We start from the raw sequence: 93,571 nt of genomic DNA on the forward strand, positions 1-93,571 counted from the left end.
CGCGCTATGGCACGAAAGGAACGATGCCTCTGCGCGAAGCCGCCAAAGTACAGAAGCCGATGAATCGCCTTAATGTGGCGCCGACGAAAGTAATCGCAATCGGAATCTCGACTGGCGGACCTAATGCGCTGCAGCACCTGCTCTCGGATTTGCCAGGAGACTTCAGCGGAGCACTGTTGATCGTCCAGCACATGCCGGAAGGATTTACCGAGATGTTCGCGCGTCGACTGCACGAATGCTGCGCCATTGACGTAAGAGAAGCTCGCTCAGGGGACGTGTTGGTCGCAGGCCGCGCACTGATCTGCCCTGGCAATCGGCACATGCGGGTGCGGCGCATGCCGTTGGGCGATGTCGTCGTCTTAAGCGACGACAACAAAGTAAACGGACACCGCCCTTCGGTCGATGTTCTCTTTCAGTCCGTCGCGAAGGAATTTGGTGCGAAGTCAGTTGGATTGCTGATGACCGGCATGGGGGAGGACGGCGCCGAAGGTCTGGGAGCTATCAAGAAATCGGGCGGCCTTACGCTTGCGCAGGACGAGCATTCCTGCGTGGTGTTCGGCATGCCCAAAGCGGGAATCGACCGCGGACACGTGATGCGAGTCGTACCGCTGGACGCGTTGCCGAATGTACTGGTTCGGAATTGCTCTGCACCATCGCGGAGCAGCGTGAACGCGGGAGTAAACGCTTGAATTGAGAGCAGCCCGCGACTGCGGACTGATCCGGGAGAGATGAGCAGGCAGTTAGGAGAATGTATATGGAGCAATTTGCTGCGATAGTCCGAAGCAAAGATAACAAGCCGGTGCGCTACCTGATCGTGGATGACTCGATCTTCGCGCGCAAAAACATCGCCAAGATGCTCGAGTCATTCGGCGGCGAAGTGGTCGGCGAAGCAGGCGATGGCTGCACTGCCATTACCGAATACGAGCGTCTGCAGCCGGATCTCGTGCTGATGGACATCACCATGCCACAGATGGAAGGCATTGAAGCCGCCGAGCGCATCATTCGGCAGTTCCAGAATGCACGCATCGTGATGGTCTCGTCGGTGGGCTACCAGGAGAACATCGTCGCCGCACTGCAAAAAGGCGCGCGCCACTTCGTTCAGAAGCCAGTGAAGCCCGACGTCCTGTACGAAGTCATTCGCTACGTCATGGGCGACGACGTCCTCACCACTTCAGCGGTCGGAGCAGGAGCACAGTAGCCATGAAGATGGAGCTGATCCAGCCTTTCATCAACTCGGCCGACGCGGTGCTCGCTGAGAGTCTCCAGTGCGAAACACGCATCGGCGATGTAAGTATGGAGGAGGAAACCTATCGCCGCAAAGGCGTTGCCGCGCAGATCGAGATCGCCGGAGACATCGAAGGGCGCATCATCCTCGACACCGACTCGCAGACGGCAATGCACCTTGCAAAGCATCTGGCAGGCGGAGAAGTCCAGCCTTCCGACGAACTCGTGCGCGAGACGGTTTGCGAACTTGCCAATATGGTGATTGGCAACGCAATCACCAGCCTTAACGATCAGGGATTTCGCTTCAAGATTTCACCACCCGAGGTTCACACGGCAGAGCAGGGCCTGAGTGGAAGCGAAGAAACCGAAGCCCTGGTGATGTGCTTTGAGACGCAAAAAGGCAGTGTGTACATGAACATTGCCATGCGGCACAATCGACGCCGCAAAGAAGAACGTTCGACCGTCGTGGTTGCGTAGAGTTACCGCTATCCACCGATAGCAACAAAGATTGGACTGAGACGCTGACAGGCAGATGACGAAGTCTGTACGCATGGCGCAGGAATACGCGTTGGATTACCGCTTGCGTCCGCCGCTTCCGTATCGGAGCTAGTCAGGATCACCGATACATCCTGCGAATCGCGATTAGCGGTAAACACCTTCGCGCTATCCCCATCGGAAGCAATCGAGACCGGACTCGTGCCGACTGGAATTGTTTTCGTGACAGTTAAATTCAAACTGCTAATCACGCTCACTGAGTTCGACCCTGTATTCGCGACATAGATCCGAGTTCCATCTGCGAGCGCAGTTACCGACCGCGGAGTTGTCCCCACGGTGATTGTCTTTATGACACTGAGCGGGTTCGGCGATGTCGGATCGCCGTTGATTACGCTCAGCGTGTTCGATCCCGAATTGGTGACCAACACGCGCTGGTTCTTAGCATCGAGCACCGCATAATTCGGAGATGAGCCAACCGGCACGGTGGCATTGACCGTGTGGCTGGTAGCGTCGATCACGCTCACATCTCCTGATCCTTGATTCACCACAAAGACGCGACTGCTGTCTGCCGATGGAACGGCCCAAACCGGAGTGGTGCCAACCGGAACGGTGGCGAGCACGCTGTTGTCGGCCGTCGATATCACGGTTACATCATTGCTGCCCTTATTCAGCACGTACACTTCTTTGGAATTGGGAAGTAGAGCCAGATTTACCGGAGTCTGGCCAACCTGGATTTCCGTGCTCAGCGATAATGGAAACCCTCCTCCCAGAACTCCTACCGCGTTCCGACCGGATTCAGCCACATAGAATATGCCATTCGCGCTCACGATTGAGATTGGCTTTGCTCCAGACGGCAAACCAACCGTCGCAGCCGATGAGACCGCTGGCGCGGCTCCAGGGCTATGAGCATCGGAGTGCTGAGTAACGGTGTCGCTGCTGAAATCTGTGGTGGTTATGGTTGCACTGATACCGGCGAAATTCTGAACCAACGCGAATACCGGACTGCCGCCCACAGGCACAACTCCGTCGATCGAGTCACCAGAAACGTTCACGTCCATCGCCTGGCTGGCAACGCCCGTCGCAGAACACGGATTGTTAGGATCGGGTGGGTTGGGATCCAACTGGCACGCCGTAACTACGGCCAATCGAAAATTCTGGGGATCCGGAGAGGGCTGCGGCAGCGGCGTAGCCACCGGACGAAAGATATCTCCGCATCCAGAAATCAACGCGCAAACAATGGCCGCTCCGGCCAACGCGGCCAACCGTGAAAACTTCATCCCAACTCCCAAAATGTCGATGGCTCCTGCTTCAAGGATTGTAAATGAGAGCAGCCCTGCAACTAAGACCACAGCCGCCGCTAGCCACGGGATTGGCCTGCTTCAGTACCCGTCCGCGGGACTGCATGGTCAGGCTGCACATCCGTCTGCCAGTTGCAGACAGACTGACGCGTTCACCAACGCGGCTATCGCCGGACATTTCGCGTTTTTTCAGAGAGGGCGTAATTAACAGCCTAATTAACAGCGTAAATGCGGGTATGAAACTTGCGAACGACGGATAATTTCACGTAAGTCTCTGTGCACCAACTGATTGCGGAGACGACTCCATTTTTCGACTGCTACGGAACAGCGAAGAACAGCGTAATAACAGCGAAACAATTTCTTTCTCCACATCGTTAGACTTTCGGGTGAGTTCCATAATGGAACAACGAGCGGCGCTCCCGCGGAGAAGGCTGGCGAATTTGATTGACTCTTGCCAGGCAATCGTGATAGCACCGAACTATGTTCGGTGCGCGAGAGAAGGCGATAGCTCACCGGGTGTAAGTCGGAGACAACTCCCGCAGTCGCGCGATAGTCGCCGGGATCACCGATAAAGCGAAGTCGATGTCATCTTCGGTATTGTGCTTCCCGATGCTGAAGCGAATGCTGGCCCGCGCTCGTTCGGGCGGCAATCCCATCGCGGTCAGGACATGCGAGGGCTCGATCGCACCCGACGAACACGCCGCGCCGGTCGAGACCGCCAATCCCTTCAGGTCGAGCGCGATGACCATGGCCTCGCCTTCGATGTGATCGAAGTAGATGTTGCTGGTGTTAGGAACCCGAGGCGCCGCTCCGCTGTTGACTCCGGCCTCGTCGATCTGTTCCAGCAGCGTCGATTCCAGACGGCCGCGCATCTTCGCGATGCGAGCCATGTCACCGTTCTGCAAGCCGCGCAACGCGATATCCGCCGCGCACCCCAGTCCGATAATGCCCGGAAGGTTCTCGGTTCCTGCCCGCCGCTGGCGCTCGTGGTTCCCGCCATAGAAAAGAGGATCGATCAGCGTGCCGCGTCGGACATAGAGCGCGCCAATGCCTTGCGGACCATGAAACTTGTGCGCTGAAATCGACAGCAGATCGCAGCCGATCTTCTTTAGGTCAACGGGAATCTTGCCTGCCGCCTGGACCGCATCGGTATGGAAGTAAACATCGGCTTCGGCAGCAGCGCGCCCGATTTCCTCCACCGGCTCGATCACTCCGGTTTCGTTGTTCGCCATCATGATCGAGATGAGCTTCGTCTTCGCCCGCAGCGCCTTGCGCAGCTCGTCTGGATTAACTAATCCTTCTCCATCAACCGGCAGGTAAGTGACTTCGACTCCGCGCTTTTCCAGGCGCTTGCAGGCATTCAGTACGGCATGATGCTCGATCTGCGAAGTTATAACGTGATCGCCTGCGCCGGCGATCCCAAAAATCGCGAGATTATCCGCCTCCGTGCCTCCGCTCGTGAACACGATCTCAGCAGCACGGCAGCCAAGTAGTCGCGCCACCGCTTCCCTGGCCTGCTCCACCGCAGCACGAGCATGCTGCCCATGATGGTGGATGGAAGAAGCATTCCCGAACTGGTCCTGGTAGTACGGACGCATCGCCTCAAACACTTCGGGCAGAACCGGCGTGGTCGCATTGCTATCCAGGTAAACGCGCTGCATAGATATATTCTATGCTCAGCCAACAGAACCGCCGGCGGTAGCGGGTGGGTCGGAGGTCGCCGAATGGCGAACTCCGAGCAGCGACGATACCGCACGCAGCATGGAAAGCCGCAGCCGCATACACCGCGGCTGCCCCACCGGCTACCGCCGGCGGTTCCGTTGACTGGGCGCACGCTACACTGGTTCCCATGCGACGCCTCATCGTGAATGCCGATGACTTTGGGATGACCTCGGGTGTAAACCGGGCCATAGCCGAGTCGCACAAATCAGGTGTGGTTACCTCCGCTACCGTCATGGCGAACGAAGCAGCGGTTGATGAGGCCATCACGCTCGCGTCACAGAATCCCTCCCTGGGAACCGGCTGTCACGTTGTTCTCGTAGACGGCGCGCCAGCTTCACAGCCGGATTCCGTGCAGTCGCTCATCGGATCGCGCAATGGCGACCTCGCCCGATTCCGTCCCGGCATCGCCCAGCTTGCAGTCGCTGCTCTTTCCCGAAGTGTTCGCGAACCTGAAGTTCACGGGGAGGCTTCCGCACAAATCGAGCGGCTGCAATCGCGCGGACTTTCGCTCTCCCACGTGGACTGCCACATGCACTCGCACATCCTGCCGGTAGTTTCGCGTGCCGTGCTCCGCGCCGCGCGTGATCATGATGTTCGCGCAGTGCGCAATCCGTTCGAGCCAGCGTGGTCCGTGGCTGCAACCCACAAGGGCTCGAGCCTGCGTTCATGGAATCGCTCGGCTCAGGTCACGTTGCTGCGCGCACTGGAGCATCAGTTCCTCAATACCGTTAAGCAGAATGGCATGAAAACGACCGATGGAACTATCGGCATTGCCGTAACCGGCCTGCTCGACCGCGATCTGCTCACGCGCCTGGTCAATGCAATGCCGGAGGGCACATGGGAACTGGTCACGCATCCCGGGTATCACGATCGCGACCTCTCGGCAGCAAAAACGGAATTGAAGGAGTCAAGAGCGGTGGAGCTGGAGCTGCTCACTGCCGCGGCGACGCGCGAGATGTTCCAGAAGAGGAATGTTGAGTTGATTAGTTATCGCGAGTTGTGAGGGGATCACTACTTTCCAAGCACTGTCATCCCTCGCGCCGCCGCGATTACTTTTCGATTGTGAAGCATTGGCATTGCGGCGCGGGGGACCTGTTGTTCGGGGACGCACCTGGAAGCAGATCCCCCGCGCAGCAGAACCACTTCGTAGAAGTTGCCACACATCTTACGGCTGCGCGAGGGATGACAGTGCTTATTGAGAGCAGCGTGATGTAAATGGCGAGCCAGCGCCTTCACTGTCCCAGCGACACGCGCTCGATCGAATTCGCCTTTCCCGTTCTGGCATCGCAGTCGATGAGCACCCCGTTTAGGCGCACATCGCCGCGCGCGGCATCGAAACGGTTGGGCATGCTGGTGAGGAAGCGTGAAATCACCTGCTCCTTTTCGACGCCAATCACGCCATCGTGAGGGCCGCTCATGCCGACGTCAGTCTGATACGCAGTTCCGTTCGGCAGCACGCGTGTGTCCGCAGTAGCAACGTGCGTATGTGTTCCCAGAACGGCAGTCACGCGGCCATCGAGATACCAGCCCATTGCGACCTTCTCCGAAGTCGCTTCGGCGTGCAGGTCTACGACGATGACCTTTGCCTCCGTCTCGGCGATCAGGCGGTCGGCTGTGCGAAACGGGTCGTCGTTGTTGACCATGAAGACGCGGCCTTGCAGATTAATGACCGCGTATTGAACACCACTACGAGTTGTCCCCTGATAATGTCCACTGCCGGGAACAGTCGCCGGATAGTTCGCCGGTCGCAGCACTCGGCGCGCAGAGCTGCCATTCTTCATTCCCGAACTGAGATAATCGTTGATCTCCTTCTTATCCCAAACGTGGTTGCCGGTTGTGAGCACGTCGGCGCCGAGCTCAAAGAATTCCTCGCAGATCGCCGGCGTAACACCAAAGCCTCCAGCCGCATTTTCGACGTTGATGATCAGAAGCTCGACGTTGTTGGTCTCGACAAGATGATGGACATGCTCGCGCACGATCTTGCGCCCGGGACTGCCAAAAACATCACCGATAAAGAGAATCCGCACTCGTCAGGATAAATGAAGAATGCGGCATGCTCATGTCGCTTGCCGAAAAGTCAGTACCGTCCCCGGTAGGGGATGGGTCACCACCAATACTGCATGCATCATGCGCGATCTAATAGTGGCTCACCCATCCGCTTACCGCGAACGGTACTGACACAATGTTACTGACGCGGCGGGCTGACGCAGCGGCACTGTCCGCCGCACCTGCTCAGTGGTTCAGATACACATGCAGCGTGGCCACATGATTCGAGTCTTCCTCGGCGGCCGCGAAGTCCTGCATGCCGTTCCCGTCAAAATCAGCCGCTGCGATTCCCTGTACCGTTCCGGGAATCGACGAAGTTGTGGATTGTCCGTAGATCCACGTCTGCGTGGGTGAACCCTTCACGTCGCTAAACAACTTCACACCGTACGTTGCCGGGGCGGAGGTTGCACTCTCCGTGCGGAAGCCTTCGAGAGCGGTGCCTGCGCCACTCAATGGAGAGCCCGCGGTGATCCATGTGCCATCACCGGCGTAGCCGCTTTCGCTGATGACTTTGTTAAGCGTCAGCCCGGATCCGTTATTAATCGCGTAGTCGATATCGGTAGCATCGGAACCGTGTGGACCGGTTTGCTCCTGCACGTAAACAACATCGAGCTTGCCGTCTCCATTGATATCTCTGACGTATGGACCTGCAGCATTAAGAGATGCGCTGGTAAATGCCTCATTGATCTGGGTGAGCGTGTAGTGGCCGGAACCATCTCCATGGCCAAGATAAATATTGCCTGCCGTCGCGGAACTACCCTGCTGGCACATGCCAAAGATCAACAGATCGAGCGAGCCGTCGCCATCGAAGTCGGCGCCCGTGGCTGCGACTACGGAGCACGGGTTACGAGAAGCATCCTGTGAGAAAGTGAGCGTCACGGTCTGATTCGCAGGATTGGCAAATTGTCCGGTTCCGTCTCCGAACCAGGTGGCAATCACATTCGTTGGCGCCGTAAACGACCCGGTGTAATAAGTGATGGCCAGATCGGCTTTGCCGTCTCGATTCGCATCACTCGCGGCGATGCCCTTGCAGGGAGCGGGCAACGCAATCACCTGGCCGAGCACAAGTTTCCCAGAATGGTCATTCAGATACACGGCGGCGTTGCCGCTGGTTCCGTTGCTTCCCACCGTGCAGGCAGCGACATCGGTAAAGCCGTCTCCATTCAAATCCGCAAGCGCAACTTGAACGATGCTCGTTGTTCCAGAGGGCAGAGCTGAGCTGATCGCGGAAGCAAAGTTCCCGGAACCATTGTTGAGCAGAACGGCGAGCCCGCTGCCGTACATCAGCAAATCGGGACGCTGGTCATTGTTCAAGTCAGCGGTAAGTACGTGGCCGGCAAAGGCGAGCGACGACTTCGATTCCGACCAGCCCGGCTGTGCGGTTCCGCCTCCAGACCCAGAGCCTGCGCCTGTACCACCCCCAGCGGTACCGCTGCCCGATCCAGAGCCGGCCGTCGATCCTGAGCCACCGGTCGATCCGCCCGAGTTTCCGGATCCGGCGCCAGGCTGAGTTGAACCGGAATTAGAGCCTGAGTTGCTTCCGCCCGGAGCTGGAGTTTGCGTGCTCGAAGTCGATTGCGAGGCCGTGCTGCCGCAGCCGCTTAGAATAAAAGACAAGATCGCGCAAAGTGCGATGAAGACAACTGGCTTGCAGCGCATGAGGCCCCCAACTACATTGAAGTGAGTAGCTACTTTGAATTGGTTAGATTGATGGGGCCGCAATCGGGGTTGCTGCTAAGGCTGCATCTAGGTCTGAGTTCCGAGGTACAAGGGAGAGAGTTCGCTCTTCAACGCGCATGAGCCTTCCCGCTTTCAAACTGCTGCGCCCGCGAACGATTGAAGAAGCGGTCGGTCATCTCTCCAGGCACGGTGGAGAAATTCAAATCATCGCCGGCGGCACCGACCTGCTTCCCTCCATGAAGCAGCGGCTCTTCACGCCAAAGTATCTGCTCGACATCAGCCGCATCGAAGATCTGCATGGTATTCGTTCCATTCCGGGACACGGCACCGAGATTGGCGCGCTGGTCACGCTCACTGCTCTTGAAGATTCTGAGTTCATCCGCCGCAGCTATCCCGTGCTGCACGAAGCCGTGGCAACGATCGCATCTCCAATCTTGCGCAACATGGGCACGATCGGCGGCAACATATGTCTCGACACGCGCTGCCTCTGGTACAACCAGTCGCTGACGTGGAGAAAATCGTGCGGCTTCTGCATTAAGAAAGATGGCGATCTGTGCCACGTGGCGCCCGGTGGAAAGATATGTTGGGCGGTGTTTTCTGCAGACTCGCCGGCCGCGCTGCTTTGCCTCGACGCTGAATTGGAGATCGCCAATTCTTCCGGCTTCCGACGGGTTCCACTCGGTGACTTCTATACGAACATTGGAGACGCGCGTATGAAATTAGCTCCCAACGAGATGCTTACGCGCGTCTTTCTGCCCGACCGAATGGCAGGCTATCGCGGGGCATATCACAAGCTGCGCCTGCGCGGCTCTATCGACTATCCTCTGGCCGGAGTTGCCGTGTCACTCAAAACCACTTCACGGGGCTTTGTCGATGACGCGCGTGTGGCCATTACGGCCGTAAATCCGTCTCCCATTTTGGTACATGAAGCTCGACACGCGCTCGTCGGGAAGCCATTCTCCGAGCATGCCGCGGCAGTTGCAGGCGAGCTTGCCGCTCGCGTTGCCAAACCTCTTACCACCTCAATCCTCACACCTGAATACCGCAAAGAGATGATTCGCGTGTATGCGAAGCGGGCGGTCATGAAGGCGAGCAGGGCGTAGCAGGACAGAACCGGCGCCGGTAGGCGCTGGGGCAGCCGCGCTTCGCGGCTGCGTTTCTCCATACCGATTGCAGCATCGCTGCGCTCGGAGTTCGCCATTCGGCGACCTCCGACCCAGCGGCTACCGCCGCCGGTTCTGTTACACCTGCAGCACATCGCCTTCGCGCGCGACCAGCATGTAGAGGACTGGATTTAGGAAAAAGCCGAGCAGCAGCCGCGAAATGAGTCCCGTGACAATCACGATCGCGAACGGCTTTTGCGTATCGGAGCCAATGCCGGTCGATAGCGCTGCGGGCAGCAGACCGAGGCAGGCGACGAGCGCCGTCATCATGATCGGACGCAGCCGGAGCAGTGAAGCCTCGCGCGTGGCTGTCTTGATGTCCATGCCCTCAATTCGGAGTTTGTTAATGTACGACACGAGAATCACGCCAGTCTGCACTGAGACTCCAACCAGCGCGAGCAACCCAAGTCCAGACGAAACGCTGAATGGCGTGTCGGTCAGCTTGAGCGCAATCAATGCTCCCACAGGAACAGTGAAAGCTACGCCTAACGCAATCGCGATCGGGTACTTGAAGTTCCCATAAAGGGCAAACAGGATAAAGAAGATCAGGAGCACGGCAAGAGGCCCGACAATGGCCAATTGATTACGCGCAGCAACGTACTGGCTGTATTCGCCGCCCCACTGAATTTCGTAGCCGACCTGCGGCGGTATCTCTTTGGCCACGCGACGCTGCGCATCGTGGATGGCGCGCGCCAGATCGCGCCCCTCGATGCTGAATTGCACGCCGATGTAGCGCGAATTGTTTTCGCGGTAAATCATCGAAGCGCCGGTGCTCTCTTTGATGTTTGCCAGCTCCGTCAACGGAATCTGCTGGCCGTCAGGGGTACCGACGAGCAAATTGCCGATCTGCTGCGCGCTGCTGCGGAACTGCGGCTGCATGCGCACGACCAGATCAAACAGCTTCTCGCCTTGTACGACCTGCGTGACTGCCTGACCTCCCACGGCTGATTGAATTACGGCTTCTACGTCGGCGACGTTGATTCCATATCGGGCAATTTTCTCGCGATCAACATCGATGAGCAGACTCGGCTGCCCGAGTTCGCGGACTACGGTAAGTTCGGTGAAACCCGGAGTGTCTTCAAGAATCTTTTTGATTCGCAGCGCTTTGTCTTGCAGCACATTCAGATCGGGTCCGTAAATCTTTACTGCCAGCGCGCTCTTCAGGCCGGTCAGCGCTTCGTCCACTGCATCTTCCGCCGGCTGCGTGTAGTTGAAGATGATGCCGGGAAACGTAACCAGTTGCCGATTGATGGCCTCGGTCAACTCGGCTTTGTCGTGGATCTTTCCCTTCCAGGTCTTATCGTTGTAAGGCTTGAGGCCGACGTAGAACTCACAGTTGTAGAACCCCGTAGGGTCGGTGCCGTCGTCGGGTCGTCCCAATTCGGAACCCACAACAGTTACCTGCGGATAGGACATGAGGATGCGTCGAATCTGCGGAGCGATCTTGCTCGCTTCCTCAAATGAAATGGTGTACGGCATGGTGGCGCGCACCCAGAGCGCGCCTTCGTCGAGGTGCGGCATGAACTCGCCGCCGATGAATGGAACCAGGATCAGCGTGAGTCCGAAGATGATCACGCATGCCACGACCGTTGCCTTGGGACGGTCGAGGCACCAATCGAGCTGGCGCGAGTAGATGGTTTTGACGCGCTCGTAATATTTATTCGTCTTCTCCCGCAATCCATGTTTGAACCAGATCGAAGCTAGCGCCGGGACGAGGGTGAGAGTGAGAATCAACGCGCCGATCAGGCCGAATGACATCGTGTCGGCCATGGGATGGAACAGCTTCCCTGCCGGACCGCTCAGCGCATAAATCGGCAGGAAGCCGGAGATGATGACCGCGACCGAATAGAAGATGGGACGGTCGACATCTCGCGCCGCGCTCATGATGACTTCTGTGACTGTGTAGTCCTGGCCGGCACGCTCGGTGAGTTCGCGATAGATGTTTTCCATCATCACTACGGTGCCGTCGATCAGGATGCCGAAGTCGATGGCGCCGATGGAAAGCAGGTTCGCGGGAATGTTCTCTGCGTGCAGCAGAATGAAGGCAAACAGGAGGCTCAGCGGAATCGTGAGCGCCACGATGATCGCGGCGCGGAGATTCACCAGAAAGAAGATGAGGACAATCAGCACCAGAATCATGCCGCGAATGAGATTGTCCTCAACTGTGTTCGTGGTGAGAGCAACGAGATCGCTGCGGTCGTAGAAGGGGCGAATCTTTACATCTTTCGGGAGAACGAGACTGTTCAGCTTCTCGGTCTGCTGCTCGACGCCTTTCAGCACCTCCTGCGCCTGCTCGCCGCGGCGCATGAGGATCACGCCTTCAACCGCGTCATCGTTATTTTGGAAACCGAACTCGCCGAGCCGCGGCGCGTGGCCGATGGTGACCTCGCCTACGTCCTTCACGCGCACGGGAACGCCTTTGTTGCTGCCGACGATTACGTTGCCGATGTCAGTCTGATCGCGCAGCAGACCCAGGCCGCGGACGTAGTAAAACTGTCCGCCCTGTGAGTAAAAACCTCCGCCGGCATTCGAGTTGTTGGCCGCAAGCGCATTCGTGACCTGCGGAACCGTGAGGTGGTATCCGTAGAGCCGCGATGGATCGAGCAGCACCTGATACTGCATGGTCGCGCCGCCGAAACCTGAGTCGTCGGCGACTCCAGGCACCGCCTTGTAGGCACGCTCGATGACCCAATCTTCGATGACCTTCAGCTCCTGCGGACTGCGATCGGGACTCTCGAGCACGTAGCGATACACCAATCCGCTGGGACTGAAGAGTGGCGCCATGCTCGGCGTTACACCGGACGGTAAAGTCGCGTCGCCCAGGCGCTCGAATACGACCTGCCGCGCCCAGTAGTCGTCCGCGCTGTCCTCAAACGTGAGGCGCACGTCGGAGAGGCCGTAGAGCGAGATCGATCGCATCACGACCATATTGGGAATGCCGTTGAGCGCGAGCTCGAGCTGCAGCGTGATCTGTCGCTCCATCTCCTCCGCAGCGTGACCTGGCCATTGCGTGACGATCTCGACCATTGGCGGCGAGAGGTCGGGATACGCGTCCACCGGCATGCGCTGGAAGGCGACCGTGCCCGCGATCACCAGCAACACAGTGAGCATGAACACCAGAAAGCGATTGCGGACGGCGAATTGGACGACGCGATGAATCATCTATGAATCTGCGGAATGCGGGCTGCGCACCAACGGCAATTCGTCTTCATTGTTGTAATGTGTTTGCGAACTGCAGGAACAACGCTCCCTGCGCCACTACTTTGTCTCCGGGCTGCAGGCCTTGTTTCACTTGGGTCATGCCGGCGGTGCTCTGTCCGACGTTGATCTGCCTCTGCGCAAATTGGTTCTGTCCCTGGCTTACATAAACAAACGGCTCGTTTTCGCTGTTGCGCAGAACCGCTGCATCGGGCACCGCGATGGCATTGGCAATCGTTCCTGCCTGCACGATCGCGTTCACGTACATGTCCTTCTTCAGCTTCTCGCCGGGATTTTCAGTGACGATGCGTGCCTGAAGGGTGTGCGAATTGGGATCGAGCGCAGCGGCGAGATATGAGATTTTTCCGGAGAACTTCTGCGGATAAGAATCGGTTTCGATGGTGACTCGATCGCCAACGTGAACGTATGCGAGATCGCTCTGATAGACATTTACGATCACCCACACGGTGCTCATGTCGGAGATGGTGAAGCACTGCGTCTGTCCCGCCTGCAGCAGTTGGCCGGGAGCGACGGTCTGATCGACCACTTCGCCCGCGATCGGCGCGAGCACCGGCAACTCGGGAGCGGCAGTGGTCTTTGCAATTGTGCGCGGATCTTTCACGCCTAGAATGTGCAGGCTCTGCTCGGCGGTTTGCAGATCGGCGTCGGCTTGCGTTCGGGCCGATTCCGCATCGAGCAGATCTTTTTCTGCAATCGCATGATGCTGGTAAAGGTCCTGCGCACGCGCGTAGTTCTTGTCCGCCACTGCAGCGGTCGTCGCGGCTTTCAAGTAAGTCGCTCGAAGTTGCGAAAAATCGGGACTGCTGACATAGAGCATCGGCTGCCCGCGCGTAACGTGCACTCCGGGAGCTACAGCAATGCGAGCCACCGGGCCACCAATCGCAGAAATTACCGGAGTGGTTTTGAAAGCGTTGTACGCAACTGCTCCGGGTAAACGCAGAACGCGATGCAGCTGCACTGGCTCGACGTTATAAAGCTGCACATGGCCCATTTGATCGGCGGCAACCGTGAACAGACTTGCCTGCGATGAAGACTTCGCCGCATTGTCATTGACCTTCGCCTGCTCGCGCGAACATGCGGCAGTGAATGCGAGAATGCTGGCTGTCAGCACTACAGCTATGTTGGTTTTGAATTGATTTCTCACGGTAAGCTCCTCGTGCCCACGGCCTGGCGGAGCTGTTCAAGAGAGACCATGTAGGCGGCCAGCGACTGACGATATGCGAGTTGGGCGGCGCGATAACTGCGCTCGGCGTCAAGAAAATCCAGCAGACTAGCGGCGCCTCGCTGATATGCGTAGGCGCTGATATCGCGCGAGTCCTGCGACTGCTTCAAATATCCCTTTTGATAAAGTTCGATAATTCTGCCGTTCGTCTGCAGCGACTCGTACGCATTGCGGACATCTGTGAGCACAGTCTCCTCGGCTTCACGCGCGGTTTCGTCGGACTGCGTGATTGCGTAGCGCGTCCTTGCGATCTCGCCTTGATTGCGGTCGAAGATTGGAATCTCCATGGTGAACAGCAGATCGCCGGTATTGAGTCCCGCGACGTGCGAATACTGAAATCCAGTGTTGAAATCCCGCTTGCTGTTGGCTTGCGCGAGCTGATACTGACTGCGAGCCGCAGTCACTCCCTGCTGCGCAGCGCGAAGGTCCGGACGATTGGCAAGAGCTTTGGCCTGCAAATCAGGAAGCCCTAAAGCAACGGGTTGATATTGAAGATCTCCGATGACCTGATAGTCCGGCGTGACCGAGTCGTAGCCGACGAGCTGTCGCAGCGCAGCGAGCGCCTGCACCTGGCTGAGTTCGGCTTGCGATTGGTCATTTTGGAACTGCAGAAGCTGGAGCTGGATCTTGAGAAAATCGCCTTCACTGATTTGTCCTGCTTTGTATTGCAACTGCCCGATATTGACGGTCTGCTGGAAACTTTCGAGGTCCTGGGTGGCGAGTTCGACATTCGCCTTGGCTAGCAGCGCGTTTACAAACTGCTGGCTTACGTTGAAGACGATTGTCCGCTCGGCGTCGGCTACTTGCGACTGCGTTACGGATGTTTGATCGCGCGCGGCGGAGATCCTGCGCTGGCGCTTGCGGCCGCGCTCGAAGGTATAGCCGACTCCGAGGTCAAATTCCGAAATCGTATTGAAGTTGTCAGCGGTAGCAGCCGTAAATGGAATGAAGAGGCTGTTAAAGGTAAAGACCGGGTTGGGACGAATCGAAGCGGTTAGCTCCTGAGCTTGGCTCTGCTGAATCTGCGTCCTCGTCGCGCGCAGAGCGTGATTGTGAGCGAGCGCCATCTGAATGGCCTGATCGAGGGTGATCCGCGACTCGGGCTGGCCCAATGCTTCGCCCAGTGCAAGCGCCACAAAGACGGCAAGCAAGGCGCTGCGCTTCAGCGACTTGGTCCGAATTGTTCGATAAATGGAATTTGATAAATAAAAACAGCAAGCGCGAGACATGCCTGCGCACCTCCTCGTCCGCTAGAACAACTGAAATTGGGACTAGAGGAGCGGAGGGGGACGACTGTAAAGGGCGAGCTCTCGATCAGTCGAGGCAGCTATGAGTTCTTCGTGATCGATCGGTTCTGCGATCACGAGAGGTGGGGCCCACGTGGAGAGGGCAATCGCGTGCGTTGCCGATTGCAGGGTAATGCAAATAAGACAGACGCCGGTTTCTCCAGAGGCGCGTTCAGCCGAACCGCGTCCGTGCTGCCAGGAATGGAAGACTACGTCTCCGCACGAGTGCGCAGCTTCCGCAACGCCGGTAAAGAACAGCATCGCTACGCACACGCCCAAGATCATTCTGCGGGGCAGACTTAACCGCTCGAAAGTCGTGGCAGTGCGTAAAGAAAGCATGAGCGAAGAAATGCTGAGCCGAGTTTATGGTACAGGAAAACCTCTTTTTGTGAAGATAACGGGGCGACTTGACTAGTGTTCGCGCAGGTTCCATCCGCCGCATTGCGTTACCTTGGATGAATGATCTCGCAGCCGATTACCGGTTTTGTCCTCGCGGGCGGCCGAAGCCGGCGAATGGGCAAGGACAAAGGCGGAATCGAATGGGGCGGCGGAACTCTCTTGAGGCATGCTGTGAAGCGCATGCGCGATGCTTTTCCAGAGGTCATTATTCTCGGACCCTCATCATCGGATTCCTTCCGTAGTCTCAGGGACAAATTCGCGAACTGCGGGCCATTGGCAGGAATTCATTCCGGCCTCCACCATTCCAAAACGGACTGGAATTTTTTTTTGGCGGTTGATATGCCGCTGGTTCCCACTGCGCTCTTACAGTTCATCGCCTCGAAATGCGGTCCCAGCTACTTGGCCGTGGTTCCGGAGGCGCCGGTTCCGGGCCTGGATGTGCCCGATTTGGAATCGAGATCAGCTTCGAATGGAACGAGCCGCCGATTGCAGCCGGTTTGCGCTGCATACCATCGGGCATTGTTGCCTGTATTGGAACGAGCGCTATCAAATCGGGAACTGTCGATTCAACGCTTGTTAGAACAGGCAGCTCAGGGCATGATGGGTACGCAAGCTACTGCAATAAGAGTGATTGAGCAGCACGAACTTACTTCTGCAGGTTTCAGCTCTGAGATGCTGATGAACGTCAACACGCCTGCGGACCTGGAGCGCGCGAAGGGCTTAGCTGAACGTTTTCATGTCAACTGACGGAATTCATCTCGTCGAGACGCCGAGCGCACCTCCGGTCGAGGTGCGTCCTTATATTGAGTTCAAGGACGTCTGCAAGGCTTTTGGCTCGAACGTAATCCTCGAGCGTGTGAGCTTCGATGTACCACCCGGGCAGACGATGTGCATTCTCGGGCGCAGCGGCGTCGGAAAGTCAGTGTCGCTCCAGCTCATTATGGGATTCCTCAAGGCCGACTGCGGCGAGGTGATTGTCGCGGGCGAGGACATCACCCAGATGGACGAGCCGAACCTTGAGCGCATTCGCAAGAAGGTCACCATGGTGTTCCAAAACGGGGCTCTCTTCGATTCACTCAGCGTTGGAGAGAACGTCGCCTTTCCTTTGCGGGAGCGCCGCGACTTGAATGAAGAACAGATCTTCCAGGTCGTCGATGGATTGCTCGAAATGGTGGGCGTGAAAGCTATGCGCGATCTTCTTCCATCAGATCTCTCGACTGGCATGAAGCGCTCCGTCGCGATTGCGCGGGCATTGGCGGCTCAGCCGGAGTGCATTCTTTACGACGAGCCGACCACAATGGTCGATCCGCTGATGGCACAGTTGCTCGGCGACCTCATCAAGAAACTCAAATTTCAGCTCAAGCTGACGAGCATTGTTGTCACCCACGACATGCGCCTCGCGCACAAACTAGCCGACCGCGTCCTGTTTCTACATGAAGGCACTGCGCTCTATTTCGGGACAATGAAGGGCATGGCCGAGAGCGACAATCCCGTCTTGCGTCAGTTTCTCGAATTGGACGAACTGGATCCTCCAGCTTAGGCGCACTTGTAATTTCGCCGCGCATCCTGTAAGTTCCTGTCCTTCGTTTCGGCCACTCGTCATGAACTCGCAGGCTCTGGTGAAGTGCGAAGAGCAGTCGTCCAGACTCGCGCAGGTCCCTCCCGCGGGACTGTTCGCGCGCATACCGCAACAATCGCCTCTTCAACGCTCACTTTGGCTGCTGCAGAAGTACAGATGGACCATTGCGGCTTGCGTTCTTGGAGTGCTTCTAGTCACGGTGCTCATTGCTGCGCTGCAGCCTCGCACGTATCGCGCGACGGCAAACCTCGTCATTTACCGCGATAGTGAAGGCGGAGTCTCTCTGAGCAAGAATCTGGGACTAGGGTCCGGCGATCTGGATGACTACTCTGTGAGTCTTGACACTCAGTTGCACATTCTGCAGAGCCGCACGCTTGCGTTGTCCGTCGTACGCAAGCTCGGGCTGAACAAGAATACGAGCTTCATGCGTCAAGCAAAGCTTGAACCGGGTGGGCAGCCTTCTCGATCTTCCGAATCGGGCGAGACCGAAGCCGAAAGCGCGGCGGTGGACGTTCTGTTGCTCCATCTGGCTGCTAATAGCGTGAAACAGACGCGCATAGTGGAGGTCAGCTACACCGGACCCGATCCCCAACTGAACGCGCAAATCGTAAACACGCTTGTCGACGGCTTCATCGATGACAGCATTCGTTCGCGCTACGAAGCGTCCACCCGCTCAGCGCGGTTTTTATCCAGCCAATTGACGGATTTGCGCACCAAAGTAGAGCAATCACAGCAAAGGCTTGTTGAATACGAGCGCGAGCACAACATCGTAGGAACCGACGACAAGCAGAACGTTATCACGGCCAAACTCGAAGACCTGAACAGGCAACTCACGGCCGCTGAGGCGGAGCGGATGGAAAAAGAATCGCTGTACCAGACGGTCGCGTCGGGCGATCTGGACCAGCTTCCCGAAGTGAAATCAACGGAGAATCTGCAAGCCTTGCGCCTGCGGGAAGCCGATCTCAAGAACGAATACGCGCAGGCGACCACGACCTATGGCCCGAACTATCCGAAAGTTGTCGAGCTGAATAATCGAATGAAGAGCGTGGATGCCAGCATTCAAGCTGAGCTTAAACGCGTTCAGGCGCGCGCGAAGGGTGAGTACCTGGCTGCAGCGCGTGCTGAGCAAAAGCTGAAGACGGCCTTCGAGCAGCAGAAGCAGGAAGCCAATCGCCTGAACGAAAGTGCAATTCAATACGGATTACTCAAGCGCGACTTTGATTCCAATCGCCAACTCTATGACACGCTCCAGGAGCGCATGAAAGAGGCGGGAGTCGCGGCTGGTCTTCGTTCGACCAACATCCGTGTAATTGATGCTGCGGAAATGCCGCGTAGGCCAGTGTCTCCAAATTTCGCGAAGACTTCTGCTATTGGATTGTTTCTAGGCTTCGTTCTGAGTGCGGTCGTAATTGCATTTCGGGAAGGAAGGCATCGGACACTGGACGATCCGGCCGACGTTGAAGCATTCACTGCGATGCCATCGCTCGCACTCATACCCGAATATCGCCCTGAATCATTCCAGATCGTACAAGCAGATTCCGAGAATAGGAACAACGTGATTTCGCTGGGCAAGCCGAATTCGGCAGCAGCAGAAGCGTATCGGACTCTAGGAACTTCGATTCTGTTCTCACCGCCGGAACTGAAGACGCTGGTAGTAACGAGTTGTCTACCCGGCGAAGGCAAAACCAGCGTCGCAGCCAATTGTGCTGTGATCATCGCGCAACAAGGCAAACGCGTGCTCCTGGTGGATGCTGACCTGCGTAAGCCGACTCTCCACACCTGCTTTGGAATATCCAATGCTCGCGGGCTAACGAGTGTCCTTCGCGGTACACACGCGGCCGATGACGTCGCGTTCTCGCATCCGCAACTGCCGCAGCTTGCCATCCTGACCGCCGGCCCAGACGAAGCGATGCCGGCCGAAATGCTAGGGTCCTCCGCCATGCATCAGCTGATGCGCGCGTGGCGCGAGCAATACGATTACGTGATCATCGACACCGCACCGATACTCGCCGTCACCGATGCTCTGCGAATCGCACCCAAAGCGGATTCTGTGCTGCTCGTGATGCGTTCTGGCCAGACAACGCGCGAAGCTCTCGCCCGCGCATGCACATCGCTCAATCAGCACGCAGTGCCGGTTTTGGGAATCGTGGTAAACGCGGTGAACTTTCGTTCGTCAGGACCGTACTATGCGTACCACGCACAGCTTGAGAAGACTTACTATCGGCAAACTTGATTGAATATTAAATAGAGAATGGCGAACGTGAGAGTAGAGAGATTAGGCTGCCCTATCACGGCGTTCGATAGCGAACTTGCAGATCTTCTGGCGCTCGGCACGCTCCATCGCAGCAAAGGCTTTGCTTGCAGCTTGGTCGGCGTTGGCCGCAACTCGGCAGAGCGCAATTATAACGACCAGTAAAACTGCCCAAATCGCAGCTCCGAGAAGCCACCACATAGCTAATCAGATTCGAGAGCGTTACACCAAGGTTGCACAGCCTGTATGTTGCTGATTCTATGACAGCTCGCCCTTCTTCCGAACCGGTGCAGGTCGGCCAACACCCGCCAACAGATTTATTCTTCGAAAAACAGGCGCCCCGATGGCCCAATCGCTATCTCAGCCGCACATATCTGCAACGCAGAAATCTCGTCCTCAGCACAGTCGTGGAGGAACTTTCGACACGAAGAGTGGATCGGTCGGCGGAATATAGAGCCTTGGACTTTGGATGCGGGGCGGGGGTCTTCGTTGGAGCTCTTTCCGCTCTGGGAATCAGAGTGACTGGAGTGGATCGCTCGCGAGCGATGATCGAGGCTGCGCAATCGCGGCTGGGATCATCCTGCACCGCAGAACTTGAACTGATCCGCGACGACCCCGGTAACGATGCGGCATATCGCCGGCATTCATACGATCTTGTGCTCTGCCTGTCCGTGCTGGAGTTTGTAGCCGATCACGCAGAAATCATCGCCCACTTGGCCGCATTGCTTGCCCCAGGCGGATTGCTGATCCTGACGGTTCCGAATCGGAACAGCTATCTTCGTCGACTGGAGCGATTTGCATTTGATCATCCCTCCGTCCATCGCTGGATTCCGGGGCTAAATCATTTAGCTCTGCCGGATTGCTATCTCCGGTATCAGCGGCAGCAATTCACGGCAGAAGAACTTGTGCATTCAACGAAGGGTCTCGGGCTCGAGGTGGAGCAGCATCGATTTCATGTCGCTCCAAGCCTATGTGCACCGATCGAGAGATTCGAGAAAGTCGGAATGATGATTCTGCTGAGCTTTCGGAAACGCATCCGCACCGGCTAAATTTCGCCCGCTTGTCCCGCTTGGGTTACGCTTCGCGGAGGCTTGCGTCAAAGTGTAAGCTGAGTTTCAAGGACGAACACGATTGCCGACTGAGCTGGATGCCGTAGGGCCGACCGTAACCGCCAAACCGCCGATTCTCTCGCGGGTTTTTAAGGCATTCTCGTACCGAGACTTCCGCCTGATGTGGTTTGGAGCGTGCATCTCCAGCATCGGCACCTGGATGCAGATCGTCGCCCAGAGCTGGCTCATCTATCGCCTTAGCCACTCGGCATTTCTGCTGGCGCTGGACCAATTCCTCGCCGGTATTCCCATCTTTCTTTTTTCACTGCTCGGCGGAGTCGTCGCCGATCGCGTCGAGAGAAGAAGGATTCTGCTGGGCTCGCAATACGTGCAACTCGCCTGCGCGGCATTGCTAACCGTTCTTGTTGCCACAAATACGGTTCAGATCTGGCATATCCTCTGCCTATCGTTTCTAGCGGGATTCGCTCAGGCATTCGGAGGTCCGGCGTATCAGGCACTCATTCCCACTTTGGTCAGCCGGGAGGACATGCCGAATGCCATCGCGTTGAACTCGATTCAGTTCAACATGGCAGTGACGATCGGCCCTGCGCTCGCGGGACAGGCACTGGCGCGCATTGGAGAAACCTGGTGCTTCGGACTGAATGCGGCGTCATTCGTCGCACCCATCATTGCGCTATTGCTCATCACGAATCGCTTTTTCCCGAAGCCGTCGAAGGAATCGGTGCTCACCAGTCTCAAGCTCGGTATCAAGTTTGTGCGCGAGCAGGAAGCCATGACGGCGCTGATCGTGCTCGCGTTCTGCATGACTGCGCTCAGCATGCCGCTGCGCACTTACATTCCTGTCTTCGTAAATGACATCTTCCACTCCGGCCCACGAATTTACGGGAACTTGCTTTCCCTAATCGGCGTCGGCTCAATTTGCGGATCGCTCGCAATTGCGGCGCTCGGCAACGCTTCCGGCAAAGGACGCCGCGCGCTTGTGATGATGCTCTTCCTTGGCGCTGCGATCTCCGGTTTTGCGATATCGCGGAACCTGGCTTTTAGCGGCCCCTTACTGGTTCTGTTCGGATTCGCGTTGATGGCCGTCTTCGCCAGCGTTAGCTCGCTGGTGCAACTCATCACGACAGACGAGATGCGTGGGCGCGTGATGAGCGTTTACAACTGCGCATTCCGCGGTGGGATGCCACTGGGAAATTTAATTTCGGGTTGGCTGGTACCGGCATTCACAGCGCCCATCGTGCTCACCGCAAATGGGATCCTGCTGATCGGCGTATCTCTTTACTTCCTTCTGATACACCGGAAAATCGCGAGCGTGTAGATAGGAGTCGCTCCTATAGTAAGAGCCTTGCGAGCGGCTTAATTGAAAACGAAGACTATTCCAAACTTGGCCGCCAGTTAGCTGCGGCCAGCAACTCATCCACCTTCTCCGCCAAACCTGCGATGAATCCTGCCAAGCTGTCGGGATCGGGCTGGTACTCAAGTTCTTCAATCGGGAATCGGAGCGACTCTTTATCTTCGTACATTTTGGGGGAGGTCTCCTCGGCCAGAGTCAAAAACATTTCGTGATTTCGCGATTGCGTGATTTTGTGATTTGAGAATCGCCAAATCATCACCCGATCACGCAATCACCCGATTTGTTTAACTGCATCCACTTGTGCTGCCGCAGCTCATGCAGCGGTAGCAACTTCCGTTACGCGTCATGATCGAGCCGCAGACGTGGCACGAGGGTGCATCGCCGAGATCGACGAACTCGCGCAGAGCGTCGGCGGCATGGTGTTTAGTCGTCGTTGTTTGCTGGGTATCGGCAGTTAGCTGAGGCGTTGGACTCGATGCCTCGGCTGTGAGTTCTGGAACTGTCGCTGACACGCCGTTTCGCTTCAGCATGCCTTCGAACAAATCTCCCTGCTCCGGCTCGACGAAGCGATAGTGCAGCCAGCGGAAGATGTAGTCGGTGATCGACTTGGCAAAACCGATTTTGCCGTTGCCGCTCCAGCCGCTGGGCTCGAAACGGGTGTGGGCAAATTTCTCGCAGAGCACTTTCAAAGGAACGCCGTGCTGGAGCGCGAGAGAAACTGAAGTGGCGAAAGCATCCATCAGCCCGGAGACTGTCGAGCCTTCCTTTGCCATCTTGATGAAGATCTCGCCCGGCTGTCCGTTCGGATACAGGCCTACAGTGATGTAACCTTCGTGCCCTGCGATCGAGAACTTGTGCGTGAGCGATGCCCGCTCTTCGGGCAAACGGTGGCGAACAGCCTTTGGCGGAGCATTCTGGTCCTGAACCTCGGCTACCTGCTGGCTACTTGCCGGTAGCTGAGATCCAGCGGCTTGGCCGGAAGCAGGAAGCTGGGAGCCGGTAGCTGACTTCGCTTTGTCGCCGTCAGAGACATTCAGCGGCTGCGATCCCTTCGATCCATCGCGATAAATCGCAACGGCTTTCAGTCCTTCGCGCCACGCTTCGATGTAGGCTTCGGCGATGTCTTCAATCGTCGCGTCGTTCGGTAGATTCACCGTTTTGGAAATCGCGCCGGAGATGAATGGCTGCGTGGCAGCCATCATCTTGATATGTCCCATGTAGTGAATGGCGCGCGTTCCCTTTGCTGGTTTGAAACTGCAATCGAAAATCGGCAGGTGTTCTTCTTTAAGCCCGGGAGCGCCTTCGATGGTGCCGGTCGCGTCGATGTAGCTGACGATCCCGCTTGCCTGCTCGCTCGAATAGCCGAGCTTGAAGAGGGCCGAGGGAACGGTGTTGTTGACGATCTTAATCATGCCGCCACCGACTAGCTTCTTGTACTTCACGAGTGCCAAATCGGGCTCGATGCCGGTGGTGTCGCAATCCATCATGAAGCCGATGGTGCCGGTGGGAGCGAGCACGGTTACCTGCGAGTTGCGATATCCGTAAGTCTCGCCGTGCGCTAGGGCCGCGTCCCAAACATCTTTGCTTGCCTCGATGAGCTTCGGCAATTGCTTGTCTGCAGCGCCTGCCTTCAGCGACGTTCCGATGTTGTTCACCGAAGCCCGATGCATGCGGATCACATCCAGGAACGGCTCGCGATTGATGTAGAAGCCCGGGCATGCGGCGCCGGTGATCTCGGCAGTCTGGGTGAGCGGAGTCGCAGGAGCGAGCTGCGGGCACAGCTCTGCGATCTTTGACGACTGGTAATAGGCTTCACCGCACATGATCGCCGTCAGGCACGCGGCGTAGTCGCGTCCGGCATCGGAGTCGTACGGCAGACCGGCGGCCATCAGCAGGGCACCGAGGTTCGCATAACCGAGTCCCAAAGGACGATAGTCGTGCGAATTGCGCGCGATCGCCTCGGTGGGATAGCCGGAGTTGTCCACCAGGATCTCCTGCGCGGTGATCAGCACGTCGCACGCGAACTTATACGCTTCAATGTCGAAGGTGTTGTTGGTATAGAACTTCAGCAGGTTGATGCTGGCCAGATTGCACGCCGAGTCATCGAGGAACATGTACTCCGAGCACGGATTCGAGGCGTTGATGCGCGCCGTGTTCTTTGACGTGTGCCATTTATTGATCGTGGTGTCGTACTGCATGCCGGGATCGCCGCAGTAGTACGTAGCCTCCGCAATCTTGTGCAGCAGCTCTTTTGCCTTCTTGGACGCAAACGGCTTCTTGTCTTTCACCGAGCGCGTGAAAAAGTTCTCGTCGTTAATGGCCGCATTCATGAACTCGTCGGTCACACGCACCGAGTTGTTCGCGTTCTGGAAGAAGATCGACGAGTACGCAGGCGAGTCAGGCGTGCTGCCGTCGTAGCCTTCACGGATCAGCGCCCAGGCCTTGGCTTCTTCTTCCATCTTGCAGGTGATGAACTCTTCAATATCGGGATGATCGACGTTGAGGATCACCATCTTGGCCGCGCGACGCGTCTTGCCGCCGGACTTGATCACGCCGGCAAACGCATCGAAGCCGCGCATGAAGCTCAGCGGACCTGAGGCTGTGCCGCCACCAGAAAGCTGCTCCGTCGATGAGCGCAGCGGAGAAAGATTTGTGCCGGTACCCGATCCCCACTTGAAAAGCATGCCTTCGGTCTTGGCCAGTGTGAGAATCGAATCGAGCGAGTCCCTGACCGAGTTAATGAAGCAGGCGGAGCACTGCGGATTGCGGTATCCGGTTACGCCGTGCTGGATGTTTCCTGTTTCGGGATTCCAATGCCAGTTCTGCGCATCGGAGTTCGGCTCCAGGCGGTCGCATCCGACGTTGAACCAAACCGGCGAGTTAAATGCGGCACGCTGGTCGAGCAGGATGTACACGAGCTCGTCATGAAAGCTCTCGGCATCGTTCTTTGTAGCGAAATAGCCGCCCTTAGTTCCCCAATCGCGAATCGTCTCGGCCACGCGGCTTACCAGAGCACGCACCCCGCTCTCGCGCTCGGCCGTACCGAGCGTTCCATGCAGGTACTTGCTGGCAACGATATTCGTCGCCGTCATCGACCAGTCTTTCGGCACTTCGACGTTCTTCTGCTCGAAGATCGTCTTGCCCTGAGCGTCCGTGATTGCGGCGGTGCGCAGCTCCCACTGGAATTGGTCGTAGGGCGAGGTGCCCGGCTTGGTGAAATAACGACGGAACTGGAGGCCCGGCGCCTTCTTCGTGTTAGGGGTGGAGACTGCGGGCGTGGTCTTGGTGGCTGTGCTGTCCGCCACCTGCGTCCTGTTGCTCACTTCCGCCATGGGGAGACTCCTGGGAAAATTTCGCGATTTCGCGATTGGGCGAGTTCGTGATTTGCAAATCGCGAAATCACGACATCACGCAATCACCAAATAATCGAGGGTGTCACCGCTGGCACCCGGTTCAGGGTTCTTGTCTATGAATGCTCACCTCTTGCATTCAGGCTCTGGAGGAGGACTGCTTACCGGGTCGAAAAGGCCTTTCGAACCGGTAGGAGTCGTAAGTTACTCCCGCATATGGGGCCTGTCAATAGGCAAACACTATATATTGTATCAGCAACGTAGCATAGTCAGGCCTCCTCTAAGCCTTTCGCTATCAACAAACAAGAGCTGCAGAGGTCGATTTTTAAGGCATTTTTACTGTTAATAACCTGTGGATTTCCGGGAGCGCCTGGACGATTCTCTTTCTTGCGAAGCGGCAACTACGAACCTAGGCGTTAGCTGGTTGAGAATCAATGACGGTTATCAGGGCAAAGCTGTGGAGGCTTGTGGAGACTTCGGAAAACTCCCCAAAGTGAATACGAAGGGCACGAAGGAAACACCAAGTTCATGAAGAACTTCTCCGTGACCTCCGGTTTTGCCTTCGTGACCTTCGTGTTCGCTCCTGGTTTCGTTACACTTTGAATATGGCCCGCAGTTTTCTGAGGGTATTTGCCCTCGTTCTACTTTCCTCGGCACTATTCGCCGAGGGCACCCAGATCTGGGTGCAGACCAAATTTGACGAATTTGAAAAAGGCACCGCCAACGGAGTGGCAATCTCAAGCGACGGTACACTGGAGCTTGCTCCTTCTCTTAAGGCGATCTACACATCGCCCTCCACTTACATCTGGCAGGTCGTAACCGACGCGCAAGGAAATGCTTACGTCGGTGCCGGTTCTCCCGCCCGTGTCTATCGCGTTGCTCCTGACGGCAAAGCGACAACCATCTTCGAGGCGAAAGAATTACAGATTCAGGCGATGGCTATCGACAGCGATGGCACGATCTACGCCGCTACGTCGCCGGACGGTCGCGTTTACAAGCTCGAACCCAATCTCCCTGCGACCGGCAAGAAGAAAGAGAAGAGCAAAGAGGCGGAAGCTACCGCCGAATCAAGTCCCAGCGAGCAGACCTACCGCTCCTCTGTCTTTTTCGATCCCAAAACGAAATACATTTGGGATATCGAACTCGATCCCGCCGGGCCTCTCTACGTCGCCACCGGCGACAACGGCGAGATCTACAAGGTCGAGAAGAACGGCCAGGGCTCTGTTTTCTTCAAGAGTGACGAGGCCCACATTCGTTCGCTCACGCTGCTGAAGCCTGCTCCACAAGCTGAGGACAACAAGCGGAAGAAGAACGCCATTCCCACTTTGAGCACCGTGATTGCCGGCTCGGACGGCAGCGGACTCGTCTATCGCATCACGCCGGCGGGCGAGGCATTCGTTCTGTACAGCGCTCCCAAAAAGGAAATCACTGCCCTCACCACCGACTCACAAGGAAACATCTATGCCGCTGGCGTCGGAGAAAAACACGCGGGAACGCCGCCGCCGGTGACTGCTTCGGGTCCGATCACTGCGATTCCCACTGCCTCCGGCGCTGCTCCGCCTCCTGCACCTCCGACACCGAGCACGATCAGCGGTGGCTCGGAGATCTACATGATTTCTCCGGATGGCTCGCCCAGCAAAATCTGGAGTTCGAAAGAAGATCTCGTCTATTCGCTCGTCTTTGGTCCCGAGGGACAGTTGCTTGCCGGAACGGGGAACCGCGGCCACATCTATTCCATCAACCCCGCTTCGAAAGCCGGCGTCTACCGCGATCTCGTGAAGCTGAGCGCGAATCAGATTACCTCGATGGCCCGCGGGACGAACGGCGCGATCTATGCCGTGACTGCCAATTTGGGCAAGCTCTTCGTCCTCGGACCAGGCCGTCAGCAGGAAGGGACTTATGAGAGCGACATCTTCGATGCCCACACCTTCTCACAATGGGGACGCGCACAGGTCCGCGGCACGGGAGATTTTGACTTCTTCGTGCGCAGCGGGAATGTCGATAATCCCGATCGCAACTGGAGTCCCTGGGCCAAGGTCGATCTGAAGACAAACCAACGCGTGCCGGTTCCCTCGGCGCGGTTTGTGCAGTGGAAGATTGCGCTGCGTCCGACGAACGGCGGCTCGCAAGTCGAGAGTGTCGCACTCAACTATCTGCCGAAAAATATTGCTCCGGTGATCGACGACATTACCGTGCAGGTGGGTGCGAGGATCACCTCACCTCCAAATCAGAAATTATCGAGCGACGCCATCTCAATTCCTCTGGGTGGACAAGCATCTTCAACTCCAGCGCGCTTCGACGTGGCTCCCTCCGCGGTCAAAGATCGTGACTATATCGCGGTGCGCTGGTCGGCGCATGACGACAACGATGACGATCTCGTTTATTCGATCTACTACAAGGGTGACAACGAGTACGATTGGAAGTTGTTGAAGGACGGCATCACCGACAAGTTCTACTCCTGGGATTCGAGTCTGTTGCCCGATGGCGGTTACACCGTGCGCATCGTCGCCTCCGACGCTCCTTCGCATTCGCCGGATGAGGCGCTCACTGATGAACAGATCAGCTCTCGCTTCGAAGTGGATAGCACTCCGCCACAGGTGCAAGCACTGCAGGCGAAGGTGGAGGCCGGGACCATGCACGTGAGTTTCCGCGCTGTGGACAGTTTCTCGGCGATCAAGCGCGCGGAGTACTCGATCGATGCTGGCGACTGGCACTACATCGAGCCTGTCGGACAGATCTCCGATTCGCCGACCGAGGAATACGATTTCAACGCGGCACTACCGCAGGGCGAAGCCGTTCTGGCTCAAGACACCAACAAAAAGGGCGGCAAACGCTCTCGCACCCGAGATGGGGGAAGCGAATCCGGACTTCCGCAAACTGATCAGGCGCAGGTCGTAGTGCCGGGTGAGCATGTTGTGGTGGTGAGAGTGTGGGATCGCTTCGACAACATGTCAGCGGCTAAAACCGTCACCAAATAACAGAAGTCAGTACCGCCTGCGTAGCGGGTGGGTCAGTCACGATACCCATCTGCTACCGCAGACGGTACCGACACTGACATTTTCGGTAAGATGATTCGTTTCCCATGAAGCGAATCCTAGTCACGGTCTTACTCGCAACTTCTTCCCTCTTCGCGCAGCGTCTTCCAAAGACTGTCATCCCGAGCCACTACAAGCTGTCGCTTGATCCCAACATTGAACAACGAAAGTTCTCGGGTGAAGAAACGATCGACGTTCGCCTGAACTTGGCGGCGAAAGAGATCGTGCTCAATTCGCTCGATCTCGACATCTCCGAAGCCGAGGTCAACTCCGGAGGCAAATCGCAAAAGGCTGAGGTCGTGTATGACAAGGCGGACGAGATGGTGAAGCTGCAGCTGCCGGCAGACATACCTGCCGGCGGCGCGCAAATCCATCTGAAGTTCTCAGGCAAGCTGACCGAAGGTTTGCGTGGCCTCTATTTGAGCAAGAGTTCGCGTCGGTTGTATGCGGTCACGCAGTTCGAAGGCACATATGCCCGCATGATGTTCCCGTGCTTTGATGAACCGTCGTACAAAGCCACATTCGATCTCACTGTTATGGCGGATAAAGGCGACACGGCAATTTCGAACGGCAGGATCATCAAAGATGAGCCGATCGAAGGCGACCGTCATCAGATCATCTTCTCGACTTCGCCAAAGATGTCTACCTATCTGGTCGCGCTGGCCATCGGGGATTGGCAATGCCTGTCGCGCACGGTCGAGGGTATTTCAATTCGCGTGTGTGCAGTCCCTGAGAAGAGGCAGTACGGTGCATTTGCGCTGGACGTTGCCGCTCACTCCCTTCAGTTCTACAACCACTGGTATGGCATCAAGTACCCATTTGGGAAACTGGATATGGTTGCCATTCCCGATTACGAATGGGGAGGAATGGAGAACACGGCGTCGATCTTCTATCGCGATACGGCTCTGTTGCTGAATGAGAACAGTGCCTCGGTTTTTCGCAAACGTGGGCAGGCATCAACCATTGCCCATGAGATTGCACATCAGTGGTTCGGCGATCTCGTAACCGCCGCCTGGTGGGACGACATCTGGCTCAACGAGGGATTTGCGACGTGGATGTCCACGAAGCCAATCGAAGCATGGCATCCAGAGTGGCATCTCGACGAAGATGCTGCCGCACAGGCACAGCGGATCATCGGCGTCGATTCGCTCGCCACCTCGCGAGCCATTCACGGTAATCCGAGTACTCCTTCAGAAATCAAGGAGATGTTCGACGGCATTACTTATGAAAAAGGCGGCGCCGTGTTGCGGATGCTCGAGTCGTACCTCGGTCCTGAAGTCTTCCGCAAAGGCGTAAATGCATATTTAGCGGCGCACGCGAATGGCAACGCGACCTCTGCCGATTTCTGGGATGCGGAAGCGAAAGCATCCGGCAAGCCAGTGGACAAAATGATGCCGACGTTCGTCATGCAGCCCGGCGTGCCTATGCTGACCTTGAGTTCTTCATGTGAGGGCAACAGGGAAACGCTGCAGATGAAGCAGCAACGCTTTCTGATTTCTTCGGATTCGGCTAATTCAGAGAATTCACAGACTTGGCACATTCCGGTTTGCACCAAATCGAGCGGAAACAACGGGGGCACATGTGCTCTGATCACGTCTCGCGACCAAACAGCCTCAGCTCCGGCTTGTTCCGATTGGGTATTCGGCAACCGCGACGCGAAGGGCTATTACCGCGTCGAATACACGCCATCGAATCTGGAAAAGATAGGCTCGGTGGCCGAACAGCAGCTCAACGTTCCAGAGCGCATTGCCTTGGTGGAGGACACATGGGCGATGACGCGCGCGGGGAAAACCTCTCTTTCCGATTTTCTCCAGGTCTCGCATCAACTGCGCTCCGAGGAGAACCTGCACGTGATCGACGCACTCTCGAGTCACCTGGACTATGTCGCAAACTCCCTGATCACCTCGGACGATCGAGCAAAGTTCGATCAGTTTGTACGTGACCAGTTCGGCGCGGCTGCGCGGCGAGTCGGTTGGGAGCCTGCCAGGACTGACACCGACGAGCAGAAGGCATTGCGAGCCAGCCTGCTGGAAATTCTCGGAGATGCGGACGATCCAAACGCGATAACTGCCGCGCGAAAACTTGTAACTCAATACATGAGTGATCCTGCTTCTGTGGATGGCACTGTGATTGGGAATGCGTTCACAGTCGCAGCGCACACTGGCGATGCGGCTCTTTATGATCGCTTCACAACAGCGTTCAACCAGAGCAAATCAACCGACCAGTACTACCATTACCTCTTCGCGCTTGCGGATTTCCAACAACCTGAACTTTTGAATCGAACCATCTCGCTGGTCGATCAAGGCAAGGTTCGCGAACAGGACTATCCACGTTTCTTCAGTGCCTTGCTGGCGAATCCTGCTTCTCGGGACGCTGCCTGGAAGTATCTGAAGGAGCACTGGAACGATTTGGCTCCAAAGGTGACTTCGTTCGGTGGCGCCGGCGCGATTTCCGCTTTGGGAAATGCCTGCTCCAGCGAGATGCATGACGACATCGAGCACTTCTTCGCGGATCATTCGGCACCGGGAGCTCAACGCGCCGTAAAGCAGAGCCTGGAACGCATCAACGACTGCATCGGTTTCAAGCATCAGCAGGAGGCCAGCATGACTCAATGGCTCAACTCGCACCAGGAGGGACAATGAGCACGGACGATCCAGGCGCAGCATTTCTGGCCGAGGCCCTGCGCACGTTTCGCGGATACAAGTCGCGAACCGAAGCCGCGTTCGCGCAGCTTCGTTCGGAGGACTGGTTTCGCCTGATCGATCCCGAAGCGAACTCGATTGCGATCATCGTGAAGCACATGGCCGGCAACATGCGCTCGCGATGGACTGACTTCCTCACCAGCGACGGCGAGAAGCCTGACCGCGACCGTGATAACGAATTCGTTCTCGATTCCTCCTCCACGCCTGAGCAGGTGAAGGAGTGGTGGAACAAGGGATGGCAGCTCGTGTTTTCTGCGGTTGAGCCACTCACGGCAGACGACCTCAAGAGGACCATCACGATTCGCGGCCAGGAGCACTCGGTAATGGAAGCAATCAGCCGCCAGTTGACGCACTACGCCGAGCACGTGGGGCAGATCATCCTGCTGGCAAAGCATTTCCGCGGAGCCGAATGGAAATCGCTCAGCATCCCCAAAGGACAATCGAAGATGGCGGGCGTCAAGGCGGAGATGACGAATCGCGCAAGACGCGGGTAGGCGAACGGAACCGACGGCGGTAGCCGGTTCTGTTTAACTCGCGCGGCGAACCTGTGGCTTTTCTTCTTTTCCGGGTTCGACCGCCTCTTTGACCGGCGGCAGCTTTCCTACAGCCTTTGCCAATTCGGCATTCACCTCGGCCCCGATCAAGATTGCTGCACTACTCACGTAAAACCACAAGAGCAATCCAACAACCGCGCCGAGAGCGCCATAGCTCTTGCTCAACTGTGCAAAGTGCTGGAGATAAAAACCCAGCCCGTACGACGCGAAAACCCAAAGCACAACTGCAATGATCGATCCGGGAACTGTACGAATGAATCTGCGCTGTTCCACATTGGGAGCAAGATAATAAATAATCTCGACCGCTAAGATCGCGCAGATTGCGGCGAGCACCCAGCGGAAGTAGAACCACGCCTTGGTGAAGAAGGGGCTGAGGTTCAATTTGGCGGCGAGCATGCCTCCCCAATGCGGTCCGAAGAACATCGCGAACAGAAGAATCGTAACCAGCGCACCGACAGCCACCGTCAGCAGCACAGCTAACGGACGCGTCTTCCAGAAGGGCCGCCCCTCCTGCACGTCATACGCGACGTTGAGCGCTTCAATCATCGCGCTGAATCCGCCGGATGCGGACCAGATTGTCCCGATGATTCCGAACGACAGAAAACCTGTGCGGTTGGTTGCAATCAGGTCAGTGACGACCTTCTGGATGGTCTGCATGGAATCGCGCGGCAGCATGTGCGCCAGCCCGCCGAGGATGTAGTTGAAGAGTCCCTGAATGGGAACGTAAACCAGCAGGCTGGCGAGGAAGATCAGGAACGGGATCAGCGACATGAAAAAGTAGTAGGCCAGGCTGCCCGCGAAGGCGAGCAGATGGTGCTGATCGACGTCCTTGAAAGCCTTGATCAGGGCGCGCCAAACCCGTCGTAGATACGTGAATTTCATCAGGTTCTTAGATGAGAGTTCCCGGAAGTGAGGATGTTCCCGCGCGACAGCAAACGCTCAGTAGAATGTTCGGGTGAAGCGAAAACGGCTGGGATGTCTGATCGTTGTCATTCTGCTCATCATTCTTGCGTACTATCTATTTTTTCATCGCAGCTCCAAGCCGGCGGAGGCTCCCCCGAAACCTGTAGAGCATGTCGCTCTTGAACCCACTGCCCGTTACGACCTCGCACGGGACGAGGCTCAGGGCGGTCACACTCTCGAGCGCCATATCGGGAAAACTGACGCAGAGCTGCGACAGCGCCTCGATAGTGAATCGATCTCTACCGATTCCACCTACACCGATCGCAACACCGCCGAGATGGCGGTCGATGCTGCGATTCGCGAAAATCATGACAGGATCGATCGCTGGCTGCATCGTCCCGGCGGGCACTCCAACCTGGTGCTCGACTACGACAGCACGCAGCCCATCGGTCGCAGCATGCGCCGCGACGACGCGCACTCCTTTCCCTGCTCGCACGCCGTGGTGATCCTGAAATGGGTGAACTCGAATCGGTATTACGTGCTGACAAGCTATCCGGAATGCTGGAGACCGAAATGATCTCCGGTACCGATCCACGCGAGTACGCGGCGCTGACGCGCTTCTTGCGCGGATACCTCCATCAGGACGCGGCGGTCGAGTACGGCTCTGCGCGGGCAGCAGCTCAGCAGTTCCGCAAAGATGCCGACGAGCGCGAGACGGCAATCGTCCACTCCGAGCTTGAGCGCTTGCTTACAGAAACGAGCGCCCTCTCAGTTGCAGACCTGAATCGCGCGCTTCAGCAGCTTGGCAGCGCTTGGCAGTTTCGTTCGCGAAAAGAGGTTGAGCAGATTCTCAGCGGGCTGAAGTAACGCAAGAATTCTGCATCATCGTTTATCATGCCGTTCCATGAAAAACCTGCTCGCAGTGGTTGCACTCGTTCTCTGCACTTTTTCAGGCGGACTCGCGCAGCTTGCGCCTTCGCAGCCAACCTCCAATCAGCCGCCGCAGGCGGTTGATCCCGAACTCGAAAAGCTCGTTCCTCAGCTTCAGCGCGCGCACCAGGCGTTAAATGACTGGGCGAATCTCGGCCGCTATCGCGACGCGAACGCAAAGACCCCGCCTCCGGCTCCGGGTGAGAATCGCGTCGTCTTCATGGGCGATTCGATCACGGATGGGTGGGGCAAGGGCCAGGCTCAGTTCTTTCCCGGCAAGCCGTACATCAATCGCGGCATCAGCGGACAAACCACGCCACAGATGCTCGTCCGCTTTCGTCCCGATGTAATTCATCTGCAGCCAAAGGTCGTGGTGACGCTTGCGGGCACAAACGACATCTCTGCAAATACCGGAGTTGAGACATTGCAGAACGTCGAAGACAATCTCTCCTCGATGTCGGATTTGGCAAAAGCCAATGGCATTCGCGTTGTGATTGCCTCGGTCATGCCGATCTGCGATTCGCTGCGCCAGCAGAGTGTTCGACGACCGCCGCAGCAGATCGTCGAGTTGAATGACTGGATCAAGAGCTACACCGCCAAGAACGGATTCATTTACCTCGACTACTACTCGGCGATGGTCGATGGCTCAGGAATGCTGAAGCAGGATTTAACTTTCGACTGCCTGCATCCGAACGACGCCGGATATGCGGTGATGGCTCCGCTGGCCGAACGGGCAATTCAAGAGGCGTTGCGCAAGTAATCTCAAATCGGGATCTTCGCAGCTATCTCTGAATCTCCCATGTATTTGCCGCATCGTGCATGGGAGAGACGCAGCCTGGCGGCGGCAGTTCTGCTAACACGAGTGTGCCGTCTCGAAGAAATTGCAACCACTATCCGGGCTTTGCGAGCTATGCGCTATGATGATTCGCTCGATTTCATCAAACTTGTTCTTTTTCGGGAATGACAAACGAATGACTCTCACCCGCGGGGCGCTCTCAACTCTCCTCCTGCTGCTTTCTGGCTCGCTTCACCTTGCTGCCCAAACGTCTTCGCCTGCTCCGGATCGCTGGTCAGAGCAAAAAGCCAATGCCTGGTATCAGCAGCAACCGTGGCTGGTTGGCAGCGACTACATTCCAGCCGACGCGATCAACGAACTGGAGATGTGGCAGGCGGAAACTTTCGATCCACAGCAGATCGACAAAGAGCTGGGATGGGCAGAGTCGATGGGTATGAACACCATGCGCGTCTTCCTGCACGATCTGGTGTGGAAGCAGGATGCGAAAGGTTTCACCCAGCGCATCAACACGTTCCTCAATATCGCTGACAAGCACCACATCCGGCCAATGTTCGTTCTGTTCGACTCAGTGTGGGATCCATTTCCCAAACTGGGTCCGCAGCATCCACCCATTCCGGGCATTCACAACTCCGGATGGGTGCAAAGTCCGGGAGCCGACGCGTTGACCGATTCATCGCAGTATCCGCGGCTCGAGGCTTACGTTCGGGGGGTTGTTGGGGCATTCGCGAATGATCGGCGCGTGCTCGCCTGGGACTTATGGAATGAGCCAAACAACACCAACGGCGAGCCTTATTCCGACATGGAACCAAAGAACAAGCAGGACCTGGTGTTGGCTCTCCTGCCGCAGGTCTACACATGGGCACGAGCGGCGGGCGCAACTCAGCCGCTTACCAGTGGCCTTTGGGACGGAGACTGGTCGGCTCCGGAAACACTCACGCCCATGCAGCGCGTGCAGCTCGACCTTTCTGATGTGATCACCTTCCACAATTACGGCTGGCCCGAGAGCTTCGAGAAGCACGTGCGCTGGCTTGAGCGCTACCATCGTCCGATCATCTGCACCGAGTACATGGCGCGCTCGGTTGGCAGCACCTTCGACACCATTCTGCCCATCGCGAAAGCTCATCACGTGGGCGCGATCAACTGGGGATTCGTCGCCGGCAAGACGCAGACGTTTTATCCGTGGGAATCGTGGCAGCATCCGTACATCATGAAACCACCGCCGGTCTGGTTCCATGACATCTTCAATGCATCGGGAGAACCGTACCGTGAAGCAGAGGTGCAATTCATCCGGCGCATGACGGGAAAAGCCGCTGGCAAGGATGCAGGCGGAAACTGAACCCGGCATGCGCGAGCTACTTTGGGGGGACTCGAGAGTGAATTCGGAGGTCCCCAAACTCCTCAGTCATCTGGGAGACGAGTTGTGCGTTGCAAACTTAGAGGTTGGTTCTTTCATCTCAAGAATCAACAATGGACAACGCAAGCGCAATCAAACTCCTGCAAGAACTCGTCGATACCTGCCGCGATGGACAGAACGGATATCGTGACGCCGCCGACCATGTAACCGACTCGCATCTTCGCGAGTTCTTCAACGAGCAGAGTCTCGCGCGGGCCGGCTTCGCAGGAGAACTCGAACAGGAGATTATTCGGTTAGGAAAAGCCGATCCTGACACTTCAGGCAGCGCCGCTGCTGCAATTCGCCGTGCATGGATCGATTTCAAATCGGAACTCGGAGGCGGCGACGCCACGATCCTGGCCAGCGTAGAATCCGGCGAGGATAGCGCCAAAGCATCGTTCGAGACAGCTTTGCAGGAGCCAAATCTGCGCGAAGATCTCGCGACGCTAATTCGACGGCAACTTACCAGCATCATGGCCGCACACGATCACGTTCGCAGTCTGCGGGACGCCAAAGCTGCCTGACATTCGCGCGGGCTCCGCACTGCCGCCTACCGGTACGCCGAGACCGCACTTTCGGACAGGGTGCCTTGCACAATTTCTATCCCATCAATTCGCGGAAGTCTCTTAAAATGTGAGGCTTGCCTTCTAATTACCACGCCACAGTCTCTCAGTTACTTTGGCTCCACAGGGCAGGTTACCCGGGTACATTGACCCTTCGTCACATTCGACATACGCTTGCTCTCGCAGTCAAGGGAGAGTCGTATGGCAAAAGTAATTCGTATAGCTGCCGTCGCCGTTGTGCTGTGCTCTATGGCGCTGGCCGAGGGCGCGGAGCGCCAGGTTGTGCGCGAACAGCTTCCGGAGTATCCGGTGATGCTGAAGAAGATAGGTATCGGTGGGACGGTGCGCATTAGCGCGCTCGTAGCAGCCGACGGTTCGGTGAAAGGCACAAAGATCGACGGCGGTAATCCGATGCTAGCGGAACTCGCCAGCAATGCTGTGAAAAAGTGGAAGTATGCCGCTGCTTCTGAGCAAAGTAGCGAATCAATTGAGTTCAATTTTGACGCGAAGCTCGCAACTGTTCGCGTCAAGTAATCGAGAATCAAGCCGCCTGGAGATTTAAATCCCGTCGACGCCTTAGATGGTTACAGCTCAGAAGCTCAGCAGCTTTTACGCTGCTGGCTTCTTCGTCTTCTCTCCTTTGCCGCTCACGCTCAGAGGTTTGGTTCCAGGATCCTGGCCTTCAGTCTCGCCGGTATGCGGATCGATCACGTACAGCAGATCGCTTAGATCGCTGGCGTGCTCTTCTTCGTCTTTAAGCAGGCGTTCCAGGAGGATTCGGGTCGTAGAGTCGTTATCACCGAAGTAACGAATCATGTCACTGTAGACCTCGATGACGATGCGCTCGGCAATCAGGTCTTCCTTAATCATCTCGGCAAGATCGTTCCCTTCCACGTACTGCGACGCTGACCGCTCCAGCAGCGACTTAGGATTGAAGTCGGGCTTGCCGCCGAGTTGCTGAATGCGATCGGCGATGGCGTCGGCGTGCTCGCGTTCAGCGTCGGCGTGCTCTTTGAATTCATTGCGCACCGACATCCCGTGCACTCCCGTCGCCATGAAGTAATGGTGCATGTAGCGCAGCACGCAGACGATCTCCGTCGCCAACGCTTCGTTCAGGATTTCAACCGTCCTCTTTACGTCACCTTTGTAAGCCTGCGTGACGGCTCCATCCTCAATCTTCTGCATCGCTCGTTTTCTGACTGCCTCAAGGTCTTCAGTAAATGCCGGCATGATGGCTCCTCGTCCTGAGTTCAGGAATCAAACTCGATGAGAAGCAGCTCACCGGAGAGGAGATGCCCAATCCGCTGAAGATAGCTGTGGATTACGCTTTGCATGCGCAAGTTACAATGCAGAGTTTGCCGCGAGGAAACAGGATCCCATGTCCCCCACCACGGAAAGTGTACAGAAGACTTTAATCAACTACAGCACAGATGCCGGCGTTGCAGTACTTGAACTGAGCGATCCTCCTGCCAACACGTACACGTACGAAATGAACCGGCAGCTCGACGACGCGATCCTGCGTGCCCGCATGGACAAAGATGTATATGTGATCGTGCTCACCGGCGCGGGCAACAAATTCTTCTCTGCCGGCGCGAACATCAACATGCTCACCAGCGTGGATCCGACTTACAAGTATTACTTCTGCCTCCATGCTAATGAGACGCTGCTTCGTCTTGAGAACACGCCCAAACTGGTAATTGCAGCCATCAACGGCCACTGCGTAGGAGGCGGGCTCGAAATCGCGCTCGCTGCCGACATTCGCATCGCTCGGAAAGATGCAGGCAAGATCGGCCTTCCCGAGGTGAATCTAGGCGTCCTTCCCGGAACGGGAGGCACTCAGCGTTTGTCACGTGTTGTCGGAAAATCAAAAGCCATCGAGCTCATGGCTCTAGGCAAGACTTTCAGCTTTTCTGAAGCCAAAGACCTGGGCATCGTGAACGACGTTTTCGACCCTGACAACTTCATGCCGGCGGTGCTCGAATACGCGCGCCAGTTCTGCCCACCAAACAAAGCGGCGCTCGCCGTCGGCCGTATCAAACGTGCGGTTCAGAGCGGCTGGGAGATCCCCATCGAGTCCGGTCTCGCGCTCGAACGGGAGAACCAACAGCTTCTCTTCGAGAGCGACGACGCGAAGGAGGGCCTGAGCGCCTATATCGAGAAGCGTCCGGCGGTCTTCACCGCGAAATGAAATACACCCTCGGCGAACTGATGGTCGCCGCTGCTGCGCGCGAGATTCGCGATGGCGAAGTTGTCTTCGTCGGCATGCGCCTGCCGCTCATCGCGTTCGTCGTTGCCAAGCGCACGCACGCTCCGAACTGCATCGGTTTATTCGAAAACGGCGTCATCCGCAGTACGCCCGCGCCAGAGCTCATCTATACCATGGCTGATCCACCGAATCTGCTGGGCGCGACGCAGTGTCTCGACATGATGGGAGTAATGAGTCTGCTCCAATCAGGACGAGTCAATTTAGGCTTTCTCGGCGCGGCCGAAGTAGACCGTTTCGGAAACCTGAACTCCACACAAGTACAGGGCCCAAAGGGCCCAATTCGTCTTCCCGGATCGGGAGGAGCCTGCGACATCGCTTCGCTCGCACAACGCTTCGTCGCCATGATCGACCACACGCCTCAGCGCCTGCCCGAGCGCGTGTCGTACATCACAAGCCCCGGCAACGGCGATGGACCAGGCTACCGAAAGCGTCGCGGTCTGCCTCGCGGCGGACCGGCAGCCATCATCACCACCAAGGCCGTTTTGCGCTTTGGAGAGGACGCGGAAGCTTACCTGCATTCCCATCATCCCGAGGTGACCGTCGAAGAGGTGATCGCCTCGACAGGCTGGAAGCTCCGAGTACATGACAACGTAAGCGAAACTCCGCCGCCCTCGCCCGAGGAATTGCGCGCAATTCGCGACTACGACAAAAAGGGCTTCTGGACCTCTTAAGCTGAACAGCATCGTTTCGGACGAGTGGTCACCGCATATGAGTGAGCCTCCCACATCGGCACTCTCGCGCATCTCACAAGCGACGGGGACTCCAGGCGAATGCCCAGACGGCAAGCAAGCACTTTAACGAACGCGCAGATTGCTGAGCTGCTCGCGCGCGAAGCAGTAAGGGCGAAGATGCCGGCACAGAAAGCATTGCGTCGTGCGTCCCGCCCCAGCGTTGTTCTGGCCGGAAGAAGCTGCCGAGCTGCATCGCACGGGACGGTCTCTCACCGAACTCACTGCAGTTGGACCTTTTCTACAGCGGCTCATCGCAGCGTGGCTCGACAATCCGCCTGAAGTTCCAGAGCCGCCCGATGTTCGCCAAGGATTTCTCACGTTGACCGACGCCCGCGCCACGCTGGCTGCTAATCGTGCGTGGCTGCGGGGAGTCAAAGGCGACTTGCAGATGCACAGCACCTGGAGTGATCGCGAAGGCACGATTGCAGAAATGGCCACGGCAGCAGTGGAGCGTGGCTATGAGTACATGGCCATCACGGACCACTCCAAAGGATTCAAAATTGCCGGCGGCATCGACGAGCAGCAACTGCTCCGACAAGCTGATGAGATTGCCAAGGTCAACGCTCAGCTTCGCAAAAGTGGGCACAGGCTGACAGAGCTGCGTTCCATAGAGCTGAACCTCAATCCGCGGGGCGAAGGCGACATGGAGTCCTCCTGTTTTCCCGGACTGGATCTCGTTCTCGGCTGCTTCCATTCCTCCTTGCGCACGAAAGAAGACCAGACCACATCTCATTCCTCCGCCATGCCTCGGCTCTCAAGTCTACCGCTTCGAGGCTGTGGAGTTTAGAGATTCGCGGCTCAGCGATTTCCGCATTTGACGACACTCCTGCAGCGAACTAACATGCTGCGCGCAATTTGGAGGTGTGTATGTCTATGGAGGGAAAGACCGCTCTGATTACGGGAAGCTCGCGCGGGATCGGCCGCGGCATTGCCCTGAAGTTAGCCGAACGAGGCGCACGCGTCGCCGTGCATTACTACCGCAATCGGGATGCTGCCGAAGCAACGCTGGACCAAATCGGAAAACTCGGCTCTTCGGGAATTCTGGTCCAGGCCGACGTGTCCAAGCCGGAAGAAATCAGCCGCATGTTTCAGCAGGTTCGCGCCGAATTCAAGTCGCTGGATATTTTCGTCGCCAATGCCCGCCCCGAGGCTCCGACTTTCTACCAGGCTCCAATGGAGATCACCCTCGACAAGTGGGACACCGCAGTCGACTCCCAAGCCAAGGCATTTCTCATCGCCGTGCGCGAAGCGGCTCCCATTATGTCGAGCGGCGGACGCATCGTCGCCATTTCCTTCGCGCCCGGCGGACGCTTTGGCAGCTGGCAGCCCTGGGTAGCGATGGGCGCGGCGAAGGCGGCGATGGAAGTCCTGGTGCGCTATTTCGCCGTAGCTCTGGCGAGTCGAGGCATTACAGTAAATACCATCAGCCCCGGCTGGATCGAAGACAGCGTTCTGAACAGCTTGCCTGAAGCGTTCCAAAATGGGCTGCGCGATTGGCAGGAGCGTGGATGGACTCCCATGGGCCGTCTCGGGACTCCGGCCGACATCGGCAATGCCGTTGCCCTGATCTGCTCCAAAGAAGCAGGCTGGATCACAGGTCAACTCATTGACGTGGATGGCGGCGCCTCGCTCGTCGACGCCCACCTCCCACTGGAGTTTCAAGGCATCGCCAGGCAGGCAAAGGCCGCAGCCTGACATCGCGACCAGTGCCGCGAGTTTGATGATGATCGCTCAGTGCTACCCTAGGGCCGTGTACATGCGACTCTTTCTGCTGCTCGGGATCGTGTTCCTCGCAGCTGCGGCAGCGCAACCGCAAGAAGATCAGAGCATCTGGCGAACGTGGCAGGACGAGAAGAAGCTGATTGTGGTTACCACGTCGGATTGGAACGCGGTGGAGGGAACACTCATCCGCTACGAACGCCGCGGTCGCGAGTGGATCAAGGTGAGCGAACCGATTCCCGTTGTGGTCGGACGCGCGGGCATGGCCTGGGATCCGGGGCTCACCAGGGAGAGTCCGGATCGCTATCCCGGCCCAGTCAAGCACGAAGGCGACGGACGCTCACCTTCCGGCGTCTTTGCGCTAAAGAGCGGAACCTTCGGATTCGCCAGTGAACTCGCCGGATCGCGCATGTACACGCCGCTCACGCCCACGATCGAGTGCGTCGATGATCCCACTTCGCGCTATTACGGCAGGATCGTCGACCGCGAGAAAGTGGATCAGGTGGACTGGAAGAGCTCTGAGAAGATGAGCTCGATTCCGGAGTATCGGTGGGGAGTAGTTGTGAATTACAACACCGACAATCCGGTACACGGAGACGGTTCCTGCATCTTCCTCCACCAATGGAGCCGACCAGGGAACGGAACCGCCGGATGCACCGCCATGTCTCCGCACGACATCGAAAATTTGGTGCACTGGGTCAGCGGTGAGGAGCCTGTAGCGCTGGTGCAGCTCCCTCGACCCGAATACGAACGTCTCCAAGTCCACTGGCAGCTTCCCGCGGCTAACACAAGATCTCCAGGCAAATCCCACTAAGTTCCGTTATTGCGCGTGCTTCCCCGGGTAACTCTGACTTTCGTAATGTGGCGACAAATCTATAGGTTGCTACACTCCCGAATTCAGGGACAACTTACGTGCGCATTCTCGCCGATACCGACCTGCTCGTGTTTACCTATACCCTCGGTAGAATCTTGTTTGTCTCTCCATTTCAACTCATGCTCAGCAGAGGTCGGCGGGCCATTCCAAAATCTTTACAAATGGAAGAGGTCTCTCCAGAATCGCTCAGTGAAAACCAGACAGAATACCTTCAGGCGTATGACGGCAAGTTCGCGGAACTGAATTACCAGCCCACTGCCACTTACCGCGCGAGTAACTTCGGTCAAAATCTAATTCGAAGCTACGTCAATCCGCTCGAGCCGGTACGAGCGATCGTGATGATCGTGGAAGTTACCGTGAACGTCAATCGAGTTGCGAGCAGTGCGCACAGCTGCACCATGGAGTTCATTACCCGGTTTACTGACGATACCGTGTTGGTGACGCGTAACATGCAACGCAAGTCGTTGTTCGACGATCCTCCATTTCGCATTACGCAGGAGTGCCCGCAGACCACCCGTCCGAGTGAGCTTCGGCGCAAGCATCTCTCGAAGCTGCAAAAGTTAGGACGAACACCCATTTCTGCATCTTGCGATTTCGCCAGCATAGCGAAGGAGGTTCAGCAAGGACACGAGCGATTCTCGGCGTTTCAGTTGGAGCGAGGTGCGTATCGTGTGAATCCTGTTACGGATCGTTACGAGACCACTGCGAAGGTTCACTGGAGAGGTATTCGCAACCACTTCAATCCTGTTCTCCATGTGCAGCGCTTTCCGCGTTGGCGTTTCGCGACTGCAGCACTTATCGGAATCGCACTGCCGGTGCTTGCGTTGCTCCGGGTGGCTCCGCTCGCGGCCAACCACGCGCAGGGCTTGGGATTGCCCGGATCGCTGGCTTCCGGGTTGACGATGCTATCGGCTTACGCTTTGGCGGGCGCGGTGATCGGATACGGCGTGCGTACCAGCAACTTTCTTTGGAGCTTTATCTTTACTTATCTCGCGGTCGGCGCAATCGCAGGATTCCACATATCACCAATGCCTTACAGCACTCTAGCCGGATCGATTGCTCACGTTGTAGCACGATGGGCGAAGCGCAGACGCTTGATCCTCAATCAAGCAAAGCCTTCTGTGCCACTACCGGCGCCCAAACCAGTGCCTTTTTGAAATAGCGGCCTCGAAAGTCTTTTCCGCAATTGGGATCTGCGTGGGTGAAGGTGCGAACGAACCACGCGCCCTCGCTGATCACAGCGTACGGCGTGCAATGACGTGCCGGTAACGTTCGCGGTGGAGTTCTCGGCGGATGCCGGCGTTGCGCCTACTGGGGTGTGGGTAGCGAATGGGTTTCCAGATGGATGACCCCTGCAGCTCCTGCACTGAACATAAGATAGCGAGAAAAAAGTCGCAGGAAATCTGGGTAGCGGCTCAATGTCACCTCAAGCACCCTGACCTGATTCGTATCTCTCGGCAGAAGGCCACCGCCCAGGGGTGCCGATCCCTGGGATAAGTCTCCATCTGTACCTCTTAATTTTCCAAACCCCCAGCGCGATCAAACGTCTTACTATGACCGGCCGTTCCTGTTGGGGAAGATTTGCTCGCCCAAGGAAATCTCAGCACGCGCAATGCAGGGAGGAATTCTGATGGAAGGTCTTATGCAGGATGTCCGTTATGCCATTCGGATGCTGCTCCGCACTCCTGGCCCTACGGCGATTGCTGTGCTCACGCTTGCTTTGGGAATTGGGGCGACCACCGGAATCTTCAGCCTCGTCGATGCAGTGCTTCTTCGTCCGTTGCCGTATCCCCAGCCTGGCCAGCTGGTGCGTGTGTTCACGGTCTTGCCAACCCAGCCCCACTTTCCCATCGCCGTTGCCGACTTCTACGACTTCCGTGAGCGCGCGTCGGTTTTTTCCAGCTCCGCTTTGTACGCCGAGCGCGACCTCGATCTCACGCTGAGCGATCGGCCTGAGCATCTTTCGGGAATGGCGGTCACGCATGAATATTTCCGCGTGCTCGGGTATAACCCAATGCTGGGGCGCGACTTTGAGGAAAAAGAGGAATACAAGAACAACAACCACGTGGTCATCTTGAGCGACCGCTTCTGGCGAACGCACTTCCAGGCCGATCCGAATATCGTTGGAAAAACCCTGCAGCTTTCCGGACAACCGTTTACCGTCATCGGCGTCATGCCTGCCGGCGTGCTGCACGTGGGCGGAGATTTTCACTCTCCGGCGCATGGCGACAGCGTGGATCTCTGGTGGCCGCTTGCGCTGCAACCGCACACGCCCGAGGGGTGTGATCGCGGCTGCCACTACTTGAATATGGTGGCGCGTCTCAAATCGGGAATTTCGGTTGCTGCGGCGAGCGCCGCGATGAACGCGGCCGCCGAGCAGCTTCGCCGCGAGCTCCCCGAGTACGATGCCCATACCCTTATCGTTCCACTAAAAGAAGAGATCGTCGGCCGCGCGCGACTGATGCTGATCATCCTTATGGGAACAGTCGCGTTCCTCCTGTTCATCGCGTGCGTGAACGTAGCCAATCTCGCACTCACCCGGGCTACAGCTCGCTACCGCGAGATTGCGATTCGCTCCGTCCTCGGCGCTGCCGCCTGGCGCATCATTCGCCAGCTGCTAACGGAAAGTTTTCTGCTCGCGTTTCTCGGATGTGCATTTGGACTGATCCTGGCCGAAGGCGGCGTCCGCGCACTGGTAGCTCTCAGCCCGAAGAAAATTCCAAGATTGCAGCTAGTCCACATCGACACCCAGGTACTGCTGTTTGCCGTGATCATCACCGCTGTAACGGCATTACTGTTCGGCCTGGCGCCCGCTCTTGCCTTGGCCAGAACCAACCCCAATGCGTCGCTTAAAGACGGGGATCGCACTTCGAGCTCCGGGGGAACTCGCGCTCATCTTCGTTATGCTCTGGTGACCTCGGAAGTAGCTCTCGCGCTGATACTGCTTACCGGCGCTGGACTGTTGCTGCGCACGTTTGTGAACCTTGAGCATGTGGACGCCGGATTTAATCCTGCCGGCGCCATCACTTTTCACATCGATCTTCCTGGGAAGCGCTACCCCGATCAAGCCGACCGCATTCGCTTCTACCAAAACTTGGCCGACCGCCTGCAAACTCTTCCTGGCGTTCAATCGGTTGGCATCGGCTCCGATATTCCATGGACCGGCTACGACGAAAACAGTTCGTTCGAGATGGCGGGCGTTCCGTCTGATCCGAATCGTTCGCCGGAAGCGAGATACCATTTCGCCTCGCCCGATTACTTCCGGGCCTTGGAAATTCCGCTGCTGGCCGGACGATTCTTTCAACTCACCGATGCTCCGAAAGCTCCGCCGGTAGTGATCGTCAACCATGCCCTCGCGCAGAAATTTTTTCCCGGACAGGATGCGGTTGGAAAACGCCTTGATATCTGGGGATCCAAAAACGTCAGCATTGTGGGAGTTATCGGGGACGTTAAAGACACACCCGACGCATCATCAACCAAGCCGGCCTTCTACTGGCCGGATTGGCAGTTTAACGATGGCGATGAACGGATCGTGACCCTGCGCGCCACTGGCGATCTGGACTCACTGGCCGCGGAGCTGCCGAAGCAAGTTCTCGCGCTCGACAAGGATCTCCCTATCACCAACATAAAGGCGCTGGAAGAGGTCGGCGCACATGCAATCTCGAGCGCAAAGTTCAGCCTGATGGTGGTGGGGACCTTTGCGGGTCTGGCGCTTGTACTCGCGGCCATCGGCATATTCGGCGTCGTTTCCTATTCGGTAACCCAGCGCACGCATGAGATTGGCATTCGCATGGCTCTCGGCGCCAGCCAGCAAAATGTGCTCGGCATGATCCTGAAGGAGGGAGCGATCCTGGGTGCCTTTGGAGTGGGCGCAGGCGTGATCGCGGCTTTCGCGCTGACCCGCGTGATGCGCGGCCTTCTTTATCACGTTAGCGCTTCCGATCCGTGGACGTTCCTGGCGGTTGCGCTCGCCTTGGTGACGATCACGCTCATTGCCTGCTATATACCGGCGCGACGTGCTCTTCACGTCGAGCCCCTCGTGGCTCTGCGGTACGAGTAAGACGCCTCGCTCAAATATTCACGAGCGCCCGCGGAACTATGACACTCGTTGTCATATATGGAGTTTTATCGTCTCTCTCCATATCGGGGAACTTCCCCGCGGGAGGGATTTATGAACGTCACGGAACACTCTCCGGACATCTTCGCATCGGCAGTGGGTATTAACGACTTGTTGCTACAAGAGCTCGATGAAGAGGTCAAGAAGACACGCAGGACCTTGGAACGAGTTCCGGCGGACAAGAAAGAGTTTGCGCCGCATGCCAAATCGACTCCCTTGGGAAGTCTGGCGCCGCATGTCGCCCAGCTTGGCGAGTTCGGTGTTACCGTGTTGACCACGCCAGGACTCGATTTCGGGGCCGGAAGTTGGGTTCCGGTACAGTTCGAATCAGGAAAGCAACTGGCGCAGATCTTCGATGAAGGTGCGGACAAAGTGCGCCGCGCGCTGCGGTCCGTGCCCGATCAGGCGTGGACTGAATCGTGGCAGCTCAGCTTTCAGGGTCAACCAATCTTTCAGGGGTCTCGCTTCCTTGCCTATCGTGCGATGTTTTTGAACCACCTGATTCATCATCGCGCGCAGCTCGGGGTCTATCTCCGCCTGACGGGAAACGCAGTTCCGGCTACTTATGGACCTTCGGCGGATGAAGCATTGTGAGTGCGGACACGCGCGACGAGATATTTAATACCCAAGATGTGCCGGATCGACGCACCTCAAAACCCAACATCTTGGGATCGAAAAATGAAGAACGCGGATTTACTCGGCTTAACTCTTTTGAATGACGGATTTTACGAAAAAAGGGAGGGGGAGGGGGCTACTAGCTTGGGTCAGGCGCTGCGGGCCGCGCTCCGCACGGACAGAAATTCTCCATAACCGACTTGCGTCACGCACGTCAAAACTTCATCCGAGGAGGACGAATGCTGGCGGATTTGCGCGACGCACTACGGCAGTTGCGGAAGGCTCCTGGGTTTACCACGACGGCTCTGATCACACTCGCGCTGGGAATTGGCGCGACGACGGCGATCTTTACGCTGGTGCACCAGGTGATGTTGAAGTCGCTGCCGGTCACCAATCCCAGTGAGTTGTGGAAGATCGGGGACAAAGATCGCTGCTGCAACTGGGGCGGCTATACCCAAGGCGACGAGGGCGACTTTGCCTTGTTCTCGTATGAGGCGTACCAGCATTTCCGCGCCCACACGCCGGAGTTCGTCGATCTAGCAGCACTGCAGGCTGGTAACGCGCCGCTCGGTGTCCGCAGAGTGGGAGCGCAGGGGCCGGTGGACACGCGCAATGGCCAGTTTGTCTCGGGCAATTTCTTCCGCACGTTGGGCATACAGCCGTGGATTGGCCGTATGTTCACCGACGAGGACGACAAAGAAGGCGCTCCGCCCGTCGCGGTGATGAGCTACCGCATATGGCACGACAAGTACGGATCTGATGCTTCGGTCATCGGCGCCGGTTACCAAATAAACGGGCATCCGTTCACGGTTATTGGCGTAGCTCCGCCGGGATTTTTTGGGGCGAAGCTGGCCGGATGGGGCATGCCGGACATCTGGCTCCCGTTGACGACCGAGATCTTGCTCGACGGAGACGATGGGCAGAAGCCTCGGCTGAAAACGCCGCAAGCGAACTTCCTGGACTTGCTCGGAAGAGTGCGTCCGGGCGTGAATCCCAAATCGCTCGAGTCCGAGCTCAGGGTGGAATTCCATAACTGGCTCGGCAGCCACGTTCCCGATATGGAACCAGGCGAGAAGGCCCTCTGGGAGCAGCAGACGCTGCATCTGGTGCCCGGCGGCGCTGGAGTAACCGATCTACGGGATCAGTATCAGGACGGACTGAAGCTGCTTCTGATTGCTGCGGGATGTGTGCTGCTTGTCGCGTGCGGGAATTTGGCGAACCTGATGCTGGCGCGTGGATTGAAGGACCGCGCGCAAACCTCGATTCGGGTTGCCCTGGGCGCGTCGCGAACGCGAGTTATCCGCAAGTCGTTGGTCGAATGCGTAATGCTTGCGGCGGTCGGCGGAGCGCTGGGAATCGGGGTAGCGTATGCAGGAACAAAGTTGATGCTGCACCTGGCGTTTGCGAACGGCGGCCGCGAAAACTTCGTGCCCATCAGCGCGAGTCCATCCCTGCCTGTCCTGCTGTTCACGCTGGGCGTTGCCGTCCTCACCGGAATCATCTTCGGAATTGCTCCGGCATGGGTGACTTCGCATGCTGATCCAGTTGAGGCACTTCGCGGGGCACAGCGTTCGGTTGGCGGCAGCGGCTCGTGGGCGCAGAAGTCGCTCGTCATCGCGCAAGGAGCGCTCTCGGTGGTGCTGCTTTCTGCCGCGGCGCTGCTGGGCCAGAGTCTGCGCAACCTGGAGCACCAGAATTTTGGATTCGAGACGCAAGGCCGGTATATCGCATGGATCGATCCCGGTCTGGGAAATTACAAAGGCGAGCAGATGGAGCCGCTGTATCGGCAAATCAACGATCGCTTGCGCTCTGTTCCCGGTGTGCGGATGGTGACCGAGGTGCTCTATGCGCCAATGTCGGGCGATAGCTGGAATAACGGCGTACGCATAGAGGGCCGTCCTGAGCCGCCGCCCAAAGAAGATACCGGCTCGGGATTTGCGCGAGTGATGCCGGATTTCTTCGATACTGTGGGAGCCAAAATTGTCTTGGGGCGTCCGATCACGGAAGAGGATACTGCGTCGACTCGGAACGTAGCCGTGATCAACGAGTCTTTTGCTAAGAAATTTTTCAAAGGCCAGAACCCAATCGGACAGCATTTCGGGCCAGGCAAGATCAAGTATTCGGCAATGTACGAAATCGTTGGTGTCGTGAAGGACATACGCTGGATGACCTGGGGCATGAAAGAACCGGTACGGCCAATGTACCTGGTTGCGGAGGCCCAATTTGGGAAATGGGACGATCCTGCCTACGAGAGTGGCGAACTCGGGTCACACTTCTTGAACAACATCGTGATTTGGGCGCCGGGAGATCCGCCGGGCATGGAAGACCGCGTGCGCAAGGCGCTGGCGAGCATAGATCCCAATTTGGTTCTGTATGGCGTCGATCCTTATCAGCAGGTTGTGAATGGCCAGTTCCAGCAGGAGAAAATGATCGCGACTCTGACCTCGCTCTTCGGTGTGCTGGGTCTGATTCTCGCTTCGGTCGGACTGTACGGTGTGTTGGCGTACATGGTGGAACAGCGCACCAGCGAGATTGGCCTTCGCATGGCTTTGGGTGCGGATCGCGCGAAGGTCACAACAATGGTGCTCCGCGGCGCATTCATGCAGATCGGTATCGGGCTGGCGATTGGCATCCCTGCGGCGATTGGAGCTGGAAGATTGATGACGGCTCAGTTGTACGGTGTTAAGCCTTGGGATCCAATCATGCTTGCCCTGGCAATAGTCGTACTCGGCCTGGCCGCACTTCTGGCATCGGCGATACCGGCGCGGCGAGCGGCAGGGGTTGAGCCGATGGTGGCACTGCGGAACGCTTGATCGCGCGTTCGGGCGGTATACCGGTGTTAGACTCTGCACATGAAGCCGCGAAAATGGCCGGAAGGCTTTCTGTTCATTAAAACGGAGCTCGAATTGGGTTCTACATTCGCCAAAGCGGCTCTGGGTTCAAAAACGCGCGTGCGAATCATACGCAATACCGCCAACGCGCGGGCAGCTTACGACTCCGCCAGCAAACATGTGGGTCAGTTGTCACTTAGCAGTGAAAACTCGGGAATTCTGGGAGGCTTGTTCATCCGGCTCCGGCTGCAGCTTCTGCGTCTGGGTGAGTCGGTATAGTAACGACCTGCTTCCTTCTCTAGGTTCGCATTGCTATCACGTTCTGATCGGTTGCGCACAGAGAGTTATCTCCTCTGAATTCAGCTGTCACCTAGACTACAACTCTGGATTTCAGCTCTGCAGGCGCATCTTTACATGGGTGATTTCTGAGGCACGAGTGCGCTCCAATTTAGAGTGCACGAAGAGTCCAATCATCGTGACAACCTTATCCTCGCGGCCTTGCCGGCGGAGGAGCGTCAACGTCTGCAGCCGTTTCTCGAAACGGTTCAGCTCGACGTCAAAGCCAACCTCATTGAGCCTGGCGAACCGATTCGGAACGTGTACTTTCCCATCGACATGGTTACTTCCACTCTGCAGGAACTTCGCGACGGTTCCAGCGTGGAGGTTGGGCTGATGGGCGTGGAAGGCGTCGTAGGAATTCAATTCTGGCTGCAACAGGAAACCACGACTACGCGCACTATCGTGCAGGTCGCGGGAACCGCTTGGCAGATGAGCTCGCATATGTTCAAACGAGAAGTCATGGACAAGCCTTCGCCGCTGAATAAGCTGGTCGCCTCGTATGTCCATGCGTTTCTTTCGATGACCGGGCAGACGGCGGCATGCAATCGCATGCACGAGGTGAGCACGCGGCTGGCGCGCTGGTTGAGTCTCGTGTATGACCGTGTTCAGCGCGACGAGTTCGCGATGAGACAGGAGTTTCTGGCCGCGATGCTCGGCGTACACAGGCCGGCGGTGACGATTGCCGCAAAAACTCTGCAGAACGCTGGACTAATCAGCTACCGGCGTGGATACATCACCATCAGTGATCCCGTCGCGCTGCGAGAAAGTGCCTGCGAGTGTTACGCGATTATTGAGGCGCAATTTGACCAGATGTTCGGTCGGGAGTGGCGTGAAAGCACGCAGACGAGCGGAGTGACGGCGTAGCATGGCCGAATGCTCCTGCAATTCGTGTGATGCACGACGCAGGCTCTTCACTTTCTCCTTCACTTTCTGAATGCGGCCCTTGATATCGATCACTCGTCGCCTCGGCTGCGGAACAGCTTCAGGTTGCTCCGTGCAAAATTCGTGCTCGCGCCACATTCGAGACAGGTAACGGATGCGCCAGCGCGTCGGAAGGGAACAGATCGGCGAACGGAACACCGTTGCTAACGCAATCGGAAAGGCGGTGTTGATATCCGCATCTTGGACACTCAAAGCCGCAGTAGTCGAGATTCTGGCTGGTTAAAGATGGCCGAAGTTCGTTCCTGAAAGGCTGGTGATGGGCGCGATGCATGGATTTACATCAACACTAATGGCCCAACAGCACTCAAGTCGGTACGCTGCCGTACCTTGGGAAAAAACGAATACTGAAAAGCCTTTGGGCGCGAATCTTGCCGGAAAACGCCTATGACCTGCAACCTTGGGTGCTCAGCTCCGGACAGATTCATGGCGAGACCTGCGACAGGGCGCGTGGGCTGAAGAAGCAAGCTCTGTGAAATCGAGGTTCTAAGCCACTCGCGAGTCGCGATCTTTGATGGGCCTGGGCTCGTATTCCACAACATCCCGCAACTGATCCCTTGCGTAAGCTCTCAACACCGCAGGAATGTCATCGCTAGGCATGCGCAGATACACCATGGCGAGCAACTCCAGATAATCAATGATTGCGCCGGACAGCATGGTCCCGGTAATGCGCACTGAGGCATCATGCGAGTGCGTTGCCCTCTCACCGATTCCCCGTATGTATTCCAAAATTCCCGGGAGCGCAGTCTCGTTTTCTCCACCATGGAAGTAATAGCTGACGGGGAATTGCGACATGCTGTTGCGTAATGTCGTTACTTCTTCGGTGATCGCCAGCAACAACGCAGAAAGTTCGGAACACGGAAAATCGAACACAGATACTGCAGCCCGCTCCTCCGCCGCGTGCAGTAGTGTCGAACGATGCGCCAGCGAGCGCCGCTGCTCCAAAACGGGATAGACAGAGAGAAGCCAGGAGACGGCTGCCGTAAGCAGTCCGAATCCGATCACCGCTTGAGCACCCATGAGCAGGCGCATGAGCTTGGAGTTCGAGTTGTAGTCTCCAGCAATTGTGATCAGCGCTCCGAGAGAGACATTGAACGCATCGAAAAATGTTTTTGGCCGGGAGGGATCCATTCCAGGAACCGCTGCGAAAACATCCAGATTCGCCCAATAGATCAGCGCGAATCCGAAAATGATGAGCAGAGCCCACGTGGAAACGATTGCCAGAAAAATGATTGGTCCACCAAGCGTGATCATGTCCCCGCGACGTTTCGCAACCGCGCGAACTCCCCTCCAGATCCATCGCGATAAGCGGTCGCTCAGCGCTCCACGTCCCGCGGGATGAAACAGCGTGTGGAAAACGTCATGGCACGACGTTCCGATCAGAAGTATGCCGGCGATAATTCCGAGAATGTGCATCTCTCTTCTGCAAAGTGAACTTGGCGCACGAATTGAGATGTTGAATCAGTGAAAGCTGTTCGCCGCCCTGCGCCTCGAAAAAGTCAGTACCGTCCGCGGTAGCGGATGGGTTCATCCGAGTCCTATAGCATTTTTCTCGGAGAATTTCACAGTTGCGGTATCGGGTCCACCGAGAAAAGCACCCATTCGCTACCCGCGAACGGTACTGACTAATCTCAGAACGGCTGGCTTATTTCTTCACGTATCTACGTCCACGAATCTCATATTCGCCACTCAGTACCATGCAGATGGCTTGGCTGTAAGCGATGTGCTCTTGCTCGAGAATCCGTGCGGAGAGTGAGTGTTCGTCGTCATCAGGAAGGACGGGAACGGAACGCTGCAGAATGATGACGCCATGATCGAGGTTCTCGTCTACAAAATGAACCGTACAACCGCTCACCTGGACTCCATATTCCAGCGCCTGTCTTTGCGCATCCAGGCCCGGAAATGCGGGAAGAAGAGAGGGGTGGATGTTTAAAACCCGATTCGGGAACGCCTCCAGAAAAGTCGGCGAGACGAGCCGCATGTAACCCGCCAGGCAGACGAGATCGACGCTATGCTCGCGCAGACAAGCTACGATAGCGGCGTCGTGCTCTGCGCGTGATAGACCCTTACTCTGAATTACGTGCGCATTCAGCCCGCGTTTTTCCGCAGATTCGATACCCGCCACATACGGCTTGTTCGAGATCACAACCCCGATTTCCGTATTGGGAATCCTATCCCTCTCGATGCTGTCCGCAATCGCCAGAAAGTTGGAGCCGCGTCCGGAGAGAAGGATGCCGAGGCGATTCATGGGAGAAACAAAAAGGCGTTTCGGGTTTCAAGTTTCGAGTTTCGGCTAAGCCAGTCCGCAACATTCTGTGTGGAGACAGCCACAATTTGCTTTTGGAGTTTGTGCATTCAGAATCTATCAGGACGATGCTGCGCGCAACTGGCTTTGCCGAAACGTGAAATTCGAAACCCGAAACGCCTCTCCTGCTTAGGAGTAGACGACCTTGCGATCGCCTTTCACGATGCGACCAATCGTGTATCCCTTCTCATTGACGCGATCGAGGATCGTCTGCACGCGCTTGAACTTCTTCGCGGGTACTATCAGGATCATGCCGATTCCCATATTGAAAGTTCGGAGCATTTCATCCTGATCGACATTTCCCAACTTCTGCAGATGAGTAAACACCGGCAGCACCGGCCATGAGCCGAGTTGGATATTGGCAGCCGTTCCCTTTGGCAGAACGCGTGGCAGGTTTTCGGTGATGCCGCCGCCGGTGATGTGCGCCATGGCATTCACTGCCTCGGCTTCGACCAGACGGCGGACAACCGGCCAGTAACTCTTGTGCGTCCGCATCAATTCGGTGCCGGCTTTATTCTTAATTTCGCTTACGAAGGTCTCAGGAGTGTAGCGAGCGACCTCGAAGAAAAGCTTGCGAGCGAGCGAATATCCATTGGTATGCAGGCCGGTCGACGGCAGACCCATAATGACGTCGCCAATCTCAACGCGCTCACCGGTAATGATGCGATCGCGGTCGACAACGCCCACAATGAATCCTGCAATGTCGTATTCGCCATCGGCGTAGAAGCCGGGCATCTCAGCCGTCTCGCCACCGATCAGCGCGCAGCCGTTTTGCCGGCACGCATCCGCGAGGCCGGAAACAACTTTCTCCGTTACTTCAGGATCGAGCTTTCCGCTGGCGAAGTAGTCGAGGAAGAACAGCGGTGTCGCGCCCTGCACGGCAATGTCGTTTACGCAGTGATTCACGAGATCGGCGCCGACCGTCTGATGCAGATTCATCGCGAAAGCAATCTTCAGCTTCGTGCCGACGCCATCCGCGCTCGACACCAAAACGGGATCGCGATGTTTTGTGCCGAGAGCGAATAGTCCACCAAAGCTGCCGATATCGCTGAGAACGCTGCGCGTGAAGGTCTTCTGGGCGAGGTACTTGATGCGCTGTTTGGCACGATCAGCTCGGCTGATGTCTACGCCGGCGTCGGAATAGGTTACGCGGCGGCTCTTTTTCTGGGCGGAAGATTGGGCCAAGCAGTCTGGTCCTTCAGGTGGAATGGCAGGAAGGAAAAGTGTATCACCTGAAGCAGAGCAGCAATCCGGTACGCCGCCACCGTATCTGCGTCACATGGCCAACGGCCGAGGCGTAGAGGCGGACTTGGTGCAGAAAACTTGGGTCAAGCCATGCGGAACTCGGCGCGTCATAGGACCAGAAAACCACGATGGGTTCTCCGACCACATTCGCGACCGGCACCGGGCCCCAATAACGGCTGTCCTCGGAATTGTCGCGATTGTCGCCGAGTACGAAGAGGGAGTCCAGCGGCACGCGACGCGGCGGGATGTTCTCCTGCCAAGACCATCGCCGCGAGGCGCGTACGCGGGCGTAGTCCTCGGGCATGCGCACGCCGTTTACATACAAAATTCCATGCTGGATCTCGACCGTGTCTCCGGCGGTTGCGATCACGCGCTTCAAATAGACCTCGCTCGGTTCTACCGGGCTGCGGAACGCCACGATCTCGCCGGGCTTAGGAGTACGCCACTGTGGAATGCGATAGCTCGTGAACGGAATCCGCGGACCATAGAGCAGTTTGAGCAACACAAGATGATCGCCAACCAGCACCGTGCCTTCCATTGAAGGCGTCGGAACCATGCCAACCTCCAACACGAACCCGAACAGAACGCACAATGCAAGGCAGCCGAAAATGCCGACGCGCAGCGATCTTCTTCTAAGTACCTGTTCCGACAATCGAGAGAGCGCGCGCACAAACCTGGCCTGCAGTGGAGTAGCTCAATTCTGAGCTGCTGATCAGGCCAGAAAACATCAGCAATTAACCTTATCCGAGCAGGTTTGCGGATGACGAAAGGGAAGGTCCCACCGCTCAGGCCGCGGATTTCGTGTATCTTGAACTTCGGACCAGCGATCACTGTCCGAATTGAATGCGCTCCGACGATCTGCACAGTCTGAAAGACGACATGACCGCCTTCATCGAAGGGCACGGAATGAAGCGTTTTCCCGGGTACATCGGAGAAGAGCTGCCGACAGTCGTGTGGAAGGACAACGAGAATGTGGATGCCTGGAAAGATTTTGTCGAACTAGCTAAGGCCGCAGGAGCGACATTCCTCACCATGGATGACATGGTGCTCTCAAAAGAAGATCTCGATTTCGTGATCGAACGGCTGAAAGACGGCGTGTACAGCGATGACCTCGACGATGCCCGATGGCTGCGAACCTACATCGGCAAGACTGGGTTCCTGCAGCTGGGCTTTTCCCACCAGGGCACGCTCTTCGTCCACGAGGTTTCCACCGAGTGGTACGACCGCTACCAGCGTGTGCTCGATACCGCCGAGGCGCTAGGCGGACTCGTCATCGATGAAGATGATGACGAGTAGACCAACCTTATCGCGCTGATCCGATAGGTTCTTTAATCGAATCCGGAATTGGCAGCTCGAGCAACCTTCTCGCGTTCTCAAAACATATATTGCGAATCATCGAACCGATGAGCTCTTCATCATCGGGTAATTCCTCTGCTTCGATTTCGTTTCCGATCAGATTGCAGAGAACGCGGCGGAAGTACTCGTGCCGTGGGTGCGACATGAACGAACGCGAGTCGGTCACCATGCCCACAAAGCGGGAGAGCAGACCGCAATTTGAGAGCGCGTTCATCTGCCACTCCATGCCTTCTTTTTGATCGAGGAACCACCAGCCGCTGCCGAACTGCACTTTGCCGGGAATGCTGCCATCCTGGAAGCTGCCGATGATCGTGGCGAAGACGTAATTGTCAGCGGGATTCACGTTGTAAACGATGATCTTAGGGAGTTGATTGTCCTGATCGAGGCGATCGAGATAGCGCGCCAGCGACTCGGCTTGTGGCCAGTCTCCTATAGCATCGAAACCGGTATCGCGGCCCAACGTCTTGTTTGCACGTGTGTTCCCATTCCGGTACGAGCCTAGATGAAGCTGCTTCGTCCACCCTTTGTCCGCGTCCAAATGCCCGAAGAAGAGCATAAGGAACGCTCCGAACTTTCCGGCCTCATCCGCACTGGCTCTCTTCCCACTCCGGGTTTTCTCGAAGATGGCCGACGCCTCAGCTTCTGAGCAGAATTCGGTGTAGCAATAAGCCAGTCCGTGGTCCGATAAGCGGCAGCCATGATCGTGAAAATCCTGGTGGCGCTTTCGTATGGCATCGAGAAAGTCGCTGAATTTCGCGATGTGCGTGTTCGCGGCAGTGCCCAGTTCTTCAATCCATTGGTTGAATCCTTCGGGATCGTCGACTCGCAGCGCGCGATCCGGACGGAATGTTGGGAATACAGCTGTTGCCGACCCGCTGCGTTGGATCCGCTCGTGATATTCGAGCGTCTGAGCCGGGTCATCCGTGGTACACACAGCAACTACGCGGAACTTCTCCAGAATTCCTTGCGTGCTGAATTCATGTTTCGCGAGCTGTTCGTTGGCTCGCTTCCAGATGTCCTCAGCCGTGTTTTCGTCGAGCAGGGAGTCGATATTGAAATAGCGCTTTAGCTCAAGATGCGTCCAGTGATACAGCGGATTGCGCAGCGTATGCGGTACTGTCCGCGCCCACGCCAAAAACTTCTCGTACGGCTTGGCATTGCCGGTACAGTATCGTTCTGGAACGCCGTTGGCGCGCATCGCGCGCCATTTATAGTGATCGCCTTCGAGCCAGATTTCCGTCAGATCGCGAAAGCGACGATTCTCAGCAATGTCCTTTGCAGAAAGATGGCAATGGTAGTCCAGGATCGGTTCGTCAGCGGCATACTCCTGATACAGATTTCGTGCTGTCTTGCTGCGCAGAAGAAAGTTCTCGGTAATGAATCCCATTTTGGTCTCACTTGTATAACATCTAGCCGATGTCTCAGCTAAGGGCTGATTATCAATTTTCTCCAGGGTGTGTCAGCAACTGTGTTGCATTGCGAAACGTTGAAATTTTCCGTTTAAGTGCCGCGCTTTTCTGCGGTACTCGTGTGTCAAAACGAACTCTTCGAGTGCCGCAATGACATCCAACTGCAGTCAGGGCGTAACGGTCCTATTTATCCCACCGCAGTCGCACACCATCTTATTGGGCGCAGCATGAAGCTGCGCCCACTTTTTAATACGAGCTAACGAACGAATAGTTAGAAGATCACTTTCAACGCGAGCTGTCCGATGCGCGGATCACCCGCGCCGGTGATCTGGCCGAAGCTGCTCGAATTGAAACTCGCGATCCCGGTGCTGGCGGATGGATCGTTCAAGTTCACACGATTGAAGACGTTGAAGTACTCGGCGCGGAACTGCAGTTTCCATCGCTCCGTCATGGTGAAGTTCTTCATCAGTCCCATGTCCCAGGTCCAATACTTCGGCCCGCGCAGCGCGCCTTTACCCGTATTGCCGAAGGTGCCGAAAGCCGGCTGCTGAAAAGCCCCGGGATTGATCCAGGTTACGCAGTGTGGCGACGTGCCGCAGTTGTTGCCGCCGTAAGGATTTCCTCCCAGAAAGACGGCGCGGTCAGTGCCGTTCCCGACACCAGACCGGTCGCTTCCGGAACTGAGACCAGATGTAATTGTCAGCGGGCGCCCGGTCTGGAATTGTGTCGAACCGCTGAGCATCCACCCGCCCAGTACCTCTCGCAGGGCTGTACTCCAATCCGACATTTGCGGAAGCTGCAGCACATACGATCCGACAATGCGATGCGTGCGGTCGAACTCCGAAGGTCCTCGATCGAAGACGTGTCGATTCGGATCATTCCACGGTAATGGCGAAACGCCGCCGGTATCCGCGCCGATCTCGCTCACGTTAGCACCAACTGGCAGGTCGTCGATACTCTTCGACCAGGTATAGCCGCCGATGAGCGTGATGTTCTTTGCGCGCTTCTCCAGACTTGCCTGCAACGAGTTGTAGGAAGAATTGATGTCATTCCAACCTTGAAACACATTGTTGTAGACGACATTCTTGGGATTGATGGCCTCGAAAGGAAGATTCAATCGACGCGATGCGTCGCAGAATGTCTTGGTTCCACACGCTGCCGGTGGAGTAGCCGTTGGGAACGCGGGATTCAGTTGTACTGATTCCTTGATATGGCTGCCGTGCGAGCCCACATACGCAAGTTGGGCCAGAAACCCGGCGGGAAACTCATGCTGTAGCCCCAGATTCCATTCGTTGATGAGAGGCGTTTTGAGTTTCGCGCGATTGTCGAAGCCGATGATTTGCAACGGCAATGGAAAGACGTAGCTGGAGGGTACCGGGAGCGCCTGCGGGAAGGGATTGCTGATCGCATTGCACCCGGCGGTCTTCTGGCAGTATGGATCGCTGAATGGACCGGGTGGTGGCGTCAGCGGCCCGATTTGCGGACTGAAAGGCGTGAGGTCAACCACACGGTTGTTTGCCAGTCCTGTCATGCGAGTGTCATAGAACATGCCAAAGCCTCCGCGCAGGCTGGTCTTGCTGTCGCCGAAAACGTCATAGGCGAAGCCAAGGCGTGGCGCGAAGTTGATCATGTTCGACTGGACTCCGCGCTCCGGCACGCCCGCGTCGCCGACGAAGAACAATCCCGGCGGCGCATTGGGATAGATCTGCGAGGTCGGCCCACCGGGAATCGCGTCGGCGATGTTGAATACCTCCGTCCGGTGCTTGATCTCGTCCCAGGCTTGGAACGGCTCCCAGCGTAAACCCGCAGTCAGTGTCAGCTTGCGGCTCGCGTGGAAGTCGTCCTGCAGATACAGTCCGGGAAAATTGTTGCGGATGTTCTTGAATTCACCGGCGCCTTGCTGAAAGGTGTTCAGCGTTCCTTTAAGAAAATTGTTGAGATTCGAAAAAGTAAACGTTCCGTATCCGAAAAACCCGGGATTAGTGATGTCTACCTTGCTGGTCTCGATGACCCCGCCAAACTTGAGCGTGTGCCGTCCGACAACCCAGCTCACATCATCGCTCCAGGTATAGTTGTTGCGCTTGAAGACGGCGTGCAAGTTGTCGCCGATGCTGAAGCCGCTCAATCCCGAAACACTAATCGTCTGAATGCCTTTACCGAAATTGGGCTGGAAGATATTGACACCAAAATCAGATACATCCGGCACGTTGGCTGCCGGCCCACGATCCGAGGTCTCACGCGCGTAGCTAAAACGAAAATCGTTCAGCAAGCGCGCCGAGAAAACGTGGCTTTCGTGAAGCAGATAATTCTGATTCACGATGGCGTTGGTTCCGTCTGTGTAATCCAGGATGTTGGCCGGATCGAAGACGGGGTCTTTGTGGTACCGGTTGTAATCATAGCGGAAGGTCAAGCGATCATTGTTCGTAATCGAATGGTCAACTCGACCGAGGATTTCGTTGTAATTCTCGTGGTCCGGCTGCGCGTAGGTTACTCGCGGCTGACCGGTCGAATCAAAGCTGCCGGGATCGCCCAGTGGGACGAGCTTCAGTAAATTGACTATTGCTGGGTCGGTGGCATTCCCACGTTGCACAGCACTGAATACACTCTTGGTCGTCGGGTTTCCCAGATTGCGGATCTGCGTGCCCTGATACCCCACAAAGAAAAACGTTTTGTCATGGATGATCGGGCCGCCAATGGTGCCACCGAACTGATTGCGCTTTAGCTGATCGCGACCATGGTCATAAGCACTGAAATTCGAACCCCAGTTCCTCGCATTAAAAAGAGCGTTCCGCAAGAACTCGAATGCATCACCGTGAATTTGGTTGGTCCCTGACTTGGTCACCACGTTCACCACGCCGCCGGCGTTCTGGCCGTATTCGGCGCCGTAGTTGCTCGTCTGCACACTGAACTCCTGCAGCGCGTCCGGAAATGGGAATGGCTGGTTCACGTTGCTGTACTCGTCGACGAAATTGCCGCCGTCAAGCTGATAACTGGTCTGGTTTTGTCGTGAACCGTTGATCGAGTACGTCACCGCGCCGGGAAAGGTCTTCTGTCCTCCTTGGTCCGCGCCGCCATTGTTCGGATCGTTGACTGTGCCCGGGACCAACAGCGTAAGTTGCGCAGCATTGCGCCCTTCCAGCGGTAGGTCGAGAACGCGCTGGCCTTCCAGCACTTGCTTCATGGTCGGAGTCGTGGTGTCCACCTGCAGCTGCGTGCCGGTAACCTCCACCGTCTCCGTAGGGGAGCCTATTTGCAGCTGCGAATTTACGGTAAGAGTCTGATTGGCCAGCAAAGTGACGTTCTGCTTCGAAGTACGGAACCCGGACGCTTCAGCCGATACTGAGTACTGTGCCGGTTTCAGAGAGGGGATCACGTAATAACCCTGCGAGTCTGCGACGGCGGTCCGACTCAGTGCAGTTCCGGCTTCGACCGCCGTGACCTTAGCTCCGGGAAGCACCGCTCCCGAAGAGTCAGATACGGTTCCAACAATACTGCCGAGTCCTTGGGCAAACGAAATTGCGCTGAGCAGTAAGACAACAAAACAAACGGCTATCAGATGCTTCTTCATCGTTTCTCTCCTGGGATAGAGGGAAGAACAAAAGCGGCGCCGCGAGTTGTTAGAGCAAAACTATTGCTTGGAAATTCGGACGCAGCTTGACCGCTTTTGCCGCACGCGCTTCCCTCAAGGTGAGCGGCATCATGTTGGGCGACGATTGGCTTTGTCAAGACCAGATACTTAAAACGGTATGTTTAGCAAAACTGAACCGTTCCATCGCTTCCACAGGTTGAAACTCAGCGAGTGTCAACGATGGGAGTCGATTTCATTGGGTTCCACTTTACTGGAGAGCTCGCCGAACAAATTCAGCAATCGTCAGGGTAAGCGGACGCGGATAAGGACCATTCACCATCGCGAGCGCCTGATTACGTACAAGCTTCTGGCCGGAGATGCGCATGGTGTGGAAGAAACGGGATTGTCCCTTGAGAGAGAACTCCGGAAGAATGGAGTAGCCGAAGCCCGATTCAACCAGGCGTTTGATGGCCTCCGTATCCGCCGCTTCCATGATCACATTCGGCTCAATGCCGGCATGAGCGAAGAAGCCATCGATGATTGTGCGCATGTTGCTTTGTTTCGGATAGAGCAGCCATGGCACGCGCGCCAGTTCTGAAGCGCGAATCGAGCCGATTTGTCCGCCGCGGACGCGGCTCGCCGATGGACGCACCACCAGCAATTCTTCGTCGAACAGCGGGATAGTGGTGACACTGGGTTCGGATAGCGGAAGCGAGATCAGTCCCAAATCGAAACGACGGTCCAGCAGCCCGGCGACGATCTCTTCGGTATTGGCAACGGTTACGTGCAGTTCCGTGCGTGGATACTGCTTGCGCAACATCCGAAGCGGCCGGCCCAGACGGTATACGAGCGTGGTCACGCCTGTCGCAAAGTGAAATGGACGTGTGTCTTCCTGGGGCTGACCGTGAAAATCCGTCTCGATCCGCCGAATCTGGTCGACCACCGATCGCGCCTGCTCGGCCAGCCGATGGGCCATCGATGTAGGCAGGAGCTTCCGGCCGGAGCGCACGAAGAGTTCAGTCTTTAAGTGCTCCGCCAGGTTCTGAAGCTGGAGACTCACTGCGGCAGGTGACAAATGAACACGTTCGGCTCCGCGCGTGACGCTGCCAGTCTCGAGCACCGACAGAAATACCTCAAGCTGATGGACGTCCACATGGCTCCTGAGCTGCTGAAGTGAGGACGCTCGATACTTTAGTTCGGCTAAAGATTCTTTTCAATAGAACCAGTTTGACAGGACAGATGCCAAGGACCAGCATGAAGGTACGCACGCAGGCTAGCTGCTGGTCCTGGAGCACCACAGACTCTGGATTCAGCAGCTTTTTTGTTTCCGGCAGACGTAGCTAAATTCTGAGTCACACTTCTCTGCTGAGCGCCGGTTCAGCCGCCTCGGCGCTGGCTGCGTTCAGCAGATCGATCTCGCCTGAGCTCAGTTTGAGCTTGGTCGCCTCGATCAGGTCGGTGAGTTGATCAAGTTTCGTCGCGCTGGCAATCGGCGCCGTGATGCTGGGACGTGCCATGAGCCAGGCGAGCGCGACGCGCGCCGGCGTTGAGTTGCGCTCGTTCGAGATGCGATCGAGAGCATCGAGAATGCGGAAGCCGCGTTCGTTCAGGTATTTTTCCACGCGTGAGCCTCGTGCCTTCCCGGCGGCATCAGCTTTCGAGCGATATTTCCCCGTGAGAAATCCACTTGCCAGTGAAAAATACGGAATCACTCCGAGTCCCTCGCGCATACAAACATCTTCGAGTGTGGATTCGTAGTCATTCCGTTCATAAAGGTTGTAGTGCGGCTGCAGAGTCTCGTAACGAGGCAGCTTATGCGACTTGCTCACACGAAGCGCTTCTTGCAGGCGTTGTGCGGAGTAATTGGAAGCGCCGATCGCACGCACCTTGCCCGCTTTGATGAGCTGCGCGAATGCCTCGAGTGTTTCCTCCAGCGGCGTCTTTGGATCATCCTGGTGCGCCTGATACAAATCGATGTAATCAGTCTGCAAGCGTCGAAGTGAATCTTCGGCAGCCTCCAGGATGTACTTCTTTGATAAGCCGGTTTTCCCCGGTCCCATTCCCCATTCGTGGCCGCACTTGGTTGCGAGAATCACTTTCTCGCGATTGCGCCGCTCTTTCATCCATTTGCCGATGATGGTCTCCGATTCCCCGCCTTTATTGCCGGGAACCCACTTCGGATAAATGTCGGCAGTGTCAATGAAGTTGAAATCCACGGCAAAGAAGCCATCCAGAATCCTGAACGATCCTGCTTCATCGAGCGTCCATCCGAAGACGTTGGCTCCAAGGCAGAGCGGCCTCACCTGAATTCCAGAATTGCCCAGCTTGCGTAGCTCAGCCATCCAACTCCTCCGTGAAGTTGGTTTGATGTCGGTTGCAAGACTCACGATCCACAATGGGACTAGCGCGCATAATGTGGATGGTCGCTCTGAAGGCGAGTTCCAACAAAGCATTACCCCGCTTTAGAGCAGCGTACATGCCTCTTTAAACTCGAGCCGCGGAGCGCGAGGAAAGAGCTTCGCGTCATCGCCATAGCCAAGATTGCAAAGGAAATTCGACTTCACGTGACCAGCAGGGAAAAACTCCTGCTCACATCCTTCGCATTCTTTGCCGCTGCCGAAAAACTCCTCGTCGAGTTTCGCATTATCGAATCCAGACATTGGACCGCAGTCGAGTCCCAACGCCCGTGCAGCAATGATTAAGTAAGCTCCCTGTAGTGATGAATTTCGCTTCGCAGTGACTTCGACCAATTGCGGATTGGCGGCAAACATGGCGCGCATTCCAGTATTGTGCGGAAAAAGCTTGGCCAGCTTTTCATAAAAAAGCAGATCGTAAGCGACGATCACGGTAACTGGTGCCGCCATTGTCTTGTCCACATTGCCCGGTGCGAGCGCAGGACCTAACCGCTCTTTGGCCTGGCGCGAGCGCACAAACACGAACCGCGCCGGATTCGAGTTCGAACTCGTCGGCCCCCATTTCATCAGCTCGTAGAGCTGCCGCAGCGTGTCGTCGGTGACAGGCTTATCCTGCCACCCGCTATAAGTTCGTGCGCTGCGAAATATCTGATCGAGCGCCGCGTCAGCCAGTACATGTTTCATGCATTCCCCCGCTCTGCTGATTTTAAGCAACCGGACGGACACTACAGCATTTTTGCCGTTACTGTAGACCACTCTCGGAAATGTCGAATTCCTCTTTGCATTGTCATCCTTCGGAGCGCGAGGTCCCAGCGTAGGGAGTCAACGATCCTGGGTTTGCGCTCCGGGGGATCTGCTGTTCCTCGCGTTACCAAGAACAGCAGGTTCCCCGCGGCGCAAAGCAAAAGCAGGAAGACCGGTTCTCTTTCGCGGCGGCGCGAGGAATGACAATGTCAAAGAAGCAGCGTTTCTGCTGGACTCCATCGGTTCATAGGTTCTAGAAAAATGCTCTAGTGCCTGCACGGGCTCTTTCTGCAGAATGCTGGATTGCAAAACGGAACGCGGCTGCGCTTCTTGCGGCCCCCTCGGGCCTGCATTTTGGCGGGAATTCCTTTTGATCTCGAAAAGCTTCAGTCGTAGATCGCGCTGCCGTAGCCAGCTTTGCGCGCGGTGTCCTGAAGGTCTTTTAGCTCATCCTGTTGCTCTTGAAGAACGCCTTTGAGGCGGTTCACTTCCTGCTCTTTTCTCTTCTGCGCCTCGTTGTATTCGGGAGCATTGGTGTAGATGTTGCGATTGTTTTGAACGTAGTTAACCGTCGACTGCAGCTTGGTGATTTCGGCTTGAATTTCGGCAATGGCCTGCTTCTTGTCCTGAATAGCGGCTTTGAGCTCCTCAGCTGATGGCTGGCCGTTTTTGTCCGCTTGTTCTGCGCTTGCCGAGGGCTTCTGTTTCACGGTCTTCTTCTTTTGCGAGTCGTCGGAGCTGGTGTCAGTTGAATGATCGGCAGTGCTGAGGTCATCATTCGTAAGCACCTTGTTTGTGGTAGTGGCCTGCTGCTTGTTTTTTTCGCACTGCTGCCGGGCGATGTCACCGAGGGATTGCGCGCAGACGCTCTGGGCCAGCAAGACTGAAGCTACAGCCGACAACACTGCCAACGAAGACTTGATTTGCACCCTCATGCTTCCTTGTCCAGGCTCGCGCTTACCAGGCTTCCTTTTGAACGCACTTGAATATCGAAGAAATCTTCCCATGTCATAGTGAGACTTCGATCGAACCAGGCACGAATCTCATCGAGAATTTGCGTATCGGTGGCCGAACCTTGTCGATTCCGTCCTTCGGATTGCGTGCTCTGCGAGAGACGCTGTACCGCCTTCTTCACTCGCAGTTCACATTCTTTTTCGAGAGTCGTGAACATGATTCCCATTCCATGTCCATCGTCGGAAGCGCGGACTTCGCCCTGCGCGGGAATTTTCATTCCATAGAGATGAAGGATCAACTGCACGCGTGTGTAGCGCGGGAGGGGAAATTTTGTACTGACATAGCACCCGCCGAGACTGATGTTATCGAGTGCTCCCGAAATGGGAGAGGCACTCTGATCGGTCCAGTATTGGACGCCGCGATCGCAATCGAACCGCCGAGCCGAGCGCCGGTCGTCTTTTTCTTCTTTGGTATTCGGTTGCCAGGTATCGATGTAGGCTCCGCCATCGATCTCGTTTTCGACGGCGGCGAATCTCTTTTCCGGTTCGAGCGTGCGCAAACCGATCTGGCCTTCGCGTGAGGTGCCCGGCGCTCCGATCCAAACTATCTCGAAGCGTACGCGGTCCTTCTGATGCTCCAGGGTTAGCTCCTGGCCGACGTTCATGGTGAGGCTTTGGAGGCTGGTGATGCGGGCGCCCTTCGCACTGAGATCGAGCGTGCAGACAACGTGCCGGAAACTTCTCCCCTGCGCGTCACTACCCGATACGCGCACCGGCACTGCCAGAAAGCTCCGCTTCTCTCGTCGTCGCGACATACGGCGACCTAAGTATGGTACGTGGCACGAAGAATCAGTGAGATTACGGAGGTAATTAGGTGCTTGCCGTAGCAAGGGGAGCGGAATGAGCCATCTTCCCGAATTAAGAAATTCGCGAATATGAGTGCCGCGATTTGTGCGGCACGGATGGGACTAGCCCGGCATGAAATGCCCGGTTATTGCATCACAGCTCGAGAGTCCCGCGATTTCGGCTGGACGGCCGGCTTTTCTCCGAGCGATCAGTAGACAGTCCTCCCGCAAAGTACGCGGGACTCATCGATCAATTGCCCTTACCCGGCGTTGTCACGCCGGGCTATTCCCAAACGTGCCGCAGAAGATGCGGCACTCTGTTGTTTATTCGCGATAGTGCTGATTCGGGATCAGCGCATCGAATTCCGCTTCACGCTGTAGTTCTGAGGAAATGTATGATGCCGACTACGACTACGACCGGCAGCACGACCACGATTGCGATTCCAACCAGCAGCACTAAAAAGAATAACCAATCTCTGGTAACCAGTCCGTGTCGAACCCCACCGCGATAGCGCACCAGCAGGTTGTAGTTCATGCGATTCGATTTCCAGACGGTATCGAATACGTCGCCAAGAATTGGAATGGCCCCGAGCAGGGTATCAATGGCGATGTTTGCCACCATGCGCGAGAGTGCGATGCGGGGCAGTCCGCGCTGCCAGGCGGCAAAGACGATCAGAAATGAAAGCAGTCCGGTGATGATGTCACCCAGACCGGGAACGAGTCCGACGATCGGATCAAGGCCGAAGCGAATCTTCGTGCCCGGGATGTGGAAGATGTCGTCGAGCACGCTCGCGAGGTGATCGAGCTGCTCGTCGGTCAGGCCGCGAGGGACTTTAGGTGGAGACAGGATTTCAGGTTCGCTTGTGGCCATGAGTCATTGTATGCAACCGATGTTCTTCTGATGGCGTAAATAGGAGAAAGAACTGGCAGAAGCAGCCTCGACGATCTGCCAAAGCTCAATTGGGCACAGCAGTGGGGTGTCGCGCTTGGCCCTGCCGACTGGGTCAAAGTAAAGAAAGCGTGTGCGGAAGCGGGCGACGCACGGGGAGGCTGTCCCAATTTGGAACGAAAGAATCGCTGCAAAATCCCTGATGTTTTTGCGCTCCGTCACGCAAACTGAAGCTAAGTCACTGGAAACGTTTGCCTTGCGTCGCCCACCTGATGAATCGCTGTTAATTCCCTGCCTGCGAGCAAAATCTTCAAAATCCGGGCAGAATCTGGCGATTTCTTGCCGCAAAAAGAAAAAATGGCTGTATTAATCGCTGTTCTTTCGGAATCTCCCAGGGCTGGCAGTAGTCATCTGCAGAAGCAAGGACTCTCTGAGAACTCGATTTTTCCCCCATCGTGGCGGGGTTGCCGTGTTGACACCCCCGCTCCATCCTCCTTATCCTTAAGTTTTGCCCTCCAGGTCGTATTCTGAGCTGTGCGCTCCCGCGTGAGCCGGCACCTGCTAACGGAAGGCGAGGGTAGCTGGCGATGTTCATCAGTCTTCAAGAGCTGGAAGTCAAGAAAGTCGAGTTTTCTCAGCAACTTGCGCCGGGGACTATCGATCTTGGCGCGGAGCTGCGGCAATCCGGAGTTCTGAACACTAAAGGACGCGCGGAGCTGCTGGAAGAGCACCGCGGCGGCAAGAATGTCGTTGAAGATATCCGCGTATTAGGCGATTTCTCGACCACCATCGAGGTTCGCTGTGCGCGCTGTGTCGATCCGGTTCCGACCAAGGTAGGCGGAGATTTCGATCTGCTCTATCGGCCGCTAGGGATCGACGCCGGCCACGACGAGCGCTCGATCTCGGAAGCGGAAACTGAGATCGGATACTACTCCGGTGACGGTATTCAGCTAGAAGACGTTCTGCGCGAGCAGATACTGCTGGCGCTTCCGGTGAAGGTCGTGTGCAGCGAGAGCTGTCGCGGCATCTGCGCCGGATGTGGAAGAAATTTGAATGTCGAGGCCTGCACTTGCGAAGAGCGCCCGAGCGATCCGCGCTGGGCGGCGCTGGCCGACATCAAAGACAAATTGAAATAACTTAAGGAAAAGATCATGCCGAATCCAAAACGGCGGCACTCCAAGGCTCGTACCGGACGTCGCCGCGCCCACGATTATCTCAGCGCCAACTCACTCTCCGAGTGTCCGAACTGTCATGAGAAGAAGATGCCGCACCGTGCGTGTCCCAAATGTGGACACTACAAGGGTCGCGAGATCTTCGACACGGAAAAGGCTGGCTAAGTTACAATCGCCCTTCCGCAGATGCCAACTGTAATCGCGGTCGATGCGATGGGCTCCGACCGGGCTCCCAAGCCCGAAGTGGAAGGGGCGATACTTGCCTGTCGTCATCATGATGTGCGCGTCCTGCTCGTCGGACGCGAGCCACAGATACGCGAAGAGCTCGAGCGGGAGATCGAGCGCCATCCCACTGTCCGCAATCTGCCGATTGAGATGATCCATGCCACTGAAGTAATCGGCATGGGCGAAAAGGCTGCGACGGCTGTGCGCAGCAAGCGGGATTCCTCCATGCGTGTCGGCCTGCGTCTCGTTCGCGAAGCACGTGCCGCAGGGTTCGTAACCGCCGGCAACACCGGGGCAGCGATGGCAACTGCGAAGATGGTGCTGGGCACGTTGCCTGGAGTCGATCGTCCCGCACTCGCTGCTGTTTTCCCTACGTCGGCCGGAAAAGCCGCTATCCTGCTTGACGTTGGCGCAAATGTCGATTGCAAGCCTCAGCACCTCGAGCAGTTCGCCATCATGGGCGAGATCTACTCGCGCAGCATCTTCGGAATGAACAAGCCCAGAGTGGGACTGCTCTCGATCGGTGAAGAAGAGGGTAAAGGTAACGAACTGACGCGCGAGGCCTACACACTCTTGCGCCAGCTTCCGCTGAACTTCGCCGGCAACGTCGAAGGCCGCGATCTCTACAACGGCAGCGTCGATGTGATTGTTTGTGACGGTTTCATTGGGAATGTTGCACTAAAAGTCTCCGAAGGGTTGGTTTCTGCCGTCCGCTTCCTGTTGAAGGAGTCGCTTAAGTCGACGATCAGCTCACAAGTAGGATTCCTCCTCTCCCGCCGTGCTTTTGACGATTTCAAGAAACGTCTCGACTACGCCGAATACGGCGGCGCTCCCCTTTTGGGAATTAAGGGCATCTGCATCGTCGGCCACGGATCTTCTAACGCAACAGCAATCAAGAACGCAATCCGCGTTGCCGCGCAATTCGCCGAAACCCGTATCAACGATAAGATTGAAAAAGGCCTAAGCTCGCATCGTCCAAGACGCGAACCTCCCCCGTCAGACACAATCGAGGCAGGCAGCGCCCCGGTGTAATGATTTTTGATGTTGCCTTTGCTCTTGCTCTTACAAAGCGAACCCCAACCGCAAGGTGCTTCGGCGTTCGCCTCAGCATGACAAAGTTTTTATTTACTTCACGAAATTCTGTTTACATTTACGCCTTGTCATCCTGAGCCAAGGAGCAAAGCGACGCAGGCGAAGGACCTTGCGTTTGCTTTTCACACGAACTCAGAACTGCTGCAGTTTTTTTTCGAGTCATGCAAACCGCCCCGCTCATCCACATAAGTGAACTAATACTTTTGTCGGAGTCTCTACACATGCCCAGAATGGTTGGCCTTGAACGAGGCGAAGCTCCTTGGCATCTGCGCTGGTTCTACGGGATGATGCGCAAGATGTTCGGCAAAGATCTCACTCCAGCGAAGATTCAGATGCGCGTGCCCGGAATCGTTTGGGGCGGCATTGGAATGGAAATGGCGCTGGGTCGCAAGCGCCGCGTCTCCCTGCGCTACGCTCAACTGGCAAAGATCAGGACGGCCGCTCGCATTGGCTGTCCGTTTTGAGTCGACATCAATTCTGCCGTAGGCAGAAAAGCTGGACTTACTCCGGAGAAATTAGCTGCTATCCCTGGTAATGATCTCTCCGCGTTTACTGATGTTGAGCGGCTCGTGCTCGAACTTGCGGACGCAATGGCGTCAACGCCATCGAACGTCTCCGACGATCTCTACGCAAGGTTACGCGCGCAATTTTCAGAAGAACAATTGCTGGAACTCGGCGCGCAGATCGCCTTTGAGAACTTTCGCGCCAGGCTGAATCGAATCTACAACGCTGAGAGTGACCACCTGTATAGCTGAGAACGCGGTTCGCCAGCATTTTTGAGAACCGTGTTATCCGCGAGGAAGCTGCTCATCCTCCGGCGCGGATTGCGCCTGCATGCGTTCCATGCTCAAACGCACAAGTCTCTTCACAGCGCCGAGGACCTGCGAGGGCTCCTTCTCGCTTACCATCCAATCGACGCCGGCTGGAATTCCCTCCCGTTTTGACACTCTGCCTTTCAGCAGGAGCAGTACCGGTGTGTGCGGCGCAACCATCTTTAGCGAGTGAGGCAATGACCAGTCCCCGTCCAGAGCCAGTGAGTCGCGATCAATCAGAGTGACGGCAATAGGATTGTGAAGACAGAGGGCCACTGCCTGGTCTGCAGTGGATGGAACGACAACCGTATAGCCTCTCTTCCGCAGGACCTGCTCAAGACCTTCATAACGCCCGCCCACGACCAAAAGAATGATCGCGTTCTGAGGTTTGAACGCTTTCTTCGTTCCCACTCGCTTGAGCAGCTCCAAAGGAGGCATAAACACACCAAGGACGTCGATCGAAGTGGGCGAAGAAAGTATGACACACTCAGTGACTTAGCTGGAAGTACGGGCCAAGCGAGCGATGTACGCGAATGATTCCAAAAGCGCCGCAGATACCCCTACACTTGTTTACCTTCCTGCATCTCCTCGCATGATCTAAAGACCGCGCACGCGGTGGGAACGGTCAGGCACGATCACGGTCAGGGATAGCTCGCGCATTCATATCCTCAGTTCTACGACCGTTGCGCCGGCTCCGCCTTCGCTTTGCGGTGGTTCGTTTACGGTCGCAACGTGCGGATGTGATTTCAAGAACTGTCGCAGAGCCTTGCGCAAGATGCCCATTCCGCTGCCGTGCACAACGCGTACCCGCGGCATACCGGCGAGAAACGCGCGATCTACAAACTTCTCCACTTCGCGTGTGGCATCATCTACGGTTTGCCCAATGACGTTGATTTCGGTTGGCACACTCAGGTCGTTGTCGTCATTCTTGAGAGACACCGAGATTCCGCGCGCACGTGCTGCGGCGACAGGGGATACAGCGCGCTCCGCGACAGCGGATCTGACCACCGTGGCAATATCCGTCTTGGGAACACGCATCTTCATAATGCCTGCTTCCACTTCAAACGTGTTCTCGTCGATTTTGCGCTTGACGACAGCCTCTCTTCCCAGCGATTTCAAACGCACAACGTCGCCTTCAGCTACATACTTCACTTCGCCCGGCCGCGCGTTTGGATCGCCGCGATCTGCTCCGGTGCGATGAGCGACGACTGTCGCGTCGAACTGCTCCTTGAACTCGCGACGAAGCCGCGCGACTCGGCGCTCCGCATCCTTCGACATCTTCTGCGCAGCAGCGCGATCCTCGACGGTGTTGATTAGCTCTTGGGCCTGGTACTCGAAGTCCCGCAGTAGCTGTTCGAGCTTCTTCTCCATCTCGCGCACCTGCTGACGCTGCTCCTTCATGCCTTCCAGATCGAGACGGCTCTTTTCGCGCGCGACCTCCTGCTCGCGGCGGCGCAAGTCACTGCGTTCTTGTTCGAGCGTTTCGAGCTGCTGATGCAGTTGATCGAGAAAGCGCGCGACGTCTTGTGTTTGCCCGGCGAGTCGCCGGCGCGCAGCCTCTACGATCTGCGAGTTCAGTCCAAGTCTCTGCGCGATATTGATGCCGGCCGAGGCCCCGGGCACGCCGACCTTCAGTTCGTACGTTGGTTGCAGCGTTTTTTCATCGAAGCCAACCGCCGCGTTCACCACGCCAGGAGTATTGGCCGCATAAACTTTCAGCGAAGTGTGATGCGTAGAGATGATGCTGGTCGCGCCTAGATTAAGAAAATGCCGGGCGATAGCGACTGCGAGAGCAGCGCCTTCTTCCGGATCGGTGGCGGAGCCGAGTTCGTCCAACAGCACCAGAGAGCGCGATGTAGCTGTTTTAGAAATGAGGTCAATGTTCCTGACGTGCGCCGAAAAAGTGGAAAGGTTCTGCTCGATCGATTGATAGTCGCCAATATCTGCGAACACCGAATCAAAAACTGGAATCGCGGCGGCCTCTGCAGGAACCGGCATTCCCGACTGAGCCATCAGCGCAAGCAAACCAATGGTTTTTAAACCAACGGTTTTTCCGCCGGTATTTGGTCCACTAATGATGAGCTGCCGGCTATCCGCGGCGAGTTCAAGCGAAATAGGAACCACACGACCGCCACGCTCGCGAAGGTTGCGTTCCAAAACCGGATGCCGTGCATTTGTTACTTGAAAGTGAGTGGCTGCGTTCCAACCCTCTTTGCCGCGTCCACTCTGTCCACCTTGTCCACTCACTCCATGTTGTCCAGCCAAAACTTGCGGCCGCACACACTGGTAGTCTCGAGCAAAACGCGCCTTGGCAAATTGCAACTCGATTTCAGCCAGAACATCGAGCGCCGTTTCCAATGCAGGCGCCTGCTCGCCAATGCGAGCCGTCATCTCCAGCAGAATGCGATGAATCTCAGCGTTTTCTTCCTCCAGCAGGCGAACAAGCTCATTGTTCTGCTCGATGGTTTCGAGCGGCTCAACGAAAACAGTTTGCCCGCTGGAACTCGCGCCGTGCACAACGCCGTTTACGCGCCGCTTCTGCTCGACCTTTACGGGAATGACGAAGCGCTCTCCGCGAATGGTGATGAGTTCATCCTGTGTCGCGCCGCCTTCCGCGAGATGGCGCATATAGCTGCGGAGCGAACTCTGAATCTCGCGCTTCTGCCGCTCAATGTCGCGCCGCAAGCGCGCCAGCTCCGGCGATGCGCGATCATCGAGCGTGCCGTCGGGAAGAATCTTGCCGTGAAAGAAGCGAAGCAGCAGGGTGAAATCGGCGAGCGCGAGCGAGCCTTCGCGAATCGCCGGCCATCCCCCGTCGAGTGAGGCTGGAGGTTCGAGTGCAATGGCGCGCCATTCGTCTGCGCGATCGGCGATTGTGAGGACTTCGCGCAGCTCCGGAATTTCGAGTGTTGCTCCGCCGATCTGAGCTTTCTTCAGAAGCTCGCGGCAGGCGGCGAGTCCATGGAAATCGAATGCTCCGCCGGCTTCGAGGAATTTTCGAATTTCCTCTGTGAGCTGCTGCTGGTGGAGAATCCAGTCGACATCATCTCGAGGACCGAGTTCTGCGACGCGGCGACGGCCCAAATCGGAGCCGCAGTAGGCGAGCAGCATGTCGCGCACGCGATCGAACTCGAGCAGCCGCAGGCTCCAAGTCGCAGACATGAATAAATGCTAGCAGGGACTCGGAAACAGCAGCGGCGCAGGTTGTTCTATTCGGCTCCCAAGACCGGTTCAAACAGCAGTAGTGACACGATGGTGAACACGACATCGTAAACACTGAGCAGTTTGATCCAGTTGATTGGATCGGCGTCGCCGGTAAGAATGTTGGTTGTGGCGAGCACCATTCCGACGATCGCCGGAAGCGAAATGGGAAAAAGAATGAGGGGAAGCATCAGTTCGCGGTTGCGAGTGCGAATTGACAGAGCGGAAAAGAAAGTTCCGTTTACCACCAATGCCCAGGTTCCCAGCGCGGCAACCACGACGAGCTCCGCTCCCGAGCCGATTACGCGCAGGTTGTAGAAGACCGTGAAGACGGGCGCGATCAGAATCTCAATGACAGCAACGAAGATGAAATTCGCGATCACCTTCGCTAAGAAAAGCGCATTTGGAGGAGCAGGCGCGAGGCGTAAAGCGTCGAGCACGCTGTTATGCAGTTCACGCGCCCAGCTTTGATTGAGCGCCACGATGGTGGCGAATAGCAAGGCGATCCAAGCGATGCCGCCGGCAATGACGCGCGATTCTTCCGCGAGCGGGTCGAACGCAAACGCAAACACTACCACCACCAGCAACGCGAAGAACAACATCGAGTTGCTGGCGTCTTTTGACCGCCACTCGAGGCGCAGATCCTTGCGCAAGTGTAAGGCGACCGTGCGCGCCAGATTCATCGCGCACCTCGAACCGACTCTGCATCTGCTGAGGAGGAATAGGGACCGGTGATTTCTCGCTTGACGATGGTGCCGGCGTGCATCGTGATCCATTCGTCGGCAACTGGAGCGAGGGCTTCGAGTTGATGCGTGATGACGATCAGGGTCGTTCCACCATCCCGCAGTGAACCAAGCAAGGCGGCCATGGTCGCAATCGACCTGGTGTCAACGTTCGAGAACGGTTCATCGAGCAAGAGCAGATCGGGAGAGGAAAGCATTGCGCGCGCGAGCGCCAGGCGCTGCTTCATGCCTTGCGAGTACTGCCCGACGCGTCGTCTGGGATCGACGTTCGCCAGTCCTACTCGCTCGAGGAGCTCATCCACGGAAACCTTCGAGCGTTCCGGATATAGACCGCTGAAGTAGGCTAGATTTTCTCGTGCAGTAAGTTCCTCGTACAGGAGCGTTGCATGTGCCATGAAGCCGATGCGGCCGCTGACTTGCCGCAGATCTCGATTTCCAAGAACGGTCACGCTGCCGCGAGATGGACGTGCCAATCCGGCAATGATGCGTAGCAATGTCGTCTTGCCGGCTCCGTTCTCGCCCAGCAATCCGTAGAGACGTCCTGCTGCCAGAGTTGCGTTTACATCATGGAGAGCGGCAAAGCGTCCGAAAAGCTTGCTTACGCTTTCGAGAACGACTGCCGGCTCAGAATGGGAATGATCTTCGGAATGGACTCCAGAATCACTCAAGCGTCAGTTGGAACTCTGCGCGGCGGGCTTTGCCTCGGCCTGGGTCATCGTGCCGGATTGATTCGCAGCGGGCGCGTACTTCGACGCACACTTTGCTTGAATCTGCTGCGCATGAAATACACTGTCAGTTCCGTAGGAGCCTTCGACCAGCGCCTGGGCGTTGTCTTTGAAAGTGTCCGGAGGCGGCTCGGTGCCGCGATAGGCTACCTGCAGCTTCAGCCCTTGCTCGTCGATCTGGAAGTCGGCTCCGGCGCCTTTGCGGTGAATGCTGCCCGGCACGACTTGTCCGGCGACGCGCAGGCGCTTGCTGTGCGCCTGGTCGCCCATTCCTTGCAGTTCCTTGATGGTGACGTAATAGCTCTTAGTCTGCTGAATACCGGTAAACGCCAGGTACGAAAGCGCGCCGACAATGATGGCAATCGCGATTCCAAAACGGAGATATCTTCCTGCAGAAGGCACGAATTAAAGAGTATTCCGGCTGCGTGGACGGGTCAAGAAATTCAGATAAATTGTAGGTTTCGCCAGTTACGGGCCGACGCTGAGAAAATCTTCGCCATGAAGACGCTTCGAGGATGACAATCCTCGAGAGCATCTGCAAGAACCCGCAGGAAGGATGCTGGCAAGGCAGTGAAACGTGGTTATCTCAAGTAGACGCGGGTCGGATGCCGCTACTCTGCTGGAACAGCAGCACGCGGCTTCTGCTCTCGCTAACATCTCCGTGATGGCCCTATTGTGATAATAATTTGAGGTAAGTTCAGGAAAGTCCCGTCGCAGTTCCTCTGGCCGAGGTTCCCCGGTTTGTGCGCGGTATCAATTTGATGACATCGAGGTCCTGTGACCAACGGGGATCCCCAAAGTGTAGTGTGCCAACCCGGACAGCTTGCTCCTGCGAGCGGCGTTTATCTGGTCAAACATTTGAATCAGCATCGTGCGATGCATGAGGTGCTGGTGATTCGCGGCGAGGAGTTTCCGCTTTGTCGAACGTGCCGAGGCTCGGTCCGATTCCGGCTCGATCGCGAGATCGATCATGTGCACCACGATTGGGACCTTGCTGGACCTATGGAGAGTTCGCTTTCGGAACCGCTTCCAGAATTCGATAGTGTGCGCGCCTATCGGCGCTTTGAAGTTGATCTGCCGATCACGCTGGAATCGCGGCATTTGAAAAAGCCGTTGATTGTGCAAGGCCATACGACCAATCTCAGCGAAGGCGGTCTTGGTGCTGTGATTGGCGAACGATTTGCCGACGACACGCGAAACCTCACCATCCGCTTGCCCGGCCTACATTCCCGAAAAGACATTCAGGTAAGCGCTCGTCTGCGATACCGAAAGGGGATGCGCCATGGCTTTGAATTCATGCGCGTATCCGCGGCAGACCGTGACGCCCTTCGTGAACTCTGCTCCCACTCGCTCTCCTAGAACTCCTAGCGTCGAAAATCGAGATCCTCCGAGATGTGTGGCATCGCCTGACTTAGTTGAAACTTCACTTTGTGGGCGCAAAACCTGCATTCGGGCAGAACTTCGCCTCGGAGGAACAGGGCTTGTATCACCTGCGACGGGCAGTTGCGGTGGATCACATCGTAAATTCCTGATTCGGGAACTCTGTCGCCTGCCCTCAAATTTTCCCGAGCGGGTTTTCGCGCAACGTTCATCGTGTACTCTCCCTAAGCGCAGCATTAAGGTTGCAGGTGCATGGCCAAAGTACTGATCAGCAGTTCGGGATAGAGGCACTGGGATCAGTCAGTTGCGAGCAAAGAAGAAGGTTGCCTTGCCGCTTTGGGAAAGATTTACTCAGGCAAGTGCGAATGCGGAGCAATGCCGGATTTTGTCGCTGGAACGAGGAATTCTGTACATTAGTTCTCTTATGCTCGATCTCAACTACGTTCGTGAGCACCTGACCGAAGTGGAAGAAAAGCTGCGCCAGCGCGGAATGAATCCGCAGGAGCTGCTGGGCGGCTTTCGCGATCTCGATGCGCGCCGGAGGCAGGCGATCACCGCTGCTGAGTCTCTCAAAGCTGAGCGCAACAAGAAGTCAGAGGAAGTCGGACGACGCAAGCGGGCCGGCGAAGATGCCACAGCGTTGATGGAAGAGACCAAATCTCTGCGCGAGGAAGGCGAACGCCAGGAGAAGCTCGCGGGCCAACTGGAAGAGGAGCTGAGAACAGCGATGTCGCAGATTCCGAATCTCCCTCACTCCAGCGTGCCAGTGGGAAAGAGCGAGCATGACAATGTTGAGACCCGCCGTTGGGGGCAGCCGCCGAAATTTAGCTTTCAGCCAAAACCACATTGGGAATTAGGCGAGCAGCTCGGCGTGCTCGACCTTGAGCGCGCCTCCAAGCTCTCCGGCGCGCGCTTTGCCGTTTATTGGGGTCAGGGCGCGAAACTTGAGCGCGCACTAGCCAATTTCATGCTGGACGTTCACACGCGTGAGCATGGATACACCGAGGTTTTACCTCCGTACATGGTGAACTCTGCGTCCATGTACGGCACCGGACAGCTACCCAAGTTCGCCGGCGATTTGTTTCGCATTCAGGATCACGACCTCTGGTTGATTCCCACCGCGGAAGTCCCGCTCACAAATCTCTACCGTGACGAAACGCTAGATGAAAGCAAGCTTCCCATTTCGGTAACTGGATACACGCCTTGCTTCCGCAGCGAAGCCGGATCTTACGGCAAAGACGTGCGTGGCATCATCCGCCAGCATCAGTTCCAGAAAGTTGAACTGGTGAAGTTCGCGCATCCGGAACGCTCCTACGAGGATCACGAGCAGCTGACGCATGATGCGGAAATCATCCTGCAACGGCTCGGACTCCACTATCGCGTCGTCACACTCTGCACCGGAGACATGGGATTCGGTTCCGCCAAAACCTATGACATCGAAGTATGGCTGCCCGGACAGAACCTGTTTCGGGAAATTTCGTCTTGCTCAAATTTCGAAAGCTTCCAGGCCCGCCGCGCCAACATTCGCTTCCGCTCAGCGGCAAAGAAGAAAACAGAATTCGTCCACACGATTAACGGCAGCGGCCTTGCCGTCGGGCGCACCTGGCTGGCGATACTCGAGAATTACCAGCAGGCAGATGGAAGCGTGGTAATCCCAGACGCTCTGCGTCCGTATATGGGCAGTGAAACAATCGGGTCGCACCGTCACTAAGAGGCCACGAGTCTGGGTACTCGCCGTCTCAGTGGGATGCTCGGCTCGCGCAGCGTTCCTACCCAGGTTTTCAGCTCATCGAGGGACATGAAGTTGAGAATTCGATCGCGCTTGATTCCAGCCTGCAGAGCTGCGGTGACGGAGTATTCCATAAATCCAAGCTGAGTCGGACCATGCGAGTCTGTGCCCAGCGAAATGCGGCACCCTGCTTTTCTTGCCAGTCGCAGCAGATCAACATTCAAGTCCTGGCGATCGGGATAGCCATCGATCTCCACTGCCTTATCCAGACGGGCTGCTTCGTCGAAAACTTGAGGCCATTCGGCCGTCAGGCCCATCCGGTAGTTGTAAACGCGACCACGTGGGTGTCCGAGAATCTGGATCGCCGGATTGCGCAATGCGGCGATGTAGCGTGGCAACCATAGCAGTTCGCGGCAAAACAGAGGTTATGGGAATCGCCCCGCAGTTTCTCGTCGACGATCTGCAGCGAGCGATCGCATACTACTGTGAAAAGCTTGGTTTCGAGCTCGAGTTCGTCTATGACTCTTTCTATGCAGCGGTCAGGCGCGACGGATTCTCGGTCCACCTCGAGAATGCGCCGAGGCTGGCCGGCGAAAGAGATCACCGCAGGCAGAATGAGCATCTGGACGCGTACGTTTCGGTATCCGGGATCCGGTCTTTGTTAAGCGAACTGCAAGAGCGTGGCGCGCACGTGATCAGACCGGTTGAAGAGCGACCGTGGTCGTGGGTGGATTTTTACGTCGAAGATCCTGACGGCTACATTCTCTGTTTCAGTGAACCGACTGCTTGAAGACTTCGACTGCTGAGTGCGTTAGCTGCAGTACCAGTCTTTGCGCGTGAAGGGCAAGCCGCTCCAGCCGCTGCCGGAGTTGCTGAAAAGTACCTGATACAGATTCAGACGACGCGTGCTGAACGCGTGTGCGCATCCTGCTAGATATAACTTCCAGGTCCGGAACGTTGTTTCATCCACAAAATTACGAGCTTTGTCGTGTTGTGACTCCAGCCGGCTCCGCCATCGATCGAGTGTGAGTGCGTAGTGTTCACGGAGGCTCTCTACATCTCGCACTTCAAAGCCCGCTGATTCAGCGATGCCAAGCGTTGTGTGAATCGGCACCAGTTCTCCGTCGGGAAATACATAGCGCGCGAGGAATGGATTGCGTCCTTCTGACGTGTTGCTGCCTGCGGCAATCCCATGATTGAGAAACACTCCTCCACTGCGCAGCAGGCGATAGATCGCCACGAAATATTCCGGCAGATGCTTTTCACCTACGTGCTCAAACATGCCTACACTGGCGATTTTGTCGTACTTGTCGGAGACCCTGTGCTCGCGGTAATCGCCAAATTCAACCGAACAGCGATGACTGAGACCTGCAGCTTGAATGTGGGCCGCCGCCAGTTTGGCCTGTTCGCGGCTGAGGGTGATTCCAGTCGCGGTTACGCCGTAATTGGCGGCAGCGTGGATGATCAGACCTCCCCAGCCACAACCGACGTCCAACAGCCGTTCGCCAGGCTTCAACCGGAGCTTGCGGCAGATGTGATCAAGCTTCTGCTCTTGCGCTTTGTCGAGATCGTCTCGCTTGTCCTCGAAATAGGCACAGGAATACACCATGCGCTTGTCGAGCCAGGTCGCGTAAAAATCGTTCGATAGGTCATAGTGGAAGTGGATGGCCGCACTATCCCGTTGCTCGGAATGAATCCGACCCGGCAAATGAACCGGCTCTGCCGGGCGTCCATCGTGTCCCGCTTTGGGAAGACTCAGCAGAAGAGGCAGTGCGAGACGAATCTGCTCAAGACCATTGTGATGATGAGTGAGAATCCGCTCAACGACCGAGATCGCTGCGGCGAAATCGCCTTTGATTTCGATGTCGCCAAAGATGTAAGCCTCGGCGAGACGCAGTTCGCTCAGGTGAGTGAGAACCGCGCGCAGTGCCTGTGGACTGTGAATAACAATCGTGAACCGGGAGTTCGGTCCCGAGCTCCATCGCGAGCCGTCCCACAATACGACTGAGAAATTGCATCCGCCCGATTCGGTCGCGAGCTGCTCGAATATCCGGGTGAGGCGCTCAGCGATATTCGCTTGATTGGACTCACGGGGTGGGCGATCACGGAGCCAACGCGAGTCTTTGCCGCTGTGGTGCACGCGATGTTTGGTCGCCAACATCGTAACTACTCCTACATAGTAGGACGCAGCCCACATTCCACTGGTTCCCCAGAACCAGGAGTTTCGGAGCTGTCCAACGGCTGTATCTGCAGCAAACCAGAGAATCAAGCCGAGTCTTCGAATGGCGCCCCTGCAGATACCGGGAAACTCCAAAGGCAATCAACCAACGCTCTAGCCGACAAGTCCGCCTTCGGCTTCGCGGTGCGAGAACCTGTTGCCTTAGCCTGATAATATATCTTGACAGGCATATTCCTATTGGAGTATATACCTGTTGTGGAATCTGCATTCGGAATCATAGCGGAGCCGAACCGGCGCGCGATTTTGAGCCTGCTGGCCTCGTCAGAGCAGTCGGTAGGAGAGATTGAGCGTCGACTTCGTATGCCGCAGCCTACGGTGTCAAAGCATCTGCGCGTCCTGCGTGAGGCCGGGTTCGTGGAATCCACGGTAGATGCACAACGTCGTCTCTACCGGCTGAAGCCTGGACCATTTCAGGAGCTTGACGAGTGGCTGGCACAGTTTCGCCGCTTCTGGTCCGCTCATGTCGATGCCCTTGAACGCCACCTCGATCGCATGGATGAAGATCAACCAACAACGCCGAAAAAAAAGACGAGAACAAGGCGGCGCAGCCCAAAACGGGAATCGGATTAAGGAGCTACGAAATGAAAATCAAATTGACCAGCGTATATGTGGACGATCAGGACAAAGCTCTGCGGTTCTATACAGAGGTACTGGGTTTTGCCAAGAAGACGGATTTCAGCCAGGGTCCCTATCGCTGGCTCACGGTGGCCTCGCCCGATGAGCCGGACGGCACTGAGCTGCAGCTGGCATTGAACAACAATCCTGCGGCGAAGGCGTATCAGCAGGCGATCTTTCAACAAAACCAGCCCGCGACCATGTTTTTCACCGCCGACATCCAAGGCGACTACGAGCGCATCAAGGCGCGCGGCGCCGAGTTCACGATGCCGCCAACCAACGTCACCGGCTCGACCATCGCGATGGTGAAAGACACCTGCGGCAACCTCATTCAGATCACCCAGTTGACACGCTATTCGGGTTGAGGAAAACCACGTGAGCGATCGCGAGCGGCAAGCTGAACGATTTCGGGAAGCGGATAAGTTGCTGCCTCAGTTGCGTCGATTCTGGTCCGCTTTTCTCGACGCTCTCGAACGCCACCTCGATCACATGGGAGAAGATTCCTCAACACGAATAAAAGATAAGACCAGGAGAACGAAATGACCGATCGCGAGCAGTACACACCGGGTCCGGCCAGCGGCGCGCAGGTAAAGAAAGACGGAGAAATGTGGACGCTCATTCTCACGAGAGAGCTGCGCCACAAGCCGGAAAAAGTGTGGCGAGCCCTCACCGAGCCGGCGCATCTGCGCGAGTGGGCTCCCTTTGAGGTTGATCGGAGCCTGGGTGCGGTGGGAAGCACGGTGAAGTTCGGCTGGGTGGGATCTCTCACGTCACAGGTTTCCGAAATAAAAGTGACGCGAGCCGACGCTCCGAAAGTGCTTGAGTACAGCTGGGGCGACGCGAATACTAGGTGGGAACTCGAACCTTTTGCCGGCGGTACGCGCCTCACGATGTGGCACAGCCTCAATCGCAGGTTTGTCGCAATGGGCGCTGCCGGATGGCACATCTGCTTCGACGTTCTGGATCGCCTTCTCAGCGGAAATCCGATCGGCCGTATCGCTGGAGCCGAAGTAATGAAGTTCGATGGCTGGCAGCGGCTGCACAAAGAGTACGCCAAACAATTCGGGATTGAACCACCGAAGTGGCCGCCTCAAGCGGCTCAAAACTCCTAAATCGAGGAACTATGAACCAACGGACGATATTTCGCTGGATTCACATCATCCTGGCCATTCCCATCATCGGCTATATCTATAGTCCGTTTGACAAAATTCCACAGTACGCTCACCCAACTCGGTATGTGTTCGTTCCTATAATGGTCCTTTCTGGACTCTGGATGTGGAAGGGCCATGTCGTTCGACGGCTGTTCTGGAAAAGACCGGCGTAAGAAAGTGCCCCAGTGAGGATTGGAGGTGTACATGAGCACCAAAAAGGCGATTGCAGTGGAATCTGCGTCCGCACGAATCGACGACAGGATCAAACAACTAGGCGACTGGCGCGGGAAGACACTCGCGAAAGTGCGCGAAATAATCCACGCCGCAGATCCTGAAATTGTCGAAGAGTGGAAGTGGGCGAAAGCAACGAATCCCGGAACACCCGTCTGGTCTCATAGCGGCATCGTCTGCACGGGAGAAACGTACAAGAGTGTCGTCAAGATGACATTCGCCAAAGGCGCTGAGTTGAAGGATCCTTCCCGTTTGTTCAACTCCAGCCTCGACGGGAATGTCCGGCGCGCGATCGACATCCACGAAAGCGACAAGATCAATGAGGCGGCGTTGAAGGATCTTATTCGCGCTGCAGTAGCGCTCAACCTCAAAGGCAAGGACAAGCCCAAACCGAAGCTCCAGCGAGCGACCAGCAAGCGGTTGGACTAAGTTCGTGATACCCGTGCGGAAAAGTCCACTCCGACTTCCCAGATTTCCCTTCTCTCTCGATCCAGCAGAGTCACAGAGACGTGCTACACTCCTTCGCACTGATCAGTATCTTTCTGGAGCAGGAGTGGTTATGCGTCGGTATGCCCTGGCGATCAGCATTATTGTTACAGTCGTGATCTGCGCGGCGCAGAGTAAGAAACTCGCTGAATATCCATTGCGTGTGCATATCTTTCGACGCAATGAGACTACCTTCTACCGCATGCGCGTGGCAGAGGCGGCAAAGGGCGAGGGGCGCGCCAACTTATTCGAGAACAGTGAGGCGCGGGGCATGGATTTTCAGTTCGATTGCGCCGAGCGGCTGCAAACGTCATCAGGCTTTGAGACTTTTCCCGCGAAGTGGAAGAAGCCGAACCAGGAACTCGAAGTCTTAATGCCCGAATTCGGCAAGGCTGATAAGTATGACAAGTGCAGGTTTAAAGTACAGATGAAAGACTTTGCCTACCTACAACATAACGGCATGCTGGCCACAGAGCCCATCGACCGCTACAAGGAATGGATGGTAAAGCACGATTACGATCCCGAACGCGGGAAGAACACGCCGACAATGAGCGAGCCGACTGGGCAGCCGGCGCAGGCGGCGCATCCGACACCATCGCAATAGTCCGAATCCGCGCTATTCTTCGGCCAACATTTTTCCCAATGTGGGCTTATGCTTTTTTTCTTTGCGCGATTCCTTCAGCTTGGGAATGCGCTGCACAGGAGGGGGCGACCCGATCGTCTCACGCGCCAGAGACTTTACCGCTTTTGTTGCGCTGAACTTCTTTTTTTTCTTTCTTTTTGGCATATTGTCACCCATCCGCTACCCCGCGGACGGTACTGACTGCACAACACAGCTCTACCGATCCGCTGGCCCAGACGGTACTGACCTATTCGGCTCAGCCGCACAGCTTTTGCTTCCCGCCATTATGCAATAATCGCCTCTGGCGACCGGCCGGAGGAACCGCATGGAAGAGCGCGAGATGTTCGATGAGAAAGAGCAGAAGCGGTCGCATACGCTGCTTTGTCCGCATTGCCGGCAGTCAGGAGAATATGAGCTCTCGTGGTTAGTGCGTACCAAGAAGCGCCAGCTCCCTGGTCGCGCTGATGAGCGCGATCGGGCCAGATTCGCCAAGGCACGTTCCTATATGGTCCGCAGAGATGACATGGTCGCCTGCAAAAATATGCGCTGTCGCAAACGTTTTGAGGTTGTGGGGATACAGTCTGTGGCGTTTCTGGAATAACCACTCGCGATTCAGCCCTCCAAGTAAGCCACGTCCCGATCTCGCTTGCAATCCGTTCATTATTTATACTCACTAGTTTGCCCAGAGTGCCTAAACGATGAAGATCCTGGTTTGCATGAAGCAGGTGCCGCAGAAGGATGCGCCTCTCAAGCTGAACGAGAGCGGCACCTGGATTCGCGAAGACGTTTCCTACGAAGTCAATGAACCTGATGCGTATGCGCTTGAAGAGGCGCTGAGGCAGAAGGAGAAGCACGGCGGCGAGGTCGTCGTTATCACCACTGGGCCCGCGCGTGCGCAGCAGGTTTTGCGCGAGGCGCTGGCTAAAGGCGCCGATCGCGCGATTCACCTCGAAGGCGCAGAGTTTGTCGGACTTGATTCTCTCAATACCGCGAAGGCAATTGCGGCAGCAATCAAGGACGAGCAGTTTGATCTGGTCTTCACCGGTTTGCAATCCGACGATTATGGCTATGCGCAGACCGGAGTGCTGCTGGCCGAAATTCTGGGATGGCCGCATGCGACCATCATTATGAGCATCGAGAAGACCGATTCGGGAATTCGCCTGAAGCGCGAGCTGGAATCGGGATTCTTCCAGCACCTCGAAATGCCCTTGCCGGCGGTGCTCACGATTCAATCGGGCATCAACAAACTGCGCTATGCCACGCTGATCGGAATCAAGCAGGCGAAGAACAAGCCGCTGCGCAAAGTCACACATGCTGAGGTTCAGCAAGCTCTAGGGCCGAATCTGCAGAAAATTGAGAAGCTGTACATTCCTCAGAAACAAAAGAAAACAGAGATGTTGGAGGGATCGCCGACCGAAGTCGCGAAGAAATTGGTGGACAAGCTCAAGAATGAAGTTCGCGTGCTCTGAACGCAAAGCAGCGTAGATGCATCACACCTCTATATAGAAGACTCACTTCTGGCCGATGGCCAGCGTCGTACCCGGGTGAGCTTACAAATCAGCACTGGAGGGTGAGATGGCGCTACCAGAGAAGAGAGACGAACTGAACCGCGTCGATGAGCAGACCACCTTGAAGCGGCTCGATGAGCAGTCAGGATGCACCGTAAATCAAGGCGCGATTGAAGAGCACCACAAAATCGAAGATCGTGTGTATCGCGATGACCGCGAAGTCGAAGAACATCGCAGGCACGGACATGTGTTCGGGAAGGACATACATCCGGAGCGGTATCCGCGGGAGTCACTGAGCCGGCTGGAAGAGGGCATCTTTGAGGACGACGAGGTCCGGCGCGAGCACGACCGCCTTGCATTCAACGGTCCCGATTTGGAATCGCGAGTAGAAGACAGCCGAAACCTTACCCGCACTCTGATCGTGCTCGGAATGTTCCTGCTGATCTTCGCCTGGGTGTTGCTGTTGTGGGTTGGATGGGATGTGCGCAGTGGCGAGGTCTTCTTCAGCACCATGTGCGCGGTATCCATCGCAGTTGGTCTAGGACTGATTGCGTGGGGATTCATCGAGCGGCAACGCGTGATGCACCTGCGTGCGCCGCTGGCCAGACCGATTGAGGAGCAGATTGAACGCGTTCGCAGAGAACACGAACTCAAAGAGAGTGATCGCGCTGCATAAGCCGCGCGTTCTCACGAAAACCAGAGCGAACACGAAGGGCACCAAGGGACAGAGAAGGTCACGGAGATTTATCTTTGTGACCTTCGTGAGTACTTTGTGCCCTCCGTGTTCGCTCTTTGGTTGATAAGGATCGAATGGCAGACACAATTCTCGTCGTTGGCGAACAACGTGAAGGTAAGCTGAACCGGGTCTCGTTTGAAACTCTCACAGCCGCACAGGCCATCGCTGCCGAGACTGGCTGGACACTCGAAGCCGCCGTTATTGGCAGCAACATCGATTCTGTCGCGCAGGAGATTGCGAAAGCGAAAGTCGCAAAGGTATATGCGATCGAATCGCCACAGCTCGAGCGCTATACCGCGGACGCGTACGTAGCCGCTCTGAGACAAGTCATCTCGACGAAGCAGCCTAAGCTCGTGCTGATGCCGCACACGTATCAAGTGCGTGACTTCGCGCCAAAGCTTGCCGCCTCACTTGGACGCACGCTGATTAGCGACGCAATCGGATATCGGAAGGATGGCACAAAGCTGGTCTTCACGCGCCAGATGTTCCAGGGCAAATTCGCCGCCGATGTTTCGTTTTCTTGCGATCCGCCACACTTCGCGACTTTCCAGGCAGGCTCTTTCCGTGGCGATAAAGTCGAAATGGGCGCGAGTGCAGCGCCAATCGAGAAGGTTGCCGCCCACGTCGATGCCAGTTCTATCCGCGTAAAGCCGCTGGAGATCTTCAAGGAAGCCAAGCAGGCTGTCGATCTCACACAAGCCGAAATCATCGTCTCTGTCGGACGCGGGATCAAAGAACAAAAGAACATAGAAATCGCCAAAGCACTGGCCGATGCTCTCGGCGGCGAGATCGCAGCATCGCGTCCGATATGCGATTCCGGCTGGTTACCCATGGATCGCCAGATCGGATCGTCAGGACAAACGGTAGCTCCGAAGTTGTACCTTGCTTTGGGCATTAGCGGAGCAATTCAGCACATTGTCGGGATGAAGGGTGCGCGCAGCATCATCGCGATAAATAAGGACGGAGAAGCTCCGATTTTTGAGATCGCGGATTATGGGGTTGTCGGCAATCTGTTTGACGTGGTGCCAGCGTTGACTGAGGAAGTAAAGAAGGCCAAGGCTGGTCAGTAGTTCCGTAAAATATCGGCTAGAAATTTCAAAAAATAACAAATGATTTTTCGAACCCCGCTTCCCCATGTAGATCGTCCGCAGATGGAAGCTGATGTAGTCATCGTGGGCGGTGGACCAGCGGGAATGGCCTGCGCGCTGCGGCTGTCTCAATTAATTGATCAGCACAATTCATCCAATCCTGACGCGCAACTCAGCAAAGAGAATATATATGTCCTCGAAAAAGCCCGCGAAGTAGGACAACACTGTTTGTCCGGTGCGCTTCTTGATCCGCGTTCCATGCGTGAGCTTCTACCAGGCTTTGAGAAGGAAGCTCCGCTGGATGCCGAAGTGGGAAAAGAAGCTGTTTATTTTCTAACTGAGAAATCGAAGTTCAAGTTTCCCATCACGCCTCCGCCGATGCGCGATCACGGCAATTACGTGATCTCAATCAACAAATTCGTCAAATGGCTCGGTGCGAAGGTCGAACAGGCAGGTATCACTGTTTTTACCGGCTTTGCCGGATCGGAGTTGCTGGTCGAAGACAATCGTGTGATCGGCGTGCGCACCGACGACAAGGGCGTGGATAAACAAAATCAGCCAAAGTCGAATTTCGAGCCTGGCTATGACCTCAAAGCGAAGATCACGATCTTGTGCGAAGGGACGCGCGGATCGCTCACGAAACAACTCATAGGCCGATTCAATCTCGATAAGCATCGGAATCCGCAGACTTATGGCGTCGGCGTGAAGGAGCTCTGGGAAGTTCCTTCCGGCCGCATCGCTCCCGGCGAAGTCATCTACACCTTGGGCTGGCCTTTGACCACGCACGAGTACGGCGGCGCCTGGATTTACGGCAGCAAAGACAATATCGTCTCGCTCGGTTTCGTTACGGGACTCGATTACAAAGATCCTCGTCTTGATCCTCACCACGTGATGCAAACATTCAAGACGCATCCGTTCGTTCGTGAATTGCTTCAAGGCGGCAAGATGATTCGCTATGGAGCAAAGTCTTTGCCCTATGGCGGATGGTTTGCGGTTCCGCCGCTCGCGGGCGAGGGATGGATGATCACGGGCGATTCGGCCGGATTCCTTAATTCACAGCGACTCAAAGGAATTCATCTCGCCATTAAGAGCGGCATGCTGGCTGCCGAGACTGCCTACGACGCTTTGCTCGAACAAAATTTCAGCGCTCAGCAGCTCGCGAGCTATCAGACCCGCGTCGAGAAGAGCTGGATTCGCGAGGAACTATGGAAAGTTCGCAACTTCCATCAAGGTTTCGAAAAGGGACTAATCGAAGGAATGTTCCACACCGCGATCCAGCAGATCACCATCGGTCGCGGACTCCATGAGCGCTATGCGGCTCACGCAGGTCACAAGCGGCTCCAGCATATCGGAACTCTTCCTGCCGGCGGCTACGGACGAGAGCACATGCTTGGTCCAGTGAAGGGCGACGGAAAGCTAACGTTCGACAAGCTCACCGACGTCTATCATTCTGGCACCAAGCACGAAGAAGATCAGCCCATTCATCTGGTCATTCACGACACCGACATCTGCAACACGCGCTGCACAGTCGAGTATGGCAACCCCTGCCAGCACTTCTGCCCTGCGAAGGTCTACGAAATGGTCGAAGCCTCCGACGTACCAAGCGGCAAACAAATTCACGTGAACTTCGCCAACTGCGTCCATTGCAAAACTTGCGACATCATGGATCCCTATCAGATCATCACGTGGGTTCCTCCTGAAGGTGGCGGGGGGCCGAACTACGACGGAATGTGAGAAAGGCAGTTTCGGGTTTCGGGTTTCAAGTTTCGGCAAAGCCGGTTCCATACTATGTCGCACTCCTATCGAGATCTCGTTGCTTGGCGGGAGGCAAAGAATCTTGCTGTTGAGGTGTATCGATTATCAGAGAAGTTCCCCAAGCAGGAGATTTATGGCTTAACTTCACAAGTCAGGCGTGCAGCGATATCCGTCGTTTCGAATATCGCCGAAGGCCAGGGGAGGTTGACACAAGGTGAATTCGTTCAATTTCTCGGCCATTCCCGAGGTTCTCTCCTCGAAGTGCTGACGCAATTAGAAATCTCAGTCGAACTCGGCTATTTGAATGGAGAGGATTTTCGAATTCTCGACTCAAAAGCTGCAACCGTTCTGCGCTTGTTAAATGGATTGCTAGCGTCGATGAGAAACAGATCGAAAGCGGCTTCCGCAGAGTGATTTGTTGAGCAACGATGTCATCGTTAAGCCTTGCCGAAACCCGAAACGCTTTTCCCGTATGGCTTTGCCGAAACTTGAAACCTGAAACCCGAAACGCCTTTCTCCGCTGGCTTTGCCGAAACCTGAAACCCGAAACTCGAAACTGCCTTTTGGTAATAGGTGCTTCCCTCGATAGAGGAAAATCGCCGCTCGCGGTAAGCTTGAAGTATCCTCCGAGTTCTACTCCGGACGTCAAGGAAGTCATGCTAGCTTCTCTCCGTCTTTATGCCATCGCCGGTGGGGTTATTGTTGCCGGCGGTGTAACCGCCCTGCATCTCGTAACTCGTAAGAAGAAGACGCCAGAAGACCACGAGCGCGAACGTCGTGAGTATCTCGATCGCGTCGGACGGATCATCGATGGAACCGTGATTGACGTTGTCGAACTGCATCCGGATGCGCCGAATTCGCAGCAGCTCCTCATCTATAACTACGATGTAGCTGGAGTGCAGTATGAAGCGTCGCAGGATGTCACTCATCTGCGACAGCATGTTGATCTTCACAACTGCCGCATAGGCGTGCCTACGTCAGTGAAGTACGACGCGCAGAATCCTGGCAATTCGATCGTCGTCTCGGAACACTGGAGCGGGCTGCACAGCGGTACCCCAATCACTCTCGGAATCGACCGCATGTACACTGGCGAGCGACGCCAGCCGCCACCGCCCACACGCTCGGCCGTCCTTCCTAAGAAAGAAGGCTGATACGCGTTACAGCGCCGCCGAGGGTGTCTGTCCTGATCGCAAGCATCGTTCCGCTGCCGAGTGGAGTCGCTCGTAGCCGCCGGCGATCCGGATTGGCCGGATTTCCAGATTTGGGAGTAGAAATTCTACCCACAGCGCGAGCCAGAACCCGAGGCATAGAAGCCTGATCCGCAGCGCCTCATTTACAACAGATGAAACCTCGCGCTGCGCTGGACTATTTTCGGGAACCCTGGCACGCAACACGCCAATTGTTGCGGCGCAATTGGCCGCAATTGCTTTCACATATTCCTGCGCCGCTCGCACGCGAGCACGTTTCAGTTGCCGATATTCACCTTCGCTGAGATGCTGGCGAAGCACATGATTGTCTTCCAGGGAAAGGACATTGCGAAAGGCTATGACGTCGATTTCCGTCAATTCTGTAGGCGGGGCGACTATAAATCCTCGCAGAATCCAGACCAACGCGAGTCCGGTCATCAGGACTCCGATAACCCAGCATGCCGTCAGCATCAGCGCTCCCAAATCGCATCCGCAGCTTCTTGCGCTGTAAGCAGGCTGGCTGCCGCGTGAGAATCGCCCACACGCAACTCAAATCGCCTCGTATTCAGACGGGGAACGAAGTACAAAGCCCAAATGGCCTTTTCGAATATTCCCGCAAACATGAATGCCCAAAAGACCCAGCGGTTCGCCTGCTTCCCCAGGTGTAGTCGGGTAGCGAGCATCGTCAGCTCAATTGAGCCGTAGAAGGCAAATCCTGCGGCTATGCCGATAGCGTGATGTTTCCAGGGTAATCCGAGCAGCAGCACCGAGATCGATAGCGCTGCTAAGACGCCTAGCCGTACAAAGGATTCAGCCCATTTCAGGACAAGAATGGCAGCGAGCAAGCGGTTGGAATCGCCGTGCGCATCGGCGCCGCTGAAGCATGCAACTGCCAGAAGAGCAATTAGGGAACAAGCAAATATCCAGTCTCCCCAATGCTTCAGTCCAAGCTGTCCGGAGAAGGCTTTCGCGAAGATCTCACGTATGACGAAGAATCCCAGGACACAAACACACAATTCGCTGATCCAATACGAGTAGAAGTATGTGCGATAGTGCGAGTGATCCGTCCCGATAGAAAACAGCACGCCCGTGCGCACGGCTTCCAATAGCAGATACGACCAGAAAACACGATATTCCCGCCAGCTTCCGCGCAGGAGCATCGCAAGGCAGACAAATACTTCGAGCAGTCCGGAAAAGATCCAGACAACATTCTGCAAGGTCCAATGCATGAGATCGTGCCACCATACATCGGACCTTCGAGAAAATCAAAGACTCGGCTTATCCGATCACGCACTGAGGCTGATCGGGAGGACACAACGGAATCGGATCGCCTCCGTCCGCGAATGAAGCAGTTGACAATGTCGTAGCAAGCACGAGAATAGTGGTGGCAATGAGAAGGAACCTTCGCATAGCGCAACTCCTGAAATGGATTTGCGCTGAAGCATTCCTTCATTCGACCGAATAACGTGCACTCAGACGAAAAATTAACGATTACGGAATTCGTAACACGGGGTGTGCGTCTTTCCGCTCTTGAAGATCTCAAAACTCGAACGCTGCCCAGGATTCACGGACTCCTGGCCAAGCTTCTTTATGTGGCGGAATTGCGCGATGACGATGGCAGTTATCAGCATTGGGGACACGCGCGGGTCCACGGCGAAACCGCGAGCCAAGCCGCTCTCGCACGCATCCACGCCGAGCTTTATGCGCAGTTGCTACGCACTCCGATTCCCGATCTGGTAGTTGGCGGATCCGAAGAGAGCTTCCGCGACTGGCAGCGGCAGGTCGCGCGCTTGTTGGAAATCAAGTCGAAGGTGGTCCCAGTCGACTCAAACAACTGGTCCACATTGCACTTCAATTCAGTCGTGCTGGCACTTCGGATGTTGAGTGCTGCGGATACGGGCTCCAGTCGCCCAGCCGCATCGCAACCCCCACCACCTGGCCAATAATTTCGGCCTCCTGCGGCTGCCGAAACACCCTCGGTTTTACCGGCGACAAAGGATGCGGCTGAATGACTAACTGTCCAGCATCGCTCACGTTGCACCATGAGCAGATAAATTCTTCGCGCGTCTCTACGAAATAGATCGGACGCTCGTGCTCAGACCGCCAGCCTTCCTTCAGGATCTCGGTCTTACGCATATCGACTTGGAGAAATGACCCAGGCATCAGCAAGGGATACATCGTGAAATCCTCCGTGCCCACGAACGCGTAGCTGTGCGATCCCCGCCGGAAGCCTTCAATAAACTGCAGCGGAATCACTCCCCAACGCTGGATCATGCGCGCGAGATCCATAGTGCGCCGCACATCGAATGCCGGATCCATGGCCACCGGCAGCATCAGACTGTCCGGATGCGGTACCGAACCGAACGGATGAGTGCGGGGAATCGGCACGATGTTGCCGTCTTGTGGCAAGCCCTCAAGATTGATGTCGTACCAGGAAAAAAGCGTTCGAAAATCGCATCGGTAGACAGCCGCCAGCGAATACATGCGGTAGATGCTCGGTACCAGTCCCTTCGTTTCAATCTCCGCCAACCGGCTGAACGGAATGAAGAACTCCTGGTTCGCGTGCCGCGCCGCAATCTCAGAGCTCGCGGTCTCGACATCGCGCAACGTGAGGCCCAGGGTCTCACGCACATGCCTCAGCTTATTCCCAGCATAAAGACTCATGGCTTTTGGTGTTCGGCATTGTATTACGAGGTGCGAGCGGCGAAAAGCCGTCGCAACCGGAATTTGTGTGGATTTCAGGAATTGGCATTCCCAAAGTGACATCCAACGAGTAGGGAATGTCTGCCTTCCTTGTCACGAAAGCCGGACGATTCTGCCCCGATGCAGGAAGCCCAATTCGCCTCACGAGAAGGTGAGAGCGCGGAGCGAAGCACACCACGCGACGAAGCTGATGACGATCCGGACCCTGCTCCACATCACCCATCGTCCCACGGTCGCCGCGATCGCACTCGCAGACAGACCGGCGCCGTGGCCCAGAAACAGCATGACAAGCGTCGGTCGGAAGTAGAGCAGAGTCATCGCGACGACAGTGAGTTCAGCGACGGCCGAAAAGATCTGCCACTTGCGCCGAGGCTCCGGCGCGATAACACCAAACACCAGCGCCACCACCGAAAGGACCGCGACTATCGATGTCAGGTAAGCCCAGAAATGGATGCCGGCAGTGACCGCCACCCGGCCGTAGGGATTCCCTGCCGCCAGCGTCTCCGGCACCCCCTCGGCCCACAGCGGAACCACGACTCTGGCTTCGTAGATTCCGGCGCCAAGATCCAAACCGAGCGCAATGACGAAGAGCCAAAGAGTGCTCCGAGCTGCGATGTCCTTCACCTTTGCCACGAGCGGGATCGATCCACCGCGCCCGCGCGAATTCACAACGACCGGCTGCTGGATGGTGAAGCCTCCTAAACCGTTTCGACGTCGTATTGCTTCCACAGAGAACTCGCAATCGCCGTCATGTCGGACGGCGTCGGAGGATGGCCGAGCGCTCGCAGCCTACCAACCATATCGACGAAGAAGCGCTCGAACCCTCCGGGCGTGTACGTCGCCAGCCACCGCACTCCGTGTTCATGGCTCGCATTCCACCAGCGAAACGCGACTCCGCGCGGCACGACGACAAGCCCACCGCGCGGCACGCGATGCTCCACGCCATCAAGCTCGATCACGATTTCGCCGTCTTCGATGAGGGCGTACCAGTCCACATTGCTATGTCGGTGCCGAACCGGGGGCGCCTGGAATCCGGGCGGCGCTTGCATCTCGACGACCGAAAACGCGCCGGCGGTGTCCTCAGCTCGAACGCGGATGGACACGCGAGACGCCATAACGTCGAACACTAGACCCTCGCCTTCGCGCTGCACCATCGGTTTCATCGCTGGCCTCCTCATGCCGAGGTTAGCACGGTGATCACGCGAAGCCAGGCCTGAGCGGATCGAAAACCGTCGGGTGATCGACATGCGGAAAGTAATGTTTGGACTTAGATGCGTGGGCTGTGCGGCGACTGCAGGTTGCAATCGCCGACCTCGCGAAACCCTGGGTAAGACGAAGAGAGAATCCCGTACCTTGTTGCCGCAGGCCCCGGGTTCGTAGCCATGCGCGGGTTTCGCGTTGCTCGGGTGAGGCCAAGCGGAGCGCAACGCGCGAAGCGTCAAAAACAGATGTTTTTTTCTGAGCACTTCGCGAAAGCTATGCGCTGGACTTCGGCAGAGTGGAGTCGGATCCCTTCGTTCTACTAACTCAGGGTTCCCCAACAGCAGGTCCACCCCCGCTGTCATATATCGTGCCTGCGGCACTGGCTTCGAGGTTTGGTGGCTCTGGGTCCCGGACCCGAGATCATCCAACGGCCAACTTTCTCCGACCCACTCGCAATCTTGCTAGACACACGCAGCCTTCTTGGGTGAAATGTACGCGATGACTTTGTCTCGCAGCCAGCGTGAATACTTGCTCGTTGTGTGTATCAACGCAGCCGTGCCCGTCATGCTGCTTTG

91 protein-coding genes (1 of these 91 running past the window's edge) are annotated in these 93,571 nt (G+C 56.5%); 52 read left to right on the forward strand and 39 right to left on the reverse strand.

Annotated elements, in window-relative coordinates:
• The 3 genes from VFU50_02835 to VFU50_02845 all read left to right on the forward strand — a co-directional run.
• A protein-coding gene (locus VFU50_02835; protein ID HEU5231769.1) for a chemotaxis response regulator protein-glutamate methylesterase crosses the window boundary here: on the forward strand, nucleotides 1–689 show its 3' portion. The gene continues 400 nt to the left of window position 1, outside the view; the window shows 689 of its 1,089 coding nt (coding positions 401–1,089); its start codon lies beyond the left edge, outside the window; it ends in the stop codon at nucleotides 687–689.
• A gap of 65 nt (nucleotides 690–754) precedes the next feature.
• The gene (locus tag VFU50_02840) at nucleotides 755–1,198 is read left to right on the forward strand and encodes a response regulator (GenBank protein HEU5231770.1); all 444 of its coding nucleotides are present in this window, start codon (nucleotides 755–757) and stop codon (nucleotides 1,196–1,198) included.
• A 2-nt stretch (nucleotides 1,199–1,200) separates the two neighbouring features.
• Nucleotides 1,201–1,701 carry a chemotaxis protein CheX gene (locus VFU50_02845; GenBank protein ID HEU5231771.1) on the forward strand — a complete coding sequence of 167 codons (501 nt, stop codon included), beginning with the start codon at nucleotides 1,201–1,203 and terminating at the stop codon, nucleotides 1,699–1,701.
• A gap of 8 nt (nucleotides 1,702–1,709) precedes the next feature.
• Here VFU50_02845 and VFU50_02850 read toward each other — a convergent pair whose 3' ends face one another.
• Nucleotides 1,710–2,996, reverse strand: coding sequence for a YncE family protein (locus tag VFU50_02850; protein HEU5231772.1), 1,287 nt, complete (start codon nucleotides 2,994–2,996; stop codon nucleotides 1,710–1,712).
• A 530-nt stretch (nucleotides 2,997–3,526) separates the two neighbouring features.
• Complete coding sequence (locus tag VFU50_02855) at nucleotides 3,527–4,678, reverse strand: cysteine desulfurase family protein (GenBank protein HEU5231773.1); 1,152 nt, start codon at nucleotides 4,676–4,678, stop codon at nucleotides 3,527–3,529.
• Between the two features lie 188 nt (nucleotides 4,679–4,866).
• On the opposite strand from VFU50_02855, the gene VFU50_02860 reads away from it, so the two are divergent.
• Entirely contained in the window at nucleotides 4,867–5,742 is an 876-nt protein-coding gene (locus tag VFU50_02860; protein HEU5231774.1) for a ChbG/HpnK family deacetylase, read from the forward strand.
• 229 nt (nucleotides 5,743–5,971) lie between these two features.
• Here the strand turns inward: VFU50_02860 and VFU50_02865 are convergent, their stop codons facing one another.
• Nucleotides 5,972–6,766, reverse strand: coding sequence for a TIGR00282 family metallophosphoesterase (locus VFU50_02865; GenBank protein ID HEU5231775.1), 795 nt, complete (start codon nucleotides 6,764–6,766; stop codon nucleotides 5,972–5,974).
• A 205-nt stretch (nucleotides 6,767–6,971) separates the two neighbouring features.
• Nucleotides 6,972–8,444 (reverse strand): VCBS repeat-containing protein, encoded by a 1,473-nt coding sequence (locus tag VFU50_02870; GenBank protein ID HEU5231776.1) that lies wholly within the window; start codon nucleotides 8,442–8,444, stop codon nucleotides 6,972–6,974.
• 137 nt (nucleotides 8,445–8,581) lie between these two features.
• Between VFU50_02870 and VFU50_02875 the strand changes: the two genes are divergently transcribed.
• Nucleotides 8,582–9,568, forward strand: coding sequence for an FAD binding domain-containing protein (locus VFU50_02875; GenBank protein ID HEU5231777.1), 987 nt, complete (start codon nucleotides 8,582–8,584; stop codon nucleotides 9,566–9,568).
• Nucleotides 9,569–9,706: 138 nt separating this feature from the next.
• Here VFU50_02875 and VFU50_02880 read toward each other — a convergent pair whose 3' ends face one another.
• From VFU50_02880 to VFU50_02895, 4 genes are read right to left on the reverse strand one after another with little or no spacing between them, the layout of a single operon-like run.
• The gene (locus VFU50_02880) at nucleotides 9,707–12,790 is read right to left on the reverse strand and encodes a CusA/CzcA family heavy metal efflux RND transporter (protein HEU5231778.1); all 3,084 of its coding nucleotides are present in this window, start codon (nucleotides 12,788–12,790) and stop codon (nucleotides 9,707–9,709) included.
• Between the two features lie 46 nt (nucleotides 12,791–12,836).
• Nucleotides 12,837–13,991, reverse strand: a complete 1,155-nt coding sequence (locus VFU50_02885) for an efflux RND transporter periplasmic adaptor subunit (protein ID HEU5231779.1) — start codon at nucleotides 13,989–13,991, stop codon at nucleotides 12,837–12,839.
• Entirely contained in the window at nucleotides 13,988–15,298 is a 1,311-nt protein-coding gene (locus VFU50_02890) for a TolC family protein (GenBank protein ID HEU5231780.1), read from the reverse strand. Before VFU50_02890 ends, VFU50_02885 begins: the two co-directional genes overlap by 4 nt.
• Nucleotides 15,299–15,340: 42 nt before the next feature.
• Entirely contained in the window at nucleotides 15,341–15,640 is a 300-nt protein-coding gene (locus VFU50_02895; protein ID HEU5231781.1) for a hypothetical protein, read from the reverse strand.
• A 174-nt stretch (nucleotides 15,641–15,814) separates the two neighbouring features.
• Here VFU50_02895 and VFU50_02900 point away from each other — a divergent pair, with 174 nt between their 5' ends.
• The 5 genes from VFU50_02900 to VFU50_02920 all read left to right on the forward strand — a co-directional run bounded on the left by VFU50_02900 (nucleotide 15,815) and on the right by VFU50_02920 (nucleotide 21,972).
• Entirely contained in the window at nucleotides 15,815–16,501 is a 687-nt protein-coding gene (locus VFU50_02900) for a molybdenum cofactor guanylyltransferase (GenBank protein HEU5231782.1), read from the forward strand.
• Nucleotides 16,491–17,294, forward strand: a complete 804-nt coding sequence (locus VFU50_02905; protein ID HEU5231783.1) for an ATP-binding cassette domain-containing protein — start codon at nucleotides 16,491–16,493, stop codon at nucleotides 17,292–17,294. The genes VFU50_02900 and VFU50_02905 overlap by 11 nt, the downstream gene beginning before the upstream one ends.
• Nucleotides 17,295–17,355: 61 nt before the next feature.
• Nucleotides 17,356–19,566, forward strand: coding sequence for a polysaccharide biosynthesis tyrosine autokinase (locus VFU50_02910; GenBank protein HEU5231784.1), 2,211 nt, complete (start codon nucleotides 17,356–17,358; stop codon nucleotides 19,564–19,566).
• A 278-nt stretch (nucleotides 19,567–19,844) separates the two neighbouring features.
• Nucleotides 19,845–20,633, forward strand: a complete 789-nt coding sequence (locus VFU50_02915; protein HEU5231785.1) for a methyltransferase domain-containing protein — start codon at nucleotides 19,845–19,847, stop codon at nucleotides 20,631–20,633.
• Nucleotides 20,634–20,715: 82 nt separating this feature from the next.
• The gene (locus tag VFU50_02920) at nucleotides 20,716–21,972 is read left to right on the forward strand and encodes an MFS transporter (protein ID HEU5231786.1); all 1,257 of its coding nucleotides are present in this window, start codon (nucleotides 20,716–20,718) and stop codon (nucleotides 21,970–21,972) included.
• 55 nt (nucleotides 21,973–22,027) lie between these two features.
• Here VFU50_02920 and VFU50_02925 read toward each other — a convergent pair whose 3' ends face one another.
• Both VFU50_02925 and VFU50_02930 read right to left on the reverse strand, forming a co-directional pair.
• Nucleotides 22,028–22,213: a hypothetical protein gene (locus tag VFU50_02925; protein HEU5231787.1), complete on the reverse strand. Its 186-nt coding sequence runs from the start codon at nucleotides 22,211–22,213 to the stop codon at nucleotides 22,028–22,030.
• A gap of 79 nt (nucleotides 22,214–22,292) precedes the next feature.
• Nucleotides 22,293–25,340: a vitamin B12-dependent ribonucleotide reductase gene (locus VFU50_02930; protein ID HEU5231788.1), complete on the reverse strand. Its 3,048-nt coding sequence runs from the start codon at nucleotides 25,338–25,340 to the stop codon at nucleotides 22,293–22,295.
• A 623-nt stretch (nucleotides 25,341–25,963) separates the two neighbouring features.
• Between VFU50_02930 and VFU50_02935 the strand changes: the two genes are divergently transcribed.
• The 3 genes from VFU50_02935 (at nucleotide 25,964) to VFU50_02945 (ending at nucleotide 31,589) form a co-directional block, all read left to right on the forward strand.
• Entirely contained in the window at nucleotides 25,964–28,336 is a 2,373-nt protein-coding gene (locus VFU50_02935) for a hypothetical protein (GenBank protein ID HEU5231789.1), read from the forward strand.
• A 104-nt stretch (nucleotides 28,337–28,440) separates the two neighbouring features.
• Nucleotides 28,441–31,035 (forward strand): M1 family metallopeptidase, encoded by a 2,595-nt coding sequence (locus VFU50_02940; protein HEU5231790.1) that lies wholly within the window; start codon nucleotides 28,441–28,443, stop codon nucleotides 31,033–31,035.
• Nucleotides 31,032–31,589 carry a DUF1572 family protein gene (locus tag VFU50_02945; GenBank protein ID HEU5231791.1) on the forward strand — a complete coding sequence of 186 codons (558 nt, stop codon included), beginning with the start codon at nucleotides 31,032–31,034 and terminating at the stop codon, nucleotides 31,587–31,589. The genes VFU50_02940 and VFU50_02945 overlap by 4 nt, the downstream gene beginning before the upstream one ends.
• 33 nt (nucleotides 31,590–31,622) lie before the next feature.
• On the opposite strand, the gene VFU50_02950 is transcribed toward VFU50_02945, so the two are convergent.
• Entirely contained in the window at nucleotides 31,623–32,531 is a 909-nt protein-coding gene (locus tag VFU50_02950) for a YihY/virulence factor BrkB family protein (GenBank protein HEU5231792.1), read from the reverse strand.
• Between the two features lie 73 nt (nucleotides 32,532–32,604).
• On the opposite strand from VFU50_02950, the gene VFU50_02955 reads away from it, so the two are divergent.
• The 6 genes from VFU50_02955 (at nucleotide 32,605) to VFU50_02980 (ending at nucleotide 36,768) form a co-directional block, all read left to right on the forward strand.
• The gene (locus tag VFU50_02955; protein ID HEU5231793.1) at nucleotides 32,605–33,129 is read left to right on the forward strand and encodes an RNase A-like domain-containing protein; all 525 of its coding nucleotides are present in this window, start codon (nucleotides 32,605–32,607) and stop codon (nucleotides 33,127–33,129) included.
• Complete coding sequence (locus VFU50_02960; GenBank protein HEU5231794.1) at nucleotides 33,126–33,419, forward strand: contact-dependent growth inhibition system immunity protein; 294 nt, start codon at nucleotides 33,126–33,128, stop codon at nucleotides 33,417–33,419. Before VFU50_02955 ends, VFU50_02960 begins: the two co-directional genes overlap by 4 nt.
• A gap of 37 nt (nucleotides 33,420–33,456) precedes the next feature.
• Nucleotides 33,457–34,242 (forward strand): SGNH/GDSL hydrolase family protein, encoded by a 786-nt coding sequence (locus VFU50_02965; GenBank protein ID HEU5231795.1) that lies wholly within the window; start codon nucleotides 33,457–33,459, stop codon nucleotides 34,240–34,242.
• 211 nt (nucleotides 34,243–34,453) lie between these two features.
• On the forward strand, nucleotides 34,454–35,614 hold the full coding sequence (locus VFU50_02970; protein ID HEU5231796.1) for a cellulase family glycosylhydrolase: 1,161 nt from the start codon (nucleotides 34,454–34,456) through the stop codon (nucleotides 35,612–35,614).
• Between the two features lie 131 nt (nucleotides 35,615–35,745).
• Nucleotides 35,746–36,195: a PA2169 family four-helix-bundle protein gene (locus VFU50_02975; protein ID HEU5231797.1), complete on the forward strand. Its 450-nt coding sequence runs from the start codon at nucleotides 35,746–35,748 to the stop codon at nucleotides 36,193–36,195.
• A gap of 240 nt (nucleotides 36,196–36,435) precedes the next feature.
• A complete protein-coding gene (locus VFU50_02980; protein ID HEU5231798.1) occupies nucleotides 36,436–36,768 on the forward strand; it encodes a TonB family protein in 333 nt (110 codons plus the stop codon).
• Between the two features lie 75 nt (nucleotides 36,769–36,843).
• On the opposite strand, the gene VFU50_02985 is transcribed toward VFU50_02980, so the two are convergent.
• Nucleotides 36,844–37,464 carry a ferritin-like domain-containing protein gene (locus tag VFU50_02985; GenBank protein HEU5231799.1) on the reverse strand — a complete coding sequence of 207 codons (621 nt, stop codon included), beginning with the start codon at nucleotides 37,462–37,464 and terminating at the stop codon, nucleotides 36,844–36,846.
• A 148-nt stretch (nucleotides 37,465–37,612) separates the two neighbouring features.
• On the opposite strand from VFU50_02985, the gene VFU50_02990 reads away from it, so the two are divergent.
• From VFU50_02990 to VFU50_03040, 11 genes are all read left to right on the forward strand, one after another.
• Nucleotides 37,613–38,422, forward strand: coding sequence for an enoyl-CoA hydratase/isomerase family protein (locus VFU50_02990; GenBank protein HEU5231800.1), 810 nt, complete (start codon nucleotides 37,613–37,615; stop codon nucleotides 38,420–38,422).
• Nucleotides 38,419–39,171 carry a CoA-transferase gene (locus VFU50_02995; protein HEU5231801.1) on the forward strand — a complete coding sequence of 251 codons (753 nt, stop codon included), beginning with the start codon at nucleotides 38,419–38,421 and terminating at the stop codon, nucleotides 39,169–39,171. The genes VFU50_02990 and VFU50_02995 overlap by 4 nt, the downstream gene beginning before the upstream one ends.
• 202 nt (nucleotides 39,172–39,373) lie before the next feature.
• Complete coding sequence (locus VFU50_03000; GenBank protein HEU5231802.1) at nucleotides 39,374–40,018, forward strand: hypothetical protein; 645 nt, start codon at nucleotides 39,374–39,376, stop codon at nucleotides 40,016–40,018.
• A gap of 80 nt (nucleotides 40,019–40,098) precedes the next feature.
• Nucleotides 40,099–40,926 (forward strand): SDR family oxidoreductase, encoded by an 828-nt coding sequence (locus VFU50_03005; GenBank protein ID HEU5231803.1) that lies wholly within the window; start codon nucleotides 40,099–40,101, stop codon nucleotides 40,924–40,926.
• 61 nt (nucleotides 40,927–40,987) lie between these two features.
• The gene (locus tag VFU50_03010; GenBank protein ID HEU5231804.1) at nucleotides 40,988–41,764 is read left to right on the forward strand and encodes a L,D-transpeptidase family protein; all 777 of its coding nucleotides are present in this window, start codon (nucleotides 40,988–40,990) and stop codon (nucleotides 41,762–41,764) included.
• A 98-nt stretch (nucleotides 41,765–41,862) separates the two neighbouring features.
• On the forward strand, nucleotides 41,863–42,981 hold the full coding sequence (locus VFU50_03015) for a hypothetical protein (protein HEU5231805.1): 1,119 nt from the start codon (nucleotides 41,863–41,865) through the stop codon (nucleotides 42,979–42,981).
• A 473-nt stretch (nucleotides 42,982–43,454) separates the two neighbouring features.
• The gene (locus VFU50_03020) at nucleotides 43,455–45,884 is read left to right on the forward strand and encodes an ABC transporter permease (GenBank protein ID HEU5231806.1); all 2,430 of its coding nucleotides are present in this window, start codon (nucleotides 43,455–43,457) and stop codon (nucleotides 45,882–45,884) included.
• Between the two features lie 111 nt (nucleotides 45,885–45,995).
• Entirely contained in the window at nucleotides 45,996–46,535 is a 540-nt protein-coding gene (locus tag VFU50_03025; GenBank protein ID HEU5231807.1) for a DinB family protein, read from the forward strand.
• 260 nt (nucleotides 46,536–46,795) lie between these two features.
• Entirely contained in the window at nucleotides 46,796–49,369 is a 2,574-nt protein-coding gene (locus VFU50_03030) for an ABC transporter permease (protein HEU5231808.1), read from the forward strand.
• 39 nt (nucleotides 49,370–49,408) lie between these two features.
• Nucleotides 49,409–49,666 (forward strand): hypothetical protein, encoded by a 258-nt coding sequence (locus VFU50_03035; GenBank protein ID HEU5231809.1) that lies wholly within the window; start codon nucleotides 49,409–49,411, stop codon nucleotides 49,664–49,666.
• A gap of 174 nt (nucleotides 49,667–49,840) precedes the next feature.
• A complete protein-coding gene (locus VFU50_03040) occupies nucleotides 49,841–50,590 on the forward strand; it encodes a Crp/Fnr family transcriptional regulator (GenBank protein HEU5231810.1) in 750 nt (249 codons plus the stop codon).
• 561 nt (nucleotides 50,591–51,151) lie between these two features.
• Here the strand turns inward: VFU50_03040 and VFU50_03045 are convergent.
• The 4 genes from VFU50_03045 to lepB all read right to left on the reverse strand — a co-directional run bounded on the left by VFU50_03045 (nucleotide 51,152) and on the right by lepB (nucleotide 54,885).
• Nucleotides 51,152–52,081 carry a hypothetical protein gene (locus tag VFU50_03045; protein HEU5231811.1) on the reverse strand — a complete coding sequence of 310 codons (930 nt, stop codon included), beginning with the start codon at nucleotides 52,079–52,081 and terminating at the stop codon, nucleotides 51,152–51,154.
• A gap of 229 nt (nucleotides 52,082–52,310) precedes the next feature.
• Complete coding sequence (purN, locus tag VFU50_03050) at nucleotides 52,311–52,913, reverse strand: phosphoribosylglycinamide formyltransferase (protein ID HEU5231812.1); 603 nt, start codon at nucleotides 52,911–52,913, stop codon at nucleotides 52,311–52,313.
• 186 nt (nucleotides 52,914–53,099) lie between these two features.
• Nucleotides 53,100–54,155, reverse strand: coding sequence for a phosphoribosylformylglycinamidine cyclo-ligase (purM, locus tag VFU50_03055; protein HEU5231813.1), 1,056 nt, complete (start codon nucleotides 54,153–54,155; stop codon nucleotides 53,100–53,102).
• 43 nt (nucleotides 54,156–54,198) lie between these two features.
• Nucleotides 54,199–54,885 carry a signal peptidase I gene (gene lepB / locus VFU50_03060; GenBank protein HEU5231814.1) on the reverse strand — a complete coding sequence of 229 codons (687 nt, stop codon included), beginning with the start codon at nucleotides 54,883–54,885 and terminating at the stop codon, nucleotides 54,199–54,201.
• A 173-nt stretch (nucleotides 54,886–55,058) separates the two neighbouring features.
• Here lepB and VFU50_03065 point away from each other — a divergent pair, with 173 nt between their 5' ends.
• Nucleotides 55,059–55,511, forward strand: coding sequence for a hypothetical protein (locus VFU50_03065; protein ID HEU5231815.1), 453 nt, complete (start codon nucleotides 55,059–55,061; stop codon nucleotides 55,509–55,511).
• Nucleotides 55,512–55,518: 7 nt separating this feature from the next.
• Here VFU50_03065 and uxaC read toward each other — a convergent pair whose 3' ends face one another.
• The 9 genes from uxaC to VFU50_03110 all read right to left on the reverse strand — a co-directional run bounded on the left by uxaC (nucleotide 55,519) and on the right by VFU50_03110 (nucleotide 66,741).
• A complete protein-coding gene (gene uxaC, locus VFU50_03070; protein ID HEU5231816.1) occupies nucleotides 55,519–56,958 on the reverse strand; it encodes a glucuronate isomerase in 1,440 nt (479 codons plus the stop codon).
• 293 nt (nucleotides 56,959–57,251) lie between these two features.
• Nucleotides 57,252–60,548, reverse strand: a complete 3,297-nt coding sequence (locus VFU50_03075) for a carboxypeptidase regulatory-like domain-containing protein (protein ID HEU5231817.1) — start codon at nucleotides 60,546–60,548, stop codon at nucleotides 57,252–57,254.
• A gap of 268 nt (nucleotides 60,549–60,816) precedes the next feature.
• Nucleotides 60,817–61,668: a LysR family transcriptional regulator gene (locus tag VFU50_03080; protein HEU5231818.1), complete on the reverse strand. Its 852-nt coding sequence runs from the start codon at nucleotides 61,666–61,668 to the stop codon at nucleotides 60,817–60,819.
• Nucleotides 61,669–61,900: 232 nt separating this feature from the next.
• Nucleotides 61,901–62,890, reverse strand: a complete 990-nt coding sequence (locus VFU50_03085; GenBank protein HEU5231819.1) for an aldo/keto reductase — start codon at nucleotides 62,888–62,890, stop codon at nucleotides 61,901–61,903.
• 120 nt (nucleotides 62,891–63,010) lie between these two features.
• Entirely contained in the window at nucleotides 63,011–63,646 is a 636-nt protein-coding gene (locus VFU50_03090) for a malonic semialdehyde reductase (GenBank protein ID HEU5231820.1), read from the reverse strand.
• 446 nt (nucleotides 63,647–64,092) lie between these two features.
• A complete protein-coding gene (locus VFU50_03095; GenBank protein HEU5231821.1) occupies nucleotides 64,093–64,641 on the reverse strand; it encodes a hypothetical protein in 549 nt (182 codons plus the stop codon).
• Entirely contained in the window at nucleotides 64,638–65,474 is an 837-nt protein-coding gene (locus VFU50_03100) for a PilZ domain-containing protein (GenBank protein ID HEU5231822.1), read from the reverse strand. The genes VFU50_03095 and VFU50_03100 overlap by 4 nt, the downstream gene beginning before the upstream one ends.
• A 400-nt stretch (nucleotides 65,475–65,874) precedes the next feature.
• The gene (locus VFU50_03105; protein HEU5231823.1) at nucleotides 65,875–66,375 is read right to left on the reverse strand and encodes a DUF4112 domain-containing protein; all 501 of its coding nucleotides are present in this window, start codon (nucleotides 66,373–66,375) and stop codon (nucleotides 65,875–65,877) included.
• 3 nt (nucleotides 66,376–66,378) lie between these two features.
• Nucleotides 66,379–66,741 (reverse strand): hypothetical protein, encoded by a 363-nt coding sequence (locus VFU50_03110; GenBank protein ID HEU5231824.1) that lies wholly within the window; start codon nucleotides 66,739–66,741, stop codon nucleotides 66,379–66,381.
• A gap of 239 nt (nucleotides 66,742–66,980) precedes the next feature.
• Here VFU50_03110 and VFU50_03115 point away from each other — a divergent pair, with 239 nt between their 5' ends.
• The 5 genes from VFU50_03115 (at nucleotide 66,981) to VFU50_03135 (ending at nucleotide 69,637) form a co-directional block, all read left to right on the forward strand.
• Nucleotides 66,981–67,529, forward strand: coding sequence for a DUF177 domain-containing protein (locus VFU50_03115; protein ID HEU5231825.1), 549 nt, complete (start codon nucleotides 66,981–66,983; stop codon nucleotides 67,527–67,529).
• Between the two features lie 15 nt (nucleotides 67,530–67,544).
• On the forward strand, nucleotides 67,545–67,730 hold the full coding sequence (gene rpmF, locus VFU50_03120) for a 50S ribosomal protein L32 (GenBank protein HEU5231826.1): 186 nt from the start codon (nucleotides 67,545–67,547) through the stop codon (nucleotides 67,728–67,730).
• Between the two features lie 21 nt (nucleotides 67,731–67,751).
• Nucleotides 67,752–68,822, forward strand: coding sequence for a phosphate acyltransferase PlsX (plsX, locus tag VFU50_03125; protein HEU5231827.1), 1,071 nt, complete (start codon nucleotides 67,752–67,754; stop codon nucleotides 68,820–68,822).
• A gap of 281 nt (nucleotides 68,823–69,103) precedes the next feature.
• Nucleotides 69,104–69,346 carry a hypothetical protein gene (locus tag VFU50_03130; protein HEU5231828.1) on the forward strand — a complete coding sequence of 81 codons (243 nt, stop codon included), beginning with the start codon at nucleotides 69,104–69,106 and terminating at the stop codon, nucleotides 69,344–69,346.
• A 126-nt stretch (nucleotides 69,347–69,472) separates the two neighbouring features.
• Nucleotides 69,473–69,637, forward strand: a complete 165-nt coding sequence (locus tag VFU50_03135) for a hypothetical protein (GenBank protein HEU5231829.1) — start codon at nucleotides 69,473–69,475, stop codon at nucleotides 69,635–69,637.
• Nucleotides 69,638–69,670: 33 nt separating this feature from the next.
• Here VFU50_03135 and VFU50_03140 read toward each other — a convergent pair whose 3' ends face one another.
• The 5 genes from VFU50_03140 to VFU50_03160 form a co-directional block, all read right to left on the reverse strand.
• Nucleotides 69,671–70,105, reverse strand: a complete 435-nt coding sequence (locus VFU50_03140; GenBank protein ID HEU5231830.1) for a hypothetical protein — start codon at nucleotides 70,103–70,105, stop codon at nucleotides 69,671–69,673.
• A gap of 249 nt (nucleotides 70,106–70,354) precedes the next feature.
• Nucleotides 70,355–72,856 (reverse strand): endonuclease MutS2, encoded by a 2,502-nt coding sequence (locus tag VFU50_03145; GenBank protein HEU5231831.1) that lies wholly within the window; start codon nucleotides 72,854–72,856, stop codon nucleotides 70,355–70,357.
• A gap of 47 nt (nucleotides 72,857–72,903) precedes the next feature.
• On the reverse strand, nucleotides 72,904–73,578 hold the full coding sequence (locus VFU50_03150) for a heme exporter protein CcmB (protein ID HEU5231832.1): 675 nt from the start codon (nucleotides 73,576–73,578) through the stop codon (nucleotides 72,904–72,906).
• A complete protein-coding gene (locus tag VFU50_03155) occupies nucleotides 73,575–74,306 on the reverse strand; it encodes an ABC transporter ATP-binding protein (protein ID HEU5231833.1) in 732 nt (243 codons plus the stop codon). Before VFU50_03155 ends, VFU50_03150 begins: the two co-directional genes overlap by 4 nt.
• 3 nt (nucleotides 74,307–74,309) lie before the next feature.
• Nucleotides 74,310–74,765 carry a cytochrome c maturation protein CcmE gene (locus VFU50_03160; GenBank protein HEU5231834.1) on the reverse strand — a complete coding sequence of 152 codons (456 nt, stop codon included), beginning with the start codon at nucleotides 74,763–74,765 and terminating at the stop codon, nucleotides 74,310–74,312.
• 375 nt (nucleotides 74,766–75,140) lie between these two features.
• On the opposite strand from VFU50_03160, the gene VFU50_03165 reads away from it, so the two are divergent.
• Complete coding sequence (locus VFU50_03165) at nucleotides 75,141–75,722, forward strand: PilZ domain-containing protein (GenBank protein HEU5231835.1); 582 nt, start codon at nucleotides 75,141–75,143, stop codon at nucleotides 75,720–75,722.
• Nucleotides 75,723–76,167: 445 nt separating this feature from the next.
• On the forward strand, nucleotides 76,168–77,454 hold the full coding sequence (serS, locus tag VFU50_03170) for a serine--tRNA ligase (GenBank protein ID HEU5231836.1): 1,287 nt from the start codon (nucleotides 76,168–76,170) through the stop codon (nucleotides 77,452–77,454).
• Here the strand turns inward: serS and VFU50_03175 are convergent.
• On the reverse strand, nucleotides 77,451–77,870 hold the full coding sequence (locus VFU50_03175) for a hypothetical protein (protein HEU5231837.1): 420 nt from the start codon (nucleotides 77,868–77,870) through the stop codon (nucleotides 77,451–77,453). The two genes, serS and VFU50_03175, sit on opposite strands and share 4 nt — an antisense overlap.
• On the opposite strand from VFU50_03175, the gene VFU50_03180 reads away from it, so the two are divergent.
• Nucleotides 77,864–78,262 carry a VOC family protein gene (locus tag VFU50_03180; protein ID HEU5231838.1) on the forward strand — a complete coding sequence of 133 codons (399 nt, stop codon included), beginning with the start codon at nucleotides 77,864–77,866 and terminating at the stop codon, nucleotides 78,260–78,262. The genes VFU50_03175 and VFU50_03180 overlap by 7 nt on opposite strands.
• Nucleotides 78,263–78,283: 21 nt before the next feature.
• On the opposite strand, the gene VFU50_03185 is transcribed toward VFU50_03180, so the two are convergent.
• The gene (locus VFU50_03185; protein ID HEU5231839.1) at nucleotides 78,284–79,741 is read right to left on the reverse strand and encodes a cyclopropane-fatty-acyl-phospholipid synthase family protein; all 1,458 of its coding nucleotides are present in this window, start codon (nucleotides 79,739–79,741) and stop codon (nucleotides 78,284–78,286) included.
• A gap of 165 nt (nucleotides 79,742–79,906) precedes the next feature.
• Here VFU50_03185 and VFU50_03190 point away from each other — a divergent pair, with 165 nt between their 5' ends.
• The 6 genes from VFU50_03190 to VFU50_03215 all read left to right on the forward strand — a co-directional run bounded on the left by VFU50_03190 (nucleotide 79,907) and on the right by VFU50_03215 (nucleotide 82,798).
• Nucleotides 79,907–80,281: a metalloregulator ArsR/SmtB family transcription factor gene (locus VFU50_03190; GenBank protein ID HEU5231840.1), complete on the forward strand. Its 375-nt coding sequence runs from the start codon at nucleotides 79,907–79,909 to the stop codon at nucleotides 80,279–80,281.
• Nucleotides 80,282–80,292: 11 nt separating this feature from the next.
• Nucleotides 80,293–80,691 carry a VOC family protein gene (locus VFU50_03195; protein ID HEU5231841.1) on the forward strand — a complete coding sequence of 133 codons (399 nt, stop codon included), beginning with the start codon at nucleotides 80,293–80,295 and terminating at the stop codon, nucleotides 80,689–80,691.
• Between the two features lie 174 nt (nucleotides 80,692–80,865).
• Entirely contained in the window at nucleotides 80,866–81,438 is a 573-nt protein-coding gene (locus VFU50_03200; GenBank protein HEU5231842.1) for an SRPBCC family protein, read from the forward strand.
• Between the two features lie 11 nt (nucleotides 81,439–81,449).
• Nucleotides 81,450–81,650: a hypothetical protein gene (locus VFU50_03205; GenBank protein HEU5231843.1), complete on the forward strand. Its 201-nt coding sequence runs from the start codon at nucleotides 81,450–81,452 to the stop codon at nucleotides 81,648–81,650.
• A 31-nt stretch (nucleotides 81,651–81,681) separates the two neighbouring features.
• Nucleotides 81,682–82,137 (forward strand): DUF1801 domain-containing protein, encoded by a 456-nt coding sequence (locus VFU50_03210; GenBank protein HEU5231844.1) that lies wholly within the window; start codon nucleotides 81,682–81,684, stop codon nucleotides 82,135–82,137.
• Between the two features lie 130 nt (nucleotides 82,138–82,267).
• Entirely contained in the window at nucleotides 82,268–82,798 is a 531-nt protein-coding gene (locus VFU50_03215) for a hypothetical protein (protein HEU5231845.1), read from the forward strand.
• Between the two features lie 12 nt (nucleotides 82,799–82,810).
• On the opposite strand, the gene VFU50_03220 is transcribed toward VFU50_03215, so the two are convergent.
• Nucleotides 82,811–82,981 carry a hypothetical protein gene (locus VFU50_03220; protein ID HEU5231846.1) on the reverse strand — a complete coding sequence of 57 codons (171 nt, stop codon included), beginning with the start codon at nucleotides 82,979–82,981 and terminating at the stop codon, nucleotides 82,811–82,813.
• Between the two features lie 160 nt (nucleotides 82,982–83,141).
• On the opposite strand from VFU50_03220, the gene VFU50_03225 reads away from it, so the two are divergent.
• The 7 genes from VFU50_03225 to VFU50_03255 all read left to right on the forward strand — a co-directional run bounded on the left by VFU50_03225 (nucleotide 83,142) and on the right by VFU50_03255 (nucleotide 89,054).
• Nucleotides 83,142–83,417 (forward strand): hypothetical protein, encoded by a 276-nt coding sequence (locus VFU50_03225; protein ID HEU5231847.1) that lies wholly within the window; start codon nucleotides 83,142–83,144, stop codon nucleotides 83,415–83,417.
• 97 nt (nucleotides 83,418–83,514) lie between these two features.
• On the forward strand, nucleotides 83,515–84,285 hold the full coding sequence (locus VFU50_03230) for an electron transfer flavoprotein subunit beta/FixA family protein (GenBank protein ID HEU5231848.1): 771 nt from the start codon (nucleotides 83,515–83,517) through the stop codon (nucleotides 84,283–84,285).
• A 106-nt stretch (nucleotides 84,286–84,391) separates the two neighbouring features.
• Nucleotides 84,392–85,000 carry a hypothetical protein gene (locus VFU50_03235; GenBank protein HEU5231849.1) on the forward strand — a complete coding sequence of 203 codons (609 nt, stop codon included), beginning with the start codon at nucleotides 84,392–84,394 and terminating at the stop codon, nucleotides 84,998–85,000.
• Between the two features lie 134 nt (nucleotides 85,001–85,134).
• Entirely contained in the window at nucleotides 85,135–86,130 is a 996-nt protein-coding gene (locus VFU50_03240; GenBank protein HEU5231850.1) for an electron transfer flavoprotein subunit alpha/FixB family protein, read from the forward strand.
• A gap of 39 nt (nucleotides 86,131–86,169) precedes the next feature.
• Nucleotides 86,170–87,882: an electron transfer flavoprotein-ubiquinone oxidoreductase gene (locus tag VFU50_03245; GenBank protein ID HEU5231851.1), complete on the forward strand. Its 1,713-nt coding sequence runs from the start codon at nucleotides 86,170–86,172 to the stop codon at nucleotides 87,880–87,882.
• A 54-nt stretch (nucleotides 87,883–87,936) separates the two neighbouring features.
• Nucleotides 87,937–88,317 carry a four helix bundle protein gene (locus VFU50_03250; protein HEU5231852.1) on the forward strand — a complete coding sequence of 127 codons (381 nt, stop codon included), beginning with the start codon at nucleotides 87,937–87,939 and terminating at the stop codon, nucleotides 88,315–88,317.
• Between the two features lie 242 nt (nucleotides 88,318–88,559).
• On the forward strand, nucleotides 88,560–89,054 hold the full coding sequence (locus VFU50_03255; protein HEU5231853.1) for a hypothetical protein: 495 nt from the start codon (nucleotides 88,560–88,562) through the stop codon (nucleotides 89,052–89,054).
• Nucleotides 89,055–89,060: 6 nt separating this feature from the next.
• On the opposite strand, the gene VFU50_03260 is transcribed toward VFU50_03255, so the two are convergent.
• From VFU50_03260 to VFU50_03285, 6 genes are all read right to left on the reverse strand, one after another.
• Complete coding sequence (locus VFU50_03260; GenBank protein HEU5231854.1) at nucleotides 89,061–89,561, reverse strand: hypothetical protein; 501 nt, start codon at nucleotides 89,559–89,561, stop codon at nucleotides 89,061–89,063.
• Nucleotides 89,561–90,319 carry a hypothetical protein gene (locus VFU50_03265; protein HEU5231855.1) on the reverse strand — a complete coding sequence of 253 codons (759 nt, stop codon included), beginning with the start codon at nucleotides 90,317–90,319 and terminating at the stop codon, nucleotides 89,561–89,563. Before VFU50_03265 ends, VFU50_03260 begins: the two co-directional genes overlap by 1 nt.
• A gap of 255 nt (nucleotides 90,320–90,574) precedes the next feature.
• Nucleotides 90,575–90,721, reverse strand: coding sequence for a hypothetical protein (locus tag VFU50_03270; GenBank protein HEU5231856.1), 147 nt, complete (start codon nucleotides 90,719–90,721; stop codon nucleotides 90,575–90,577).
• 220 nt (nucleotides 90,722–90,941) lie between these two features.
• On the reverse strand, nucleotides 90,942–91,754 hold the full coding sequence (locus tag VFU50_03275) for a helix-turn-helix transcriptional regulator (GenBank protein ID HEU5231857.1): 813 nt from the start codon (nucleotides 91,752–91,754) through the stop codon (nucleotides 90,942–90,944).
• A 180-nt stretch (nucleotides 91,755–91,934) separates the two neighbouring features.
• Entirely contained in the window at nucleotides 91,935–92,522 is a 588-nt protein-coding gene (locus tag VFU50_03280) for a DUF1772 domain-containing protein (protein HEU5231858.1), read from the reverse strand.
• On the reverse strand, nucleotides 92,492–92,956 hold the full coding sequence (locus tag VFU50_03285) for a cupin domain-containing protein (GenBank protein HEU5231859.1): 465 nt from the start codon (nucleotides 92,954–92,956) through the stop codon (nucleotides 92,492–92,494). The genes VFU50_03280 and VFU50_03285 overlap by 31 nt, the downstream gene beginning before the upstream one ends.
• Between the last annotated feature and the right edge of the window lie 615 nt (nucleotides 92,957–93,571).

This window comes from Terriglobales bacterium, from assembly GCA_035764005.1.
Lineage (GTDB): Bacteria > Acidobacteriota > Terriglobia > Terriglobales > Acidobacteriaceae > Gp1-AA112.

Coding starts and splice junctions, on each gene's coding strand:
- VFU50_03260 (HEU5231854.1), bottom strand. CDS start 89,561: ATGCTGACGGCATGCTGGGTTATCGGAGTCCTGATGACCGGACTCGCG.
- purN (HEU5231812.1), bottom strand. CDS start 52,913: ATGAATCGCCTCGGCATCCTTCTCTCCGGACGCGGCTCCAACTTTCTG.
- VFU50_03200 (HEU5231842.1), top strand. CDS start 80,866: ATGACCGATCGCGAGCAGTACACACCGGGTCCGGCCAGCGGCGCGCAG.
- VFU50_02860 (HEU5231774.1), top strand. CDS start 4,867: ATGCGACGCCTCATCGTGAATGCCGATGACTTTGGGATGACCTCGGGT.
- plsX (HEU5231827.1), top strand. CDS start 67,752: ATGCCAACTGTAATCGCGGTCGATGCGATGGGCTCCGACCGGGCTCCC.
- VFU50_02900 (HEU5231782.1), top strand. CDS start 15,815: ATGATCTCGCAGCCGATTACCGGTTTTGTCCTCGCGGGCGGCCGAAGC.
- VFU50_02985 (HEU5231799.1), bottom strand. CDS start 37,464: ATGCCGGCATTTACTGAAGACCTTGAGGCAGTCAGAAAACGAGCGATG.
- VFU50_02945 (HEU5231791.1), top strand. CDS start 31,032: ATGAGCACGGACGATCCAGGCGCAGCATTTCTGGCCGAGGCCCTGCGC.
- VFU50_03030 (HEU5231808.1), top strand. CDS start 46,796: ATGCTGGCGGATTTGCGCGACGCACTACGGCAGTTGCGGAAGGCTCCT.
- VFU50_03265 (HEU5231855.1), bottom strand. CDS start 90,319: ATGCATTGGACCTTGCAGAATGTTGTCTGGATCTTTTCCGGACTGCTC.
- VFU50_03025 (HEU5231807.1), top strand. CDS start 45,996: ATGAACGTCACGGAACACTCTCCGGACATCTTCGCATCGGCAGTGGGT.
- VFU50_03115 (HEU5231825.1), top strand. CDS start 66,981: ATGTTCATCAGTCTTCAAGAGCTGGAAGTCAAGAAAGTCGAGTTTTCT.
- VFU50_02965 (HEU5231795.1), top strand. CDS start 33,457: ATGAAAAACCTGCTCGCAGTGGTTGCACTCGTTCTCTGCACTTTTTCA.
- VFU50_03145 (HEU5231831.1), bottom strand. CDS start 72,856: ATGTCTGCGACTTGGAGCCTGCGGCTGCTCGAGTTCGATCGCGTGCGC.
- VFU50_03205 (HEU5231843.1), top strand. CDS start 81,450: ATGAACCAACGGACGATATTTCGCTGGATTCACATCATCCTGGCCATT.
- VFU50_03095 (HEU5231821.1), bottom strand. CDS start 64,641: ATGAGGGTGCAAATCAAGTCTTCGTTGGCAGTGTTGTCGGCTGTAGCT.
- VFU50_03250 (HEU5231852.1), top strand. CDS start 87,937: ATGTCGCACTCCTATCGAGATCTCGTTGCTTGGCGGGAGGCAAAGAAT.
- VFU50_03085 (HEU5231819.1), bottom strand. CDS start 62,890: ATGGCTGAGCTACGCAAGCTGGGCAATTCTGGAATTCAGGTGAGGCCG.
- VFU50_02840 (HEU5231770.1), top strand. CDS start 755: ATGGAGCAATTTGCTGCGATAGTCCGAAGCAAAGATAACAAGCCGGTG.
- VFU50_03150 (HEU5231832.1), bottom strand. CDS start 73,578: ATGAATCTGGCGCGCACGGTCGCCTTACACTTGCGCAAGGATCTGCGC.
- VFU50_02895 (HEU5231781.1), bottom strand. CDS start 15,640: ATGATCTTGGGCGTGTGCGTAGCGATGCTGTTCTTTACCGGCGTTGCG.
- serS (HEU5231836.1), top strand. CDS start 76,168: ATGCTCGATCTCAACTACGTTCGTGAGCACCTGACCGAAGTGGAAGAA.
- VFU50_02960 (HEU5231794.1), top strand. CDS start 33,126: ATGATCTCCGGTACCGATCCACGCGAGTACGCGGCGCTGACGCGCTTC.
- rpmF (HEU5231826.1), top strand. CDS start 67,545: ATGCCGAATCCAAAACGGCGGCACTCCAAGGCTCGTACCGGACGTCGC.
- VFU50_03240 (HEU5231850.1), top strand. CDS start 85,135: ATGGCAGACACAATTCTCGTCGTTGGCGAACAACGTGAAGGTAAGCTG.
- VFU50_03275 (HEU5231857.1), bottom strand. CDS start 91,754: ATGAGTCTTTATGCTGGGAATAAGCTGAGGCATGTGCGTGAGACCCTG.
- VFU50_02995 (HEU5231801.1), top strand. CDS start 38,419: ATGAAATACACCCTCGGCGAACTGATGGTCGCCGCTGCTGCGCGCGAG.
- VFU50_03235 (HEU5231849.1), top strand. CDS start 84,392: ATGGCGCTACCAGAGAAGAGAGACGAACTGAACCGCGTCGATGAGCAG.
- VFU50_03225 (HEU5231847.1), top strand. CDS start 83,142: ATGGAAGAGCGCGAGATGTTCGATGAGAAAGAGCAGAAGCGGTCGCAT.
- VFU50_02910 (HEU5231784.1), top strand. CDS start 17,356: ATGAACTCGCAGGCTCTGGTGAAGTGCGAAGAGCAGTCGTCCAGACTC.
- VFU50_02925 (HEU5231787.1), bottom strand. CDS start 22,213: ATGTTTTTGACTCTGGCCGAGGAGACCTCCCCCAAAATGTACGAAGAT.
- VFU50_02980 (HEU5231798.1), top strand. CDS start 36,436: ATGGCAAAAGTAATTCGTATAGCTGCCGTCGCCGTTGTGCTGTGCTCT.
- VFU50_03255 (HEU5231853.1), top strand. CDS start 88,560: ATGCTAGCTTCTCTCCGTCTTTATGCCATCGCCGGTGGGGTTATTGTT.
- VFU50_03090 (HEU5231820.1), bottom strand. CDS start 63,646: ATGAAACATGTACTGGCTGACGCGGCGCTCGATCAGATATTTCGCAGC.
- VFU50_02890 (HEU5231780.1), bottom strand. CDS start 15,298: ATGTCTCGCGCTTGCTGTTTTTATTTATCAAATTCCATTTATCGAACA.
- uxaC (HEU5231816.1), bottom strand. CDS start 56,958: ATGGGATTCATTACCGAGAACTTTCTTCTGCGCAGCAAGACAGCACGA.
- VFU50_02850 (HEU5231772.1), bottom strand. CDS start 2,996: ATGAAGTTTTCACGGTTGGCCGCGTTGGCCGGAGCGGCCATTGTTTGC.
- VFU50_02875 (HEU5231777.1), top strand. CDS start 8,582: ATGAGCCTTCCCGCTTTCAAACTGCTGCGCCCGCGAACGATTGAAGAA.
- VFU50_02845 (HEU5231771.1), top strand. CDS start 1,201: ATGAAGATGGAGCTGATCCAGCCTTTCATCAACTCGGCCGACGCGGTG.
- VFU50_03135 (HEU5231829.1), top strand. CDS start 69,473: ATGGCGTCAACGCCATCGAACGTCTCCGACGATCTCTACGCAAGGTTA.
- VFU50_03065 (HEU5231815.1), top strand. CDS start 55,059: ATGCGCTCCGACGATCTGCACAGTCTGAAAGACGACATGACCGCCTTC.
- VFU50_03130 (HEU5231828.1), top strand. CDS start 69,104: ATGCCCAGAATGGTTGGCCTTGAACGAGGCGAAGCTCCTTGGCATCTG.
- VFU50_03245 (HEU5231851.1), top strand. CDS start 86,170: ATGATTTTTCGAACCCCGCTTCCCCATGTAGATCGTCCGCAGATGGAA.
- VFU50_02935 (HEU5231789.1), top strand. CDS start 25,964: ATGGCCCGCAGTTTTCTGAGGGTATTTGCCCTCGTTCTACTTTCCTCG.
- VFU50_02990 (HEU5231800.1), top strand. CDS start 37,613: ATGTCCCCCACCACGGAAAGTGTACAGAAGACTTTAATCAACTACAGC.
- VFU50_03230 (HEU5231848.1), top strand. CDS start 83,515: ATGAAGATCCTGGTTTGCATGAAGCAGGTGCCGCAGAAGGATGCGCCT.
- VFU50_02975 (HEU5231797.1), top strand. CDS start 35,746: ATGGACAACGCAAGCGCAATCAAACTCCTGCAAGAACTCGTCGATACC.
- VFU50_02915 (HEU5231785.1), top strand. CDS start 19,845: ATGACAGCTCGCCCTTCTTCCGAACCGGTGCAGGTCGGCCAACACCCG.
- VFU50_02905 (HEU5231783.1), top strand. CDS start 16,491: ATGTCAACTGACGGAATTCATCTCGTCGAGACGCCGAGCGCACCTCCG.
- VFU50_03010 (HEU5231804.1), top strand. CDS start 40,988: ATGCGACTCTTTCTGCTGCTCGGGATCGTGTTCCTCGCAGCTGCGGCA.
- VFU50_03285 (HEU5231859.1), bottom strand. CDS start 92,956: ATGAAACCGATGGTGCAGCGCGAAGGCGAGGGTCTAGTGTTCGACGTT.
- VFU50_03100 (HEU5231822.1), bottom strand. CDS start 65,474: ATGTCGCGACGACGAGAGAAGCGGAGCTTTCTGGCAGTGCCGGTGCGC.
- VFU50_03220 (HEU5231846.1), bottom strand. CDS start 82,981: ATGCCAAAAAGAAAGAAAAAAAAGAAGTTCAGCGCAACAAAAGCGGTA.
- VFU50_02870 (HEU5231776.1), bottom strand. CDS start 8,444: ATGCGCTGCAAGCCAGTTGTCTTCATCGCACTTTGCGCGATCTTGTCT.
- VFU50_02950 (HEU5231792.1), bottom strand. CDS start 32,531: ATGAAATTCACGTATCTACGACGGGTTTGGCGCGCCCTGATCAAGGCT.
- VFU50_03075 (HEU5231817.1), bottom strand. CDS start 60,548: ATGAAGAAGCATCTGATAGCCGTTTGTTTTGTTGTCTTACTGCTCAGC.
- VFU50_03035 (HEU5231809.1), top strand. CDS start 49,409: ATGAAGCCGCGAAAATGGCCGGAAGGCTTTCTGTTCATTAAAACGGAG.
- VFU50_03210 (HEU5231844.1), top strand. CDS start 81,682: ATGAGCACCAAAAAGGCGATTGCAGTGGAATCTGCGTCCGCACGAATC.
- VFU50_03195 (HEU5231841.1), top strand. CDS start 80,293: ATGAAAATCAAATTGACCAGCGTATATGTGGACGATCAGGACAAAGCT.
- VFU50_03270 (HEU5231856.1), bottom strand. CDS start 90,721: ATGCTGATAACTGCCATCGTCATCGCGCAATTCCGCCACATAAAGAAG.
- VFU50_02930 (HEU5231788.1), bottom strand. CDS start 25,340: ATGGCGGAAGTGAGCAACAGGACGCAGGTGGCGGACAGCACAGCCACC.
- VFU50_03215 (HEU5231845.1), top strand. CDS start 82,268: ATGCGTCGGTATGCCCTGGCGATCAGCATTATTGTTACAGTCGTGATC.
- VFU50_02855 (HEU5231773.1), bottom strand. CDS start 4,678: ATGCAGCGCGTTTACCTGGATAGCAATGCGACCACGCCGGTTCTGCCC.
- VFU50_03005 (HEU5231803.1), top strand. CDS start 40,099: ATGTCTATGGAGGGAAAGACCGCTCTGATTACGGGAAGCTCGCGCGGG.
- VFU50_03020 (HEU5231806.1), top strand. CDS start 43,455: ATGGAAGGTCTTATGCAGGATGTCCGTTATGCCATTCGGATGCTGCTC.
- VFU50_03045 (HEU5231811.1), bottom strand. CDS start 52,081: ATGCACATTCTCGGAATTATCGCCGGCATACTTCTGATCGGAACGTCG.
- VFU50_02970 (HEU5231796.1), top strand. CDS start 34,454: ATGACTCTCACCCGCGGGGCGCTCTCAACTCTCCTCCTGCTGCTTTCT.
- VFU50_02940 (HEU5231790.1), top strand. CDS start 28,441: ATGAAGCGAATCCTAGTCACGGTCTTACTCGCAACTTCTTCCCTCTTC.
- VFU50_03105 (HEU5231823.1), bottom strand. CDS start 66,375: ATGGCCACAAGCGAACCTGAAATCCTGTCTCCACCTAAAGTCCCTCGC.
- VFU50_02880 (HEU5231778.1), bottom strand. CDS start 12,790: ATGATTCATCGCGTCGTCCAATTCGCCGTCCGCAATCGCTTTCTGGTG.